This window comes from Marinobacter sp. G11 (assembly GCF_021282325.1).
Classification (GTDB): domain Bacteria; phylum Pseudomonadota; class Gammaproteobacteria; order Pseudomonadales; family Oleiphilaceae; genus Marinobacter; species Marinobacter vinifirmus.
Map to the genome: position 1 here is coordinate 1 of NZ_JAJSPB010000016.1, position 89,233 is coordinate 89,233.

At 59.0% G+C, this 89,233-nt stretch carries 81 protein-coding genes, 3 tRNA genes and 1 rRNA gene; 52 read left to right on the forward strand and 33 right to left on the reverse strand.

What is annotated here, in order from left to right; genetic code table 11:
• Positions 1 to 114: ribosomal RNA gene (rrf, locus tag LWH94_RS11350) — 5S ribosomal RNA — on the forward strand.
• 88 nt (positions 115 to 202) lie between these two features.
• On the opposite strand, the gene LWH94_RS11355 is transcribed toward rrf, so the two are convergent.
• The 7 genes from LWH94_RS11355 to LWH94_RS11385 form a co-directional block, all read right to left on the reverse strand.
• Positions 203 to 955 carry a response regulator gene (locus LWH94_RS11355; protein WP_232902285.1) on the reverse strand — a complete coding sequence of 251 codons (753 nt, stop codon included), beginning with the start codon at positions 953 to 955 and terminating at the stop codon, positions 203 to 205.
• A 132-nt stretch (positions 956 to 1,087) separates the two neighbouring features.
• Positions 1,088 to 4,603 (reverse strand): PAS domain-containing hybrid sensor histidine kinase/response regulator, encoded by a 3,516-nt coding sequence (locus LWH94_RS11360; protein ID WP_232902286.1) that lies wholly within the window; start codon positions 4,601 to 4,603, stop codon positions 1,088 to 1,090.
• Positions 4,604 to 4,630: 27 nt separating this feature from the next.
• Positions 4,631 to 5,137, reverse strand: coding sequence for a hypothetical protein (locus tag LWH94_RS11365; protein WP_232902287.1), 507 nt, complete (start codon positions 5,135 to 5,137; stop codon positions 4,631 to 4,633).
• A 97-nt stretch (positions 5,138 to 5,234) separates the two neighbouring features.
• Complete coding sequence (locus LWH94_RS11370) at positions 5,235 to 7,004, reverse strand: sodium:solute symporter family protein (protein ID WP_232902288.1); 1,770 nt, start codon at positions 7,002 to 7,004, stop codon at positions 5,235 to 5,237.
• Positions 7,005 to 7,010: 6 nt separating this feature from the next.
• Positions 7,011 to 7,274, reverse strand: coding sequence for a DUF4212 domain-containing protein (locus LWH94_RS11375; RefSeq protein WP_232902289.1), 264 nt, complete (start codon positions 7,272 to 7,274; stop codon positions 7,011 to 7,013).
• A gap of 212 nt (positions 7,275 to 7,486) precedes the next feature.
• On the reverse strand, positions 7,487 to 8,194 hold the full coding sequence (locus LWH94_RS11380) for a 3'-5' exonuclease (RefSeq protein WP_232902290.1): 708 nt from the start codon (positions 8,192 to 8,194) through the stop codon (positions 7,487 to 7,489).
• A 10-nt stretch (positions 8,195 to 8,204) separates the two neighbouring features.
• A complete protein-coding gene (locus LWH94_RS11385; protein WP_199455898.1) occupies positions 8,205 to 10,121 on the reverse strand; it encodes a putative nucleotidyltransferase substrate binding domain-containing protein in 1,917 nt (638 codons plus the stop codon).
• Between the two features lie 198 nt (positions 10,122 to 10,319).
• Between LWH94_RS11385 and smrA the strand changes: the two genes are divergently transcribed.
• Genes smrA through LWH94_RS11425 form a run of 8 tightly spaced genes read left to right on the forward strand, consistent with a single transcriptional unit; the run spans position 10,320 to position 16,858 of the window.
• Complete coding sequence (gene smrA / locus LWH94_RS11390; RefSeq protein WP_232902291.1) at positions 10,320 to 10,901, forward strand: DNA endonuclease SmrA; 582 nt, start codon at positions 10,320 to 10,322, stop codon at positions 10,899 to 10,901.
• A gap of 35 nt (positions 10,902 to 10,936) precedes the next feature.
• Positions 10,937 to 11,137, forward strand: coding sequence for a hypothetical protein (locus LWH94_RS11395; protein WP_232902292.1), 201 nt, complete (start codon positions 10,937 to 10,939; stop codon positions 11,135 to 11,137).
• 49 nt (positions 11,138 to 11,186) lie between these two features.
• Entirely contained in the window at positions 11,187 to 11,675 is a 489-nt protein-coding gene (locus tag LWH94_RS11400; RefSeq protein WP_232902293.1) for a (2Fe-2S)-binding protein, read from the forward strand.
• A gap of 1 nt (position 11,676) precedes the next feature.
• Positions 11,677 to 13,875 carry a xanthine dehydrogenase family protein molybdopterin-binding subunit gene (locus tag LWH94_RS11405; protein ID WP_232902294.1) on the forward strand — a complete coding sequence of 733 codons (2,199 nt, stop codon included), beginning with the start codon at positions 11,677 to 11,679 and terminating at the stop codon, positions 13,873 to 13,875.
• Positions 13,876 to 13,909: 34 nt separating this feature from the next.
• A complete protein-coding gene (locus tag LWH94_RS11410) occupies positions 13,910 to 14,536 on the forward strand; it encodes a methylthioribulose 1-phosphate dehydratase (protein WP_232902295.1) in 627 nt (208 codons plus the stop codon).
• Complete coding sequence (locus LWH94_RS11415) at positions 14,533 to 15,090, forward strand: 1,2-dihydroxy-3-keto-5-methylthiopentene dioxygenase (RefSeq protein WP_232902296.1); 558 nt, start codon at positions 14,533 to 14,535, stop codon at positions 15,088 to 15,090. The genes LWH94_RS11410 and LWH94_RS11415 overlap by 4 nt, the downstream gene beginning before the upstream one ends.
• Positions 15,090 to 15,782, forward strand: coding sequence for an acireductone synthase (gene mtnC, locus LWH94_RS11420; protein WP_232902297.1), 693 nt, complete (start codon positions 15,090 to 15,092; stop codon positions 15,780 to 15,782). The genes LWH94_RS11415 and mtnC overlap by 1 nt, the downstream gene beginning before the upstream one ends.
• A gap of 11 nt (positions 15,783 to 15,793) precedes the next feature.
• Positions 15,794 to 16,858, forward strand: coding sequence for a DUF3080 domain-containing protein (locus tag LWH94_RS11425; RefSeq protein WP_232902298.1), 1,065 nt, complete (start codon positions 15,794 to 15,796; stop codon positions 16,856 to 16,858).
• Positions 16,859 to 16,883: 25 nt separating this feature from the next.
• On the opposite strand, the gene LWH94_RS11430 is transcribed toward LWH94_RS11425, so the two are convergent.
• Genes LWH94_RS11430 through arsC form a run of 3 tightly spaced genes read right to left on the reverse strand, consistent with a single transcriptional unit; the run spans position 16,884 to position 18,254 of the window.
• Positions 16,884 to 17,246 (reverse strand): DUF2069 domain-containing protein, encoded by a 363-nt coding sequence (locus LWH94_RS11430; RefSeq protein ID WP_022990057.1) that lies wholly within the window; start codon positions 17,244 to 17,246, stop codon positions 16,884 to 16,886.
• A gap of 27 nt (positions 17,247 to 17,273) precedes the next feature.
• The gene (gene wrbA, locus LWH94_RS11435; RefSeq protein ID WP_232902299.1) at positions 17,274 to 17,879 is read right to left on the reverse strand and encodes an NAD(P)H:quinone oxidoreductase; all 606 of its coding nucleotides are present in this window, start codon (positions 17,877 to 17,879) and stop codon (positions 17,274 to 17,276) included.
• A gap of 21 nt (positions 17,880 to 17,900) precedes the next feature.
• The gene (gene arsC / locus LWH94_RS11440) at positions 17,901 to 18,254 is read right to left on the reverse strand and encodes an arsenate reductase (glutaredoxin) (RefSeq protein WP_036219981.1); all 354 of its coding nucleotides are present in this window, start codon (positions 18,252 to 18,254) and stop codon (positions 17,901 to 17,903) included.
• Between the two features lie 69 nt (positions 18,255 to 18,323).
• Here arsC and LWH94_RS11445 point away from each other — a divergent pair, with 69 nt between their 5' ends.
• The 17 genes from LWH94_RS11445 to LWH94_RS11525 all read left to right on the forward strand — a co-directional run bounded on the left by LWH94_RS11445 (position 18,324) and on the right by LWH94_RS11525 (position 37,092).
• Entirely contained in the window at positions 18,324 to 18,785 is a 462-nt protein-coding gene (locus LWH94_RS11445; RefSeq protein WP_420538085.1) for a TlpA family protein disulfide reductase, read from the forward strand.
• A 2-nt stretch (positions 18,786 to 18,787) separates the two neighbouring features.
• Entirely contained in the window at positions 18,788 to 22,270 is a 3,483-nt protein-coding gene (gene dnaE / locus LWH94_RS11450; RefSeq protein ID WP_232902300.1) for a DNA polymerase III subunit alpha, read from the forward strand.
• Between the two features lie 103 nt (positions 22,271 to 22,373).
• Entirely contained in the window at positions 22,374 to 23,327 is a 954-nt protein-coding gene (gene accA / locus LWH94_RS11455) for an acetyl-CoA carboxylase carboxyl transferase subunit alpha (RefSeq protein ID WP_022990062.1), read from the forward strand.
• Positions 23,311 to 24,651, forward strand: coding sequence for a tRNA lysidine(34) synthetase TilS (tilS, locus tag LWH94_RS11460; RefSeq protein ID WP_232902301.1), 1,341 nt, complete (start codon positions 23,311 to 23,313; stop codon positions 24,649 to 24,651). Before accA ends, tilS begins: the two co-directional genes overlap by 17 nt.
• Before the next feature lie 88 nt (positions 24,652 to 24,739).
• Positions 24,740 to 26,368, forward strand: a complete 1,629-nt coding sequence (locus LWH94_RS11465; protein ID WP_022990064.1) for a CTP synthase — start codon at positions 24,740 to 24,742, stop codon at positions 26,366 to 26,368.
• Positions 26,369 to 26,370: 2 nt separating this feature from the next.
• Positions 26,371 to 27,216, forward strand: a complete 846-nt coding sequence (kdsA, locus tag LWH94_RS11470) for a 3-deoxy-8-phosphooctulonate synthase (protein WP_232902302.1) — start codon at positions 26,371 to 26,373, stop codon at positions 27,214 to 27,216.
• A 227-nt stretch (positions 27,217 to 27,443) separates the two neighbouring features.
• On the forward strand, positions 27,444 to 28,739 hold the full coding sequence (gene eno / locus LWH94_RS11475; RefSeq protein WP_094625620.1) for a phosphopyruvate hydratase: 1,296 nt from the start codon (positions 27,444 to 27,446) through the stop codon (positions 28,737 to 28,739).
• A 200-nt stretch (positions 28,740 to 28,939) separates the two neighbouring features.
• Positions 28,940 to 29,212: a septum formation initiator family protein gene (locus LWH94_RS11480; RefSeq protein WP_058340644.1), complete on the forward strand. Its 273-nt coding sequence runs from the start codon at positions 28,940 to 28,942 to the stop codon at positions 29,210 to 29,212.
• A gap of 154 nt (positions 29,213 to 29,366) precedes the next feature.
• Entirely contained in the window at positions 29,367 to 30,065 is a 699-nt protein-coding gene (gene ispD / locus LWH94_RS11485; RefSeq protein WP_269802573.1) for a 2-C-methyl-D-erythritol 4-phosphate cytidylyltransferase, read from the forward strand.
• A gap of 46 nt (positions 30,066 to 30,111) precedes the next feature.
• Positions 30,112 to 30,591: a 2-C-methyl-D-erythritol 2,4-cyclodiphosphate synthase gene (gene ispF / locus LWH94_RS11490; RefSeq protein ID WP_232902303.1), complete on the forward strand. Its 480-nt coding sequence runs from the start codon at positions 30,112 to 30,114 to the stop codon at positions 30,589 to 30,591.
• A complete protein-coding gene (gene truD, locus LWH94_RS11495; RefSeq protein WP_232902304.1) occupies positions 30,588 to 31,646 on the forward strand; it encodes a tRNA pseudouridine(13) synthase TruD in 1,059 nt (352 codons plus the stop codon). Before ispF ends, truD begins: the two co-directional genes overlap by 4 nt.
• Before the next feature lie 20 nt (positions 31,647 to 31,666).
• A complete protein-coding gene (gene surE, locus LWH94_RS11500) occupies positions 31,667 to 32,437 on the forward strand; it encodes a 5'/3'-nucleotidase SurE (RefSeq protein ID WP_232902305.1) in 771 nt (256 codons plus the stop codon).
• Positions 32,434 to 33,090, forward strand: a complete 657-nt coding sequence (locus LWH94_RS11505; protein ID WP_022990072.1) for a protein-L-isoaspartate(D-aspartate) O-methyltransferase — start codon at positions 32,434 to 32,436, stop codon at positions 33,088 to 33,090. Before surE ends, LWH94_RS11505 begins: the two co-directional genes overlap by 4 nt.
• Positions 33,090 to 34,064 (forward strand): DUF368 domain-containing protein, encoded by a 975-nt coding sequence (locus tag LWH94_RS11510; RefSeq protein ID WP_232902306.1) that lies wholly within the window; start codon positions 33,090 to 33,092, stop codon positions 34,062 to 34,064. Before LWH94_RS11505 ends, LWH94_RS11510 begins: the two co-directional genes overlap by 1 nt.
• A gap of 298 nt (positions 34,065 to 34,362) precedes the next feature.
• Entirely contained in the window at positions 34,363 to 35,130 is a 768-nt protein-coding gene (locus LWH94_RS11515) for a peptidoglycan DD-metalloendopeptidase family protein (protein WP_022990074.1), read from the forward strand.
• 189 nt (positions 35,131 to 35,319) lie between these two features.
• On the forward strand, positions 35,320 to 36,318 hold the full coding sequence (rpoS, locus tag LWH94_RS11520; protein ID WP_232902307.1) for an RNA polymerase sigma factor RpoS: 999 nt from the start codon (positions 35,320 to 35,322) through the stop codon (positions 36,316 to 36,318).
• A 198-nt stretch (positions 36,319 to 36,516) separates the two neighbouring features.
• On the forward strand, positions 36,517 to 37,092 hold the full coding sequence (locus tag LWH94_RS11525) for a chalcone isomerase family protein (protein WP_232902308.1): 576 nt from the start codon (positions 36,517 to 36,519) through the stop codon (positions 37,090 to 37,092).
• A 71-nt stretch (positions 37,093 to 37,163) separates the two neighbouring features.
• Here the strand turns inward: LWH94_RS11525 and nth are convergent, their stop codons facing one another.
• Genes nth through metG form a run of 8 tightly spaced genes read right to left on the reverse strand, consistent with a single transcriptional unit; the run spans position 37,164 to position 45,368 of the window.
• Positions 37,164 to 37,802: an endonuclease III gene (gene nth / locus LWH94_RS11530; RefSeq protein ID WP_232902309.1), complete on the reverse strand. Its 639-nt coding sequence runs from the start codon at positions 37,800 to 37,802 to the stop codon at positions 37,164 to 37,166.
• A gap of 18 nt (positions 37,803 to 37,820) precedes the next feature.
• Positions 37,821 to 38,537, reverse strand: coding sequence for an electron transport complex subunit E (locus LWH94_RS11535; RefSeq protein WP_058340636.1), 717 nt, complete (start codon positions 38,535 to 38,537; stop codon positions 37,821 to 37,823).
• 1 nt (position 38,538) lies between these two features.
• A complete protein-coding gene (rsxG, locus tag LWH94_RS11540) occupies positions 38,539 to 39,192 on the reverse strand; it encodes an electron transport complex subunit RsxG (protein ID WP_232902310.1) in 654 nt (217 codons plus the stop codon).
• Between the two features lie 2 nt (positions 39,193 to 39,194).
• Positions 39,195 to 40,247 (reverse strand): electron transport complex subunit RsxD, encoded by a 1,053-nt coding sequence (gene rsxD / locus LWH94_RS11545; RefSeq protein WP_232902311.1) that lies wholly within the window; start codon positions 40,245 to 40,247, stop codon positions 39,195 to 39,197.
• 21 nt (positions 40,248 to 40,268) lie between these two features.
• Complete coding sequence (rsxC, locus tag LWH94_RS11550; protein WP_232902312.1) at positions 40,269 to 42,134, reverse strand: electron transport complex subunit RsxC; 1,866 nt, start codon at positions 42,132 to 42,134, stop codon at positions 40,269 to 40,271.
• Positions 42,134 to 42,712, reverse strand: coding sequence for an electron transport complex subunit RsxB (gene rsxB / locus LWH94_RS11555; protein WP_058340633.1), 579 nt, complete (start codon positions 42,710 to 42,712; stop codon positions 42,134 to 42,136). The genes rsxC and rsxB overlap by 1 nt, the downstream gene beginning before the upstream one ends.
• A 15-nt stretch (positions 42,713 to 42,727) precedes the next feature.
• A complete protein-coding gene (gene rsxA / locus LWH94_RS11560) occupies positions 42,728 to 43,309 on the reverse strand; it encodes an electron transport complex subunit RsxA (RefSeq protein WP_022990084.1) in 582 nt (193 codons plus the stop codon).
• Between the two features lie 22 nt (positions 43,310 to 43,331).
• Positions 43,332 to 45,368, reverse strand: a complete 2,037-nt coding sequence (gene metG / locus LWH94_RS11565) for a methionine--tRNA ligase (protein WP_232902313.1) — start codon at positions 45,366 to 45,368, stop codon at positions 43,332 to 43,334.
• A gap of 177 nt (positions 45,369 to 45,545) precedes the next feature.
• Here metG and apbC point away from each other — a divergent pair, with 177 nt between their 5' ends.
• The 4 genes from apbC (at position 45,546) to LWH94_RS11585 (ending at position 49,465) form a co-directional block, all read left to right on the forward strand.
• The gene (apbC, locus tag LWH94_RS11570) at positions 45,546 to 46,646 is read left to right on the forward strand and encodes an iron-sulfur cluster carrier protein ApbC (RefSeq protein ID WP_232902314.1); all 1,101 of its coding nucleotides are present in this window, start codon (positions 45,546 to 45,548) and stop codon (positions 46,644 to 46,646) included.
• 307 nt (positions 46,647 to 46,953) lie between these two features.
• A complete protein-coding gene (gene dcd / locus LWH94_RS11575) occupies positions 46,954 to 47,520 on the forward strand; it encodes a dCTP deaminase (RefSeq protein ID WP_022990087.1) in 567 nt (188 codons plus the stop codon).
• Positions 47,517 to 48,116 (forward strand): YjaG family protein, encoded by a 600-nt coding sequence (locus LWH94_RS11580; protein ID WP_022990088.1) that lies wholly within the window; start codon positions 47,517 to 47,519, stop codon positions 48,114 to 48,116. The genes dcd and LWH94_RS11580 overlap by 4 nt, the downstream gene beginning before the upstream one ends.
• Before the next feature lie 65 nt (positions 48,117 to 48,181).
• Positions 48,182 to 49,465, forward strand: coding sequence for a valine--pyruvate transaminase (locus LWH94_RS11585; protein ID WP_232902315.1), 1,284 nt, complete (start codon positions 48,182 to 48,184; stop codon positions 49,463 to 49,465).
• Here the strand turns inward: LWH94_RS11585 and LWH94_RS11590 are convergent.
• The 3 genes from LWH94_RS11590 to purM all read right to left on the reverse strand — a co-directional run bounded on the left by LWH94_RS11590 (position 49,456) and on the right by purM (position 51,990).
• A complete protein-coding gene (locus tag LWH94_RS11590; protein WP_199455869.1) occupies positions 49,456 to 50,193 on the reverse strand; it encodes a DUF3108 domain-containing protein in 738 nt (245 codons plus the stop codon). The two genes, LWH94_RS11585 and LWH94_RS11590, sit on opposite strands and share 10 nt — an antisense overlap.
• Before the next feature lie 73 nt (positions 50,194 to 50,266).
• Complete coding sequence (purN, locus tag LWH94_RS11595; RefSeq protein ID WP_232902316.1) at positions 50,267 to 50,929, reverse strand: phosphoribosylglycinamide formyltransferase; 663 nt, start codon at positions 50,927 to 50,929, stop codon at positions 50,267 to 50,269.
• Entirely contained in the window at positions 50,926 to 51,990 is a 1,065-nt protein-coding gene (purM, locus tag LWH94_RS11600; protein WP_022990092.1) for a phosphoribosylformylglycinamidine cyclo-ligase, read from the reverse strand. Before purM ends, purN begins: the two co-directional genes overlap by 4 nt.
• 192 nt (positions 51,991 to 52,182) lie before the next feature.
• On the opposite strand from purM, the gene LWH94_RS11605 reads away from it, so the two are divergent.
• The 5 genes from LWH94_RS11605 to LWH94_RS11625 are packed head-to-tail and all read left to right on the forward strand — an operon-like array spanning position 52,183 to position 55,791.
• Positions 52,183 to 53,328, forward strand: a complete 1,146-nt coding sequence (locus LWH94_RS11605) for a DUF2066 domain-containing protein (protein ID WP_232902317.1) — start codon at positions 52,183 to 52,185, stop codon at positions 53,326 to 53,328.
• 21 nt (positions 53,329 to 53,349) lie between these two features.
• Positions 53,350 to 53,910 carry a CDP-alcohol phosphatidyltransferase family protein gene (locus tag LWH94_RS11610; RefSeq protein WP_232902318.1) on the forward strand — a complete coding sequence of 187 codons (561 nt, stop codon included), beginning with the start codon at positions 53,350 to 53,352 and terminating at the stop codon, positions 53,908 to 53,910.
• On the forward strand, positions 53,907 to 54,608 hold the full coding sequence (gene hda, locus LWH94_RS11615; RefSeq protein WP_058340625.1) for a DnaA regulatory inactivator Hda: 702 nt from the start codon (positions 53,907 to 53,909) through the stop codon (positions 54,606 to 54,608). The genes LWH94_RS11610 and hda overlap by 4 nt, the downstream gene beginning before the upstream one ends.
• Before the next feature lie 40 nt (positions 54,609 to 54,648).
• Positions 54,649 to 55,446, forward strand: a complete 798-nt coding sequence (locus tag LWH94_RS11620) for a ParA family protein (protein WP_022990096.1) — start codon at positions 54,649 to 54,651, stop codon at positions 55,444 to 55,446.
• 9 nt (positions 55,447 to 55,455) lie between these two features.
• Positions 55,456 to 55,791: a YqcC family protein gene (locus tag LWH94_RS11625; RefSeq protein WP_022990097.1), complete on the forward strand. Its 336-nt coding sequence runs from the start codon at positions 55,456 to 55,458 to the stop codon at positions 55,789 to 55,791.
• Between the two features lie 18 nt (positions 55,792 to 55,809).
• Here LWH94_RS11625 and nadC read toward each other — a convergent pair whose 3' ends face one another.
• Complete coding sequence (gene nadC / locus LWH94_RS11630; protein WP_199455864.1) at positions 55,810 to 56,649, reverse strand: carboxylating nicotinate-nucleotide diphosphorylase; 840 nt, start codon at positions 56,647 to 56,649, stop codon at positions 55,810 to 55,812.
• A 214-nt stretch (positions 56,650 to 56,863) separates the two neighbouring features.
• On the opposite strand from nadC, the gene LWH94_RS11635 reads away from it, so the two are divergent.
• The 3 genes from LWH94_RS11635 to LWH94_RS11645 all read left to right on the forward strand — a co-directional run bounded on the left by LWH94_RS11635 (position 56,864) and on the right by LWH94_RS11645 (position 60,692).
• Positions 56,864 to 59,128, forward strand: a complete 2,265-nt coding sequence (locus LWH94_RS11635; RefSeq protein WP_232902319.1) for a DUF1631 domain-containing protein — start codon at positions 56,864 to 56,866, stop codon at positions 59,126 to 59,128.
• An 85-nt stretch (positions 59,129 to 59,213) separates the two neighbouring features.
• Positions 59,214 to 59,804 (forward strand): 1,6-anhydro-N-acetylmuramyl-L-alanine amidase AmpD, encoded by a 591-nt coding sequence (gene ampD, locus LWH94_RS11640; RefSeq protein WP_232902320.1) that lies wholly within the window; start codon positions 59,214 to 59,216, stop codon positions 59,802 to 59,804.
• A complete protein-coding gene (locus LWH94_RS11645) occupies positions 59,805 to 60,692 on the forward strand; it encodes a hypothetical protein (RefSeq protein WP_058340620.1) in 888 nt (295 codons plus the stop codon).
• A gap of 25 nt (positions 60,693 to 60,717) precedes the next feature.
• On the opposite strand, the gene LWH94_RS11650 is transcribed toward LWH94_RS11645, so the two are convergent.
• The 5 genes from LWH94_RS11650 to LWH94_RS11670 all read right to left on the reverse strand — a co-directional run bounded on the left by LWH94_RS11650 (position 60,718) and on the right by LWH94_RS11670 (position 67,420).
• A complete protein-coding gene (locus LWH94_RS11650; RefSeq protein ID WP_232902321.1) occupies positions 60,718 to 61,275 on the reverse strand; it encodes a cob(I)yrinic acid a,c-diamide adenosyltransferase in 558 nt (185 codons plus the stop codon).
• Between the two features lie 24 nt (positions 61,276 to 61,299).
• Positions 61,300 to 62,184: a ketopantoate reductase family protein gene (locus tag LWH94_RS11655; protein WP_232902322.1), complete on the reverse strand. Its 885-nt coding sequence runs from the start codon at positions 62,182 to 62,184 to the stop codon at positions 61,300 to 61,302.
• 4 nt (positions 62,185 to 62,188) lie between these two features.
• Positions 62,189 to 65,041 (reverse strand): valine--tRNA ligase, encoded by a 2,853-nt coding sequence (locus LWH94_RS11660; protein WP_232902323.1) that lies wholly within the window; start codon positions 65,039 to 65,041, stop codon positions 62,189 to 62,191.
• 386 nt (positions 65,042 to 65,427) lie between these two features.
• Entirely contained in the window at positions 65,428 to 65,940 is a 513-nt protein-coding gene (locus LWH94_RS11665) for a DNA polymerase III subunit chi (RefSeq protein WP_232902324.1), read from the reverse strand.
• On the reverse strand, positions 65,930 to 67,420 hold the full coding sequence (locus tag LWH94_RS11670; protein WP_094625647.1) for a leucyl aminopeptidase: 1,491 nt from the start codon (positions 67,418 to 67,420) through the stop codon (positions 65,930 to 65,932). The genes LWH94_RS11665 and LWH94_RS11670 overlap by 11 nt, the downstream gene beginning before the upstream one ends.
• Before the next feature lie 228 nt (positions 67,421 to 67,648).
• On the opposite strand from LWH94_RS11670, the gene lptF reads away from it, so the two are divergent.
• Together lptF and lptG are read left to right on the forward strand one after the other, a co-directional pair.
• Positions 67,649 to 68,752: an LPS export ABC transporter permease LptF gene (gene lptF, locus LWH94_RS11675; RefSeq protein WP_232902325.1), complete on the forward strand. Its 1,104-nt coding sequence runs from the start codon at positions 67,649 to 67,651 to the stop codon at positions 68,750 to 68,752.
• Positions 68,745 to 69,806, forward strand: a complete 1,062-nt coding sequence (lptG, locus tag LWH94_RS11680; protein WP_232902326.1) for an LPS export ABC transporter permease LptG — start codon at positions 68,745 to 68,747, stop codon at positions 69,804 to 69,806. Before lptF ends, lptG begins: the two co-directional genes overlap by 8 nt.
• A 15-nt stretch (positions 69,807 to 69,821) precedes the next feature.
• Here lptG and LWH94_RS11685 read toward each other — a convergent pair whose 3' ends face one another.
• Complete coding sequence (locus LWH94_RS11685) at positions 69,822 to 70,358, reverse strand: RDD family protein (protein WP_022989562.1); 537 nt, start codon at positions 70,356 to 70,358, stop codon at positions 69,822 to 69,824.
• 105 nt (positions 70,359 to 70,463) lie between these two features.
• Here LWH94_RS11685 and alaS point away from each other — a divergent pair, with 105 nt between their 5' ends.
• The 6 genes from alaS (at position 70,464) to LWH94_RS11715 (ending at position 75,257) form a co-directional block, all read left to right on the forward strand.
• The gene (gene alaS / locus LWH94_RS11690) at positions 70,464 to 73,094 is read left to right on the forward strand and encodes an alanine--tRNA ligase (RefSeq protein WP_232902327.1); all 2,631 of its coding nucleotides are present in this window, start codon (positions 70,464 to 70,466) and stop codon (positions 73,092 to 73,094) included.
• Positions 73,095 to 73,197: 103 nt separating this feature from the next.
• Positions 73,198 to 74,439, forward strand: a complete 1,242-nt coding sequence (locus LWH94_RS11695) for an aspartate kinase (protein ID WP_058340610.1) — start codon at positions 73,198 to 73,200, stop codon at positions 74,437 to 74,439.
• 170 nt (positions 74,440 to 74,609) lie between these two features.
• On the forward strand, positions 74,610 to 74,807 hold the full coding sequence (csrA, locus tag LWH94_RS11700; RefSeq protein WP_022989559.1) for a carbon storage regulator CsrA: 198 nt from the start codon (positions 74,610 to 74,612) through the stop codon (positions 74,805 to 74,807).
• Between the two features lie 126 nt (positions 74,808 to 74,933).
• Positions 74,934 to 75,023 (forward strand) — tRNA-Ser (locus tag LWH94_RS11705).
• A gap of 59 nt (positions 75,024 to 75,082) precedes the next feature.
• Positions 75,083 to 75,159: transfer RNA gene (locus tag LWH94_RS11710), tRNA-Arg, on the forward strand.
• Positions 75,160 to 75,180: 21 nt separating this feature from the next.
• Positions 75,181 to 75,257, forward strand: a tRNA-Arg gene (locus tag LWH94_RS11715).
• Between the two features lie 234 nt (positions 75,258 to 75,491).
• On the opposite strand, the gene LWH94_RS11720 is transcribed toward LWH94_RS11715, so the two are convergent.
• Positions 75,492 to 76,028, reverse strand: a complete 537-nt coding sequence (locus LWH94_RS11720; RefSeq protein ID WP_036219739.1) for a DUF2058 domain-containing protein — start codon at positions 76,026 to 76,028, stop codon at positions 75,492 to 75,494.
• Positions 76,029 to 76,132: 104 nt separating this feature from the next.
• Here LWH94_RS11720 and dbpA point away from each other — a divergent pair, with 104 nt between their 5' ends.
• From dbpA to LWH94_RS11740, 4 genes are all read left to right on the forward strand, one after another.
• Positions 76,133 to 77,506: an ATP-dependent RNA helicase DbpA gene (dbpA, locus tag LWH94_RS11725; RefSeq protein WP_232902328.1), complete on the forward strand. Its 1,374-nt coding sequence runs from the start codon at positions 76,133 to 76,135 to the stop codon at positions 77,504 to 77,506.
• Positions 77,507 to 77,729: 223 nt separating this feature from the next.
• On the forward strand, positions 77,730 to 77,981 hold the full coding sequence (locus LWH94_RS11730; RefSeq protein WP_094625654.1) for an OadG family protein: 252 nt from the start codon (positions 77,730 to 77,732) through the stop codon (positions 77,979 to 77,981).
• Between the two features lie 41 nt (positions 77,982 to 78,022).
• Positions 78,023 to 79,801 carry a sodium-extruding oxaloacetate decarboxylase subunit alpha gene (gene oadA / locus LWH94_RS11735; RefSeq protein WP_232902329.1) on the forward strand — a complete coding sequence of 593 codons (1,779 nt, stop codon included), beginning with the start codon at positions 78,023 to 78,025 and terminating at the stop codon, positions 79,799 to 79,801.
• Between the two features lie 13 nt (positions 79,802 to 79,814).
• Entirely contained in the window at positions 79,815 to 81,149 is a 1,335-nt protein-coding gene (locus tag LWH94_RS11740) for a sodium ion-translocating decarboxylase subunit beta (RefSeq protein ID WP_332875491.1), read from the forward strand.
• A gap of 246 nt (positions 81,150 to 81,395) precedes the next feature.
• On the opposite strand, the gene LWH94_RS11745 is transcribed toward LWH94_RS11740, so the two are convergent.
• Genes LWH94_RS11745 through imuA form a run of 3 tightly spaced genes read right to left on the reverse strand, consistent with a single transcriptional unit; the run spans position 81,396 to position 86,624 of the window.
• Complete coding sequence (locus LWH94_RS11745) at positions 81,396 to 84,512, reverse strand: error-prone DNA polymerase (RefSeq protein ID WP_232902330.1); 3,117 nt, start codon at positions 84,510 to 84,512, stop codon at positions 81,396 to 81,398.
• Positions 84,512 to 85,930: a Y-family DNA polymerase gene (locus LWH94_RS11750; RefSeq protein ID WP_232902331.1), complete on the reverse strand. Its 1,419-nt coding sequence runs from the start codon at positions 85,928 to 85,930 to the stop codon at positions 84,512 to 84,514. Before LWH94_RS11750 ends, LWH94_RS11745 begins: the two co-directional genes overlap by 1 nt.
• Before the next feature lie 4 nt (positions 85,931 to 85,934).
• Positions 85,935 to 86,624: a translesion DNA synthesis-associated protein ImuA gene (gene imuA / locus LWH94_RS11755; protein ID WP_232902332.1), complete on the reverse strand. Its 690-nt coding sequence runs from the start codon at positions 86,622 to 86,624 to the stop codon at positions 85,935 to 85,937.
• A 127-nt stretch (positions 86,625 to 86,751) separates the two neighbouring features.
• Between imuA and LWH94_RS11760 the strand changes: the two genes are divergently transcribed.
• A complete protein-coding gene (locus LWH94_RS11760) occupies positions 86,752 to 87,087 on the forward strand; it encodes a 4a-hydroxytetrahydrobiopterin dehydratase (protein WP_199455848.1) in 336 nt (111 codons plus the stop codon).
• A gap of 27 nt (positions 87,088 to 87,114) precedes the next feature.
• Here LWH94_RS11760 and LWH94_RS11765 read toward each other — a convergent pair whose 3' ends face one another.
• Positions 87,115 to 87,729, reverse strand: a complete 615-nt coding sequence (locus LWH94_RS11765) for a phage integrase N-terminal SAM-like domain-containing protein (protein WP_232902333.1) — start codon at positions 87,727 to 87,729, stop codon at positions 87,115 to 87,117.
• A gap of 985 nt (positions 87,730 to 88,714) precedes the next feature.
• Between LWH94_RS11765 and LWH94_RS11770 the strand changes: the two genes are divergently transcribed.
• Positions 88,715 to 89,110, forward strand: coding sequence for an HIRAN domain-containing protein (locus LWH94_RS11770; protein ID WP_232902334.1), 396 nt, complete (start codon positions 88,715 to 88,717; stop codon positions 89,108 to 89,110).
• Positions 89,111 to 89,233: the final 123 nt, after the last annotated feature.

Below are 89,233 nucleotides of genomic sequence, written 5' to 3' on the forward strand. Positions count from 1 at the left end.
CCTGACGACCATAGCGGTCTGGAACCACCTGATCCCATCCCGAACTCAGACGTGAAACAGACCAGCGCCGATGGTAGTGTGGTTCGCCCATGTGAGAGTAGGTCATCGTCAGGCTCTTAATACCAAACCCCCCGACAGCGTTGCTGTCGGGGTTTTTTCATTTCAGGTCTGGGGAAAATGATAGAAGGCCTTCCGGGCCGAGCTATTTACTAATCAGCTCTATCAGACCACCCATAATGCTTTGCATCAGCGCAAAGCGGTCACTGGTCCGTTCTGCGTGGGCCTGAAGTTGCCCTGCTTGCCGGCTGGTTATCCAGGCCAGGGCGATTACCAGCGTTACCACGGCGGCCGACAGCCATCGTGTGTTCTTTCTCAGGCGCCTGCTTTGCTCTGCCTGATGGATATATTTTTCTTCCTGCTGCTGTTTGAGTTCCCTGAGTTGCTCTTCCAGTTCTTCGTAGGCCACCTCCAGGGTGGACATTCGTCCGCTGATCTTCCTCTGTGCCTGTTCCGGAGCTTCGGTAACAGGTTGTCCGACGTTCTCCACAGCCAGCCTGAGCGCTTCACTGTGCTCCGGCTCCGGGATGTCTGAGAGAATCAGGTCCAGGGTTCGCATCAGCTGCTCACGGTCCACCTGCTTGCGGATAACCCCGGCGGCACCGAGCGCCCGGGCCTCTTCGATGTATTTTCCGGCGTTCTGGGAGGTGTACATGAATACGGGGATATCACGGGTATCCGGCAGGCTCTTCAGCTTTTCAAGGGCCTGGAAGCCGTTCATGCCTGGCAGCATATGATCGAGGAAGATGACATCAAAGTGATCGGATTGAAGAACCGGAAAGGCTTCTTCGGCTGTGGCCACGGCTTTGCTGGAAATGTCCGCACGCTCGAGCAAGCGCGCAAGAATGATGCGCGCTGTTGAAGAGTCCTCGATGATAAGCGCGTGGCCCCGTGGCATTCCCTGTCCCTCTGTGGTTAACCGTTGATGGTTTCAGAGGAAACTATATAAGCAGATCAGAAAATATACAGTGGACTAACGGGCCTGGGTGTCATATTTGAGACACCCTTTTGATTTTTCCCTTGTGCAGTGTCAGCGCTTCTGTTTGAGCTGCTTGTTCACCAGTGCCCGCAATGCCGCCGGCTTAACCGGCTTGTAAAGCACCTGGTAGCCCCGGCTGATCGCATCTTCACGTACCTCCGGCGCCATGTAGCCGGTGATCAGGATGCCCGGGATACCGGCTCCCAGAACTTCTCTGATGCCGTCCATGGCATCGAGCCCGTTACGGTTATCATCCAGCTGGTAATCCGCCAGGATGATATCCGGTTTATGGCCTTCGAGCTTGTTCAGGGCGCTTTCCAGACTTTCCGCGGCGGTTACCTCGCACTGCCAGTTGCTCAGTAGTGCGACCATTCCCTGAAGGATTGCCGCATCGTTATCGATGCACAGCACCTTCAGGCCGCCCAGACTGGACACCCTTCTGGAGTTGCTGCCTGCCTTGCTGGCACTGGCATGGACCTGCTCTGCCGGAGCCCTGGGCACGGTGACGGCAAAAGTACTGCCTTTGCCCTGGGTTGAGTGCACGGTTACCGGGTGGTCCAGCATGCCACTGATACGGTCGACGATGGCCAGTCCGAGGCCGAGCCCCTTCTTGTCCCGGCCGTGCTGGAAGCGCCTGAATTCCTCGAAGATGTGAGCGAGTTGCTCTTCGGACATCCCGGGGCCGGTATCCCAGACTTCAATACGCAGGAAGCCCTTCATGCGCCGACAGCCCATGAGGATCTTGCCACTTGCGGTATAGCGGATGGCATTGGACAGGAAATTCTGGACTACCCGCCGCAATAGCTTCGCATCCGAGCGTACCCAGGCCGAGCTGGGCACCACGTGCAGTTCCAACTCCTGGTCCTTGGCAATGGCGGAAAACTCGGTAGCCAGGTGCTTCAGGAGGTCGTTAACCGGGAATACCGTAATATCCGGCTCCAGGGCACCGGCATCCAGCTTGGAAATATCCAGCAGGGTGCTGATGATTTCTTCTGCGGCCCCGAGTGAGCTGTCGATGTGCTCGACCAGCTGTTTCGGTTCGCCATCGGTGATCTTGCCGGAAAGGGCCGAGGTAAACAGCCGGGCAGCGTTCAGTGGCTGCAGGAGGTCATGGCTGGCTGAGGCAAGGAAGCGGGTCTTGCTCTGGTTAGCCTGTTCCGCCACGGACTTGGCCTTGAGCATCTGCTCGTTGATTACCTGCAATTCCTGGGTGCGTTCCCGAACCCGTTGCTCCAGATAGATGTTGGTTTCTTTAAGCGCCTGTTCGGTGCGCCGCATGGCAGTGATGTCCTGGAAGGTGGTCACGTAACCACCGCCGGGTATAGGGCTGCCGTCTACCCTGACCACCGTACCGTCCGGTCGTTGGCGTTCGTAGGACATGGGCTTGCCGTCGCGCATGGCGCTGCAACGGTCTTCTATGATCTCGTCGATACGCCGGGCCGACAGGTTGGCGTTGGTCAGGTTGTAACGCATCAGGTCTTCGACAGGCCGGCCTACCCGGACAAACCCTTTCGGGTAATGGAACAATTCCAGGTAGCGGTGGTTCCAGACCACCAGCTGTTGCTGGTGATTCACCACAGACACTCCGAGACTGATGTTCTCGATGGCGGATTGCAGCAATTCCCGGCTGAAGGTCATGGCCTGGGAGGCTTCATCAACGATGCTGACCACGTCTTCGATCTGCATGTCGCGACCGGTCAGGGTGGATTCCAATACGACGCGGGCGGTCGAGGCACCGATGACCGAGGCCAACTGCCGCTCGATGTACTTCATCAGGTGCGATGAGGCAGGCCGGTGCGGATGCAGCCGAATGGCATTACGCCGCTCGTAGTTCCGGAAGATGCTTTCCGAGCGTTCCTCACCCATGAAGCGGTCGGTAAGGGCTTGCAGGTCAGAGGTCAGAATTTCACCCTGCCAGCTCTGGTGCTGGGCGCTTTCCGCTTTTGGTTGGGCCTCATGGAAGAACGCGGCAATTTGTATCTTTTCGCGAATACGTTGCCGGGTGACCAGCGACAGCAAGATGTAGGTCCCCGTGTTAACCCCCAGGCTCCACAGAATGCCATGGCTGGTCTGGTCCAGTTCAGAGCCAAACAGGGCAGTTGGGCGGGTCCAGTGCCAGCCGAAGAGGCCGTTCTCGATGAACCCGGCGGATATCCAGCCGGTAGCAGCCAGTGCAGGCAGGAGCAGGGTATAGCACCACATCAGGAAACCGAGGCCAAGGCCCCAGACTGCGCCGGTGTAGTTACCCCGGCGCCACAGAATGCCGCCAACCAGGGCCGGGCCGAACTGGGCAGCAGCGGCAAACGAGAGCAGTCCGAAGGCGGTGAGGCTGTAATCGGCCCCGGCCATTCGGTAAAAGCCATAGGCGGTCAGCAACACGACAAAGATCGCGGCCCGGCGTATGGACAAGAGCAGGAAGCTGAGATCTGTCCGGCGGTTCATGCGCGGGCGGAAGAAACGCAACAGCCCGGGCATGATGATTTCGTTGCTGACCATGGTGGCGATGGCTACCGAGCAGACAATCACCATGGCAGCCGCGGCAGAGCCGCCGCCAAGAAACGCCAGTACTGCCAGCCATTGCTCGCCAGCCATGATCGGGAGCTGAAGGATAACGATGTCCGGGTCACTTCCGGCCATGTCTGCGTGCAGCAAGCCGCCAGCGGCGATGGGGATCACAAAGGCGCTGGCAATCACCAGGTAGATGGGCATGGCCCAGCGTGCAACCTCGAAATCCCGGTGGTCCGTGTTTTCAACCACCATCACGTGGAACTGTCGTGGCAGGCAGATAATCGCCAGCATGGCCACCAGGGTTTGGGTGAGGAATGCCGGTGCCTCTATAGCGTCTGTGGTCAGGGTGCCAATCAGGTCCGCCTCGGCGGCCTTCTGAAACAGGTCACCGAAACCGTTGAACAGCCCGTACCCGACGAACAGGCCGACGGCGACAAAGGCGATCAGCTTGATCAGGGATTCAAAGGCCACCGCCTGGATCATGCCACGGTGGTGTTCCGTAGACTCCAGGTGGCGGGTGCCGAACAGCACTGTGAACACGGCCAGGGCAAGGGTGATGTACCAGGCCGAATCGTTCCAGGCCGCAGTACTGATCTCCTGGTAGGTATCGCCGGTGCTGGACAGTACGTTGAAGCCGAGGGCAATGGCTTTCAGCTGCAGGGCGATGTAAGGCACGCTGCCGATCAGCGCGAAGATTGCCACCATGGCTGCCAGCAGTTGTGATTTGCCATAGCGGGAAGCGATGAAGTCGGCAATCGAGGTGCTGTTGTTGCGCTTGCTGATGTAGATGATTCGTCGTAACAGGGGCGCAAAGAACACGAAAACCAGCAGGGGCCCCAGATAGATGGGGAGGAAGCCAAAGCCTTCCTGGGTGGCGCGGCCGACCGCGCCGTAGAAGGTCCAGGAGGTGAAGTAAACCGCCAGGGAAAGACCGTAAACATGGGTTCGCGCCAACCTGTTCCGGTAAAGCCCGGGGTGGCGGTCACCCGCCCAGGCAATCAGGAACAGCAGGGAGATGTAGGAGATCGAAATCAGTACAAGCAGCCAGGCGCTAATCATGATGGGTTGCTATCCGGTCTTGGTTATTCAGGCCCCGCAAACAGTTGTGTACAGGGGATCCTGAAGGTTCAGCAGTTTCATATTGTCGACCCTGGGGCTTCCATCGGAACCCAGCGGTACCAGCTCTCGGCTCTGGCAGTTGATCAGGTGAACCCGGTGCGAAACGGCATCGGTAACGGTCTGGGAGAAGCGGTAAAGGGTAAACCGGACAATATTGGAATCCGGGGTATCTTTGCTGATGCTGGCCACATCCACCGTGGAAAACGCGGTTACGTACGGGAAAACAAAGGTCCACGGACGGAAGAAGATCTTTTCCTGTTCGGTGTTTACCACAACGGCCTCTTCCGGCAGCAGTGAGCGCTTGTGGTCATACCAGGTGTATTCGCCGTAGATCAGGTAGCCGAGCATACCGGCGCCGGCAAACACCGGGATAATCCATTTTGGCGCGCGCTTGGCGGTGGCGGCACGAATGCCCAGGGCAATACCGGCAGCACCCAGTCCGCAGAATACAGTGGCAACAAAAGTCCAGAACATAAATCGGTATCCTCAAAAAAGAACGGGCTCCCTCACAGAGGAAGCCCGTTCGGTATCAACCTGTCATTGCAGGCAATGATTCAGGCTGTCTTGCAGTTTAATGGTCTTGGGCAGATCCGGCACCGCGCGGGTAACGGACGCTTTCAACCAGTTCCTGGATCTCAACGGGCGGTTCAGCAGTCACTTTGGATACTGCGAAGGCTACCGCAAAGTTGACCACAGCACCAACTGCACCGATGGACAGCGGGGAGATACCCAGTACCCAGTTTTCAGGCGTGTCTGCCAGGTTGTTGGTGCCCGGGATGAAGAACCAGCCTTTGTAGATGAAGATATACACCAGGGTGAAGATCAGACCGGACAGCATACCCAGGGTTGCGCCCACGTTGTTCACACGCTTGGAGAAGATACCCATCATCAGCGCCGGGAACAGGGAGGCTGCCGCGATACCGAATGCCAGCGCTACCACCTGGGCTGCGAAGCCCGGAGGGTTGGCGCCCAGCCAGGTAGCAACCACAATGGCAACCGCCATGGAGATACGGGCCGCCATCAGTTCGCCTTTCTCGCTGATGTTCGGGTTGAGTCGGCCTTTGATCAGGTCGTGACTCACCGCCGAGGAGATTGCCAGCAACAGACCCGCTGCAGTCGACAGGGCTGCTGCCAGACCACCTGCGGCGATCAGGCCGATAACCCAGCTCGGCAGGTTGGCGATTTCAGGGTTGGCCAGTACCAGGATATCGTTGTTAACAACCATCTCGTTGCCTTCCCAGCCACGCTCGGAAGCGGTAGCGGCGAAGTCAGCGTTCTTGTCGTTATACAGCTGGATACGGCCGTCGTTGTTCTTGTCCTCGTAGGTGATCAGACCGGTCTCTTCCCAGGTGGCAATCCAGCCCGGACGCTGATCGTATTCGATCGGCTGGGCAGCGGTGCCTTCCGGATAGATGGTGGTCATCAGGTTCAGACGAGCCATGGACGCTACAGCCGGCGCAGTCAGGTACAGCAGGGCGATGAAGACCAGGGCCCAGCCGCCGGACCAGCGCGCGTCAGCAACCTTGGGAACCGTGAAGAAGCGGATGATTACGTGGGGCAGACCCGCGGTACCGATCATCAGGGACAGGGTAAACAGAACCATGTTCAGTTTGTTGTCCACATCTGCGGTGTACTCGCGGAAGCCAAGGTCGGTCACAACCTGGTTCAGCTTGGCCAGCAGCGGCATGCCGGATTCGGTGTGGGTAGAGAACATGCCCAGGCCCGGAATCGGGTTGCCGGTCAGTTGCAGGGAGATGAACACCGCCGGAATGGTGTAGGCAACGATCAGAACGCAGTACTGGGCTACCTGGGTGTAGGTGATGCCCTTCATGCCGCCGAGTACCGCGTAGATGAATACAACCACGGCTGCGATGATCAGGCCGTTGGTCGCTTCAACTTCGAGGAAGCGGGAGAACGCAACCCCGGCGCCAGCCATCTGGCCGATAACGTAGGTGACAGATGCGATGATCAGGCAGATAACCGCGACGAGACGGGCGTTGGGGCTGTAGTAACGATCACCGATGAACTCGGGTACCGTGAACTTGCCGAACTTCCGCAGGTACGGGGCCAGCAGCATGGCCAGCAGCACGTAACCGCCGGTCCAGCCCATCAGGAAGGTGGAGTTGGCGTAACCGCCGGCGGCAATCAGGCCCGCCATGGAGATGAAGGATGCCGCAGACATCCAGTCGGCACCGATAGCCATACCGTTGGTTACCGGGTGAATACCGCCACCAGCAACGTAGAAGTCGCTGGTGCTACCGGCCTTCGCCCAGATGGCAATGCCGATATAGAGGAGGAACGAGCCCCCTACAAACAATAGGTTAATTGCAAATTGGCTCATTGGTTCTTACTCCTCGTGTACGCCGAATTGTTCGTCGATTTTGTTCATGCGCCAGGCGTAGAAGAAAATCAGAACAATGAAGGTAAGAATCGAGCCTTGCTGGGCGAACCAGAAGCCAATGTCGGTGCCGCCGACTTCAATGCCGGCCAGCATGGGGCGTAGCAGGATGGCGGCGCCATAGGAGCACAGGCCCCATATGATCAGACTGCCAAAGATAAGGCGTAGGTTCGCCTTCCAGTAGTTCTCAGCGTCGTAGCTATGACCTGACATACAAAATCACTCCTGTATTGTTGTTGTAGAGCTTTGCTGGTTTTTTGCTGGGGTGGTGCGGAAAGAGAATTTATTATTCATGTAATACTTCTCCGACTTGTTGTCATCTCCGACTTTACCGGTCAATGCGTTTGAGGATATTGGCAAATAGTCTAAGTCTCAGTAACTTGCCTTGCATTTGATCAAGGACATCAACGATAAGCTGGGCTAAATCAAAGTCGGTGCATCTGCTGTAAACGGCGTTGATAATGCAGTTTATCGACCAGTTCTTTCAGGGTTTTTACGTCTTTCTTCTGAGCCATATTGAGCGCTGCAAGGGTTAATTCGGCCGTTACCATCGCATCTGCCGCAGCGTGATGCCGTTCACTAATTTGAAGATTGAAGTAGTCGGCCCAGTTATCCAGCCCGCGCCCCTTGGTCTCGGCGTGGGGAAAAAACGCCGGTAACAGCTCTGCCACATCCATCCACAGGTGCTGGGATGTGTAACCCAGTTGGGCTTTCAGGGTCTTCTCGAGGAATTTCTGGTCGAACGCCGAGTGGTAGGCCAGGATGGGATCGCCGTTCATCCACTCCAGCAGGTGCAGCAGTGCATCCTCGGTCTCATGGCCCTGGGTCAGGGCTTCAGGGCCAATGCCGTGAATCAGCACGGTTTCGCTGATATCCAGCTCCGGGCGGCGCAGGATCAGGTCAAACTGGTCATTCAGGTGGATGACGCCGCTTTCGATGGCCACCGCGCCAATGGCGATGACTTCGTCTTTCGAGAAGTTGAGCCCGGTGGTTTCCAGGTCCAGCACGATCAGCCGGGAACGGGCCAGCAGCTGGTCGCTGGCCGTTTTCGGGGCCGGCAGGCTGTCGGTGTCGTGGTCACCGGTAACGCCGCCCCGACGCTGGGCCAGCCATTGTTTGATCTGTTCGAGCATGGTTGCCGGCCTATAGTTGGTAGGTGATTTCCAGTTTTTGCTGCAGCCGCTGGGCCTGGCGGAAGGATTCCCGCAGTATCCGTCTGTCCAGCGGGTTCAGGTCATCCGGATCTATGTAGTTGGTCAGCTCTTCACCTTTATCGAGCATTTCCTGGTGGGCGCGCATGCGGATGGCCTGAATCAGGCTGTAGGCTTCTTTCCATGCGTTGGCATCCTTGGCGTCGAACACATCTTTTCGGGCCAGTGCATCAATCCGTTCCAGTGTGTTGGCGGTTTCAACACCGTGGGCCAGGGCGAACACCCTGACGGATTCCACAAACGGCGCCAGCCCCTGGCGTTTCAGGTCCAGGGAGTGCTTTTTCTCGTCGTTCAGGTAACGGAAGTTGCGGAACATGGTCAGCGGCGGTTTGCGCTGCAAGGCGTTGCCGGCCAGCATTTTCTGGAACAGGGCGTTCTTGCGGATGCGGGCCAGTACGTTTTCGAGTAACCGGTGCAGCGGTTCCGACGGGCCGAATACAGCGCGCATATCCAGGAAAATGGATGAATAGACCAGGTTCTGCGGAGTCGACGCATCGATAAAGCGGATAAACCAGTCGTCCCATTCGCCAATGCTCAGGCACAGTTTCGGGTTGCTGGCCATAATGTTGCCCTTGCACAGGGTGAAGCCGCACTCAGCCAGCTCATCATTGACCTTGCGGGCGAAGGGCAGCAGCTTTTCACGAACCTGTTCCGGAGTCATGCCTTCCGGGGTCTCGAACAGGATACCGTTGTCCTGGTCGGTCAGCAGGGTCTGTTCCTGCCGGCCTTCGCTGCCGAAGGTGAGCCAGGTGAAGGGAATGCCCGGATCGTTCTTTTTCAGGTTCAGTTCCAGCACCCTTCGCACGGTGACATCATTCAGGGTGGTGATGATCTTGACCACCTGGCCGGAGTCCGCGCCATGGGCCAGCATGGCATCCACCAGCCTGGAAACATCGGTGCGCAGGGCCACCAAAGTGCGCAGGTGGGTAGCGGTGCCGATGGTGCGGGCAAGGTTGACCAGGTCTACCCGTTGAAGGGAGAACAGGTCCCGCTCCGAAACCACGCCGATGAGCCGTTGTTCTTCGTCCACCACGCACAAATGGGCAAAGTGATGTTCCGCCATCAGCATGGCTGCCTCAAAGGCATCGGCGGTTGACGGCAGGCAGCAGGGGTTCGACGTCATTACCTGGCTGATGGGCGTGTCCAGTGGCCCCTTTTCTTCGGCAACCATGGTGCGCAGGTCGCGCAGGGTAAAAATGCCGGTGGGGTGGCGGCCGTCATCGGTAATGATGATGCTGCCCACGTTGTTTTCGTGCATCCGGGCCACGGCTTTGCGCACCGGCAGGTCCGGGGAGCAGACGATCGGATTGCGCAGGGCATAGCGTTCCAGCGGGGTGTCCAGGCTGTTACTGGAGCCGATCGAGGCCATGGCCTTGGATTGCAGGCGCTGGTTTACCTGCTCCAGCAGGCTGCTGACCCCGCGCAGGCAGAAGTCCCGGAACGGCTCGCTTTCAGAAATCAGGGTTACGAAATCTTTCTTCTCGATGCTCAGGCAGAAGGTGTCCCCGGCCGCCCGGTGCAGTGTGCGGGTCGGCCGCTCGCCCACCAGCGCTGCCAGGGGGAAGCATTCGCCCTGACTGATTTCGAAGGTGGTTTCGGTTCGCTCTTCGGTTTTGTGTTGGCGCTCGCCCCGGATCCGGCCTTGCTTGACCACGTAGAATCGCTTGGCCTGCCCGTCTTCCGGCGACAGCACCACATCACCGTCCGCGTAGAAGCTGAGGGTGGCATGTTCGGCAAAGTGCGCCAGGTGGGTGTCGTCCATGCTTGAAAAGGGTGCATGTTCCCGCAGGAACGACATAATCGCGCGGGTATTCTGGGGGCGGGTGGTGTCCTGGTTTGCTGCGGCCATAGCGGAGTTCGTCCTGATCCTGGTGGCGCGGCGGGTTACCGGCGCTCATTCGTTATTGTTGTCCTTCTGCAGTGTAGTGCAGCAGGTCGTTGTTGTACCTTACGATTTTCGTCGCAAACCTTGTCGGTTGTCTGCTTTATGGTAGCCCCGGGCAGTGGTAGAGTTCTGATACTTGTCAATCCGGAAGCAGTTAGTGTCATGACCAGTAAAGACGAACGCCTGGCCTTCCTCGAAGAGATGAAGGATGTCCGGCGGATCCGTAAACCCAACAAAGCGGAAGTGGCGGTTCCACGGGAACTGACGCCTGGCCACCTGGCACGCCAGCAGGCTGCGGTAGAGACCCCGGTGCGCGACCTGAACCCGCTGACCTCAGACATGGTGGAGCCGTTGACGGCCCACGATGTACTGAGCTGGATGCGTCCGGGCATTCAGCATGGGGTGTTCCGAAAGTTGCGGCTGGGCCAGTATCCCATTGAAGCCCGGCTGGACCTGCACCGGATGACCGTAGAAGAGGCCCGGCGGGAAGTGTTCGCTTTTATTAACGATTGCGTGCGCTATGGCCTGCCCTCGGTGATTATCCTGCATGGCAAAGGGGAGCGTAATCCGGACGGGATTGCCCAGCTGAAGAGTTACCTGGCCAAGTGGTTGCCGGAGCTGGACAGCGTGTTGGCGTTCCATTCGGCCCAGAAGCACCACGGTGGCACCGGTGCCGTCTACGTGATGGTGCGCAAAAGCGAGCGGGACAAACAGCATAACCGGGAAGTACACGGCAGCCGCTAGGGTGCCTGAACAGTGTGACAAACGAGGAAAGTAATATGACCAAGCGTTCTGTAGCAGTGTTGATGTTAGCAAGCCTTTTTGCCCTGACCGGCTGTAAAGACCGGGTGATCTGGAACGACAACGGCAAGGTGGATGAGGCAACCCAGAACCGGGAAGTCTGGAACACCAATGGCCAGGTCGATTCCGGCGAGCGCAAGATCTGGGTGAATAAAGACGGTAAGGAAGTGGTGAAGTAAGCCCGCGGGCTTGCTTCAAACCACGCCAAAACAACAAGAGGAACGGCTCATGGCGTTCAGCCTGACAGTGAATGGAAACCGGCACACGGTGGATGTGGATCCGGATACGCCCCTGTTGTGGGTCATCCGGGATGAACTGGGCCTGAAAGGCACCAAGTTTGGTTGTGGTGCCGGCCTGTGTGGCGCCTGCACCGTGCACGTGAATGGCCAGCCGGCCCGTTCCTGCTCCACCGCCATTGAGCTGGTGGATGGTGCCGAGATTACCACCATTGAAGGGCTGTCAGAGGGCGGCAATCTGCATCCCCTGCAGCAGGCCTGGATCAGCGAGGGCGTTCCCCAGTGCGGCTATTGCCAGTCTGGCCAGATTATGACCGCTGCCCACCTGCTGGCAAATAACCCTTCGCCCTCCCGGGATGACATCGTGGCGGCCATGACCGGCAACCTGTGCCGCTGCGGTACCTACGCCCGCATTGTGGCCGCGGTGGAATCGGTGGCCGGCGGTGTTGGCCATTATCAGCCTGGGCAGGAGGGCGCCTGATATGACCATGAACCGCCGTGATTTTATGAAAGTCAGCACCGGTGCCTCCGGCAGTCTGGTACTGGCCTTGTCGCTCCCGGGTTGTGCCTCGGTACAAACCGGCTTCGAGCCGGAAACCGGTGAATGGACGCCGGATGTCTGGCTGGAGCTCAACAAGCAGGACGAAATTACCTTCACCCTGGCCCGGGTTGAAATGGGGCAGGGCACCTACACCGGCCTGACGACCCTGATTGCGGAAGAGCTGGATGTGGATCCGGCCCGGATTCAGGTGAAGTTCGCGCCGGTAGCGCCGGAATACCGTAACCCGTTTATCGGCCTGCAACTGACCGGCGGCAGTACCAGCGTAGCGAGCAGCTGGCAGCCCCTGCGGGAAGCGGGAGCGTCTGCCAGGTTGATGCTGGTTATGGCCGCCGCCCGGGTTTGGGGCGTGGATGCCAATAACTGCCGTACCGACAACGGCCGGGTGCTTCATCCCAACGGGGTGGATTCCCTGCGTTATGGCCAGCTGGTTGAGCTGGCGGATAAAGAAGTGATTCGGGGCGATGTGCCGCTCAAACCCCGTTCGGAATGGAAATACATCGGCAAGCAGGCCGGCAAACTGGACGCCCGGGCCAAGGCCACGGGCACCGCGGTTTACGGCATTGATGTCGAGCTGCCGGGCATGGTGTACGCGGTGATGACCCGCAGCCCTCGCTACGGAGGCCGTGCCCAATCGTTTAACCGCGATGAGATCCTGGCCATGGCTGGCGTGCAGGCGGCGTTTATCACTGAACGCGGTGTCGCCGTGGTGGCCGGCAGTTACTGGAAAGTCCGGAAAGCACAGCAGGCTGTGCGCGTGGAGTGGGATTTCTCCGAGGCCCTGGATACCACGGTGGATGAGGTGTTCGAGGGCTATCGTAAAGCTGCCAGTGAAGACCCCGGCGAGCAGGAACGCTCTGAAGGCGATGTGGAAGAGGCCATCAGCAAAGCCGGGCGCTTGGTGGAAGCTGAGTATGAGCAGCCATACCTGGCCCATGCGCCGATGGAACCCATGAATGCCACCGCCTGGTACCACGATGGCGGCATGGAGATCTGGGCACCAACGCAGGCACCGGATCTCGGGCGCATTGCGGCCTGCCGGAATTCGGACCTTTCACCGGATGACGTGACTGTGCACACCACCTTCCTGGGTGGCGGATTCGGTCGCCGGCTGACCCAGGATTACATCGAGGAAGCCGCTGCTGTGGCCTATGAGCTGAAGGTGCCGGTCAAACTGATCTGGTCCCGGGAAGAAGACATGCGCCACGGTTTCTGGCGCCCGGCCATGCTGCACCGTATGACTGCCAGCCTGGACGGTTCTGACCTCACCGGCTGGGATCACCAGATTGTCGGCCCGCAGGTTCTGGACTGGTACGTGCGCAATGCTGCGCCGGCACAGTACCCCTGGGCACCGAAATTTCTCTACAACACCCTCGGTAAAGTGGGTTTGATGGTTGAGGGCCTGGCCACACCAAAAGATGTGTCTGCCATAGAAGGAGCTATCGGCTATCCCTATCAGGTTCCGAATGTCAGCGTGCGACACACCCATACCGACCCCGGCGTGCCCATCACCTGGTGGCGCTCAGTAGGCTACTCCCACAATGGGTTTGCTGTTGAAACCTTTATGGACGAACTGGCCCACGAGGCCGGGCAGGATCCCCTGGAATTCCGTCGAAAACTGCTGGTCAGGGAGCCGCGCCACGCCAGGGTTCTGGAACGGGCGGCGGAACTGGCGCAGTGGGGCACGCCGCTCCCGGAAGGCAGGGCGCGCGGCATAGCGCTATTCCAGAGTTTTGGCACTTACGTAGCCCAGGTGGTGGAAGCCGGTATCGAAAACGGTGAAATCCGTGTTTACAAGGTAACCGCCAGTGTGGATTGTGGCCAGGTGGTGAACCCGCGCATCGTGGAAGACCAGATTTCCGGCGGTATCCTGTTTGGCCTGACGGCGGCGTTGTTTGGCGAAATCACCTTTAACAAGGGTGAAGTCCAGCAGAGCAACTTCCACGATTATCGGCTGCTGCAGATGCACCAGGTGCCGGAGGTTGTGGTAGATATTGTCGACAGCGATGAAGCCCCCACCGGCGTGGGCGAGCCGGGTGTGCCGCCGGTTATTCCTGCTCTGGGCAATGCGCTGTTTGCACTGACCGGTAAGCGCCAGCGCCGGTTACCGCTGACCGCATGATCAAGCGGTTTGGTGTAATAGACGGAGAATCCCAGTGTTTGATGTGACCCGATACGCTATTGCCGCCCAGTCCATCGTGGATGCCGGGCGCTTCCTGTATGACCGGGGCTGGTCGCCGGCCACCAGCAGCAACTATTCTGCCCGCATTGACAGCGACCACGTTGCTATTACCGTGTCCGGTCGCCATAAAGGCCAGCTCGCTGCCGGTGATGTCATGGTGGTAGACCTGAACGGCAACCCGGTCCAGAGTAACTGCAAGTCCTCGGCAGAAACCCTGCTGCACATGGTGTTGTATCAGGTGTTTCCGGATGCGGGGGCAGTGCTGCATACCCATTCCGTGAAAGCCACCGTGCTCAGCCGCCTGATCCCGCCGGGCAAATCCCTGGAACTGGAAGGCTATGAACTGCAAAAAGCCTTTGCCGGGGTAACCAGCCATGAGGGGCGGCTATCGATACCGGTATTCGATAACACCCAGGATATTCCGGCCCTGGCGGAACAGACCGGCGAATGGTTCCGGGCTCATCCGGAACAACCGGGTTACCTGATCCGGGGCCATGGCCTGTATACCTGGGGCGCCACCATGGCCGATTGCCTGCGCCATGTGGAAGCCTTTGAATTCCTGTTTGAATGTGAACTTGAAACCATGAGAGTCCGCCCATGACCACCCTGAGCATTTTCCAGCAGAACCAGCCGCAAGCGGCCCACACCGTAACCACCGACCCGCAGGTGATTCGCGATACGCTGGCCAGCCAGGGTGTGCGCTTTGAGCAATGGCCAACCCGGGAGCTGCCGGCTTCGGCCACCCAGGAACAGATTCTGGAAGCCTACGCGGATGAGGTCGCCAGCCTGAAGCAGGAATGCGGTTTCCAGACCGCCGATGTGGTCAGCCTGACCGCGGACCACCCGGATAAAGACGCCTTCCGCCAGAAGTTCCTCGACGAACACACCCACAGCGAAGACGAAGTGCGTTTCTTTGTGCGCGGGCAGGGGCTGTTCTACCTGCATTTTGGTGATCAGGTGTATGCCCTGATGTGCGAAAAGAATGACCTGATCAGCGTTCCGGATGGCACCCGCCACTGGTTTGATATGGGCCCGGAGCCGGAATTTACCTGTATTCGCCTGTTCACGAATCCGGAAGGCTGGGTGGCCAGCTTTACTGGTGAGGAGATTGCCTCCACCCTGCCCAGGTATGAAGCGCTGGCGGGGGTGGCCTGATGATCCGGGTGATTCTGACCGACATCGAAGGCACCACCAGCTCTATCTCCTTTGTACACGAGGTGCTGTTCCCCTACGCCAGCGAACACCTGCCGGCGTTTGTGCGGGCCCATCACCACACCACGCCGGCGGTTGCAGAGCAGCTGGCGATTGTGGCACAGAAAAGCGGTGTCGACGGTAAGGACGCGGAAGCCCTTATCGAAGTGCTCCAAGGCTGGATCAGCGAGGACCGCAAGGAAGGTTCCCTCAAGGCCTTGCAGGGCATGGTCTGGGAGCAGGGCTATCACAGCGGCGAGCTGAAGGGCGATATCTACCCGGATGCGGCGGACTACCTGCAGCGCTGGCATGATCGGGGCCTGAGACTGTTCGTATATTCCTCTGGCTCGGTGAAGGCCCAGAAGCTGATTTTTGGTCACAGCAGTGAAGGCGACTTTACACCGTTTTTCTCTGGGTATTTTGATACCGGCGTAGGTGGTAAGAAAGAAGCGCAGTCGTACCGTAACATCCTGGACGAGCTGGGTGTCGAGCCGGGTTCTGTGCTGTTTCTCTCGGACGTTGAAGCCGAGCTTGAAGCGGCCGAGCAGGCGGGCATGAAAACCGCCTGGCTGGTACGTGAGGGTGAATTGCCGGACACCGGTCGCTTCGTGGCCCGGGACTTTGCGGAGGTAGACGCGCTGCTGCGTAAACGCTAGGAGGTCGATTTATGCCCGGACTGTTAAGGCTGCAATGGCTGGTTCCGGGTATCTGTGCCCTGTTTCTGGCTGGATGTAACCCGTTCTCCGAAGCCAGGCCGATGATGACCGAGTACCTGGAACGCCTGGCCCGGGTACTTGAAGCCCCCGCTGTTTCCCTGCCTGAAGAGTTGCCGCCGGCATCGCAATTACCCCGCCGCCGCGACCGCGTTCTGGACATGCCGGAACTGGATATCGGCATGCTCGAATTCCTGTCGCTGTATGGCTGTGAGCTGCAGTATGTGGTGGGTGAGAAGAACTCGGTCATGGGCAGGGTGATGCAGCCGGTAAACCGCCTGCGATACGAAGTGCACTTTATCCGCGCCGCGGAAGACTGCCTGCCGGAGGTGGAGGATGAAGAGCTTGGGGAAACCCTGGCTGAAGCGATCGCGAGCAAGCGGGATTCGTTGCCCCGGGCTGTCTGGAACGCCACCTGGGGCACCGAAGAAATCGAGAACCTGTTTACCCTGAGTAAAGGTTTTTACCCGGTGGGTGAAGGCCAGCTTCCGGTGTCTGACCTGCTGCGGGATCTGGAGCAATTGAACGAGACGGTGAGGGCCTTGTCGCGGCAGCAGCTTGACGTTTCCCTGGACAATCTGGGTGCCATCCATCAGCGCTGGCAGGCCGAATACCGGGCCGGGCAACTGGTTAACAGTGCCCGCTTGCTCATTGCCACGCTGGATACCGGCACCGAAGTGCTTCAGGCCAGGCTGGCAGAACGGCCGCTATGCCTTAACGGGAAACCGAACAACCAGTCCGACATCGTTCGCAGTTTTTTCTTCAGTGTGTACATCGGTGAGGTTCAGCCCTACATGAGTGATGTCAGCCGGGCGGCCGATACCCTGATTGCGGGTTTCGCAGAGCTGGCGGCGAAGCAGGAAGCGCAAATGCCGGAAGTCTTTGGTGGCTGGGCTCGCCGACACCTGCAGGCTGGTGAGGAAGGCAGTCTCTGGCAGCAGCTTGATGGCGCAATGATGCGCCACACACGCCACTGGCAGCAACTGCTGGAACAATGCGGGCTGAGGCCGGGTGCCTGACAGCCCGCACTGGCTATAGCCGGCGTTAGCCCGCCGCCACTGGCCGGTTCACTTTCAGGTGCACCATGGCCACGGTGAACAGCAGGAAGGTGAGAATGGTCATGATTACTGGCCCTGCAGCACCTTCGCTCAGCCAGGCCGAAACCACCGCCTGGGTAAAGTAGAAGATCAGTACAAAGGCCATCCAGATATAGCCCCGGTTATGACCGCGGAAAACCGGCACGGCAAACGCCAGCAGCGGCAGGAGTTTGACCGTTAGCATCAGGGAAATCGAGACGCCTTCCACGGGTGCCGGGTAGAAGGTAGTCAGTAGCAAGCCGGCCAGCACCGAGATGTACAGGGCGATGGTCAGACGTGCCGTGGTTTTTGCTTTGTCGTTGTGGAGCATAGAAGGTTCCGGGTGGTGGAGTTCGAATCAGTCAGCCAGTTTCACGGCCAGCCTGGCCAGCCGTTCGCCAAAGGCCTGGCACAGGGCTTTCTCGTGTTCGCTCAAGTCTTGCTGGGCGCCGGTGCCGGCCCAGTGTGACGGCCCGTAGGGAGTGCCGCCAGTGCTGGTTTCATTCAGGGCGCTCTCCGAGTAGGGCAGGCCGCACAGCACCATGCCGTGGTGCAGCAGAGGCAGCATCATGGTGAGCAGGGTGGTTTCCTGGCCACCATGCAGGCTGCCGGTGGAGGTGAACGCACCGCCAGGCTTGCCGGCGAGCTTGCCGTTCAGCCACAGGTCTCCGGTGCCGTCCAGGAAGTGCTTGAGCGGTGCTGCCATATTTCCGAAGCGGGTAGGGCTGCCCAGTGCCAGGCCGGCACAGTTGGCCAGCTCTTCCCGGGTTGCATAGGGAGCGCCGGTATCCGGAACCGGGGGCAGGCTGGCGGTGGTGTCCGGCGACACTGGCGGAACAGTGCGGATCTTCGCTTCCATCCCGCTTACCCGGGCCACGCCCCGGCCAATCTGGGTAGCCATGTCGGCGGTCTGGCCGTTCCGGCTGTAATAAAGAACAAGAATGTACGGGCTGGTATCGCTCATGCCTGGCTCCTGTGCAATGCTTCAGAGAATCTCGAGAACGCTTTCCGGTGGCCGGCCGATGGCCGCCTTGCCGTTGGCCAGTACAATCGGCCGCTCGATCAGTTTGGGGGTGGCCACCATGGCTTTTACCAGCTGTTCCCGGCTCAGTTCCGGGTTATCCAGGCCCTGTTCCTTGTATTCGCTTTCTTTAGTGCGCATCAGCTGGCGGGGCTCGCAGCCCAGCAGGTCAAGGATATGTAACAGTTCCTGCTCTGTCGGAGGCGTCTCCAGGTAGCGTATAATCTCCGGTTCGATGCCCTTTTGCTGAATCAGCTCAAGGGTCTGCCGTGATTTGGAACACCGTGGGTTATGGAAAATGCGGGTTGGTTCTGTCATGGTCATGCCCGGTTTACAGTAATGGTTGCTGTCCTTTCGAAGGGCGGTAGTCTAACAGGAGGATATCCCTTGCAGTACCCTCGGCCGTTCAGGCGTTTCCTGGCTTTAATTACGCTGGTTTTAGCGGCAGCGACCATCACCGGTTGTGAAAATACCGAGCTGCAGCGTGCTGATGGTACGGCCGTGAACTGGGATGACTTCCGTGGCCGCTGGGTATTGGTGAACTACTGGGCAGAATGGTGCAAGCCTTGCCTGGAAGAAATTCCCGAACTGAACGAGCTGGACAAGGCGCCGGACATCTCGGTACTGGGTGTGAATTTTGATGGCGTTACCGGCACGGCCCTGGAGCAGCTGGGAGAGGAAATGGGCATCGAGTTCCTGATGCTGGGCCAGGACCCAGGCCCGGAATTCGGCTGGAAAATGCCCGTGGGCTTGCCCGCCACGTTCATTGTCGACCCCTCCGGCAACCTGGTTGAAACCCGGTTCGGGCCACAAACCGAAGAAGACATCCGCACACTGATTGGCAACTGACCATGGCAAACACTTTCGTTCACCTGCGCGTACATTCCGAATATTCCATGGTGGATGGCCTGGTACGGGTCAAGCCGCTGATCGGCCGCGTGGCGGAGCTGGGCATGCCCGCCGTCGGCCTGACCGAACAATCCAATATGTGCTCCCTGGTGCGCTTCTACAAGGCCGCCATGGGCGCCGGCGTCAAACCGATCATCGGTGCGGACCTGTGGCTGGAAAACCCGGATGAGCCGGAAAACCCGTTCCGCCTGACCCTGCTGGCCCGCAACAACGACGGTTACCTCAACCTCACCGAAATCATCTCCCTCGGCTATACCGAAGGCCAGCGCTACGGCAAGCCGATTATCCGCAAGGAATGGCTGGAAGCCCGGCCGGCGGGGCTGATTGCCCTGTCCGGTGCCAAGATGGGGGATGTGGGCAAGGCTTTGCTGGCGGGCAAGCCGGAACTGGCCCGTGAGCGAGCCGAATACTGGATGAACCTGTACCCGGACAGCTATTACCTGGAACTGCAGCGTACCGGCCGGGCCGGTGATGAAGACTGCCTGCATATGAGCGTGGAACTGGCAGCTGAACTGGGCCTGCCGGTGGTAGCTACCAACGACGTGCACTTCCTGCAGGCGGACGATTTCGAAGCCCACGAGGCCCGGGTCTGTATTGGTGAAAGCCGGACCCTGGATGACCCCAGGCGGGATCGTCGCTTCAGCGATCAGCAATACCTGCGTAGCGCCGAGGAAATGATCGAGCTGTTCTCGGACATTCCCGAGGCCGTCGAGAACACCGTGGAAATCGCAAAACGCTGTTCGGTGAAAGTGCGCATGGGCGAGTACTTCCTGCCCAACTATCCGATCCCGGATGGCATGACCATGGACGATTACTTCCGCCATGTGTCCGAAGAAGGGCTGGAAGCGCGCCTTGCCAAGACCCTGAGCAAGGACGACCCGGAATACGACCAGAAGCGCGAAGACTATTACAAACGCCTGAAGTTCGAGCTGGATATCATCATCCAGATGGGGTTCCCGGGTTACTTCCTGATCGTTATGGACTTCATCAAGTGGGCCAAGAATAACGGCGTGCCGGTGGGCCCGGGCCGGGGTTCCGGTGCCGGCTCCCTGGTCGCCTATGCGCTGCTGATCACCGACCTGGACCCGCTGGAATACGACCTGCTGTTCGAGCGGTTCCTGAACCCGGAACGGGTATCCATGCCCGACTTCGACGTCGACTTCTGCATGGAAGGCCGGGACCGGGTCATCGAATACACCGCCCAGAAGTACGGCCGGGAAGCGGTTTCCCAGATCATCACCTTCGGTACCATGGCCGCCAAGGCGGTGGTGCGGGACGTTGCCCGGGTGCAGGGCAAATCCTACGGCCTGGCAGACAAGCTCTCCAAGCTGATTCCCTTTGAAGTAGGCATGACCCTCAACAAGGCCATCGAACAGGAGCCCCAGCTCAAGGAATTCCTGGAACAGGATGAAGAAGCCCAGGAAATCTGGGAAATGGCCCTGAAGCTTGAAGGCGTGTGCCGGAACGCCGGTAAACACGCCGGGGGTGTGGTGATCGCGCCCACCAAGATTACGGATTTCTCGCCGCTGTACTGCGACGATGAGGGCGGAAGCCTGGTCACCCAGTTCGATAAAGGCGACGTGGAAGACGCCGGGCTGGTGAAGTTCGACTTCCTGGGTCTGCGGACCCTGACCATCATCAAGTGGGCCCTGGGCATGATCAACCCGCGCCGGCAAGAGCGCGGGCTTGGTGACCTGGACATCAGCACCATTCCGCTGGATGACAAGCCCTCGTTCGACCTGTTGAAAAAGGCCGAGACCACCGCGGTGTTCCAGCTGGAATCCCGCGGCATGAAAGACCTGATCCGCCGCCTGCAGCCGGACTCCCTGGAAGACATGATCGCCCTGGTGGCCCTGTTCCGCCCGGGGCCGCTGCAGTCCGGCATGGTAGACGACTTTATCGACCGTAAGCATGGCCGCCAGCCGATGTCTTACCCGCACCCGGATTATCAGTATCAAGGCCTGAAGCCGGTATTGGAGCCCACTTACGGGGTCATCCTGTACCAGGAGCAGGTCATGCAGATTGCCCAGGTGATGGCCGGCTATACGCTGGGCGGTGCAGACATGCTGCGCCGGGCCATGGGTAAGAAAAAGCCGGAGGAGATGGAGAAACAGAAGGCCATCTTCCTAGACGGTTGTGAGAACAACGGCATCGACAAGACCCTGGCCGAGAATATCTTCGACCTGGTAGAAAAGTTCGCCGGCTACGGCTTCAACAAATCTCACTCCGCAGCGTACGCGCTGGTGTCCTACCAGACCCTGTGGCTGAAAACCCACTACCCGGCCGAGTTCATGGCTGCGGTACTTACCGCCGATATGCAGAACACCGACAAGGTGGTCACGCTGGTGGAAGAGTGCCGGAACATGAAGCTGGACCTGCTGGTGCCGGACGTCAGCCGTTCTGCCTACACCTTCACGGTGAATGACGATGGCCAGATTGTTTACGGCCTGGGCGCGATCAAGGGTCTGGGTGAAGGTCCCATCGAAAGTATTGTTGAGGCGGCCAAAGACGGCCCGTTCCAGGACATCTTCGATTTCTGCCGTCGCATCGACCTGAAAAAGGTGAACAAGCGAGCCATGGAAGCCCTGATCCGCTCCGGTGCGATGGACAAGTTAGGCGCGGGCCGTGCCCAGCTGATGGCGAGTATCGAGAAGGCCATACAGCAAGCCGACCAGCAATCCCGTAACGATGCCGCTGGCATGGTGGATATGTTCGGCGAAATGCTCGAAGGCGGCGGTGAAGACGGTGATCCCTACGCGGATGTGGCCAACGTGCGCGAGTGGCCGGAGAAAGAACGGCTCAAGGGTGAGAAAGACACCCTGGGCATTTACCTTACCGGTCACCCGTTTGACGAATACGAGCGGGAAGTGCGGCGCTTTGTCCGTAACTCCATTGCCGACCTGAAGCCCAACAAGTCGCCCCAGCGGGTGGCCGGGCTGGTGGTGGCCCAGCGCACCATGAAAACCCGCACCGGCTCAACCATGTGTTTTATTACCCTGGACGATCGCAGTGCCCGCATTGAAGCTACGCTGTTCTCGGAGGCGTTTTTCGAGAACCGTGAGTTGCTGCAATCCGATCAGGTGATTGTGGTGGAAGGGCAGGTCAGCCACGATGATTACTCTGGCCAGATGAAAATGCGGGTCAGCTCGGTGATGGACGTGGCCACCGCCCGGCAGCAGTTCAGCCGGGGTATCCGGCTGGCCCTGCATGCTGAACAGCTGCAGAACGGCCTGCTGGACAAACTCGACGACACGCTGCGGCCGTTCCGTAACGAAGGCAGCCCGGTGTGGATCGAATACAGCAGTGCCGAGGCCAGCACCCGGATTGAGCTGGGGCCGTCCTGGCGGGTGCAGCCCGATGACAACCTGTTGTTCGAGTTGAAACACCTGGTGGGAGAGAAGTCGGTGGAGTTGGTCTATGATTAAGACCAATGTCCGCTTTAGTTGAGCGTTTTGCGCTGCTATCTTTGTCCCAAATTCTGGTTATGGTGGGTTGACCGCCCACCTGGCAAGCAAATGATGGAACATCATGAACCCTAATTACCTGGATTTCGAACAGCCGATCGCCGACCTGGAAGCCAAGATTGAAGAGCTTCGCATGGTGGGTAACGACACCGACATCAATATCACTGATGAAATCAGTCGTCTGAAGAAGAAAAGCGTCAGCCTGACGGAAACCATCTTTTCAGACCTCAAGCCCTGGGACGTAGCCCGCCTGGCCCGCCATCCGCGCCGCCCCTACACCCAGGACTATATCGACCTGATTTTTGAAGATTTTGACGAACTGCACGGCGACCGTCGCTATGCGGATGATTTGTCCATCATTGGCGGCACCGCTCGCCTGGACAACAAACCCGTGATGGTGATTGGTCACCAGAAAGGCCGCGAAGTGCGTGACAAGGTCAAGCGCAACTTCGGCATGCCGCGCCCGGAAGGCTACCGTAAGGCCCTGCGCCTGATGGAAATGGCCGAGCGCTTCAAGATGCCGATCCTGACCTTTATCGATACCCCGGGCGCCTATCCTGGTATCGGCGCCGAGGAGCGTGGCCAGAGTGAAGCTATCGCCTTTAACCTGGCGGTGATGTCGCGCCTGAAAACCCCCGTTATCTCCACCGTAATCGGTGAGGGTGGCTCCGGTGGTGCACTGGCCATTGGCGTGTGCGACCAGCTGAACATGCTTCAGTACTCAACCTACGCGGTTATCTCCCCTGAGGGTTGCGCGTCGATTTTGTGGAAGAGTGCGGAGTATGCCTCCCAGGCTGCGGAAGCTATGGGTGTAACTGCCCAGCGCCTGAAAGAGCTGGGTGTTGCGGACAACGTGATTGCGGAGCCCCTCGGTGGTGCCCACCGCAATCCGGAAAAAATGGCCGAGACCCTGAAAACGACCTTGGGTCAGGGCATTGACGAGCTGAGCCGTTTACCCCTGGACGAGCTGGTAAGCCGCCGTTACGAGCGCTTAACCAAGTATGAAGGCGGGCGGTAACACCGCCCGGGCTTCTGGCTGGCCCGGCGACCTGCTCGGGCCGGTCAGTCAACTTCCCGAATATTCCCGTCTCTGGGTGGCCTTCAGCGGCGGCCTGGATTCCACGCTGTTATTGCAGGCTGCCTCTGCCTGCCACCCCTCTGTTACTGCCCTGCACATCAATCATCAGCTCCAGCCCAATCATCAGCAGACCGAGCAATTCTGCCGGGATGTCTGCGAGCAGCTGGGTGTTGAATTGTGCGTTGCGCGGGTGGATGTCCCGGTTGGTGCCAGGGGTGCTGGCGGCCTGGAAGATGCGGCCCGTACAGCCCGTTATGAGGTGTTTCACAACACCCTGAACCCGGGCGACATGTTATTGATGGCCCACCACGCCGATGACCAGGCAGAAACGGTCCTTTTCCGGCTGTTGCGGGGCTCCGGTGTCAGCGGGCTGGCCGGAATGCCGAAAACGCGGCCGTTAGGCAAGGGCACCCTGTACCGGCCCTGGCTCGGGGTCAGTCGCGACAGGCTGGAGCAGGTGGCGACGAAACTTGGTGTGCGCTGGGTAGAAGACCCCAGCAACCAGAGCCGGCAGTTCGACCGCAATTACCTGCGCCACAGTGTTCTGCCGGGCCTGAAGGATCGTTGGCCCGGTTTGTTGAAGCGGGTTGCCCACAGTGCCCGATCCTGCGCCGAAAGTGACCAGTTGAATCAACGCCTGGCGGAACTTCAGTGGCAGACCTGTTCCGATAGCGGCCGCCTCGCGATTGAGCCGTTCTCCGCCCTGAGTGCCCCCGAGCGCCGCAACCTGGTGCGTTGGTGGATTCAGCGCGAGGGTTTCCCGCCGCCGGCTTTGGCAGGCTGGGACCAGGTTCTGGCTGAACTGCTTGAAGCCGGAGAGGATCGGGAGCCGGAGCTCCGGGGCGATGGATTCAGCCTGCGCCGTTACCGGGGGCATATTTACCTGGTGCCGGATAATCCTCCCGCGCCAGAGCCAGTAGCGCTTACCCCCGGGTCGCCAGTGCGTTGGCCCGGCTGGTTGCTGTCGCTGAAATCGGTTGCCCCGGCAGAACAGCAAACAACGCCGCCGCCAATAAGGGTATCTACGAGGCAGGGTGGTGAGCGGGTCCGGCTGGCCCCGGGTAAGCCCTCCCGTGCGTTGAAAACCTGGCTGCAGGAACAGTCCGTTCCACCCTGGGAGCGCTCAGTATTACCGCTGGTCTGGCGGCAAACCAGCGAGGGCGAAGAGCTGATCGGGATTGGCGATTTGTGGTGTTCTGAACAATACTCGGGAGGCGCCCCTGCCACCGGCTGGCGGCTGATTGTGGAGAGGGATTGTGATTGAGTACAGAGGGGCTTTCTGGTAGTCTGGCGTCCCATCTTGAGATGAACAATCTCCCTCCTTCACCGAACCAGATAATCACGGAATCTGCATGACGCGTTATATTTTCGTCACCGGCGGTGTCGTGTCCTCATTAGGCAAAGGTATTGCGTCTGCCTCACTGGCAGCCATCCTCGAGGCACGCGGCCTGAAGGTCACTATTCTCAAGCTGGACCCGTACATCAACGTGGACCCCGGCACCATGAGCCCGTTCCAGCACGGTGAGGTTTTTGTCACCGAAGACGGCGCGGAAACCGACCTTGACCTGGGCCACTACGAACGCTTTATTCGTACCCCCATGAGCAAGCGTAACAACTTCACCACCGGCCGGGTGTACGAAGAAGTTATCCGCAAAGAGCGTCGTGGCGATTATCTTGGTGGCACTGTGCAGGTGATCCCGCACATCACTGACGAAATCAAGCGCCGTGTAGTTGAAGGCGCAGCCGGTGCCGACGTGGCACTGATTGAAGTCGGCGGCACAGTGGGCGATATCGAATCCCTGCCGTTCCTCGAAGCCTGTCGTCAGCTGAAGGTGGAAGTAGGCTCCCAGCGTGCCCTGTTCATGCACCTGACCCTGGTGCCCTACATTGCCACCGCTGGCGAGATCAAAACCAAGCCGACCCAGCATTCCGTGAAAGAAATGCGCTCCATCGGCCTGCAGCCAGACATTCTGCTGTGCCGTTCCGAGCACGAAGTGGATGCCAGCTCCCGTCGCAAGATTGCTCTGTTCACCAACGTGGAAGAGCGTGCGGTCATCCCGATGCAGGATGCCAAGTCCATCTACGCCATTCCGCGCATGCTGCACGAATACGGCCTGGACCAGCTGGTTATCGAGCGCTTCGGCCTGGATGCCCGTGAAGCAGACCTGGGCGAGTGGGACGCTGTTGTGGAATCCCTGATGAATCCGCAGCAGGAAGTCACCATCGCCATGGTCGGTAAGTACATGGAACTGCTGGACGCCTACAAATCCCTGATCGAGTCCCTGCTGCACGCCGGCATCAAGACCCGCACCAAGGTGAACATCAACTACATCGATTCCGAAGACATCGAGCGTGACGGCACCGCCGTGCTGGAATCTGCTGATGCAATCCTGGTGCCCGGTGGCTTTGGTGAGCGTGGCGTGGAAGGCAAGATCCGCACGGTTCAGTACGCCCGTGAGAACAAGGTTCCGTATCTGGGCATCTGCCTGGGTATGCAGGTGGCGGTTATTGAATACGCCCGTAACGTGGCCGGCCTGAAAGACGCCCACAGCACCGAGTTCCGTGAGCACACCCCGGAGCCGGTCGTCGGCCTGATTACCGAGTGGCTCGACGCCAGCGGTGCTACCGAAGCACGCACCGAAGCCTCTGACCTTGGCGGCACCATGCGCCTTGGCGCCCAGGATTGCGTACTGACGGACGGCTCCAGCATCGCCGCCTGCTACGGCAAGAAAACCATTCGCGAACGTCATCGCCACCGTTACGAAGTCAACAACCACTTCCTGCCAAAGCTGGAAGAGGCTGGCCTGATCATCTCCGGCCGCTCCGCTGACGGCAAGCTGGTTGAAGTGGTGGAAGCGCCGGAACATCCGTGGTTCGTGGCGTGCCAGTTCCACCCGGAATTCACCTCGACACCCCGCGACGGCCACCCGCTGTTCAAGGGCTTTGTTGAGGCAGCACTGGCCAACAAAAAGGGATCCTGAGTATGGCCCGCAGCAACCTGAACGTCTCGGGAATCGAAATCGCCAACGACAAGCCCTTTGTGCTGTTCGGCGGCATGAACGTACTCGAGTCCAGGGAACTGGCGTTTGAAGTGGCCGAAAAGTACGTGGATGTCTGCAGCAGGCTGGGCATCCCGTACGTTTTCAAAGCCTCCTTCGACAAGGCCAACCGCTCGTCCATCAACTCCTTCCGGGGCCCCGGTCTCGAGAAGGGGCTGCAGATTCTGGCAGATATCAAAAGCAAATTCGGCGTGCCCATCATCTCTGACGTGCACGAACCGGAGCAGGCGGCGCCTGCAGCTGAAGTCTGCGACATCATCCAGTTGCCGGCATTCCTGAGCCGTCAGACCGACCTGGTGGTGGCCATGGCCAAGACCGGTGCGGTCATCAACATCAAGAAAGCCCAGTTCCTGGCTCCCCAGGAAATGAAGCACATCATCACCAAGTGCGAAGAAGCCGGCAACGACCAGGTTATCCTGTGCGAGCGCGGCAGCAGCTTCGGCTACAACAACCTGGTGGTCGACATGCTGGGCTTCGGCATCATGAAGCAGATGAACGTGCCGGTGTTCTTTGACGTCACCCACTCCCTGCAGATGCCCGGCGGCCGGGCCGACTCGGCCGGTGGCCGACGCGCCCAGGTGACCGACCTGGCGCTGGCGGGTATGTCCCAGGGCCTGGCCGGTTTGTTCCTGGAAGCCCATCCTGACCCGGACAAGGCTATGTGTGACGGCCCCTGCGCCCTGCGCCTGAGCCAGCTGGAGCCGTTCCTGGAGCGCGTGAAAGCTGTGGATGACCTGGTAAAAAGTTTTAAACCTATCGACACCGCCTGATTGGCGGTGTCGGCTATTTGAAAGACCGCATATTCCTGAGGTTGCCAAACCTGACGGCATACTGCGGACTACGAGAGCGAATGACTGGAAAGCCTTGGCGAAAATTTCGAAGGCCAAGGATGGCCTGAGAGAAGCGCACATGGATGTGCTCGTAGCGGTTTTCGCCAAGGCTTTCCAGTTGTTCGCTCCGGCACCAAATTAAAAGTTAAGACTGGAGAAACAACCGAATGACCAAGATTGCCAACATCAAAGCCCGTGAGGTTCTGGATTCACGCGGTAACCCTACCGTTGAAGCCGACGTTATCCTTGAAGACGGCACCATTGGAACCGCCTGTGCGCCTTCCGGTGCTTCTACCGGCTCCCGCGAGGCATTGGAGCTGCGTGATGGTGATGCTTCTCGTTACCTGGGTAAGGGCGTCCTGAAGGCAGTTGACGCGGTAAACAGCAAGATTCGTGACGCATTGGTTGGTAAAGACGCTGCCGATCAGCGCGCTCTGGACCAGATTATGCTGGACCTGGACGGCACCGAGAACAAGGCTAACCTGGGCGCCAACGCTATCCTGGCAGTTTCCCTCGCAGCGGCCAAGGCGGCTGCTATTTCCCTGAAGAAGCCGCTGTACGCTCACATCGCTGATATCAACGGCACGTCCGGCAAGTTCTCCATGCCGGTACCGATGATGAACATCCTGAACGGTGGTGAGCACGCGGATAACAACGTCGACATCCAGGAATTCATGGTTCAGCCGGTTTCTGTAACCAGCTTCGCTGAAGCCCTGCGTGTTGGCGCTGAAATCTTCCACAGCCTGAAGAAGGTACTGAAGGCCCAGGGCCTGAACACGGCCGTTGGTGACGAAGGTGGTTTTGCACCGAACCTGCCGTCTAACGAAGCAGCCCTTGCTGCCATCAAGCAGGCGGTTGAAGATGCGGGCTATGAGCTGGGAAAAGACGTGACCCTGGCCCTGGACTGTGCCTCTTCCGAATTCTACAAGGACGGTCAGTACCAGCTGTCCGGTGAAGGCAAGAGCTTTGATTCAGAAGGCTTTGCTGATTACCTGGCCGGCCTGTGCGAGCGCTATCCGATTGTGTCCATCGAAGACGGTATGGACGAGAGTGACTGGGACGGTTGGAAGGTTCTGACTGATAAGCTCGGCAGCAAGGTTCAGCTGGTGGGTGATGACCTTTTCGTAACCAACACCAAGATCCTGAAGCAGGGCATCGAGAAGGGTGTGGGCAATTCCATCCTGATCAAGTTCAATCAGATTGGTAGCCTGTCCGAGACTCTGGACGCTATCAAGATGGCTCAGGACGCCGGCTACACGGCGGTGATTTCCCACCGTTCCGGTGAAACCGAAGATACCACCATTGCTGACCTGGCGGTTGCTACCTGTGCAGGCCAGATCAAGACTGGTTCTCTGTGCCGTTCTGACCGGGTTGCCAAGTACAACCAGCTGCTGCGCATTGAAGAAGCGCTGGAAGGCAAGGCACCTTACCGCGGCCTGAGCGAAATCAAGGGTCAGGGCTGAGTTTTACCGGTAAACTTTGACCTGTCGGTAGTTACGGGCAGGTAACAAAGTGTTAAGGCCATCGCGTTCCGGATGAAAATTCGGAAACGATGGCCTTTTTGCACAGTGACTTACGCGAATTTGTTGCTAATCTACTATAAGGTCTATACTTGACGGTCGTAGTTACCGTTTAATCTGGTTAAATTCTGAGCTTATTTGGCATGAAAACGCTTTGGGCCATTCTGGTAGTGCTGATTCTCCTGCTGCAGGTTCGCCTGTGGATCGGGGAGGGTAGCTTTGCGCAGGTTTGGTCGCTGGAGAATTCGATTGCTGAGCAGCGGGCGGAGAATGCCGGGTTGGCGGCGCGTAATGACCGGCTGTATGCGGAGGTGCGGAACCTTCGTAATGAGCAGGGTGCTGTGGAAGAGCGGGCCCGGATGAACCTTGGCCTTATTCGCGAAGACGAGACTTTTTTTCTCGTGGTCGAGAACTGATTTCGGCACTGGGTGCTCCGAGCACCGGGGAGTGTCTCTCCGGGAACCGCTACGAGCACATCCATGTGCGCTTCTCTCAGGCCATCCATGGCCTTCGAAATTCCCGGAGAGACACTCCCCGGCGCTCTCCTGACATAGTGCGGGCCTTCCGATTATGAAATCTCAACTTTGGCTTGTTGTTCCTGCCGCCGGCATCGGCCAGCGCATGAAAGCTGAGTGTCCCAAGCAGTACCTCAAGATCAATAACCGTTTTATCCTCGATATCACGCTCTCCCGTTTACTGGATAACGCGCCGTTCAAGGGCTGCATGGTGCCGTTGAATCCGGCGGATCACTGGTGGCCGGATAGTGAGTCTTCCAGGGACGATCGTATCCAAACCTGTACCGGTGGCAAGGAGCGGGCGGATTCGGTGCTTTCGGCGCTGCATGCGCTGGCGGAGCAGGCGGAGGAGTCTGACTGGGTGCTGGTGCATGATGCGGCGCGGCCGTGTTTGCATGGTCATGACCTTTCCAACCTGATTGATACCCTGTCTGAGCACCCGGTTGGTGGGCTTTTGGCGGCGCCGGTGGCGGATACGTTGAAGCTGGCGGGTGGCGGTGTGCAGCCCGAAGTTGAGGAAACGGTAGATCGGAGCCGGTTGTGGCGGGCGTTGACGCCGCAGATGTTCCGGTTTGGTGCACTGCGGGCGGCGTTGGAGTCTTGTCTTGAAAACAATCAGCCGGTCACCGATGAGTCCTCTGCCATGGAGTTTTCCGGTAAGATGCCTGTTCTGGTGGAAGGGCGGCCGGATAATCTGAAGATTACGGTGCCGTCTGACCTTGCTCTGGCCGAGTTTATTCTGGGCCGGCTGTAGGGTTTTCCCGCCTCTCGTTTATTTCTGTTTTTTTTCGGAGACGATCATGCGCATTGGTCAGGGCTTTGATGTTCATGCCTTTGGTGAGGGTGATGCTGTCATTCTCGGTGGTGTTGAGATTCCCCACAGTCACGGCCTGAAAGCCCATTCGGATGGCGATGTGTTGCTGCATGCGCTGGCGGATGCGTTGCTTGGCGCGGTCGCGCTGGGGGATATCGGGCATCTGTTCCCGGATACCAGTGACGAATGGGCCGGTGCGGATAGCCGGGATTTGCTTCGGCGGGTGATGGCCCGGGTGCTGGAGGAAGGTTTTTCGGTGGTGAACGTGGATACCACCATTATTGCCCAGGCTCCGAAGATGGCACCCCATGTGGAGGCCATGCGAATGAATATCGCCGAGGACCTGGGGGTGCCGGTGAACCGGGTCAGTGTTAAGGCCACCACCACTGAAAAGCTGGGGTTCACCGGCCGGGGTGAGGGGATTGCTTGCCAGGCGGTGTGCCTGCTTGAGGCGGTCAGCCTGTGACGGATGCTTCGGTAGAGCCACGTTGGCGGCTGGAGTGGCCGGTTTCTTCCGGGCAGCGGGTGGGTTCTGCTCGGTTGAAGGTGTCCCCTGAAGATTTCCGGGTAACCGAGTCTTTGTGGCCGGAGGTCGAAGGCCTGGCCGGTGGTGCCGAAGGTGCCGGTGAGCATCTCTGTGTGCGGCTGGAAAAGTCCGGGGACAATACCGAGTTCGTGGCCCGGGAGCTGGCCCAGCTGGCTGGCTGCAAGGCTTTCGAAGTGGGCTTTTGCGGGTTGAAGGATCGTCACGCGGTAACGTCGCAGTGGTTCAGTCTTTACTGCCCGGGGCGGGAAGCCTCTGATGCGGAATTGCTCAGTGCTATTGGCGAGCGCTGGCGGGCTCTGAACTGGCGGCGCCACGCCCGCAAGCTGCGCCGGGGCGAACACCAGGCCAACGGGTTCGAGCTGGTGTTGCGCGAGGTTCAGGGCGATCGGCAGGCAATGGAGGCCGCGTTGGCGTTGCTTGCAGATCGGGGTGCGCCGAATTATTTCGGGCCCCAGCGCTTCGGTTTTCAGGGCGGCAACCTGGAGCGGGCAGTGAATCTCGATGTTACCCGCCTGAACCGGAAGAAGGGCGGTCGTCGTGGCGGTGGCGGAAGCGGTTCGAAAAACGTATTGTACTTTTCGGCGGCACGTTCGTGGTTGTTCAATGAGGTGCTTGCCGCAAGGGTAGAGGCTGGGCACTGGTTTGAAGCGATGGCCGGTGAACCTGCGGTAGACGGCAGCCCTACAGGCCCCCTGTGGGGCGATGGCGGCACGACAGCGACCGGTGAGCAGGAGCAGCTTGAGCGTTCCGTGGTGGCGGGCCATCCGGAATTCGAACGACTGTTTCTGAGTACCCGTATGAAGCCCGAGCGCCGGGCGCTGGTTACGCGCCCGGACAAGCTTCAGTGGCAATGGCAGGACGACAACACCCTGCGGTTACAGTTCACATTGCCACCGGGCCAGTACGCCACCACGGTGCTGGCCGATGTATTCGAGCTGCAGGACATGAGCCTCAGCCGGGATAATAAGTATTAAGAAAGCTAGCGGAGAACACTGTGCGTATTCTGTTGTCGAATGATGATGGCGTGCATTCGCCTGGCCTGATGGCCCTGTTCGAGGGGTTGCAGGGGCTGGGCGAACTTGCCGTAGTTGCCCCGGACCGTGATCACAGCGGGGCCAGCAATTCCCTGACCCTCAGCCGGCCCCTGACGGTAGAAAAGCACCCCAGCGGCTTCTGGTCGGTAGATGGCACACCCACCGACTGCGTTCACCTGGCCGTTAACGGTCTGTTCGACAAGCCTTTTGACCGGGTGGTTTCCGGTATCAATACCCATGCCAACCTGGGCGACGACATTATTTATTCCGGCACGGTGGCCGCGGCTACAGAAGGCCGTCACCTTGGCCTGCCCGCTATTGCAGTGTCCCTGGTTAATAACGGCCACTTCCATTATGAAACCGCCGCGCGGGTGGTTCGGCTGCTGCTGGAACACAAGCGATACCTGGCCCTGGGCCCCCGTTCGATTCTCAATGTGAATGTACCGGACCTGCCCTGGAGTGAGCTGGCTGGTATCAAGGTGACCCGGCTTGGGCATCGTGACCGGGCCGAGGGTGTTGTGCCGGTAACCTGCCCGAGAGGCAAGCGACGGTACTGGATCGGTGCCGCCGGTGGCGGTGGCGATGCCGGCCCGGGCACGGATTTCCACGCGGTTCAGAACGGCTTCGTTTCGGTGACCCCCGTGCACATCGATATGACCCGACACGAGGCAATGACCCGACTGCAAGACTGGGTCGATGACCTTGAGGGCTTCGGGGAGGTGTCGCAATGAATGCCCCGCTTGAAGGCATCGGCATGACCTCGCGGCGCACCCGTTTGCGCCTGGTGCAGCGATTGCGGGAAGCGGGTATCGAGTCGGACCGGGTGCTGGAGATTATCGGCCAGGTGCCGCGGCATATCTTTCTGGACGAGGCCCTGTCGCATCGAGCCTACGAAGACACGTCATTGCCCATCGGTTACGGGCAGACCCTGTCGCAACCCTATATCGTCGCCCGGATGACGGAATTGTTACTGGCCCACGAACCGGAGCGTGTGCTGGAATTGGGAACCGGGTCCGGTTACCAGACTGCGGTGTTGTCCCAGGCGTTCCGTGAAATCTTCAGCGTGGAGCGTATCAAGCCGCTGCAGGATCGGGCCAGGGAGCGTTTGCGGCAACTGAACATTCGTAATGCGATGCTTAAACATGCCGACGGTGGCATGGGCTGGCCCGAGAAAGGTCCGTTTGAGGGCATTATTGTGACGGCGGCGCCGGTAGAGGTGCCCCGGGAATTACTGGATCAGCTGGCCGATGGTGGTGTGCTGATCGCACCGGTAGGGGAGGAGAATCAGGTGCTGGTCGAGATTATCCGAAGGGGCGACAGTTTCGAGCGCCGTGAGCTGGAACCGGTGCGGTTTGTGCCCCTGCTTGGTGGAGTGGTTCGTTAATGGAGCATAGCCCGGACTCATCGGTGAATCGCAGCCACCATCCGGTGGCTGTGTTTTTAAGGGGCATGGCCATGGGCGCGGCGGATATTGTTCCGGGGGTTTCCGGGGGCACCATCGCGTTTATTACCGGCATTTACTTCCGGTTGCTGGAGGCCATCAGTGCGGCCCCGGTAGCGTTCGTGCGCCAGTTTCTGAAAGGTGACATCCGCGGCTTCTGGCAAGCCATTGACGGCGGTTTCCTGGTGACCCTGCTGGCTGGTGTGGTTGCCAGTGTGGCCAGCCTGGCTTCGCTGATTACCTGGCTGCTGGACAGCCATCCAATCCTGATCTGGAGCTTTTTCTTCGGCCTGATTGTTGCCTCGGTATGGCACGTGGGGCGCCAGGTCCGTCGTTTTTCGCCGTTTCTGCTGCTGCCTCTGTGTGCCGGAATTGTATTTGCCTGGTGGGTAACCACGCTGCCGGCCAGTGAAGTGGCAGCCTCACAGCTGGCATTTTTCGGGGCCGGGGCACTGGCCATCTGTGCCATGATCCTGCCCGGCATATCCGGCAGTTTTTTGCTGGTGATTATCGGTATGTACTCGCCGGTACTGGCCGCCATAAAGTCATTCGAGGTGGCCCATCTGGGGCTGTTCCTGCTGGGTTGTCTGACCGGGCTGTTGTCTGTGGCCCGGCTGATCACCCTGGCATTCCGGCATTTCCACGACACGGTGCTGGCGCTGCTGACCGGTTTTATGATCGGTGCCCTGAGCAAGGTATGGCCCTGGCAGCAAACCCTGAGCTGGCGCACCAATAGCAAAGGCCAGGAGGTACCCTTGAGCCAGACCCCGGTTACACCGGACAGCTGGGCCGCTTTAACCGGGCAGGATCCGCAGGTTGTCGTTGCAGTGATGATGGCCCTGGCTGGGTTGGTGCTGGTGCTGGCCCTGGAGTATGCAGGACGTTTCTCTGCTCAAAGGCAGGGTAAGGCCGGTTAGTAAACCGGGAAAAGTGTTACCTGGCGCACAATTTGATTGTTTCAGAAGGTAACAATCCTGTGTGCCGGGTAACTTGGATTCGATTGTGAATTGTGCAATATATTAACAAGTTAGTCCTGAAACATGAGAAGTTGCATCCTGGACGGATGGTTTCTTATACGGTTTTATCATAATCAGGCATTTTTTATACGTGACTCTCTTTAGCGGGCGCCATCAAGCAGCATTCCGTGTCAGGGCTTCGGCCCTGACAGGAACCCCGTGTTGCAGGCGCCCCGGTCGCCTGACGCGAGCAGCCGCCTTGCTCCTGCTCGCCCTCCTGTTGCCCCTATCCGGCTGTAACACGAACGCCATCTATCAGGACAATCTGTACAACCCCCCGGTTTACTGGGGTACCCATGTGGTCAAGAAGGGCGAGAACCTGTACCGGATTGCATGGCGTTATGGCCGGGACTACCGCGAGCTGGGCAATGCCAATGGCCTGGCGCCGCCCTGGAACCTGCAGGTGGGCCAGGTGCTGCGACTGGACAAGAAAGGCCGGATTCCCGAAAGCACCAGAACGGCATCTGCCCCGCGCAGCACTGCTCCCGCCCCGCGCCCCAAGGCGGTAACCCAGCGCCCGAAGGCGACAACGCCTCCTTCCACCCGAACTACCCGCCCGGCCGGTTCGGCTTCCGGCAGCAGTCAGACGGTGGCCAATGTGCGATGGCACTGGCCGCACGGTGGCACTGTTATTGCAACATATTCCACATCCGGAAAAGTCAATAAAGGCATTGATATTGCCGGAAAACCCGGGGATGCTGTGAAGGCTGCAGCTAATGGAAATGTGGTTTACGCGGGAAGCGGGTTGCTTGGTTACGGTAACCTGATTATTGTGAATCACAACGAACATTATCTGAGCGCCTACGCACACAACCGCAAGATTCTGGTGCAGGAAGGGGAGGATGTTAAAGCCGGACAGGTAATCGCCGAGCTGGGAAGTACAGGGACAGACAAGCCGATGTTGCACTTCGAGATTCGCAAGAATGGCAATCCGGTAGACCCGTCCCGATACCTGCCCAGACGATAAATCAGGGGAGCCGGAAGTTCCCTCGTTGATTACCCGACGTCCTGACTGATACCGCACAAGACAAGAACAAGAATGGCAACGGTGATTGCCAGCCAACAAGCAACTGTCCTGAAGAAAACCAACATTGAAAGCCCGCAATAACAAGAAGTATCGGGCGAAAACAGGATTATTGAGAGGCGGGGTAACGTAATGTCAGCAGAGCAAGAAGACATCATCATTGATCGCGTTGCAGAGATGGAAGACGCAGACGATCATATCTTGGCCGAGGACAAGCCTGATAAGGCCGCGGCTGAAGACCCGGTGGCGGAAACCGAAGAGGATATTCCGGCCCAGGGCAAATACTTCACCAGCGCAAAGCAGCTGGATGCCACCCAGTTATACCTCAACGAAATCGGTTTCTCTCCCTTACTGACACCTGAAGAAGAAGTGTACTTTGCGCGCCTGGCCCGCAAGGGCGAAGAGGCTGGTCGCAAGCGCATGATCGAAAGCAACCTTCGGTTGGTGGTCAAGATTGCCCGGCGTTACGTGAACCGCGGGCTCACCCTGTTGGATCTGATCGAAGAAGGTAACCTGGGCCTGATTCGGGCGGTCGAGAAGTTCGACCCGGAGCGGGGCTTCCGGTTCTCTACCTACGCCACCTGGTGGATCCGCCAGACCATCGAGCGGGCGATCATGAACCAGACCCGCACCATCCGTTTGCCGATTCACGTGGTCAAGGAACTGAACCTTTACCTGCGTGCGGCCCGGGAGCTCACCCAGAAGCTGGACCATGAGCCGACGGCGGAAGAGATTGCCCGGATGGTGGATAAGCCGGTCGCAGACGTAAAGCGTATGCTGGGGCTGAACGAACGGGTGGCCTCCATGGATACGCCTATCGGTGTGGGGAGTGACAAGTCCCTGATGGACACCGTGGCCGATGAAGGTGCGTCTGATCCCGCCGATGTTCTGCAGGATGACGATATCTGTTCCAGCCTGGAAAAGTGGATAGACCAGCTGAGTGACAAGCAACAGGAAGTGCTGTCTCGCCGTTTCGGTTTGCGGGGTTATCCCATCAGTACCCTGGAAGAGGTGGGGCAGGAGATTGGCCTGACCCGCGAACGTGTACGGCAGATTCAGGTAGAAGCCCTGCGTCGCTTGCGGGAAATCCTGGAGAAGGACGGTCTGTCGGGTAACTTGCTGTTTAACTAACACATCTGACGCACCACACAGGCAAGTCGGTCATGGTCACATGGCCGGCTTTTTTTGTTTAATGTGGCATCAAATGAGAACCAGGTGGTAAATGCCACCGGAACTTCGTTGTTAGAATGGGCCACCGGGCGGAATTCGGGTGTCGACCCGGTGCGAATGAAGCATTCAATAATAACGATCTTAAGGAAGGAAAGGACTATGAAGAAGACTCTTACAGCAGGTTTTGCATCTCTGATTCTCGCCGGCGCCCTGGCCACCCCTGCCCAAGCCCTGACCGTAAGCGGTGTGGATGTTCCGGACACCTATTCCGCCATGGGCCAGGAACTGCAGCTGAACGGTGCAGGTGCCCGCTCCAAGTGGTTCATGGATCTGTACGTTGGTGGCTTGTACGTTGCCGAGAAAGTCAGTGACGGGCAGGCAGTTATTAACGCCGACGAGCCCCAGGCAATCACCCTGCATATCACCTCCGGCATGATCACCAGCGAGCGCATGACCGAAGCCACCATGGACGGCTTCAAGTCATCCACCGACGGTGACCTGTCAGCCATCCAGTCTGATGTCGACCAGTTCATGTCCGTGTTCCAGGAAGAAATCAAGGAAGGCGACGTCTTTGACCTGGTCTATGCGCCGGGTGAAGGTGTGCATGTACTGAAGAACGGCGAGCAGAAAGACACCGTAGGTGACCTGGAGTTCAAGAAGGCCCTGTTTGGTATCTGGCTGTCAGACAATCCGGCCCAGAAAGACCTGAAAAACAAAATGCTCGGCCAGAACTGAGTTTCTGGAAGGAGTGATGAAAAAGCCGGCGAATGCCGGCTTTTTTGTGTCTGAGGGGACGCGAGTGTTGGTTACTGATAGTCCCGCTTTTGCTTGAATTCGCAAAGGTCTTCGATAATACAGGCACCACATTTGGGCTTGCGGGCGGTACAGGTGTAGCGGCCGTGCAGGATCAGCCAGTGATGGGCGTCCATCAGGAATTCCTTGGGCACCAGTCGCATCAGCCGCTTTTCCACCTCCAGTACGTTCTTGCCAGGCGCAATGCCGGTACGGTTGGACACCCGGAAAATGTGGGTATCTACCGCCATGGCGGGCTGACGGAAAGCGGTGTTCAGTACCACGTTGGCGGTTTTCCGGCCGACTCCGGGCAGGGCTTCCAGGGCCTCGCGGTTATCCGGCACCACACTGCCGTGCTGTTCCATCAGGATCTTGCAGGTTTTGATGACGTTCTCGGCCTTGCTGTTAAACAGGCCGATGGTCTTGATGAACTCTTTCAGGCCGTCCACGCCCAACGCATAGATAGCTTCCGGGGTGTTGGCTACCGGAAACAGCTTGTCGGTGGCTTTGTTGACACCCACATCGGTGGCCTGCGCCGACAGAATTACGGCAATCAGCAACTCGAACGGATTGCTGTAGTTAAGCTCTGTGGTCGGGTTGGGGTTGGCATCCCGCAGGCGGGTAAATATCTCGATGCGTTTCTGTTTGTTCATAGGACGACGAAATCAGCTTCAGGAAATGTTGCCGGTTACCCGGACTCGTTTGCTGCCTGTGGTGGCGGCCACCGGCTCTGCCGCTTTCCGGCGTTCGCTCAGGTAATTGTCGATGCCGTTCTTCAACGCGATCAGCAGGCCAAGGCCTACGAAAGCGCCGGGCGGCAGCACCATAAACAGCATATCCGGATACTGGTCGAAGGGCCGTACTACCCAATCGGCTGCCATGGGCCCCAGCAGCAGGTGCATGTCGGCAAACAGGGTGCCCTGGCCGAGCAGTTCCCGCATACCGCCGAGCACAACCAGGACCGCCAGGAAGCCGAGGCCCATCATGGCACCATCCAGGATGGCCGGCAGCGGTGGGTTCTTGGAGGCAAAGGCATCGGCGCGGCCGAGAATGGCGCAGTTGGTAACGATCAGCGGGATGAAGATGCCGAGAATTTCGTACAGTTCGTAAGTGAAAGCCTGCATCAGTAGTTCTGCACAGGTCACAAACGAGGCGATGATCATCACGAAGGCCGGCAACCGGACGGACTCACTGACAAAGTTCCGGATCACCGAGACGGACAGGTTGGAACCAATCAGCACCAGCAGGGTGGCAATGCCCAGACCGATGGCGTTGACCACGGTACTGGTCACCGCCAGCAGGGGGCACAGGCCTAACACCTGAACCAGCGCCGGGTTGTTGTGCCACAGCCCGTCTTTGATGATCTCTCCGTTGGTTTTGGTAGCCATGTCAGGAGTGCTCCTCAGACAGCGGATGGGCGGCAATGGCCTCGCGGATGTCGACCCGGTGTTTGCGGAAATACACCAGCGTTTTCTGGACGGCTTTCACCACCGCGCGCGGCGTGATGGTGGCTCCTGTGAACTGGTCAAATACGCCACCGTTCTTCTTTACGTTCCACTCCCGGGGCTTGGGATTGTTCAGGGAGCGGCCATTGAAATCATAAACCCAGTCTGATTTTCGGGTTTCGATACGATCGCCCAGCCCCGGTGTTTCCCGGTGGCTGGTTACCCGAACGCCCAGTACCGTGCCGTCCAGGTTCACGCCCACCAGCAGGTGGATGTTACCGGAATAGCCATCGGGAGCCACCGCCGGAAAGATCAGGCCCACGGGGCGGTCATCCTGCCGGGCTACCCATGCCAGTACCGGCCCGGCTTCCGGGGCTCTCTCGTCATCCGGCAGGGCAACTGCGCTGTTCAGCAGGTCGTTGTTGTGGCGGCTCTCCGGAATAATCTCGAACAGGGCTTTAGCCTCGGCCCGGGCGGCTTGCTCGGCAATCCGGTCTTTGGTGAGGCCCTGGGTCAGCGCAATGGTGCCGCCGGTCAGTACGGCAAACAGGCCAAGGCCGATAGCGCTGCGACGGATGGAGGTGGTCAGTGTGCTCATGGTCAGCCTCCGTTCCTGCCCGGCAGGCCGCGCCGGGGCTTGTGGTGGCCGTAGGTTCTGGGCGGCGTGTAATGATCGATAAACGGAACGGCAAAATTCATCAGCAGTACGCTGAAGGCGACGGCGTCCGGGTAGTTACCCCAACTGCGAATCAGGTAGATGAGCACCCCGATGCTGGCGCCATAAATCAGCTTGCCCTGGTGGCTGGTTGCCGCCGAAACCGGGTCGGTCGTGATAAAGAAGGCACCCAGCATGGTGCCGCCGGCCAGCAGGTGCAGTTGCAGGGGCGCGTATTGGTCCGGGTTGCTGCCAAAGGCCAGGCTCATCAGGGCGATACCCGCCAGAAACGCCACGGGAATATGCCAGGTGATGATTTTCAGGCCGATCAGCAGCAGGCCACCGGCCAGGAAGGCCAGGTTGACCCATTCCCAGCCTGCGGCTATCTGCTCGCCGAATGTCGGGTGCTGCAGCACTTCAGCGGCGGTGTGGCTGGCAATCTTGTGCTTGTACTCATCCAGTGGGGTAGCCATGGTCCAGCCGTCGACCGTTGTCTGACTGGCGGAGAAAATGGTGCTGAGTGTTTCGCCGAATCCGGGAGCATTGCCCCAAAGGGTCGCCGCCTGTGCCCAGTTGGTGGTCATGGCCACCGGGAAGGAAATAAGCACCAGGGCATAGCCGACCATGGCCGGATTGAACGGGTTGGAGCCGAGCCCGCCGTATAGCTGCTTGGCCACCACGATGGCGGTAATCACCGCAATGCCGGAGACCCACCAGGGAGCAAACTGCGGCAGGGACAGGCCCAGCAGCAATCCGGTTACCGCCGCGGTATTGTCTTTCAGGAAAAACGCCACCGGCTTACCGCGGAGTTTCAGAATGGCGGCTTCGGCCGCCAGTGCCAGTGCGATACACCACACCACATTGATCAGGTTACCCCAGCCGAAAAACAGGGTCTGGGCCAGCAGGCCGGGCAGGGCGGCAAGAATGACCCAGAGCATGACCCGTGACGTAGGGCGGGCGTTGTGGGCATGGGGTGACGACTGTTGAACTAATGCCATGAACAATAAGCCTGCAATGGGTTATTCGGATGCCGCGGAGCCGGTTTGCTCAGCGAGAACGTTTCGGGCATCAGCCAGGGCCTGTTCGGCTCGCTGTACCCGGTCGTGGTTCTTGGCCACGGCCCGCTCCAGTTTGTCCACGTTGTCGGCCTGCTGGGCTCGGGCTTCTTCCAGCATGCCTTGCATGGTATCGAGCTTGCCCTGAGCCTGCATAAGCTGCTTCTCCAGTGCCTCGATATCCGGCAGCGCCTGCTCTTCCCCTGTAGTGTCGGGTGATGCAGTCTCTTGAGGCGGTGCAGGCGCAGCTGCAGCCGCTTCTGCGGTTTTGGCGGCCTTGGCCTTTTTCCGCTCCAGCGCCTGCTGCACCAGGGCGGCCTTGGCGGCACGGTCGTCCACGGCTTCGCCCTGCTGTGCCGCCTGTTCTGCTTCAGCCTGTTTCTTTGCCTGGGCTTCTGCAGCGGCCCTGGCCCGTTCCTTTCGGCGCTGTTCCTTCTCTTGCTGCTCCCGCTCAAGGCGGGCCTGGCGGGCTTCGAAACGTTCCCGGGCATGGTCGGATTTCAGCTGCTCTGCACGCTGCTGGCGGATTTCGCCCTTGGCGTACCGGTAATACTGCACCAGCGGGATTGAGCTAGGGCACACGTAGGAGCAGGCGCCGCACTCGATACAATCGAACAGGTTCAGGTGTTCGGCTTTCTCGAACTCGGCGGCCTTGGCGTGCCAGAACAGTTGTTGTGGCAACAACTCCATGGGGCAGGCAAGCGCACACTGGCCGCAGCGGATACAAGGTTGTTCCGGAGGTGGAGCTGGAAGTTCCCCGGCAGTTGCTGCGATCACGCAGTTGGATGTTTTTACCACCGGCACGTCATCTGAGTGCAGGGTATAGCCCATCATGGGCCCGCCCAGCACCAGGCGGTTGAGCTGTTCCGGCCGCAGCCCGGCCTGTGCCAGCAGATAACTTATGGGTGTGCCGATCAGCGCTTCTACGTTGCCGGGCTGTTGCAGTGCTTCACCGGTCAGGGTGACCACGCGGGAAATCAGGGGTTTGCCTTCAAAAACCGCCCTGGAGACAGCCAGCGAGGTACCGATGTTCTGGCACATCACGCCGACATCTGCAGGAATGCCGCCACTGGGCACTTCCAGGCCAGTCAGGATTTCGATCAGTTGCTTTTCACCACCGGAAGGATACTTGGTGGGGATCACCGCAATCTCGATCTGGGTGCCCTGAACCGCTGCCTGCATGGCGGCAATGGCTTCAGGTTTGTTGTCTTCAATGCCGATCACGCAGCGGGCAGGGCGAAGAATCCAGGCCATTACCTGCATGCCGGACACCACTTCGGCGGCATGCTCGCGCATGGTCATGTCGTCGGCGGTGATATAGGGCTCGCATTCGGCACCGTTCAGGATCAGGGTTTCAACCTTGCGGTCCCTTGGCGGGCGCAGCTTGATATCGGTGGGGAAGCCTGCGCCACCCATACCGGCAATGCCGGCATTCCGGATGATCTGCAGAACCTGTTCCCGGTCCATCAGTTTGTAGTCGGAAATCGGGGACAGCTCTGTCCACCGGTCTTCGCCATCAGGCTTCAGAACCACGCACCAGTCGGCCATACCGGACGGGTGTGGCACCGGCAGCTGCTCGACGGTTTCAATGGTGCCGGAGGTAGGGGCGTGTACCGGCACGCCCATTCCTGAAGTAACATCGGCCACAACCTGGCCTTTGAGTACCCGGTCGCCAACGTTGACGGCCACTTCTGCAGGCTCCCCGATGTGTTGCTGCAGGGGCAGAACCAGTCGCTCAGGAATGCCTGCTTGCTGAATGGGGCGGATGGTGGACTGGTGCTTGTTTTCCGGCGGATGAATGCCACCGGCGAAATTCCACAGCTGAGTCATCAGGTACTGGCTCCCTGGCGGTCCGTGGCAATCAGGTTGGGCTTCGGTGGTGTCCAGGTCCAGGTGCGGATATCCGGCTCCAGGGTGACCATGTCGATGCAGTCAACGGGGCAGGGCTCTACGCACAGGTCGCAGCCGGTGCATTCGCTTTCGATGACGGTGTGCATATGCTTGGCGGCCCCGAGGATGGCGTCTACCGGGCAGGCCTGAATACACTTGGTGCAGCCGATGCATTCATCTTCACGAATGACTGCGACACGCTTGGCCTGTTCAACGCCGTGTTCTGCATCCAGGGGCTGGGGTTCTACGTCCAGCAGGTCTGCCAGGGCCTTGATGGTGCTTTCGCCGCCTGGCGGGCACTTGTTGATCGCTTCGCCGTGGGCGATGGCTTCGGCGTAGGGGCGGCAACCGGGGAAGCCGCACTGGCCGCACTGGGTCTGCGGCAGAAGTGAATCGATCTGGTCTACCAGCGGATTGCCTTCAACCCTGAACCGCTCTGCGGCAAACCCCAGCAACCCGCCAAAGACCAGCGCCAGTGCCAGCAGAACCACAACGGCAATCAGAAAGCTTGTCCACATAAAACAACTGCTCCGTCAGACCGTAACCAGGCCGGTAAAGCCCAGAAACGCCAGCGACATGAGACCTGCGGTAATCATACCAATGGCGGCGCCACGAAAGGCAACCGGTACATCAGACACGGCAATCCGCTCGCGCATGGCCGCAAACAGCACCAGCACCAGGGAGAAACCGGCCGCTGCGCCAAAGCCGTACAGCACGGATTCAACGAAGTTGTTGTTTTTATTCAGGTTAAGCAGGGCCACGCCCAGAACCGCGCAGTTGGTGGTAATCAGCGGCAGAAAAATACCGAGTACCCGGTACAGCAAGGGGCTGGTTTTGCGCACCACCATTTCGGTGAACTGAACCACCACCGCAATCACCAGGATGAAGGTGATGGTTTTCAGGAAAGCCAGGTCCAGCGGTGCCAGCAGATAGGTATAGGCCAGGTAACTGCACACCGAAGACAAGGTCAGCACAAACGTGGTGGCCAGCGACATACCCATGGCGGTTTCCAGTTTCCCGGAAACCCCCATGAAGGGGCACAGTCCCAGGAACTGCACCAGCACGAAGTTGTTCACCAGAATGGTGCTGACCAGTATCAGCAAATACTCTGTCATCGGAGCGTCTCAGCCTTGCTGCTTACATTACCCGCATGCCGGGTGTGGCGCCGGAATCCGGAGACAGGATGAAAATCTCCTTGCCACCCGGGCCTGCGGCCAGAACCATACCTTCAGACATGCCGAACTTCATTTTCCGGGGTTTCAGGTTGGCCACCATCACGGTCATACGGCCTTCCAGGTCTTCCGGTTTGTAGGCGGACTTGATACCAGCAAACACGTTGCGTTCGCCATGGCCTATATCAAGTGTCAGGCGAAGAAGCTTGTCTGCGCCTTCCACATGCTCGGCTTTGACGATCTTGGCGACCCGCAGGTCCACCTTGGCAAAGTCGGGGAATTCGATTTCGTCAGCCACAGGTTCCAGGTCTGCGGCCGGCGCCGCTGCGGGCTGACCGACGGCTGCCGGCATTTCTTCTTTCGAAGCGTCCAGCATTTTCTCGATCTGGGCCATATCCACCCGGTTCATCAGCGGCTTGAACTTGTCGATGCCGTGGTTTTCCAGCAGGGCGGCGCGGTTGTTCCAGTCCAGGCGGGAGTTCAGGAACGACTGCGCGGCATCTGCGGTCTTCGGCAGTACCGGTGCCAGGTAAGTCATCAGCAGGCGGAACATATTCAGGGCGTTGGTGCAGATGGCCTGCAGCTTGTCGTCCTGGCCTTCCTGCTTGGCAATTACCCAGGGCTGCTCATCGTTCACATACTGGTTCGCAATGTCTGCCAGTTCCATGATCCGGCGCATGGCACGGCCGAATTCGCGGGCTTCGTAGAACTCGGCGATCTGCTCACCGGCATCGATAAACTCTTTCAGTTTGTCCTGCTCGGTGACCTTGCCTAGCTTGCCGTCAAAGCGCTTGGTAATGAAACCGGCGCTGCGGCTGGCGATGTTCACCACCTTGCCGACCAGGTCCGAGTTCACCCGTGCGGCAAAGTCTTCCAGGTTCAGGTCCATGTCATCCACGCCACCGGTCAGCTTGGCGGCGAAGTAGTAACGCAGGTATTCCGGGTCCAGGTGATCCAGGTAGGTGCGGGCCATGATGAAGGTACCGCGGGACTTGGACATCTTCTTGCCGTTTACCGTCACGAAGCCGTGGGCCCAGACAGCGGTCGGGGTACGGAAACCTGCATCGTGCAGCATGGATGGCCAGAACAGGGCGTGGAAGTTGATGATGTCCTTGCCGATGAAGTGGTACACCTCGGCGGTGGAATCTTTCTTCCAGAAATGCTCGAAATCGATGCCTTCGCGGTTACACAGGTTCTTGAAGCTGGCGAGGTAACCGATAGGCGCGTCCAGCCAGACATAGAAATACTTGCCCGGGGCATCGGGAATCTCGAAGCCGAAATAAGGCGCATCACGGCTGATGTCCCACTCCTGCAGGCCGGCATCCAGCCACTCGGCCAGCTTGTTGGCCACCTGCGGCTGCAGGGCACCACTGCGGGTCCACTTGCTCAGGAAGTCGTGGAACTCCGGCAGCTTGAAGAAATAGTGCTCGGATTCCTTCTCCACCGGCGTAGCGCCGGAGACCGCAGAGCGCGGGTTGATCAGCTCCGCCGGGGTATAGGTGGCACCACAGGCTTCACAGTTATCGCCGTACTGGTCATCAGTCTTGCACTTGGGGCAGGTGCCCTTGATGAACCGGTCCGCCAGGAACATTTCCTTTTCAGGATCGAAGAACTGGGTAATCTTGCGGGTCGCAATATTCCCGTTTTCCTGGATCTGGCGGTAAATGTACTCGGAGAAATACTGGTTCTCCTCCGAGTGCGTGGAGTAGTAATTGTCGAAGCGGATGTGGAAGCCGGCAAAGTCTTCCTGGTGCTCCTGGCGAATCCGGTCAATCAGCTCTTCGGGGGTAATGCCCTCACGCTCGGCCCGCAGCATGATGGCGGTACCGTGGGCATCGTCGGCGCAAACGTAGTAGCAGTTGTGGCCCCGCATGTTCTGGTAGCGCACCCAGATGTCGGTCTGAATGTATTCCAGCAGGTGCCCCAGATGAATGGGCCCGTTGGCGTAGGGCAGGGCGCTGGTAACCAGAATATCGCGCTGTTGCTTGCTCGCTTGCGTCATGGTGATGTCCGAACCTTATGTTGATACGGGTTGGAAAGACAAACAGGGCTCAGGAGCATCGGCAACCGCTTGCTCCAGGTGAAGACCCCGTATGGTCAGAAACGGCCACAGATGATACCTTCCAAGCCATCATTTTTCACCTGCAATCAAGCTTATGTGCTTATTCCGGAGACCCCGATGACCCAGATATCCCAACAGGCCCTTGAGGCCGCCGTAAAAGAATACCGGGACCCGTACCTGAACAAAGACCTCTACGAACTGGGCGCGGTAAAAAGCCTGAGCGCAGACGAACAGGGCAAAGTCACCCTGATGGTCGAGTTGCCATACCCTTCAAAAGGCATCGCCGGCGGCCTGAAACAGATCGTCGCCAATGCCCTGGAATTTGTCGCCGGCGTTGAAAGCGCCGAAGTCAACGTGGGCCAGAAAATCCACGCCTGCAAAATCAACAAAGACCTCCCGGCCGTACCGGGCGTGAAAAACATCATCGCGGTAGCCTCCGGCAAGGGAGGCGTGGGCAAATCTACCACAGCGGTCAACCTCGCCCTGGCCCTGCAAGCCGAAGGCGCAAGAGTGGGCATCCTCGACGCCGACATCTACGGCCCCAGCATCGGCATGATGCTCGGCGTCCCCGAAGGCCAGCGCCCGGACGTACGAGAGAACAAATACTTCGTACCCATCAAAGCCCACGGCCTGCAAGCCAACTCCATGGCCTTCGTCACCACCGACAAAACCCCCATGGCCTGGCGCGGCCCCATGGTCAGCGGCGCCGTTATGCAACTGCTCCAGCAAACCCTGTGGGATGAACTCGACTACCTCATCGTCGACATGCCCCCCGGCACTGGCGACATCCAGCTCACCCTCGGCCAGAAAGTCCCGGTAACCGGCGCCGTCATCGTCACCACCCCGCAAGACATTGCCCTGCTGGACGGCAAAAAAGGCATCGAAATGTTCCGCAAAGTCGACATCCCGGTGATCGGCGTCGTCGAAAACATGAGCGTCCACATCTGCTCCAACTGCGGCCACGAAGAACCCCTCTTCGGCCACGGCGGCGGCGAACGCATCGCAGAAGAATACCAAACCGTCCTGCTGGGCCAGCTGCCCCTGCACATGACCATCCGGGAACAGACCGACAGCGGCTCACCCACGGTTGTTGCTGAGCCAGATTCCGAAGTGGCGAGGCGGTATCTTGATATCGCGAGAAGGGTGGGTGCTGAGCTGTCTACCCGGGAGCGGAATCTTGGTGGAACGATTTCCAGTGTTTCTGTTACCGAACACTGAATCAGGACACCAGGCACAATCTGCTGCAATGGAATATAGGTTTTAACGAAATGCTCCCCGCAGCGATTTCCGAGTAGTCGGTGCAGAGGAAGTGAGGGGCGCTTTCCAAAAATGTCGGAGGCCATGGATGGCCGGAGAGAAGCGCACATGGGTGTGCTCGTAGCGGTTTTTGGAAAGCGCCCCTCACTTCCTCAGACTCCAAACTAGCAGGCTACAAGGATCGCGAACGCCAAGCCTTCGACAGCCATCAAGGGACAAGGTAAACTACGCCCCAATTTTCCCACCAGCTGGAAACGAGAATTCACCCATGAGCATCAAATCCGACAAGTGGATCCGCCGGATGTCCGAACAACACGGCATGATCGAACCCTTCGAAGCCGGACAAGTTCGGGAAAACGAAAAAGGCCGAGTCATCTCCTACGGCACCTCAAGCTACGGCTACGACGTACGTTGCAGCAACGAATTCAAAATCTTCACCAACGTCCACAGCGCCACCGTAGACCCCAAAAACTTCGATGAAAACAGCTTCGTCAACTACACCGGCGACGTCTGCATCATCCCCCCGAACAGCTTCGCCCTGGCGCGTACCGTGGAATACTTTCGCATCCCCAGAAGCGTGCTTACCATTTGCCTGGGCAAAAGCACCTATGCACGCTGCGGCATCATCGTGAACGTCACCCCGCTGGAGCCGGAGTGGGAAGGCCAGGTCACCCTGGAATTCTCCAACACCACCAACCTGCCGGCGAAAATCTACGCCAACGAAGGTGTGGCCCAGATGCTGTTCTTCGAATCCGACGAAATCTGTGAAACCAGCTACAAAGACCGCGGCGGCAAGTACCTTGGCCAGACCGGCGTGACCCTGCCCAGGACATGAACGCCAACCAGTTTCTTAAAGCTGTCTCACAACTGCAGGGCTGGCGCGAATGCGCCTTCCTGCTGACCCTGGCCGAACGGGCCTTCCCTAACTACGCACTGTTTGCAGACGCAGTCGGCATGAAAAGCGGCGGTAAAATGCGCCAGCTGCTCGACCTTGCCTGGGGCATGCTGCAAAAAGACGCCTCCGAAGCGGCCATCCCCCAGCTGCTGAGCAAGCTTGAAACCCTGAGCCCGAATGTCGACGAGTACGATGCCTACGGCGTATACCCGGCCTTCGACTTCTGCCAGTTGCTGGAGCAGGCCCTGCTCAACCGCCTGAACCCCAACAAGCATCGGGCAACCGAAGCATCGCAGCTGGCCACCAAGACCGTGATGGACTTCGTCGAAATGTCCGAAGGTGAGGGCATGGATGACGATGAACTGATCCGCATGTTCGAGCACCATCCCCTGCTAAAAGAAGACAAGCTGTTCCAGCGTGACACCGTGCTCGCCCTCAAGCGCCAGCGTACGCCCCGGGAAGACTTCATTGCCGAACTCAAGGCCGAGGCCGCCAACGACGGCGTCAGCAATCTCGGTATTTCCCTCGATAGCTGAGCCGTTCCGGCTCAGATTAAACTTGTTAGCTACCTGTTGAATTGCCTGTTGAACGGATAACTGCCATGAAACTCTCTGCTTTTGGTCGTAAATTTACCGCCGACGCCGGTATCACTTCCCTGATGGATGACCTTGGCAATGCCATGGCCTCCGGCGAGGGAATGATCATGATGGGGGGTGGTAATCCCGGGCACATCCCGGAAATTCAGGAGCGGGTGCAGGAAATCCTGGCGGGTATGGCGGCAGACGAAGGGCAGGTGCGCCGGCTGGTGGGTATCTACGATCCCCCTCAGGGTGAGAAGCAGTTCATTGCCTCGCTGGCGGAGCTGCTGAACAAGGAATACAACTGGGGCCTGAAGCCGGAAAATATCGCTCTGACCAATGGCAGCCAGGCCGCCTTCTTCATGTTGTTCAACATGTTTGGCGGCGATTATGGCGAGGGCCAGCGCAAGCACATCCTGCTGCCGCTGGCGCCAGAATACATCGGCTATGCCGATGCGGGCATAGACTCAGACTTGTTCAGGGCGGTACAGCCTGACATTTCGTTTACCGATGCCCACGAATTCAAATACCGGGTGGATTTTGATGCGGTGGAAGTTACGGGTGAAACCGGTGCAATCTGTGTCTCCCGGCCGACCAATCCCACCGGTAATGTCATCACCGATGAAGAGCTGGCGCGGCTGGAAGAGATGGCCCGCCAGCAGAATATTCCCCTGATTGTCGATGGCGCCTACGGCACGCCATTCCCGAGCCTGTTGTTTGTAGATGCGAAGCCCACCTGGAACGAGCAGATCATACTGTGCCTGAGCCTGTCCAAACTCGGTTTGCCGGCTGCCCGTACCGGTATCGTGATTGCCGCAGAGCCCATCATCAAGGCGTTGTCCGGCATCAATGCCATCATGAACCTGGCCACTGGCAGCTTTGGCGCCATGCTGGCGGAGCCGCTGGTGCGCTCTGGCGAAATCCTGTCCCTCAGCCGGGATGTGGTGTGCCCCTTCTATAAGGCGAAAATGGAAAAGGCCGTGGCAGCGTTCCGTGACGCTATGGGCGAAGACAGCTGCCGTTGGTACATCCACAAACCGGAAGGTGCCATGTTCCTGTGGCTATGGTTTCCGGATTTGCCGATTTCCAGCCTGGCGCTGTATCAGCGCCTGAAAGAGCGGGGAGTGCTGGTGGTGTCCGGGCACTATTTCTTCCCGGGCCTGCCGGATGACGACTGGAAGCATCGTCACGAATGCTTGCGGGTTACCTACTCCCAGGATGATGCGCAGGTGGCGGAAGGCCTGCGTATCATCGCGGATGAGGTCAAAGCGGTATGGCGGGAGTTCGGCCGGGCCGGTCAGTCCTGAACCCGGGCATCTCTAAGCTTCAGTTCGTATTCGCTGCCGTCCGGCTCTACCTGTAGCAGCCGGACCAGCAGGTAGTCCTGGGCTGGATCAAACCACATCAGGGTCTGGCGCCGGGCATTCTCGCCGCGAACCTTTTCCGCTTTCAGGGTGTTCATGGTGCGGCCCCGGTCGCTCAGGCTGTCTTCATCAATCACCGAGAACCGGTCTTCATCGTAGTCACCCTTGTCGAGCACATGGTAGGTGACGTCCCGTTTGCCTGCTTTCAGGTCCTGGTGCAGTTGCAGCTGGTAGCCCAGCGGGTCTAGGGTGCCTTCCCTCAGCTCAACGTTGAACGACTCGCCCCGGTAAGAGCCCCTGGCCATACCTTTCTGCCAGTCGAAATCGATGGCCTGTTCGCGATCTTTAATCAGAAATCCTGACAACCGGTAGCGATAGCGCAGGGGAATGACCTGGCCGTCCTGCCACTTGAAGATCAGTGATTCGTCGATATCGGCAATGAAGGAGTCAACGTCTGTGCGGTACAGCCAGACGTTGTTTCCCTGGTCGGTCAGCGTGCGCACGCCTTCGCCATTCAGACTGACACCCTTTGACATGGAAGCGGTGTAGCTGGCTTCGTACGGGGTAAGCTCAGGGCTGGCGTCGGCAGCGCTGGCGGATAGCGCAAACAGGCCGGACAAAAGCCCGGCCAGCAGGGCGGAAGTTCTGGTGACGTCTGGGTTTCTTTGCATCCGGTTGCCTCTTTCTCTGTCTATGCTTGCGACAGTCTAGCTGTTCCCGGTGCTCAGGAGGATGACAAACTGTTCAGCTGGCTGTCAGCCGCATGGGGTGTTGCAGAAGTTTGCCGTCAAACTGGACGCCGTCGGCGGTCAGCTGAATACGGCCTTCGCAGAACCAGCGCACCACGATGGGGTAAAGCACATGTTCCTGCTGCTGTACCCGCTCGGCCAGTGATTCTGCATTGTCGTCCGATTGAACCGCGACTTCGGCCTGTGCGATTACCGGGCCACCATCGAGTTCTTCGGTAACGAAGTGAATGGATACACCGTGTACCTTGTCGCCGGCATCGAGCACCCGCTGGTGGGTATTCAGGCCGGTATAGGCTGGCAGCAGGGAAGGGTGGATGTTCAGCATCCGGCCCCGGAATGCCCGCACAAAGTCGGCGGTCAGAATGCGCATGAAACCGGCCAGTACGATCACGTCCGGGTTCAGGCGGCGCAGCTCGGCCATCAGGGCGCCATCAAACTCCTCGCGGGAACCATACTTCTTGTGGTCCACCACGAAGGTTTTGATGTTTGCCTGGGCTGCCCGCTCCAGCGCGAAGGCACCGGGGCGGTTGCAGCCAACGGCGAGGATTTCGCCGGGGAAATCCCGTTCACGGCTGGCGTCTATCAGGGCCTGAAGGTTGGTGCCGCTGCCCGAAGCCAGAACAACAATGGTCGGTAGCGGTGCTGGGTCTGCCATCATGCCTTCAGCAGCTCCGGTGCGTAGCGCACCTTCGGCTCGGCATCACTGGCATCGGCGGCTTCCATAACGCCAACCTGCCAGACTTTCTCGCCCATGGCATTGAGGGTATCGATGGCCAGGTCTTTCTGGTCAGCCGGTACACACACGATCATGCCAATACCACAGTTGAAGGTGCGGTACATTTCTTCAGCGGCCACGCCGCCTGCGTCCTGCAGCCACTGGAAGACTGGGGGCAGTTCCCAGCTACGGGTATCGATGGCGGCAACGGTGCCGGCCGGCAGTACCCGGGGAATGTTTTCCGGCAGGCCGCCACCGGTGATGTGGCACAGTGCGCGCACATCGACTTCGCGGATCAGTTGCAGCAGGTTTTTCACGTAAATGCGGGTCGGGGCCATCAGCGCATCGGCCAGGGTGCTGTCACCCATGGGCTGGCTGAGATCCGCGTTGCTGACTTCGATGATCTTGCGGATCAGCGAGTAGCCGTTGGAATGCGGGCCGGAGGAGCCCAGGGCCAGCAGTACATCGCCTGGCTGTACACGGCTGCCATCGATGATGTCGCTGCGCTCTGCTACGCCTACGCAGAAGCCGGCCAGGTCGTAGTCGTCGCCTTCGTACATGCCCGGCATTTCGGCAGTTTCACCGCCTACCAGGGCACAGCCGGAAAGCTCGCAGCCTTTACCGATGCCTTCTACTACCTGGGCTGCAATGTCGACATTCAGCTTGCCGGTGGCGTAGTAATCCAGGAAGAACAGGGGCTCGGCACCGCCAACGACCAGGTCGTTCACGCACATCGCCACCAGGTCGATACCGATGCTGTCGTGCTTTTGCAGCTGCATGGCAAGGCGAAGCTTGGTGCCCACGCCATCGGTGCCGGATACCAGTACCGGCTCCTTGTAACCTGCCGGGATGGATACCATCGCACCAAAACCGCCAAGACCGCCGAGCACTTCAGGACGACGGGTCCTGGCTGCGGTATTCTTGATGCGGTTGACCAGTTCGTTGCCGGCATCGATATCAACGCCGGCGTCACGATAGGTAAGGGAGGGCTTCTGTTCGCTCATGGAATGTTAACCGTTGGCCTGTGGGTCAAGCGGCGGATTTTAACAGGTGCGCACGGGGGCTCCAAATGGAATTCCCGCTTAGTCTCGGGAATTGCCTGCCTTTATTGCGAACCTGCAACAGGGGCTCTTGCTACTCTAGTCAATGGTGATGGTGTATCCTGTGCGCCATTCATGGGAACGGCAGGGTGTTACATGACTGAATCACGACGGAAAAATTCCAGGCCTTGGCTGCTTTGGCCAGTATTGTCTGCATTGCTGGCCCTGGCCACTCCGGCCGCGGCAGTCTCTGTATCCGGGCTGTACAACGCCGACGTTCCGGTGCAGGGCGGTTCTTCCGCCGCGTTGCAGCAGGGCTATGCCGATGGTCTGCGCCAGGTAATGGTGCGGGTGTCCGGCAGTCGGGATGTATTGCAGCGAGAAGGCATTGATCAGGTGTTGTCCGAGGCGGAAAGCCTGTTGCAGGCCTACCAGGTTGGCAGCGAGGCTGGCCAGTCACGGCTGCGGATGAGTTTTGGTGCCGTTGGCGTTAACCGGGCCCTGGCCTCGATTGGTGCGCCGGTCTGGGGTGCTAACCGCCCACTGACCCTCGCCTGGGTGGCGGTAGAGGATCGCGGTAGTCGCAGTTTGCTGACCCGCTCCGGCGCCGGTGCCGAGTGGCGTGATGCGTTCCGGCAGGCGGCTGGTGTCCGGGGCTTGCCGATCGAATTTCCGTCCGAGAACCAGGGCAGTGACCGGGCGTTGCTGTCTGATCTTTGGGGGCAATTTATCGGGCGCATCCAGAAGGCATCTGAAGATGTCTCCTATGACGTCCTTGCCCTCGTCCGGGTGAGCCGCTCCGGTGGCCAGTGGCGCGCCGGCTGGGTTGTGGACGGCATGGGTATGGACGCTGCCGAGCGTTCGGTATCTGCCGGTAATCCGGATGACCTGGCCCAGGCCGTGGTCGATTACTGGGCCGAACAGTACGCCAGCCGCTACGCGGTTTCAGCCGGTGAAATCGGGGACTCGCCCAAGGTGGATGTGGTGTTCGACGGAGTATCCACACTGGCGGACTACGGGCGGATCAACAAGGTGCTTGAAGGCCTGACACCGGTAGTCTCGGTGAGCGCTGCCCGCATTCGCGGCGAACGGCTGACCGCGCGGATTGCGTTTACCGGCGAGCTGGAGCAGCTGAAAGAGTACATTGCGCTTGATCCGCGCTTTGTACCGGTTGAAGGTGAGTTCGAACAGACGCAGCCCGCCGATGAGCAGGATGCCGAACAGGCCTTTGAATCCCTCTATCAGGTGCTTAACTATCGCTGGCAGCCGTCCCCGGTTGTCAGCAGTGGTGAAGACGGCTGATAAATTGACGGAGGCAGCCGGGTGAAATCAACACAGTGGCGCTGGATTCCCAATGCCCTGACCTTCATGCGGATGGTGTTGATCATTCCGTTTGCAGGTGCGCTGCTGGATGGCAACTACCGGTTGTCATTGCTGATTTTCCTCGTGGCTGCCATCAGCGATGGCGTTGATGGCTTTCTCGCCCGCTATTTCAACTGGCGCACGCGGGTAGGGGCCATTGCTGACCCCCTGGCCGACAAGGCGTTACTGATTACCACCTACCTGATGCTTACCATCACCGGTATCCTGCCGGTGTGGCTGTTTATGCTGGTTCTGGCGCGGGATATTGCGATTGTTGGCGGGGCATTGGCGTTTCATTACGGCATTGGCCGGTTCGAAATGGCGCCGAGTGTGCCCGGCAAGATCAACACGCTGGTGCAGATCCTGGTGGCCCTGGCCATTATCATCCTGCTGGCGGGCTGGCCGATGCAGCCCTGGGTGATTGATGCGGGTGTCTGGCTGGTGGCGGGTTCTGCCATCTTCAGCGGCTGCCACTATGTGATTGTATGGAGTTTGCGGGCCTTAAGGATGAAGCGATCATGACTACTGCCTCCCAGATGGCCCTAGGTGTCCGGCTGCGTGACGATGCCCGCTTTGACAATTTCCACGGCGACCGTAACCGCGATGCCGCCCGCAGGCTGGAAACCCTGTGTGAGCAAAACCACGACCTGCCGGTGATGGTGATCTGTGGCGATTCCGATACCGGCAAAAGCCATCTGTTACAGGCGGTCTGCCACAGGGTAGAGCAGCTTGGCCAGAGTGCTGTGTGTATCAGCATCGAAGAGTTGTTGCCATTTGGCCCGGATGCATTATCGGGGTTAGAGACCCGTCATGTAGTCTGTCTGGATGACCTGGACAAGCTGGCGGGCGATCCTCGCTGGGAAGAGGCGGTGTTCCATCTGTATAACCGGATCCTGGATCGGCGCGGTTTGTTGGTGGTGTCGATGTCGGAAGTGCCCGCCTCGTTACCCTTTGGCCTGGCGGATCTCGGTTCCCGGCTGGCCCACGGCCTGCTGGTGCAGCTGGGCGTGTACCGGGATGAAGACCGCATGCGCATCCTGGTGGCCCGGGCGGAACAGCGAGGCATGGTGATGACCGACGAAGTCGCCAGCTTCATCATGCGCCGGGCTCCCCGAAGGCTGGGCGAGCTGCTGGCCATCCTGGATTCTCTCGATGAGAACTCGCTGCAGGCCCAGCGCCGGCTCACCATCCCCTTTGTTAAAACCGTGATGGGCTGGTAGTCACAGATCAATAACTACAAGTGTTTACTGGAGAGACAACATGAGACGGGTTGTATTCAATCAGAAAGGTGGTGTGGGCAAGTCCAGCATCACCTGTAACCTGGCGGCCATCAGTGCGGCCCGGGGCAAGCGCACGCTGGTGGTAGACCTGGACCCACAGGGCAACTCCAGTCACTACCTGCTCGGCAAGCCTGCATCTGAACTGCGGGATACCGTGGCGGACCTGATGGAGCAAACCGTGGCGTTCAGCATGTTCAACCGGCGCCCGGACGAGTTTGTGCATGCCACGCCGTTTGATAACCTGTTTGTGCTGCCGTCCAGTCCGGAACTGGATTTTCTCGAGCGCAAGCTTGAAGCCAAGCACAAGATCTACAAGTTGCGGGAGTATCTGAAAAAACTCAGCGAGTCGTTCGATGAAATCTACATCGACACAGCCCCGGCCCTGAATTTCTATACCCGTTCGGCGCTGATTGCGGCCCAGCGTTGCCTGATTCCGTTTGATTGCGACGATTTCTCCCGCCAGGCGCTTTATAACATTCTCAACGAAATCCGGGAGTTGCAGGAAGATCATAACGAAGAACTGGTGGTTGAAGGTATCATTGCCAACCAGTTCCAGCCCCGGGCCAGCTTGCCGAGACAGCTGGTTAAGGAGCTGCTGGAGGAAGGTTTGCCGGTATTGCCGGTGAGGCTTTCCAGCTCGGTGAAGATGAAAGAATCCCACCAGAGCCGGCAACCACTCATTCATATGGCTCCGAAACACGGCCTGACCCGTCAGTTCGAAGACCTCTACAGGGTGCTGCACGGGGAGTCGGTGGAGCTGGAACCGCTTCAGGATTGATCAGAACCCATGAGTGACGAAAACCAACACCTCGACCTGCTGACTGACGGACTGCTGCAGATAGAGATCGAACTCCGGCAGCTGGGAGTCTGGCAGGCCGAGCCGCCACCGCAAGAGGCGTTTCAGAGCACCCAGCCATTCTGCCTGGATACCATGGAGTTTCCGCAGTGGCTGCAGTTTGTGTTTCTGGAACGCATGAAAGTGCTGGTTGAGCACAATCATCCGCTGCCGTCTGCGTCCGGGATTGCGCCCATGGCGGAAGAGCATTTCCGGGGGCGTCCGGAATCCGGGCAGGGCCTGGTGAAGGCGCTGGAAGAAATGGACCGGTTGCTGACCCGGTCCTGAGCCCGGTAACTGGCCGGGTTATTCCAGCCGCATCGACAGGTCGATGGCCTTGACGTCTTTGGTCAGGGCGCCGATCGAAATGTAGTCCACTCCGGTCTCGGCAATTGGCACCAGGGTTTGCTCATTAATGCCGCCGGAGGCTTCAAGCCTGGCGCGGCCTGCAGTCAGCTTGACCGCTTCAACCATATCCTCCAGTGAAAACTCGTCCAGCATGATAATGTCGGCACCGGCGTCCAGGGCCTGGGTGAACTCGTCCATATTCTCGGTTTCCACCTCAACCGGTTTGCCCGGCGCAATGCGGTGCGCTTCAGCAACGGCCCGGGCGATAGAGCCACAGGCCGCGATGTGGTTTTCCTTGATCAGGAAAGCGTCCCATAGGCCGATCCGGTGGTTGTCACAGTCGCCACAGGTCACCGCGTATTTTTGCGCCAGCCGCAGGCCGGGCAGGGTCTTTCGGGTATCCAGCAAGCGTACCTTGGTATGGGCAACCCTGGCCGCGTAGCCGGCGCACTGGGTGGCGACGGCAGAGAGTGTCTGTAGCCAGTTCAGGGCAGACCGCTCAGCCGTCAGTAGCGAGCGGGCAGGGCCCTGCATGCGGAACAGTACAGCATCGGCCGGCACATCGTCGCCGTCCCTGAACAGCCACTCCAGCTCTACGTTGGGGTCTACCTGCCGGAAGACTTCGTTGACCCACTCCACACCGGCCAGCCTGGCGTTCTCGCGGGTGATGACCCGGCCGCGGGCGGTTTTGTCTGCAGGAATCAGCATGGCGGTGATGTCGCCGTCCCCGATGTCTTCCCGGAGGCTGTGGGCTACGGATTCAATACGGGCCTGTCGGAGCAGTTCGGGGGCAATCATGGTGTTTTTCCGCTGGTCAGTGGGGTGGAATTAACGGCTGCGGGGCAATTCTACTGCTACCCCGGCAATTCACAAAATGCCACCATGAATTTCAACGTCTTGTGTCGGAAACAAATGGTGACAAAAACTGACACAAGGTGACGGCAACTGGTCGTATCATAGAGCCGCGGAGTAATATAAGTTTGTCACGCAGATTCGATCCCGGAGCAAGTCCATGGCGCACGATAGCAAGGTTGTCCGATTAGCTGGCCACAGGCCGGCGGGCCGGTTTACGTTGCCTGCTGCATTGGTCAGGTTGCGTGACACTGCGGGTCAGGAACTGAAATCCGTACTCGCCAGCTTTTTCGAACAGGCGGACGACAGCCTGTTCTCCCTGGCCGATCGTGCCGGTTCGAACAAAGATCAATCCGCCTATTTTGATGCCATGCGGGAGCTCCGGCTGCGCCGCCGGGCGATGTCGCTTTCCGTGTTGCAGTATGTCAGCCAGGCCTTTAACGAGCTGGGCCGGTTCAAGCCGGTGCGTTCCGGCGGCTCCCTGGAAGAGGTTAACCAGGACACCCTGAGCCTGGTCGAGCATTCCGAGCTTGAAGAGCAGGTAGCCGTTGAAAGCCTGACCAATCGCCTGCGTAACCGCCACCAGGAGCAGGTTCGCATGCTTGCGGCCCGGGTACGGCACCTGGTTCCCGAGCTGGAACTGGCTGATGACCAGATTCCCCTGAGCGCCGAGGTTATTTGCGGCGGTATCGCTGAAGCCTGTTCAGACCTGGATATCGACATCCGGGCCAAGCTGGTTGTCCTGAAACTGTTCGAGCGCTTGCTGGCAGACAAGCTGGAGCAGTTCTACCAGACATGTAACCAGACACTGATTTCCGAAGGCGTGTTGCCGGGCATGAAGAATGCCCCGGTCGGCCGTGCGCCGGCGCCTTCAAGGCCAGCCAGCCAGCCAGTCCCGCCCGCCGCGCCGCAGCAGGCCGAGGCAATGCCCCAGGCTCCTGCTGACGATGCCGGCAGCCAACTGGCCAGTGCTACCTTCAACGAATTGAGCGCTTTGCTGCGGCAGGGTGGCGATACCGGTGTTGTTTCCCGGCCCGCCGCTGGCGGCAATGTACTGGACACCAGTCGCTTGCTGGCTCGCCTGACCGAGCTGCAGGCACTCAGCCGGGATGAGGCACAGGTTGAGCAGGTTATGCCCCTTCGGGAGCAGCTGCAGCCGGTATTGCAGCCCGCTGAAGGTTCCAGTGTTTCTGTCACCCAGGTCGACGGCGATGTGATCAACCTGGTGGGCATGTTGTTTGACTTCATCCTGGACGACCGTCAGCTGCACCCGGTGATGAAGTCGCTGATTGCCCGGTTGCAGATTCCGGTGCTGAAAGTGGCCCTGAGCGACCGCAACTTCTTCAACCGCGGTGGCCATCCGGCGCGCAAGTTGCTGAACGAACTGGCGCTGGCGGCAATCGGCTGGAATGAAAAGCGGCCGGGCATGCGTGACCCCCTGCGGGAAAAAATCGAAGAAGTGGTCGGCCGGGTGCTGGCCGAGTTCACCGACAGCGTCGACCTGTTTGAAGAACTGCTGAAAGACTTCGGCCACTTCATGGACCTGGACCGTCGCCGCCGTGAGCTGGTCGAGCAGCGCCTGCGTGATGCCGAAGAGGGCCGGGCACGGCAGGAAAGGGCAAGCCAGGCGGCAAAAGATGTCATGCTGGAGCAGGCCGAAGGCCGGGACATCCCCGAGGCTATCCGAGCGTTGCTGGACGGCCCGTGCACCCGCTATCTGCAGTGGATCATGCTGCGCCAGGGCGAAGAAAGTCCTCAGTGGCAAGATGCCTGCGAACTGGTCACCCGCCTGGTCTGGACGGTGGACCCGAGCCCGATTACCGATTCTACCCGTGCCGAGTTGCTGAGGGCGATTCCGGGCGTTGTGGAAGACCTGCGGGCAGCCCTCAAGGAAATTTCCTGGGATCCGTTTGCTACCGACAATGCCGTTCGCGACCTGGAGCTGGCCCACGTAGATGCGTTCCAGAAGCTGGTAACCGCACCGGTAGAGGTTGAAGACGAGCCGGTTGTGGACGAGCTGCCTGAGGTTTCAGAACCTGGGCCGGCTGTCCAGGCCGAGCCAGAAGTTGCCTTGGCTCCGGAGCCTGTGCCCCAGCCGGACGTTGCGCCAGAACCAGAACCGGAGCCCGAAGCTACCATTGATCCGGAATGGCTTGCCCGGGCGGATCAGATGCGGGTTGGTTCGTGGGTGGAGCTCAAGCGCGACGACGACGCCCGCCTGCGTTGCAAGCTGGCAGCGTTTATCAAGGCTACCGGCAAGTACATCTTCGTGAACCGCAGTGGTGCCAAGGTGGCTGAGTATCAGCGGGAAGAACTGGCGACAGCCATGCAGACCGGTTTGATCGGCATGCTGGACGATGGCCTGATTTTTGACCGGGCCCTGGAATCCATCATCGACAACCTGCGCTACAGTCGCAAGGACTGACCGCTGCAGGCGACTCCGTGGCATCGGAATGGACTTTGTGATTCAATCTCCGGATCGAGTCACCCATTGCGTATCTGGATGCACCTTGCCTGATCAACACTTCAACGCCCGGGTCGAACAGCTTCGAACGACGGGCCGGTTCCCGGATGCCCGTTGGTGTCCTTCCCCGAATTTCGGCCCCCGCCCCGAGGGTGCTGCCATTTCGTTACTGGTGGTACACAACATCAGCTTACCGCCGGGCGAGTTCGGCGGTGGCCATATCGAGGAATTCTTCTGTAACCGGCTGGATCCTCACGCTCATCCCTATTTCCAGACCATTGCAGATTTGCAGGTTTCCGCCCATGGGCTTATCTGCAGAGACGGCTCGGTGGTTCAGTTTGTCAGCTGCCTCGACCGCGCCTGGCATGCCGGGCGCTCCTGTTTTGATGGCGAGGAAGAGTGCAATGACTTTTCCATCGGTATCGAACTGGAAGGGGCAGACGACGTGCCCTACACCGATGCCCAGTATCAGTCCCTGGCCCGTCTGGCTGCCCTGGTTCGGGCTGCCTGGCCGGCGATTACGGCAGAGCGGATTACCGGCCACTGCGATATTGCCCCGGGCAGAAAGACGGACCCCGGTGAGGCCTTCCAGTGGGCGCACTTCCATCGCGTTTTAAGCACAACGGAGAATGCCTGAATGGTACTGGTGGTTTTTCTGCTCGCCTATGTGATCCGGCAGCGCCTTGACCGGCTCGGTGTGTTATCCAGTGACGACCTGTGGCGATCCTGGCTGCATATCGGGGCCCGCAGCAAGGCCGGCAAAGAAGGTTCCCTGTTTTTAGGCCTGTTACTGGCTCTCGGCCCTGCTGTGTTATTGGGGGCCTTGGTTCTGGCGGCCGGTTACGGTGGTATTCGTGTTGTGGTTTACCCCGTGGAACTGATCGTTCTGGTGCTGATGATGGGCGTGCCCGGCTGGCGCCCCGTACTGGAGGCCTACACTGAGGCCTGGGGCCGCGGTGACATGCAGGGAGCCTGGCATCATATCGAAGACCGTTTGCTGGAGGATGAGCGGGGCAGTGCGCAAAGCGCAGAAGTGATGCATTTGTCGGTTTCCCGTGCCTTGATGGTATCGGTGTTCGAGCGGTTTTTCCTGGTGGTGTTCTGGTATGTGGTTGGCGGAATCTGGCTGGCAGTCATTGCCCGTGGACTGGTGGCACTGGCAGAGCAGTGGCCCCAGCCGGCTGCCCGGCAGCGCTTTGCCATCGCGGCAGACATTATGGCCTGGGTGCCGTCTCGTCTACTGGCTTGTACCTTTGGCGTGGCTGGGGACCTGGCGGGCTGGTCCCGATCCATCCGTCTGGTGGTGCCGGGGTTCGGCAAGCCGACAGACAATGTGCTGATGACCGCTGCCAGCGGCTCCCTGACGGGCTATGCCCTGGATCCGGAACGGTTCGGCCAGGTATACGCCGATGACTGGCCGAAATTCGGTGGCCGTAGCATTCGGGCCATGCGGGATTTGCTCAGCCGCAGCATGCTGGTGTGGATCTGCGCCATCGCGCTGTTGGTGATTGCCGGGATCGTATGATGCCCGGCAGGCAGGAATCCGGCCCTCAGAGACCGGATTTTTTTTGCTCCCAGAGAATTTCCTGGGCGCCGTCCCTGCGGGCCAGTACCCGCGCAACTACGAACAGCAGGTCGGACAGCCGGTTCAGATAGTGGCGGGAGGCGGTGTTGATGGAGTCTTCGTGGCCCAGGGCCACAACTACCCGCTCGGCGCGCCGGCAAACAGCGCGGGCCATGTGGCAATGAGCCGCAGCAGTGGAGCCGCCGGGCAGGATGAAGTTCTTCAGGGGAGGCAGGCCTTCGTTGTAATGGTCCAGCGTGGTTTCCAGCCAGGTGATGTGCTCATCCCCGATGACTTTGCTGCCCGGAATGGCAAATTCCCCGCCCAGATCGAACAGGTGGTGCTGGATGCGGCGAAGCACCTCAATCAGCGCATCATCCGCCGGTAAGGTTTCCACCAGGATACCGATATGGCAGTTCAGCTCATCGGCGGTTCCCATCGCTTCCACTCGCTGGGCGTTCTTGGCAATCCGGTTGCCATCGGCCAGGCCGGTAGAGCCATCGTCTCCGGTGCGGGTGTAGATCTTTGACAGGCGATTACCCATGGTTTGAACTCCCTTCTGTAGTGATCAGTTGAGTTGTTTTACCTGTTCGGTGAGCATTTGGTTCACTGGTACGGCAATGTTGTACCGGTGGCCCAGGCGAGTTAGATAACCGTTGATGAAGTCTATCTCGGTTTCTCGGCCCGCCAGCATATCTGCGCGCATCGATGACGTGTTTGCGGCGGTTTTCCGGGCTACGGCTTCGATGGTTTCCCGCAGGCTATCCGGAGTAACGGAGGTTTGCCCCGCGGCATCCAGAAGCTGGCTGATTTCCTGGCACATCGGATCGATCCATTTCAGATAGAACGGCTGGCCCAGAATCTCACCGTTGGGGCCGTCGAGCAGGGCGGTAAAGGCGTTGATGCCGGCATTAATAACCAGTTTCTGCCAGAGCCGGCCGAGAATATCCTGTTCCGGCTGGACTGCCAGGCCGCTGGTGGCAAGCTGTTGCGCCACCGGTTCTACATGGGCTTGCCCGGCAGGGTTAAGTGCACCTAGCCAGGTAGTACCGCGACCGGCGTGAACCGTCAGGCCTGCCTGCGGCCGGTTGGCGCCTTCGGTGGTGGAGGCCGCGAGCACAGGCCTTTCCGGCCAGGTTTCGGCAACTTGTTGCTGGCTCCCGAGTCCATTCTGGAACAACACGATGGGTGTTGATGATGGCACTGAGGGCAGGGCAGACGTGAGGGCTTCGAGGGTATCGCCGGCTTTGGTGGTTACCAGTAACAGGCCTGGTGACTGGCCGGGTTGAAGCCAGGGAACGGTGACGTTGAATGGCTCGCCTTCGATGGGCTGAAAGCGGTAGTGGACAGGTTCCGGGCGTTGGCCCGGGCGGGGCACAAACGCTACCTGCCATGCAGGTAGCGTTGCGGCCCAGAGCCGGCCCATGGAGCCGGCGCCGAGTATGGCAATCATGGCCTTACATGGCCTCGATTTCAGCCCGCTGTGCGCTCAGTCGCTGCAGGCTGCCCTGGGCATCCTTCAGCTTCTCTTTTTCCTTCTCGACCACTTCAGCCGGAGCCTTGGCGGTGAACTTCTCGTTGTTCAGCTTGCCTTCCAGGCGGCCGATTTCCTTGTTCAGGCGCTCCAGCTCCTTGTCCAGGCGCTTGAGTTCGGCGTCCTTGTCGATCAGGCCGGCCATGGGCACCAGCACTTCCATTTCGCCCACCAGCTGGGTGGCGCTCATGGGAGCCTTGTCGCCCTCGAACCATTCCAGCTTCTCCAGCTTGGCCAGGGACATCAGGAACTGGCGGTTGTCGTTCAGGCGGCGCTGATCGTCGGCGTTGCCGCCTTTGAGTAGCACCGGCACCGGCTTGCCCGGAGAGATGTTCATCTCACCGCGAATATTCCGCACGGCAACGATCACCCCTTTCAACCATTCAATATCCGCGGCCACGGCGGCGTCCTGTTTGCTGGCGTCCGGCTGCGGGTAGGGCTGCAGCATGATGCTGTCGCCCTGTTTGCCGGCCAGCGGCGCGATGCGCTGCCAGATTTCTTCGGTGATGAACGGCATCATTGGATGCGCCAGGCGCAGTACTGCTTCGAGAACCCGAACCAGCGTGCGGCGAGTGCCGCGCTTGGCCTCGGCGCTGGCGCTGTCGTCACTCAGGGCGGGCTTGGACAGTTCCAGATACCAGTCGCAATACTCATTCCAGATGAATTCGTACAGGGCGTAGGCGGCCAGATCGAAGCGGTACTGGTCCAGGTGACGGATCACTTCCTGCTCGCAGTGCTGAAGCTCGCTGATGATCCAGCGGTCCGCCAGGGACAGTTCTACTGGTTCGTTGTTGATACCGCAGTCTTCGCCTTCGGTATTCATCAGTACGTAGCGGGCCGCGTTCCACAGCTTGTTGCAGAAGTTGCGGTAGCCTTCCAGGCGCTTCATGTCCCAGTTGATGTCACGGCCGGTGGTGGCCATGGCTGCCAGGGTGAAGCGCAGGGCGTCGGTGCCGTGGGCGGCGATGCCTTCCGGGAATTCCTTCTCGGTGCGCTTGCCGATCTTTTCGGCCAGCTTCGGTTGCATCAGGTTGCCGGTGCGTTTTTCCAGCAGATCCGGCAGGCTGATACCGTCGATCATATCCAGCGGGTCGATCACGTTACCCTTGGACTTGGACATCTTGTCGCCGTGCTCGTCCCGGATCAGGCCGGTCACGTAAACGGTCTTGAACGGCACCTGCGGGGTGCCGTCTTCGTTTTTCATGAAGTGCATGGTCATCATGATCATCCGGGCAACCCAGAAGAAGATGATGTCGAAACCGGTCACCAGCACGTCCGTGGGGTGGAAGGTTTTCAGGCGCTCGGTGATCTCCGGCCAGCCGAGGGTACCGAAAGTCCACAGGGCGGAGCTGAACCAGGTGTCCAGCACGTCGTCGTCCTGTTTCAGTTCCAGATCCGCAGCCAGGTTGTGCTTCTGGCGTACTTCGTCTTCGTTGCGGCCGACATAGATGTTGCCTTCGGCGTCGTACCAGGCCGGAATCCGGTGGCCCCACCAGAGCTGGCGGGAGATACACCAGTCCTGGATGTCGCGCATCCAGGCAAAGTACATGTTCTCGTACTGCTTGGGCACAAACTGGATACGGCCGTCTTCTACAGCTTCGATGGCCGGCTTGGCCAGGGTCTTGGCATCGGCGAACCACTGGTCTGTGAGCATCGGCTCGATGATCAGGCCGGAGCGGTCGCCACGGGGCACGCTCAGTACGTGGTCTTCAATTTTCTCGACCAGGCCTTCGGCTTCCATGTCCGCCACGATCTGCTTGCGGGCGGCCTCGCGGGTCAGACCGGCATAGGCTCTGGGCATGGTGCCGTCGATGTCGGTGTTCTCGGTGCCGTCAGAGTTGAAGACCTCGGCGATGTCCCGGATATTCGCATCCTGGGTCATCACGTTGATCATCGGCAGGTTGTTGCGCTTGCCTACGGCGTAGTCGTTGAAATCGTGCGCCGGGGTGATCTTGACGCAGCCGGAGCCTTTTTCCGGGTCGGCGTGGTGGTCGGCCACGATGGGAATCCGGCGGTTTACCAGCGGCAGCAGTACATGCTGACCGATCAGGTGCTGGTAGCGCTCGTCGTCCGGGTGCACGGCCACGGCCGTGTCGCCCAGCAGGGTTTCCGGGCGGGTGGTGGCGACGATCACGTAGTCTTTGCCGTCCTGGGTTTTCTGGCCGTCGGCCAGCGGGTAGCGCAGGTGCCAGAAGAAACCTTTTTCTTCCTTGTTCTCGACTTCAAGGTCAGAGATGGCGGTGTGCAGTTTCGGATCCCAGTTCACCAGTCGCTTGCCGCGGTACACCAGGCCGTCTTCGTACAGGCGGATAAACACTTCCTGCACGGCCTTGTAGAAGCCATCGTCCATGGTGAAGCGTTCGTTGCTCCAGTCCACGGAATTACCCAGACGGCGCATCTGGCGGGTGATGGTGCCGCCGGAGTGCTCTTTCCAGTCCCAGATACGCTTGATGAATTCTTCCCGGCCCAGGTCGTGGCGGGTTTTGTCTTCTTCTGCAGCCAGTTTGCGCTCAACCACCATCTGGGTGGCGATGCCGGCGTGGTCGGTGCCCACGGTCCACAATGCGTTACGGCCCTGCATGCGCTTGAAGCGGGTGAGGGTGTCCATGATGGTGTGCTGGAACGCATGGCCCATGTGCAGGCTTCCGGTCACGTTGGGTGGCGGGATGGCGATGCTGTAGGAATCGCCTTCTCCGCTGGGGCGGAAATAGCCTTTGGATTCCCAGTTTTCGTACCACTGGCGCTCGATGTTTTCTGGCTGGTAGGTTTTTTCCATGGGATTATGCAGTGACCGTTTTGGTTGATTCACATAGAGAAATTCTGAATTGGCCGATTATACATGGTCGCCTTGATTGCGGCGAACCTTCGACGCTCGTCGGCGCTTCGGTATGGGTTCAGTAGCCTGCTAGATTGGTGCTTTGTGAGGTTGGGGACAGGCTTTCCAAAAACCGCTACGAGCACATCCATGTGCGCTTCTCTCCGGCCATCCATGGCCTACGAAATTTTTGGAAAGCCTGTCCCCAACCCCACAGATCGAATTTTTGCTGGTCGCTGGTGAGTATTGCTTTTTCTTTTTCGTTTTTGTCCGTGTGGGTCCGTGAGCGTCCGTGGCTAATAAATTTTATCTTTCCGTGTTTTTCCGTGTCTTCCGTGGCAAAAAAATCACCGCCGCCGCATATCATGCACCCGAGCCTCAATCCCCAACGCCCGCAGTTGCTTGTAATGCCCCCGAGCGAGGTTCAATACGCCCGGTTCGTTATGGGCCACCAGCGCCAGGCGACCGTACTGGTCAGCGTCGTCGGGCAACGTCGAGGACAGCACAATAACGGTATCCCAGTCCGTAGCCGCCGGCGGGTAGAGCAGGATGCCGACAGGGTCGGTGCAGGGGGTGGTCGGGTCTTTGGCGATGCTGTGGGGGATGTAGGCTTCAGGGGTGAAGTTCCACAGCAGGTCGTCGAGTTCTTTGGCGTGCTCTTCGGTGTCGCAGAGGATGCACACGCGGTCGCCCTGCTGCCAGGCTTTGTCCACCAGTTTGGCGGCGTGGAGGTTGCGGGCGGCGGGGGTGTTCTGGGCTAGGATGTGGAACCAGTAGCGTTGGTTTTTTTCGTCCCGGCCGGAGGGGCCGGCAGCTGGGCTGCCGGGCTCCGGAGTAGGGGTTGGCTGGTTATCCTGCATGGGACATCAGGTAGTCGACCAGCAGGGGTACCGGGCGGCCGGTGGCGCCTTTGGCTTTGCCGGAGTTCCAGGCGGTACCGGCGATGTCCAGGTGGGCCCAGCGGTAGTCTTTGGCAAACCGGCTCAGGAAGCAGGCAGCGGTGATGGTGCCGGCCGGCCGGCCGCCGATGTTGGCCATGTCGGCGAAGTTGCTGTCGAGCTGGCTCTGGTATTCGTCCCAGAGCGGCAGGCGCCAGGCGCGGTCGCCGGTGCGCTCGCCGGCGGCCAGCAGTTCGTTGGCCAGTTCGTCGTTGTTGGACAGAAGGCCGGTGGCGTGGTTGCCCAGGGCGATGATGCAGGCGCCGGTGAGGGTGGCCATGTCGACTACGGCAGCCGGGTCAAATTTCTTCACGTAGGTGAGGGCGTCGCACAGTACCAGGCGGCCTTCGGCGTCGGTGTTGAGGATTTCAACGGTCATGCCGCTCAGGGTGGTTACGATGTCGCCCGGGCGGGAGGCGCCGCCATCCGGCATGTTCTCGGCGGCAGCAATCACCGCGACTACGTTGATTTTGGGCTTGGTCTCAGCCAGTACTTTCATGGCGCCGAATACGCTGGCGGAACCGCCCATGTCGTACTTCATCTCGTCCATGCCTTCGCCGGGCTTGAGGCTGATGCCGCCGGTGTCGAAGGTGATGCCTTTACCCACCAGTACGTAGGGCTTGTCTTTGGCCTTGCCGCCACGGTATTCCATCACGATCAGGCGCGGGGGCTGCTTGGAGCCTTTGCCCACGGCCAGGATGGTGTTCATACCCATCTTTTCCATCTGCTTTTCATCAAGCACTTCGGTCTTGATGCAGTCGTGTTCCTTGGCCATGGCCTGTGCCTGTTCGGCCAGCCATACCGGGTGGCAGATGTTGGGCGGGGTGTTACCCAGATCCTTGGTGTAGTTCATGCCGCGGCCGGTGGACAGGCCCAGGTTGAAGGCATCTTTCAGGGCTTTGCCGGCACCGGAGGCCTGTACGGTCACTTTCTTGAGCTTGCGGGCCGCAGGCTTTTCACTTTTGAAACCGGTGAAGCTGTACAGCTGGTCTTCCAGGATGCGGCCAATCAGGTTCAGGCGCGCTTCTTCGTTGCTGACAGCATCTTCGCCCTGCAGGGCCGTGTCGGCCAGGCAGATCAGGGCGTTTTTGGACGGGCCGTCTTTCAGGGCGCCCATCATGGCGATCAGGGCTTTGCGGAAGTTGGCCGGTGTGCGGTCTGCATCTTTGCCGGTGCCGACCACAACCAGGCGCTGCCAGGGCTGGTCGACCAGCGGGATGGTGTTAACTGAAGCATTCTTGCCGGTCAGGTCGCCAGCTTTTTCGAGTTGCTTGATCAGCCCGCCCAGGGTTTCGTCTGCCTGTGTTGTGGTGTCAGGCCAGGTACCTTTTTCGGGGAGGCCGATGACCAGGCAATCGGTTTTGGTGGCGGCAATGGCTTTACTGCTCAGGCTGAAATTCATGGCAACTCCCGTTGTCAGGTTATTCTGTTTAGGTCCGCGCCGGGCGGGTTTGATCGAATGTTAATAAGGATTGGGGCAAAGCCGCGAATAATCAAGCGATAAGGCCTTATCGTTACGATGGCTTTAACGAGTTGTTCCTGTACTGTCATTCATTCCCAAGGTTACATAGAATACGCGCAGTTCCTCTTATCCTCCATCTCCTGAAAGGGCGCGGCCAGAGAGATCAGTTTGAGCATCATTTTCCGTTACCTCATCCGCCAGATCATGGTCAGCATGCTTGCTGTTTCCGGCATTTTGTTGCTGGTGTTCATGAGCGGCCGGTTTATCAAGTACCTGGCGAGTGCGGCTGAAGGCGAGCTGGCAGCGGGCGTGTTGTTCGCCATTATGGGCTACCGTTTCCCCGGTTTTCTGGAGCTGATCCTGCCCTTGGGATTGTTTATCGGCATTCTGCTGGCCTACGGCCGGATGTACCTGGAAAGCGAGATGACGGTGCTGTTCGCCTGCGGCGTCAGCGAGCGGGAGCTGTTGCAGAAAACCCTGGTGGGTGCGCTGCCGGTGATGCTGGTGGTGGGCGCAATGAGCCTGTTTATCTCACCCTGGGGTATGAAGCAGGTGGAACATATTTTCAACGAACAGCGCAAAGCCACCGAGTTTGAAATGCTCGCGCCCGGGCGATTCCAGGATCTCAGCTCCGGTACCCGGGTGACCTATACCGAAGCGCTCAGTGACGACAAGCGTGAGCTGCAGGGTGTGTTCATTGCCGAGCACGGTCGCAACGGTGAAGGCGTTACCCTGATTACAGCAGAGACCGGTTCGGAGTTGATCGACGAGAAAACCGGCAGCCGGTTCCTGATTCTGGAAGAAGGCGGCCGCTTTCAGGGCATGCCGGGGCAGCTGAATTACAACGTAACCCGGTTCGAGGCCTATGGCCTCAAGATCCAGGCCGGCGAAGCGGGTGATCGCGAGCTGGAAGAGGGCATCAGTACCCTGGATCTATGGCGATCAGACAACCTTGAAGATCGCGCCCTGTTGCACTGGCGCTTCTCCCTGCCGTTAATCGTTCCGATCGTTACCCTGCTGGCGGTTCGTCTGAGCCGGGTGAATCCCCGGCAGGGCCGGTTCTTCCATCTTTTGCCTGCAATGCTCGTGTACATCACCTATCTGGGCCTTCTGATCGTGGCCCGGGACGCACTGGCAGACGGCAAGGTGCCGGAGTGGATCGGCATGCTCTGGGTGCACGCGCTGTTCCTGGCGCTAGGGTTATGGCTGCATTTCGGGCCGGCCTGGCTGCATCGCCGCCGGCTGGAGAAGGAGGGCCGTGCCAGTGCGTAAGATCGACAACTATGTAATGCGCACCGTTGGCGGTGCCATGTTCCTGGTGATGGTGGTGGTGCTGTCGCTGGATGTGATCTTCGCCTTCATTGCCGAGCTGGAAGATACCCACAACGATTACCAGACGGTGCAGGCGCTTTGGTACGTGGCGCTCACCTTGCCCCGCAGGATCTACGATTACCTGCCGCTTGGCGCTTTTATGGGGTGCCTGGTTGGGCTGGGGGCCATGGCGAGTTCGTCGGAGCTAACGGTGATTCGCGCCGCCGGGGTGTCGCTGAAGCGGATTGTCTGGTCTGCCATGAAGCCGGCGCTGGTTATTGTGTTGTTGGGTGTGGCGATTGGTGAATACGTGGCACCCAACACCGAACGGCTCGCCCAGAGCGACAAGGCTATTGCCCTAGGGGCTGGCAAGAATGTGGCATCGGCCCACGGTGTCTGGCACCGGGAAGGCAATACCTTTATGCACCTGAATGCGGTGCAGCCGGATGGCGGCCTGGTAGGGGTTTCGTTGTTCCGGTTTGATGATCAGCGCCAGCTGGAGCAGTCCAGCTTTTCCGAGCGGGCGGTGTTCCAGGGTGATCACTGGTTGCTGGAGAACGTGGTGGTCACTCGCATGGAGGGTGAACAAACGGTGCGGGAAGCCCACGAAACCCTGCGCTGGGATACCGGCTTGTCGCCGGACGTATTGAGTGTGCTGATTGTGAAGCCGGAAAACCTGTCGATGAGTGGCCTGTATACCTACTCCACCTATCTGGGGGAGCAAGGGCTGACGGCGGCACAGTACTGGCTGGCGTTCTGGAAGAAAGCACTGATGCCGCTGGGTACGGCGGTGATGGTGCTGGTGGCGATTTCCTTTGTGTTCGGCCCCCTGCGTTCTGTAACCATGGGCTTCCGGGTGTTTACCGGCTTGCTGGTGGGTTTGTTGTTCAAATACATGCAGGATCTGCTCGGGCCCATGAGCATGGTGTACGGCTTTAACCCCATGATTGCTGTACTGGCGCCGATTGCCATCAATGCCGTGGTGGGTGCGGTGCTGATGAGAAGGGCCGGCTGAACCGGCCCGGAAGGCTTACTTTTTCGCGGCTTTTTCTACCTGAACCACAACGCTGTTGGAGGCCCGGTCGGTCAGTGACAGTCCGTTGATCGGGTAGAACAGGGCGATAATGGCGGGAACGCTGATCAGCAGGGTAACGGTACCGATGTAATGGCTTGCCAGCATGGTGAGGAAAACCACCGCCGAAGCTGTGCCGTAACGAAACAGGGCCTGGGTCCAGCTGACTGAAGTACCGTCCAGGTTTTCGATCCGAACCCGCCATACCTGCATACCCAGGGTCTGGCCAATGCGGGTCCAGAAGTAGGCAAAGAACAGATACAGCACCAGGAAGAGCACGAAGGTGAGCCCCGGATCGCCCGAGAGCTGGCCGGCCTCAGCCATTTGTTCGTACTTGTCCCAGCCCGTAATCCACCCGGCAATCATGGTATAAATCCAGGTGGCGACCAGCAGGACCGCAATACTGATCAGGCCATCGTAAATAATCGCCAGAGCCCGCTTGAGGGCGGTTGCCGGTGGCAGCAGTTGCTCGGCGTCATGAAAGCGTCGGGGCATGGGGTCTCCTGTGAGGTTTCACGTTTTTCCTGTTCTCGGCGTGTGCTAGAGTAGCGGATTTGCACACGCATGTAAGTATTGCTATTTCAAAGGTATCAAAGGTCTATGAAAACCGCAGAGTTGCGACAGGCGTTTCTGGAATATTTCAAACAGCAAGGTCACACCATTGTGCCGAGCAGTTCGCTGGTACCGGCAGACGACCCGACACTGTTGTTCACCAACGCTGGCATGAACCAGTTCAAGGATACCTTCCTTGGCCGTGAAGAGCGCGACTATAACCGGGCAACATCGTCCCAGAAGTGTGTGCGCGCCGGCGGCAAGCATAACGACCTGGAGAACGTGGGTTATACCGCCCGCCACCATACCTTCTTCGAAATGCTGGGCAACTTCAGCTTCGGCGATTACTTCAAGCGCGAGGCCATTAACTTTGCCTGGACCTTCCTGACCGGTGAGAAGCACCTGAACCTGCCCCAGGAAAAGCTGTGGGTAACGGTTTACGCCGAAGACGACGAAGCCTTTGATATCTGGAACAAAGAAGTTGGCGTTCCAACAGAGCGCATTGTCCGCATTGGCGACAACAAGGGTGCGCGCTACGCCTCCGACAACTTCTGGCAGATGGGTGACACCGGTCCCTGCGGCCCCTGCACCGAAATCTTCTATGACCACGGCCCGGACGTAGCGGGCGGCCCTCCTGGTAGCCCGGAGGAAGACGGCGACCGCTACATCGAGATCTGGAACGTGGTGTTCATGCAGTACAACCGCACCGCCGATGGCGAGATGCTGAACCTGCCCAAGCCTTCTGTGGATACCGGTATGGGCCTGGAGCGAATTGCTGCGGTGTTGCAGGGCGTTCACAGCAACTATGAAATCGACCTGTTCCAGGATTTGCTGAAAGCCGCTTCCGGGATTCTGGGTGGTGCAGCCACTACCGAGGCCTCACTGCGCGTCGTGGCCGACCACATCCGTTCCTGTGCCTTCCTGATTGCCGATGGCGTGATGCCGTCCAACGAAGGTCGTGGCTTTGTGCTGCGCCGAATCATCCGCCGTGCAGCCCGCCACGGTAACAAGCTGGGTGCGAACGAACCGTTCTTCTACAAGCTTACCTGTGCCCTGGTTGAACTGATGGGCGATGCCTATCCGCAACTGGTCAGCAGCCGCAAGCAGATCGAAAAAGTACTGCTGCAAGAAGAAGAGCAGTTCGCCAAGACCCTGGACAAAGGCCTGCGCCTGCTGGAACAGGATATTGCCGAGCTGAAGGGCACTGAAATTCCCGGCGAAACCGTATTTACCCTGTACGACACCTACGGCTTTCCGGTAGACCTGACCAACGATATCGCCCGCGAGCGCGGCCTGACCCTAGACTATGAAGGCTACGAAAAGGCCATGGAAGCCCAGCGTGACCGTGCCCGGGCTGCGAGCAAGTTCGGCATTGATTACAACGCCGCAGGCATCACCATCGAAGGGAAAACCGAGTTTACCGGTTACGACCACATCGACGGCCACGAGCGAATCCGCACCGTTCTGGTGAATGGCGAAGAGAAAACCGCCGAAGCCGGTGACGAATGTGTTGTGGTGCTGGAGCGTACTCCGTTCTACGCAGAATCCGGCGGCCAGGTGGGTGACACCGGCCTGCTGACCTGGAGCGGTGGCCGGTTCAAGGTAACCGACACCCGCAAAGAAGGCGATAACCACCTGCACGTGGGCACGCTGGTAGAAGGTGAGCTGTTCCCGGGGCTGGAAGTTGACGCGCGTATTGACCACGCCCGCCGTGAACGCACCAAGCGTAACCACTCCGCCACGCACCTGCTGCACGCAGCACTGCGCAATGTTCTGGGTGAGCATGTAACCCAGAAAGGTTCCCTGGTAGACCCCGACAAACTGCGTTTCGACTTCTCCCATTTCGAGGCGGTCACTGCCGAGCAGCTGAAAGAAATCGAACGCCAGGTGAACGAGCAGGTACTGGAAAACACCCCGGTTGAGATCGACGTTACCGATATGGAAACGGCCAAGGCCAAGGGCGCTATGGCGCTGTTCGGCGAGAAGTACGGCGATGTGGTTCGGGTTCTGAGCATGGGTACCGATCACTATTCTGTTGAGCTGTGTGGCGGTACCCACGTATCCCGCACCGGCGATATCGGTTTGTTCCGTATTACCTCCGAGAGCGGTATTTCCTCCGGCGTTCGCCGTATTGAAGCGGTGACCGGCTTCGGCGCCCTGGAATGGCTGGACGCCACCGAGCGCACCCTGCGTGAAACCGCCCGCCTGGTTAAGGGCACCCGCGAGACTGTCGTGGAGAAAGTTCAGCAGGTTCTCGACCGCAACCGTCAGCTGGAAAAAGACATGGATGGCCTGAAGGCCAAGCTGGCAAGCTCCGCCGGTAGCGACCTTGCTGGTAATGCGGTTGAGGTTGCCGGATTGAAGGTTGTGGCAGCAGAGCTGGAAGGTGCAGACCGCAAGGCCCTGATGGAAACCGCTGACCAGTTGAAGAACAAGCTGGGCGAGGGTGTGGTGGTGCTGGCCACTGTGGAGGATGGCAAGGTGACGCTGGTTGCCGGCGTAACCAAGTCAGCCACTGGCCGCATCAAGGCTGGCGACCTGATGAAGCATCTGTGTGCCCAGGTAGATGGTAAAGGCGGTGGTCGCCCGGATATGGCTCAGGGCGGTGGTAACGATCCGTCCAAGCTGGCAGAAGCCCTGGCCGGAGTTCCGGGCTGGGTCGAGCAAAATATCGGATAAGCAACTGTTTTCGGAAGCGGGCGGAGGTTTATAATTCCGCCCGCTTTATTTGACTGGCGGAGCCTGGCTCCGCTGTAAGGCCCGTTTCGGAGTTTGGGAAAGCATGGCTCTGTTGGTTCAGAAATTTGGTGGTACATCCGTCGGCACAACCGAACGGATTGAAGCGGTCGCTGACAAGGTGTGTCAGTTCCGCAAAGATGGTCACGACATTGTGGTGGTGGTCTCCGCTATGAGCGGCGAGACCAATCGCCTGATTGCCCTGGCTAACGACATTATGGAAGAGCCCACGCCCCGCGAAATGGACGTGCTGGTTTCCACCGGTGAGCAGGTCACTATCGCCCTGTTGTCTATGGCGCTGCAGAAACGCGGCTGTGATGCCCGGTCTTATACCGGCTCCCAGGTGCGGATACTGACGGACAGCAGCCACACCAAGGCACGCATTAAAGATATCGATGAGCAGAACATGCGCGCGGATCTGGATGCAGGTCGGGTTGTTGTGGTTGCCGGTTTCCAGGGTGTTGATGAGCGAGGCAATATCACCACGCTGGGCCGCGGTGGTTCCGATACCACAGCCGTTGCCTTGGCCGCGGCGCTGAAGGCGGACGAGTGCCAGATTTACACCGATGTTGACGGCGTTTATACGACCGACCCACGGGTAGTAGACAGCGCGCGCCGGCTTGAGCGAATTACGTTCGAAGAAATGCTTGAGATGGCCAGTCTGGGCTCGAAAGTGCTCCAGATCCGGGCCGTCGAATTTGCAGGTAAATACAATGTTCCATTAAGGGTGCTGTCCAGCTTCGCAGAAGGCGAGGGTACCCTGATTACTTTTGAGGATGAGAACGCCATGGAACAACCGGTTGTTTCCGGCATTGCCTTTAACCGTGATGAAGCCAAACTGACCATCTCCGGAGTGCCTGACACTCCGGGCAGCGCTCTGCGGATTCTCAAGCCGGTGAGCGATGCCAACATCGAGGTGGACATGATTGTCCAGAACGTGGGTGAGGATAACAAAACCGCATTCACCTTCACGGTTCACCGTAATGATTTCAAGCGTGCCCAGGACGTTCTGCGCGGCATCAGCACTGAAATCGGTGCCGGTGAAGTGGGCGGCGACACCAAGATTGCGAAGGTGAGCATTGTGGGTGTTGGCATGCGTTCCCATGCCGGCGTTGCAACTAAAATGTTCGAAGCGCTGTCTAACGAAGGCATCAATATTCAGATGATCTCCACATCGGAAATCAAGATTTCCGTGGTGATCGACGAGAAATATCTCGAACTGGCCGTTCGCGCACTGCACAGTGCCTTCGAGCTGGACAAGTCCGGGGTAGTAGAAGAAGGAATGTGAGGGCAGGGTGCCCTTTGCTTCCTCCTGAAGGTCATTGATGAAATCTATAGAGGTTGGAGATTGTATAAGTATTATTCCGCCTTTAGACTTCGCGGTGATCTCATTATAAAAGCAACAAGTACATAGAAATGTAGTCGGAACAGGTAGCTTTGGAATAGGGAGAAAGGGATATGTTGATTTTGACTCGCCGCGTTGGCGAAACTCTGATGATCGGTGACGAAATTACTGTTACCGTTCTCGGAGTGAAGGGGAACCAGGTTCGCATCGGTGTTAACGCACCTAAAGATGTTGCCGTTCACCGCGAAGAAATCTATCAGCGAATTCAGTCCGAAAAAGGCTCTGACGAGCCGGAACCGGGCAATCGTTGATCAGAAAGAAAGCCGCTCAAGGGAAACCTGAGCGGCTTTTTTAATAATGGGGAAAATCGGTTAGAAAAATATCGTGTCAACCCTATGAAAACAGAAAAATTATGGTAGTATACGCCCCGTTCTCAAGGAGAGGTGGGTGAGTGGCTGAAACCAGTTCCCTGCTAAGGAACCGTACGAGCAATCGTACCGAGGGTTCGAATCCCTCCCTCTCCGCCATTTCCCAGCGGAAAGGCGAGAACCGGTTGAAGTAGCATTCAACCACTGCGAAAGATTGTGCGGCTGTAGCTCAGCTGGATAGAGTACCTGGCTACGAACCAGGCGGTCGGAGGTTCGAATCCTCCCAGCCGCGCCAATTTTCGCCAATCAGTTTCAAGCGGCTGTAGCTCAGCTGGATAGAGTACCTGGCTACGAACCAGGCGGTCGGAGGTTCGAATCCTCCCAGCCGCGCCATATTAAAGTCAAAGCGCCTCAGTTTGTGTACCCCACAGGTTGAGGCGTTTTGCGTTGTATAGCTGGGAGGATTTGAACCGATAGAGGTTCGACCGAAACCCGCGAAGTGGGTTGAGGAACGCCGGAGCAGCGCGACGGCGGCCCCGAAGGGGAAGGGCCGAAGGCCCGCCTAATCCTCCCAGCCGCGCCATATTAAACAAAAAGCCCCGCCAAGTGCGGGGCTTTTTGTTTCTGTTACCACATCAAATCGTCGGGAATCTCATAACCCGCGTACGGATCGTCTTCGCCGGCGTCGTCCTGTTTCCGCTCATGCATTGAGATAACGGCGGCTTCATCCCGTTCCATAATCTTGCGTGCCACCTTGTCCGGGACAACTTCGTAGTTTTCGCCAAGGGCGACGATGGCCAGCCGCCCCCTCGAAAGCTGGTCAACCATCTTGTCGTCCACCAGGATTTTCTTGATCTTCTTGCCGTCAACAAACTGGTAAGACGTCTCGCCCCGGCTGCGATCCAGTCGGTTGGTTTCGATCAGCTGGCGAATCTGGGCCTGGATGGCTTTTTTCTCGGCTTCTTTCTGCCGTTCCAGGTTCAGCTGACGATCCCTTTCGGCCTGTTCCTGCCTCGCCTTGCGTGCGCGCTCTTCGGCTTCATTCACCTGGGCAGCGCCTTTCGGCTGTTGTTTCCGCTGTTTACGCTTTTCGCTGCGAATGGCCCGGGCCTTTTTCTCATCAGCCAGCCCGGCTTTCATAAGTTGTTCCTGCAAAGACGCCATCAGTGACTCCGTGGATTCGTGATAAACTTCAGCAATTATCTGTTCAGTATACGCCGTCAGTGCGCACTCAATAACCCACGTTTACTTCACCTCACGGATTTTTTATGTCTTCTTTCAAAGAGCTGGGACTGTCGCCTGCCATGCAGGCCAACCTTGACCGGCTGAATTACACGCAGCCAACCGGTATTCAGGTAAAAGCCATGCCGCCGGCCATGGCTGGCCGGGATGTGATTGCCATGGCCCAGACCGGCAGCGGCAAGACCGCGGCCTTCGGAATACCGCTGATCGAAAAGCTGCAGCCGAAGCAGTTCGCGGTACAGGCGCTGGTGCTGTGTCCTACCCGGGAGCTGGCAGACCAGGTGGCCAAGGCCCTTCGGGAGCTGGCTCGGGCAAAGGAAAATGTAAAGGTGCTTACCCTGTGTGGCGGTGTGCCCATTGGCCCGCAGATTGGTTCGCTTAGCCACGGTGCCCATATTGTGGTGGGCACACCGGGCAGGGTGGAGGACCACCTTCGCAAGGGCACCTTGAACCTGGACCGCCTGAAAACCCTGGTGCTGGATGAAGCAGACCGGATGCTGGACATGGGTTTTGAAGAAGTGATGACTTCAATTCTTTCGCAGACGCCACGTAATCGCCAGACACTGTTGTTTTCGGCTACCTGGCCAGACGCGATCCGTACCATCAGTGAACGCTTCCAGTCCGAGCCGGAAGATGTGCGGGTTGAGGCGCAGGAATCCGGGCCGGATATTGAAGAGCTGTTCTATGAAATCGCGCCGGATCAGCAGGTTGCTGCCGTGGCGGCCTTGCTTTCGCGTTTCCAGCCATCGGCCAGCCTGGTGTTCTGTACCACCAAGCGCGACTGTGATGAGCTGGCCGACGAGCTTTCCCGGTTGGGGTTTGCTGCCTTGTCTTTGCACGGTGACCTCGACCAGAAAGACCGGGATGGCACGCTGGTGAAGTTTGCCAACCAGAGCTGCACCGTGCTTGTGGCTACGGATGTGGCGGCCCGGGGGCTGGACATCAAGGGCCTGCCGCTGGTGATCAATGCCGAGCCTGCGCGGGATCCGGAAGTTTACACCCACCGCATCGGGCGTACCGGCCGGGCGGGTGAGCAAGGCCATGCGATTACGCTGTGCACACCGAAGCAGGGGCACAAGATAACCCGTCTGGAAGCTGATCGGGCAAAGTCCGCGGAGTGGGGTGATACGGCCGGGCTGTTGGCAGAACGGGTGCGCCCGGTACGCCCGCCAATGAAAACGCTGTGCCTGGCCGGAGGCCGCAAAGAAAAGGTTCGCCCCGGTGATGTTCTGGGAGCGCTCACCGGTGACGCAGGCATTCCCGGCTCTGCGGTAGGCAAAATTGATCTGTTCGATTTCCAGTGCTTTGTTGCGGTGCAGGTAGAGTGGGCAGATAAGGCGCTCGCCAGGCTTGAAGCAGGTAAGGTGAAAGGCAGGAAAATACGCGTTCGCTTCGCGTAATCGCACTTTGAATAAAGTGGCTCTTCAGTTGTCTTTTCAGGCCGGAGCGCTCGGAAACTCCCTATAGAAATGTGTCCTTTAGGTTGCTCCTGATCAATGAAACCGGTAAATTACGCAGGATTTTGCATCCCGTTTTGCTTTTTTGGGCCATAAGACTTTGGTCTTATTTGGCCTGGTGGTAATCCGGGGAAATCACACAAACCAATACAGGTAGCTGTTCGCTATGAATGACCTGATGTCACAAGCCGTTGAGCTGATGATCGCCGGCATGGGTTTCGTGTTCGTGTTCCTGGTTATCCTGGTATTCGCGACCGGCCTGATGTCCAAAATCATTCTGCGGTTTGCGCCGCCAGAGCCGGCAACCCCGGCCAGAACGCCACGTGCCAAGCCGAAGGCGCCCACGTCGGTTGACCCTGACACCGCCGAGGCCATCAAGAAGGCGATTGCACAATACCGGGCACGCCACAAGAAGTGACCCTGGTACAGATTAGAACCTTTTAACAGAAGGCTGACACGATGACTGACACGAAAAAACCGCTTGGGATTACGGACGTAATTCTGCGTGACGCCCACCAATCCCTGCTGGCCACCCGCATGCGGCTGGATGACATGCTGCCGATTGCCGAGAAACTCGACAAAGTCGGTTTCTGGTCCCTCGAATCCTGGGGTGGTGCTACCTTTGATTCCTGTATCCGTTACCTGGGTGAAGACCCCTGGGATCGCATCCGCGAGCTGAAAAAAGCCATGCCCAACACGCCCCAGCAAATGCTGCTGCGCGGCCAGAACCTTCTGGGCTACCGTCACTATGCGGATGACGTGGTAGAGCGGTTTGTAGACCGTGCCGCCGAAAACGGCGTAGACGTGTTCCGTATTTTTGATGCGATGAACGACCCCCGCAACCTGGCCACCGCCATCAAGGCCGTTCGCCAGACCGGCAAGCACGCCCAGGGTACGATTTCTTACACCACCAGCCCGGTACACACCATCGAGAACTGGGTTGAGCTGGCCAAGGAAATCGCCGACATGGGGGCCGATTCCATCGCCATCAAGGACATGGCCGGTCTGCTGAAGCCTTACGTGGCTTACGACCTGGTCAGCCGTCTGAAGAAAGAGCTGGATATCCCCATTCACATGCAGTGCCATGCCACCACCGGCATGTCCACCGCCACCGCAATCAAAGCCGCCGAAGCCGGCATTGATAACGTGGATGCGGCCATCTCCTCCATGAGTATGACCTACGGCCATTCGCCCACCGAGGCGATTGTGGCGATCCTGGAAGGGACCGACCGCGATACCGGCCTGGACCTGAACCTGCTGGAAGAAATCGCGTCTTACTTCCGCGAAGTGCGTAAGAAGTACGCCAAGTTCGAAGGCAGCCTGAAAGGCGTCGATTCCCGCATCCTGATTGCCCAGGTTCCTGGCGGCATGCTGACCAACATGGAAAGCCAGCTGAAAGAGCAGAACGCCAGCGACAAGTTCGACCAGGTGCTGGCCGAGATTCCCAAGGTACGTGAAGACCTGGGCTATATCCCGCTGGTAACCCCGACTTCCCAGATTGTGGGCACCCAGGCGGTACTGAACGTACTGACCGGCGAGCGCTACAAGTCGATCTCCAAGGAAACCGCCGCCATCCTGAAGGGTGAGTACGGTTCTGCACCGGCGCCGTTCAACAAGGAGCTGCAGGAGCGGGTTCTGGATGGCAAAGAAGCGATCACTTGCCGCCCGGCTGACAAAATCGAGCCGGAAATGGACAAGCTGACCGCCGAGCTGAAAGACATCGCCAAGGAAAAGGGTATCAAGCTGGCCGAGCAGGAAGTGGACGACGTTCTGACCTACGCCCTGTTCCCGCAGATTGGCCTGAAGTTCCTGGAAAACCGTGGCAACCCGGATGCGTTCGAGCCGGTACCGAGTGCTGACGACGTAGCACCGGCCAAGAAAGCCGCAGGTCCTGAGACCTACACCGTGGAAGTGAATGGCCAGAAGTATGTGGTGGCCGTGAACGAAGGTGGCGAAATCAGCCAGATCGAAGGCCAGGGTGGTGCGTCTTCCGCACCGGCGGCAGCTGCTCCGGCCGCGGGTGACGGCGAGCCTGTACTGGCGCCTCTGGGCGGCAACATCTGGAAGGTGCACGTCTCTCCGGGTGACACCGTGGAAGAGGGCGATGTGATGATTATCCTCGAAGCCATGAAAATGGAAACCGAGGTGCGCGCACCCAAGGCCGGTACCATCGGTGAAGTCTTCATCAAGGAGGGGGATGCCGTCTCCGTTGATGATGAAATGCTGACAATCGCATAAGGGCCAGCATTCCATGGATAAAATGATGACACTGTGGACAGGTAGTGGCCTGTTCAATATCGAGCTCGGCCAGGTGGTGATGATCGCCATCGGCCTGCTGCTCCTCTATCTTGCGATCAACAAGAAGTTCGAGCCACTGCTGCTGGTCCCCATCGGGTTCGGCGGTATCCTGGCGAATATTCCGGAGGCAGGGCTGGCCCTGACTGCGGCGGAAAATGCCATCCACTTTTCTTTGAAGAATGGCAGTACCGAGATTCTGGCGGCCCTGGCGGCGCCCCTGGACGTGGCCTACCAGGCCGGCCAGGCGGTGACCCCGGAGCTGAAAGATATCTTCAAGGAAGCGGTCAAGGAAGCCAGCTACTCTGAAATGGCCATGGCCAATTCCATCGCCCAGGATTACGGCTACGGCAACGGTATGCTGTACAACTTCTACTCCGTGGTAATCGGCAGTACCGTTGGCCCGCTGTTGATCTTCATGGGTGTCGGCGCGATGACCGACTTCGGCCCGCTGCTGGCAAACCCCAAGACCCTGCTGCTGGGTGCAGCGGCTCAGTTCGGTATCTTCGGTACAGTACTGGGTGCGGCCCTGCTGGACTGGACCGGCGTTCTGGACTTCAACATTCTGGAAGCGGCGGCCATCGGTATCATCGGTGGTGCTGACGGCCCGACGTCCATCTATGTATCCAGTGTTCTGGCTCCACACCTTCTGGGTGCGATTGCGGTATCGGCCTACGCCTACATGGCGCTGGTGCCGATGATTCAGCCGCCGATCATGAAGGCGCTGACCTCCGAGCAGGAGCGCAAGATCAAGATGAGCCAGCTGCGCCCGGTGAGCAAGAAAGAGAAGATCATCTTCCCGCTGGTGGTGCTGATTGCCGTGGTTCTGTTCCTGCCGGATGCGGCTCCGCTGCTGGGTATGTTCTGCTTCGGTAACCTGATGCGTGAGTGTGGCGTGGTAGAGCGTTTGAGCGATACTGCCCAGAACGCACTGATCAACATCGTGACCATTTTCCTGGGTCTGTCCGTTGGCTCCAAGCTGATGGCGGACAAGTTCCTGGATGGCCAGACCCTGGGTATTCTGGGCCTGGGTATTGTGGCCTTCGGTGTGGGTACTGCTTCGGGTGTTCTGATGGCGAAGCTGATGAACAAGCTGAGCAAAGAGCAGATCAACCCGCTGATCGGTTCTGCCGGGGTGTCTGCGGTGCCGATGGCAGCGCGGGTGTCCAACAAGGTGGGCCTGGAAGCCAACCCGCAGAACTTCCTGCTGATGCACGCAATGGGTCCGAACGTGGCTGGTGTTATCGGCTCTGCTGTTGCAGCGGGTGTGATGATCAAGCTTCTGAGCTGATTGTTTTTCACTGCTGTAGTTATAGAGAACCCTGCTTCGGCGGGGTTTTCTTTTATCTGGCCTTTGAGTTTTGGTGGCGGCATCAAGTGTGAGGCTGCTTTCCAAAAACCGCTCCTTGCGGCACATCCTTGTGGCGCTTCTGCTCCGCCATCCATGGCTCCGCACATTTTTGGAAAGCAGCCTCACACTGATGCTTCGAACTTTCGAGGTGCCTGCACAAAATGGGCGCCATTCTGGTTTTGGTGTTCAGTGAAAATCTCTGGAGCTAACCGGTAACGAGTTAATCAGGTGGCTCAGATCAGACAGCTTGCCGGCCATGACATGAACGATGTCTCCCTCTTTTTCGATAACACCCTTCACGTGTAACAAGCGGGCGGTGAGTAACGGCTTGCGTTGTCTTCGGGCGGTTTCGAGCCAGACGACGACGTTGATGTTGCCGGTTTCGTCTTCGAGGGTGACGAAGGTGACGCCGGAGGCGGTGCCGGGGCGTTGGCGGCCGGTGACCAGGCCGGCGACCTGTACGGGGATGCCGGGGCGGGTGGTTTTTAGTTGGTCGGCGGTGAGGCAGTAGCTCAGGTGGCCTTGTTCGCGGAGCAGGGCGAGGGGGTGTCTTTGTAGTGTTAGGCCCTGGCTGCCGTAGTCGGCGAGGACGTTCTGGCCTTCGGTGGGTTCCGGGAGCAGGTGGCAGGGTTCGGGTTGGTAGTCTGCGATAGTTTCGTTGGCGAAGAGTTCGGCCGGTTCTTCGTGTTCGAGTAACTGCCAGTAAGCCTGGTGGCGGTTGCTGGTGAAGCCGGGCATGGCGTTGGCGCCGGCGAGGAGTTCCATGTCGCGTTGGTTGAGGCCGGCGCGTGTGCGCAGTTCGGCGGCGCTTTGGTAGCCGTTTTTCGGGCGGTTCTGGTGGATACGATCTGCGCCGCTGGAAGACAGTCCCTGAATAATTCTGAGGCCCAGGCGCAGGTGTTTTTCCGGGCCTTGCAGGGTGTGTTCACGGTGGCTGTGGTTGACGTCTGGCGCCAGTACGGTGACCTTGTGACGTTGGGCGTCCTGAACCAGTTGGCTGGGGGAGTAGAAGCCCATGGGCTGGCTGTTGAGCAGGGCGCAGTAGAAGGCGGCCGGATGGTGGCGTTTTATCCAGGCGGAGACGTACACCAGTAAAGCGAAGCTGGCGGCGTGGGATTCCGGGAAGCCGTAGCCGCCGAAACCGCAGATCTGTTGGTACAGGCGCTCGGCAAAGTCCGGATCATGGCCCCGTTCGAGCATGCCGTTGATGAGTTTGTCCCGGAACGGGGTTAAGTCCCCGTGGGATTTCCATGCGGCCATGGCCCGGCGCAGTTTGTCGGCCTCGCCTCCGGTAAAGCCGGCGGCGACCATGGCCAGTTTGATCACCTGTTCCTGGAAGATGGGCACGCCCAATGTGCGCTCCAGTACCTGCCGGACGGCATCGTTGGGGAATTCGACGGGTTCCAGGCCGTGTTTGCGGCGCAAATAGGGGTGCACCATATCGCCTTGAATGGGGCCGGGGCGCACGATGGCGACTTCGATCACCAGGTCGTAGAAGGTTTCCGGTTTCAGGCGCGGGAGCATGTTGATCTGGGCCCGGGATTCCACCTGGAATACGCCGATGCTGTCGCCTTTTTGCAGCATGGCGTAGGTGTCCGGGTCTTCCTGGGGCACATCCTGCATGGTGAAGGCCTGGCCTTTTTCTTCGCTGATCAGCTCCAGTGCCTTGCGGATGGCGGTGAGCATGCCCAGAGCCAGTACATCCACTTTCATCAGGCCCAGGCTTTCCAGGTCGTCCTTATCCCACTGGATGACCGTGCGGCCTTCCATGGCGGCGTTTTCCACCGGCACCAGTTCCGCCAGTGGCCCTGCGCTGATAACAAAACCACCTACGTGTTGAGACAGGTGGCGGGGAAAGCCCAGTAAGGTGTTCACCAGGGTAAAGAACTGCTCCGCCACTTTCGGGTTGCGGGTGAGCCCCTTGTCCAGTATCTGCTGACGCCAGTTGGTGCTTTTATCGCGCCAGTCGATGCCGTCGAGCAGCTTTTCTACCAGGGCGGCATCAAAGCCAAGTGCCTTGCCCACATCCCGGATGGCGCTGCGGTAGCGGTAGCGGATAACCGTGGCGGCCAGCGCCGCCCGTTCCCGGCCGTAGCGCTGGTAGATGTACTGGATGACCTCTTCCCGCCGCTGGTGCTCGAAATCCACATCGATATCCGGTGGCTCGTCCCGGTCTTTCGAGATGAAACGTTCAAACAGCAGCTCGACCTTGGCCGGGTTCACCTCGGTAATGCCCAGGCAGTAACAGACGGCCGAGTTGGCGGCTGATCCTCGCCCCTGACACAGAATGCCCCGTTTGCGGGCAAAGGCCACGATGTCGTGGATGGTGAGGAAGTAGTGCTCGTAGTTGAGCTCCGAGATCATCCCCAGCTCTTTGCGGATCAACGCCTGCACTTTCATCGGGGTGCCTTCGGGATAACGGCGGCGTTCGCCTTCCCGGGTCAGGCGTTTGAGATAGGCCGCCGGGGATTCGCCTTCCGGTACAAGATCAGGTGGGTACTCATAGCGCAGGCTGCCGGGCTCGAAGCTGCAGCTGTTGGCAATGTTTACGGTTTCCTGAAGCCAGGCTTGCGGAAACAGGCGTTGCAGCACCGGGAGCGGGCGCAGGTAGCGTTCGCCGTTCTGGAACAGGCAGTGGCCGGCGTTTTCGACCGTGGCGTGGTGGCGCAGGGCGGTGAGTACATCTTGCAGTGGCTGGCGTTCCCTGGCGTGCATGTGTACTTCGCCGGTTGCCGCCACGGCTAGCTGCAAGTGTTCAGCCAGCGCGCGTACCCGGGCCAGATGTTGCTCCTCGCCGGCCTCCAGGGTGCGGGTAGCGCCAATGCGCAGGCGCTGCTCAAACAACCGCTGCAACCATTCACCACAAGCCCCGGCCTGTTCGTAGCTGGCCGCCGCCGTGGAAGGTGGTTGCCACAGGCACAGGCAGTGATCCAGCTCGTGGGCTTCAATATCGCGGGCAAACAGCTGGTACTGGCCTTTTTCTGCCCGGCGCCGGCCGGTGGTGATCAGCTGGCACAGCTGGCCGTAGCCCTTGCGGGACTGGGCCAGCAGGATGAAGCGGGGCGTGGCAGCGCCAGCCGGAGCATCTTCCAGTTCAAACCAGCTGCCGGTAATCAGCTTTACCGGGCTGTCTTTCAAGGCGGCCCAGGCCCTGGGAATACCCGCCACCGAGCAGGCGTCGGTGATGGCGATGGCGTGATAGCCAAGCTCCAGGGCCCGTTCCGCCAACTCATGGGGGTGTGAGGCCCCGGTGAGGAAGGTGAAATTGCTGAAACAGAAGAGTTCTGCGTAGCTGTCTGCCATTAGCCAAACCATCCATGTATGAACCAGCCATCGTTAACATCCCGGAACACCCAGGCCAGCTCGCCGCCCGGTAACCGGGCGATGTAGTAATCCCGGTGTACCCGCTGGCCATCCCACCAGCCACCGCTGATGCGTTCCGGGCCGGAATGCCAGGCTACCGGCGTTTGTTCCAGTGGCCGGGGGCCTTTCAGCAACCACAAGGGGCGGTGGGGAAGTAGCGCCGAAGCGCTGTCCTGGCGCTTTCCGGGTTTGCGTACTTCGCTGGCAGACCAGGCATGTTCCGGCCGGTGATCGTCCATTGGCGCCAGTTGCTTGAGGGCCTGTTCACCCAGTCGGGCCTGCAGGCGGCTGATCAGTGTGTGCCAGGCCTCGTTCAGATCCTGGGTTTCGCCCAGCAGATCCTGGCCCCCCGGCGCCTCTCGGCCGGTAAAGCGTTTAACCGCCAGAACAAGGCCGGTGACCGGAGCCCGCAGCGGTTGCTGGTCCAGCTTCAGCTGTATCAGCTTCAGAAAAACCTCGGCCCGGTGCTCCGGCCCGGTGGTGCGGATACGTAAACGGGTGGGCTCTTCATGCCGGTGCTGCAACACCAACAGCAGGGTGTCGGTATCCTGCTGGCGCCAGCACAGGTCTTCTTCCAGCTCTGCCAGTATCCGCTGCAGCGAGAATAGCAGCCCCTGAGCGTGCTCCACCTCCTGGATAAAATCCGCCCGCTGCCGGAACGTGTGGGGTGGCCGCCAGGGTGCCTTGGGATCAGCCCGGGTGCCCTGGATTTTCTGGATAATGGCCAGCAGCTCCGGTGATAACCGCCGGGCCAGTTCCGGGGCAGGCAGGGCAAATACCTCACCCAGGGTGTTCAGCCCAAGGCGCTGCAGGCGAGTGCAGGATTTCTTGTCAAAGCCCGCAGCCTGTAATGGCAGATTGCCAAGCGCCGTCAGGATATGGCCTTTGTCTGCCGTGCATTCGCCCTTGCCGGTATGGGCCAGCAACCGGGCGGCCAGAGGCGTGTGGCCAATAGCCACCCAGGCCGTGAGCTGGCGTTCGGTTAACGCCTGTTCCACCGTTTGCCAGATGGCCGGCAAACCGCCGTACAGCTTCTGCAGGCTGCTGACTTCTGCCCAGAGGCCATCCGGCGGTGCCAGGTTGATGTGTGCGGCATAGTGGTACAGCCAGCGGGCCTGGTCCTCCAGCAACCAGGCCTCCTGTTTTGCATCTGCCCGCAGTATGTTGAGATCCGGAGCCAGGCCGAGAGCTGTTTTCAGGCGCATACCCGGGGTAATACCCAGGTCCCGGGCGGTGGGGCAGGCCTGAACAACGCCTTGCCCGGCACCGTCTACAATCGCCAGGGCGCCCGTGGCATTCTGGCTGCGGCGGACGTGGTCCAGCAACAGGTGAGGGAAGTGCAGGTAAAGCCAGAGCACAGGGCTACCCCCGGGCCTCGGGCCAGGGCCCCTGAACGACGCGGGAGGAATCCTGAACAGCAATGTTGGCCCGGTGCCCGAGAGCAATGGAACAACGCTGCCCCGGCCAGCTACCGCGGCGTTTGATAATGTTTACCTTGAGTTCCTGATGTTCACCGGGCACCAGTTCGAGCCGTAAGGCTGCCGGAGAGTTCTGGTCTGAAAGCCGGCGGCTACGGAATAACACACACACATTGCCGCCGGCTTCTGACGCCAGTTGCAGGCGCCGGACATCCCGGCTGGCGAGCTTGCCCGGCCAGGCCAGCACCAGCCCGGTAACCGGGGAGCGCAGGCAGTTTTCCATGGTCCATAAAAAGTCCCCCTGATCCCGTGTGTTGATCATCACCAGGTGGTCCAGATCCACCCCTTCACGGGCGAGTGCGGGAGCGTAAGGCGTGTGCGGCGGGTTCAGCCAGAAAATGGTTTTGCCGGCGGCGGATATCCGTTGCATCAGCGGCAGTACCAGGTGCAACTCGCCAATGCCGCAGGTGTCGAGCAGGCACTCACTCAACGCACCCCGCGGCCAGCCCAGACCGCCCAGCTGGTTATCCAGCACCTGATAGCCCGTCGACTCCGCCGGCTGGGTGGTCTTTCTGTGCTTATGGCCCTGCCAGATACGGGCATCTTGCAGAAGGCTGCTGAGTAATTCGCTCATGGGAAATCATCCGAATACTGTTTATATATACAGTATTCTTGTGAGGGCGGAATTTCAACTACCAACTTGATAAAACCGGGCACGACACCCACGCTGAACACAGCAACCCGACAAGGAGGAACCAGCCATGACAAAACTAAGCCAACAAGCCTGTGAAGCCTGCCGCGCAGACGCCCCCAAAGTGACCGGCCAGGAGAAACAGGAGCTGCTGAGCGCCATCCCCGACTGGGAAGACGTGATGGTAGATGGCGAGGAACAGTTACGCCGGGTATTCACCTTCAAAAACTTTGTGGAAGCACAGGCCTTCACCAACAAAGTGGCGGACCTGGCCGAAGCGGAAAACCATCACCCGGCGATTTTGCTGGAGTGGGGCAAAGCCACCGTGCGCTGGTGGACCCACAAAATCGGTGGGTTGCATAAAAATGACTTTATCATGGCGGCCAGAACAGACGAGCTTTATTAAAAAACCTCGTCTACCGGGCTGCGCACACTAAAGTCGTGGCCCCATATCCACCTGATGCTGCAGAAGAGTTGAGTGGATTTGCTTCTGAAGAGGCTCAATCAGCCGTTCTGGCAGCAGTGTGATCCTGTCTTTACCGCCTTTCCCTTCCCGGACAATTAACTGCTGCATTCCGAAATCGATGTCCTTTATCCGGAGCCGAAGCGCTTCACTGATTCGTAAACCCGCCCCGTAAATCAGCATGGCGATCAGTTTGTACTCGCCTTCCAGGTTCGCAATCGCCCGCGTGGCTTCGTCCGGGCTGAATACGACGGGCAGCTTCTTGGGTTTTCTGGCTGGCTCATATTGGAGTTCTTCCAGGGGCGCCCCCAAAAACTCGCGATATAAAAAGATCAGAGCATTCAGAGCTACTCGCTGGGTAGCCACGCTGACATTTGCCTGCAGTACCAGGTGAGACAAAAATGCTTCTACCTCACCAGAGCCCATGGTTTCTGGGTGCTTTCGGCCATGAAACCGGATAAAGCGCTTGATCCAGAAGACATAGGTTTGCTCGGTTTTGTAGGCCAAGCCTCGCAGCCGGATAAAGCTCCGAAGCCGATCCAGAAACCGGGTTGGCTGGGCCGGGATGGGGGCGGGGATATCCATATCCTTAGTACTCCTTAAGCTGTATATGCGTACAGTAAAATAATTTCAGGTGAAGTCAACCGAGAAATTTCGACGGAGTTATACGAACGCGTTCGCAAAACTCCGGAAAATCCCAAAGAATTATTCGTAACCTTCTGATATGGTTAAAAAGTAAAAGTTAAAAGGGCGGAGTTATACGCCCCAGGATAAGAGCAGGAGTGGCTCTGTTGAGGGCGTATAACTCCGGCGGTAGCCGTGGTGGATTGCTCTCATGCTTTTGTTTTTTATTGGAAAAATTAAGAATTTCGGGCGCGTTTGGGTTGGAGTTATACGAACGCGGGATATACGAACTCGTTCGTAGAATTCACTGTTACGTGTGAGTATGTTGGAAATCGAGCTAGACCCGTTAGAAAAAAACGAAGAGGGGTCTTTAAAGGTCAGAAAGGCTCCGGCTTGGAGATATGGTTTTTTGATAACGACTGCCTTACTTTGGTCAGCCTCTTTGCCAATAATCTTGAATAGCGCAACTTCGCTTTTGTTTGGAGGTCTGACTGCAACCGGAATTTTGGCGGCAATAGGCTTGGTTATTTGGTACGTTTTTACCAATAGAGTAAGTGGCTTTCATAGCGCAGGCCTCAGCGAAATCGTGCTGAGTCGGGGCACGAAGTATCAGTACAGCATTGAGGACGGCCTCATACAAAAAAACTCTGATGAGGGTTGTAAAAGTTGGAGGCCTTCACAATTCGTGGGCTCGGAGATCGGTCACGGATACGCGCTAATCATCTTTAAGACGGCAGTCTGTTATCTGCCATTTCGTGGGGCAAGCAGACAGCAGGTTGTTGATTTTGTACAAGAGGTGGAGCAGTTAGCACGTAACAAATAGTTCCAGTTCGTTCCGGGCCTGGCGGCCCTCCACCGGACAGCTTTTTCTTCGCTTCGCTGCGCAAAAGCTGCCGCTGAACAAAAGCGTTAGGCGGCACAACCGAGCATTCCGAGAACCCGAACCATGAGCCGAACATTTCTTGTTGGCGTGCGTGGCGAGAGCCACGACAACGATGATGGCACATCGCGCCAAGACATCATTCGCCGCATGCGAACCAACGAACCGGTTCAACTCAAGGCCGACCCGACAAATCAGCACGATAGATGGGCAGTCAAAGTCCTTACGCAATCTGGGGAGCAAATAGGCTGGCTTCCTTCGGACGCGCGGGATGCGGATGCATTGCTCAAGGGCGAGCCCATCGAAGCCGCCGTTCATGCGGTGCGCGGCGGTACAACCTGGCTCAAGCGGCTTCTTGGTAAGAAATCTGTTGGCGTCGTGCTTCGCATTACCAAGGGTGATCCTGACTGGGGCAGACGCGCCCAACTTGAAGATCGCGCCAGAAAAGTAGATGAGCAGTAACCGTCCGGTAAACCCATCTTGAGCCAGGCGCTGCGGCCGTCAGGATAGTGTCCACTTATTTTTAAGTGGACACTTAACATGACCAACATAAGCGTAAACAAGCCCTACCAAAAACGTCGTCGT

Coding starts and splice junctions, on each gene's coding strand:
- LWH94_RS11405 (WP_232902294.1), top strand. CDS start 11,677: ATGACCATGAACCGCCGTGATTTTATGAAAGTCAGCACCGGTGCCTCC.
- LWH94_RS11765 (WP_232902333.1), bottom strand. CDS start 87,729: ATGGATATCCCCGCCCCCATCCCGGCCCAGCCAACCCGGTTTCTGGAT.
- ispF (WP_232902303.1), top strand. CDS start 30,112: ATGCGCATTGGTCAGGGCTTTGATGTTCATGCCTTTGGTGAGGGTGAT.
- LWH94_RS11525 (WP_232902308.1), top strand. CDS start 36,517: ATGAAGAAGACTCTTACAGCAGGTTTTGCATCTCTGATTCTCGCCGGC.
- LWH94_RS11685 (WP_022989562.1), bottom strand. CDS start 70,358: ATGCCCCGACGCTTTCATGACGCCGAGCAACTGCTGCCACCGGCAACC.
- LWH94_RS11730 (WP_094625654.1), top strand. CDS start 77,730: ATGAATGACCTGATGTCACAAGCCGTTGAGCTGATGATCGCCGGCATG.
- mtnC (WP_232902297.1), top strand. CDS start 15,090: ATGATCCGGGTGATTCTGACCGACATCGAAGGCACCACCAGCTCTATC.
- LWH94_RS11605 (WP_232902317.1), top strand. CDS start 52,183: ATGACTGAATCACGACGGAAAAATTCCAGGCCTTGGCTGCTTTGGCCA.
- imuA (WP_232902332.1), bottom strand. CDS start 86,624: ATGAGCGAATTACTCAGCAGCCTTCTGCAAGATGCCCGTATCTGGCAG.
- LWH94_RS11620 (WP_022990096.1), top strand. CDS start 54,649: ATGAGACGGGTTGTATTCAATCAGAAAGGTGGTGTGGGCAAGTCCAGC.
- LWH94_RS11395 (WP_232902292.1), top strand. CDS start 10,937: ATGACCAAGCGTTCTGTAGCAGTGTTGATGTTAGCAAGCCTTTTTGCC.
- arsC (WP_036219981.1), bottom strand. CDS start 18,254: ATGACAGAACCAACCCGCATTTTCCATAACCCACGGTGTTCCAAATCA.
- ispD (WP_269802573.1), top strand. CDS start 29,367: ATGAAATCTCAACTTTGGCTTGTTGTTCCTGCCGCCGGCATCGGCCAG.
- nth (WP_232902309.1), bottom strand. CDS start 37,802: ATGAACAAACAGAAACGCATCGAGATATTTACCCGCCTGCGGGATGCC.
- LWH94_RS11400 (WP_232902293.1), top strand. CDS start 11,187: ATGGCGTTCAGCCTGACAGTGAATGGAAACCGGCACACGGTGGATGTG.
- LWH94_RS11745 (WP_232902330.1), bottom strand. CDS start 84,512: ATGGCAGACAGCTACGCAGAACTCTTCTGTTTCAGCAATTTCACCTTC.
- LWH94_RS11625 (WP_022990097.1), top strand. CDS start 55,456: ATGAGTGACGAAAACCAACACCTCGACCTGCTGACTGACGGACTGCTG.
- rpoS (WP_232902307.1), top strand. CDS start 35,320: ATGTCAGCAGAGCAAGAAGACATCATCATTGATCGCGTTGCAGAGATG.
- purM (WP_022990092.1), bottom strand. CDS start 51,990: ATGAGCGAACAGAAGCCCTCCCTTACCTATCGTGACGCCGGCGTTGAT.
- rsxC (WP_232902312.1), bottom strand. CDS start 42,134: ATGACTCAGCTGTGGAATTTCGCCGGTGGCATTCATCCGCCGGAAAAC.
- LWH94_RS11360 (WP_232902286.1), bottom strand. CDS start 4,603: ATGATTAGCGCCTGGCTGCTTGTACTGATTTCGATCTCCTACATCTCC.
- purN (WP_232902316.1), bottom strand. CDS start 50,929: ATGATGGCAGACCCAGCACCGCTACCGACCATTGTTGTTCTGGCTTCG.
- apbC (WP_232902314.1), top strand. CDS start 45,546: ATGACCCAGATATCCCAACAGGCCCTTGAGGCCGCCGTAAAAGAATAC.
- LWH94_RS11645 (WP_058340620.1), top strand. CDS start 59,805: ATGGTACTGGTGGTTTTTCTGCTCGCCTATGTGATCCGGCAGCGCCTT.
- eno (WP_094625620.1), top strand. CDS start 27,444: ATGACCAAGATTGCCAACATCAAAGCCCGTGAGGTTCTGGATTCACGC.
- tilS (WP_232902301.1), top strand. CDS start 23,311: ATGAAGGCGGGCGGTAACACCGCCCGGGCTTCTGGCTGGCCCGGCGAC.
- smrA (WP_232902291.1), top strand. CDS start 10,320: ATGACCAGTAAAGACGAACGCCTGGCCTTCCTCGAAGAGATGAAGGAT.
- LWH94_RS11740 (WP_332875491.1), top strand. CDS start 79,815: ATGGATAAAATGATGACACTGTGGACAGGTAGTGGCCTGTTCAATATC.
- LWH94_RS11580 (WP_022990088.1), top strand. CDS start 47,517: ATGAACGCCAACCAGTTTCTTAAAGCTGTCTCACAACTGCAGGGCTGG.
- LWH94_RS11415 (WP_232902296.1), top strand. CDS start 14,533: ATGACCACCCTGAGCATTTTCCAGCAGAACCAGCCGCAAGCGGCCCAC.
- LWH94_RS11590 (WP_199455869.1), bottom strand. CDS start 50,193: ATGCAAAGAAACCCAGACGTCACCAGAACTTCCGCCCTGCTGGCCGGG.
- LWH94_RS11365 (WP_232902287.1), bottom strand. CDS start 5,137: ATGTTCTGGACTTTTGTTGCCACTGTATTCTGCGGACTGGGTGCTGCC.
- LWH94_RS11720 (WP_036219739.1), bottom strand. CDS start 76,028: ATGGCGTCTTTGCAGGAACAACTTATGAAAGCCGGGCTGGCTGATGAG.
- LWH94_RS11430 (WP_022990057.1), bottom strand. CDS start 17,246: ATGCTCCACAACGACAAAGCAAAAACCACGGCACGTCTGACCATCGCC.
- rsxD (WP_232902311.1), bottom strand. CDS start 40,247: ATGGCATTAGTTCAACAGTCGTCACCCCATGCCCACAACGCCCGCCCT.
- LWH94_RS11480 (WP_058340644.1), top strand. CDS start 28,940: ATGAAAACGCTTTGGGCCATTCTGGTAGTGCTGATTCTCCTGCTGCAG.
- kdsA (WP_232902302.1), top strand. CDS start 26,371: ATGGCCCGCAGCAACCTGAACGTCTCGGGAATCGAAATCGCCAACGAC.
- dnaE (WP_232902300.1), top strand. CDS start 18,788: ATGGCAAACACTTTCGTTCACCTGCGCGTACATTCCGAATATTCCATG.
- LWH94_RS11375 (WP_232902289.1), bottom strand. CDS start 7,274: ATGTCAGGTCATAGCTACGACGCTGAGAACTACTGGAAGGCGAACCTA.
- wrbA (WP_232902299.1), bottom strand. CDS start 17,879: ATGAGCGATACCAGCCCGTACATTCTTGTTCTTTATTACAGCCGGAAC.
- LWH94_RS11385 (WP_199455898.1), bottom strand. CDS start 10,121: ATGGCCGCAGCAAACCAGGACACCACCCGCCCCCAGAATACCCGCGCG.
- LWH94_RS11760 (WP_199455848.1), top strand. CDS start 86,752: ATGACAAAACTAAGCCAACAAGCCTGTGAAGCCTGCCGCGCAGACGCC.
- LWH94_RS11505 (WP_022990072.1), top strand. CDS start 32,434: ATGAATGCCCCGCTTGAAGGCATCGGCATGACCTCGCGGCGCACCCGT.
- LWH94_RS11665 (WP_232902324.1), bottom strand. CDS start 65,940: ATGCAGGATAACCAGCCAACCCCTACTCCGGAGCCCGGCAGCCCAGCT.
- LWH94_RS11535 (WP_058340636.1), bottom strand. CDS start 38,537: ATGGCTACCAAAACCAACGGAGAGATCATCAAAGACGGGCTGTGGCAC.
- hda (WP_058340625.1), top strand. CDS start 53,907: ATGACTACTGCCTCCCAGATGGCCCTAGGTGTCCGGCTGCGTGACGAT.
- LWH94_RS11660 (WP_232902323.1), bottom strand. CDS start 65,041: ATGGAAAAAACCTACCAGCCAGAAAACATCGAGCGCCAGTGGTACGAA.
- alaS (WP_232902327.1), top strand. CDS start 70,464: ATGAAAACCGCAGAGTTGCGACAGGCGTTTCTGGAATATTTCAAACAG.
- LWH94_RS11425 (WP_232902298.1), top strand. CDS start 15,794: ATGCCCGGACTGTTAAGGCTGCAATGGCTGGTTCCGGGTATCTGTGCC.
- dcd (WP_022990087.1), top strand. CDS start 46,954: ATGAGCATCAAATCCGACAAGTGGATCCGCCGGATGTCCGAACAACAC.
- LWH94_RS11770 (WP_232902334.1), top strand. CDS start 88,715: ATGAGCCGAACATTTCTTGTTGGCGTGCGTGGCGAGAGCCACGACAAC.
- accA (WP_022990062.1), top strand. CDS start 22,374: ATGAACCCTAATTACCTGGATTTCGAACAGCCGATCGCCGACCTGGAA.
- rsxA (WP_022990084.1), bottom strand. CDS start 43,309: ATGACAGAGTATTTGCTGATACTGGTCAGCACCATTCTGGTGAACAAC.
- LWH94_RS11650 (WP_232902321.1), bottom strand. CDS start 61,275: ATGGGTAATCGCCTGTCAAAGATCTACACCCGCACCGGAGACGATGGC.
- metG (WP_232902313.1), bottom strand. CDS start 45,368: ATGACGCAAGCGAGCAAGCAACAGCGCGATATTCTGGTTACCAGCGCC.
- rsxG (WP_232902310.1), bottom strand. CDS start 39,192: ATGAGCACACTGACCACCTCCATCCGTCGCAGCGCTATCGGCCTTGGC.
- LWH94_RS11380 (WP_232902290.1), bottom strand. CDS start 8,194: ATGCTCGAACAGATCAAACAATGGCTGGCCCAGCGTCGGGGCGGCGTT.
- LWH94_RS11695 (WP_058340610.1), top strand. CDS start 73,198: ATGGCTCTGTTGGTTCAGAAATTTGGTGGTACATCCGTCGGCACAACC.
- csrA (WP_022989559.1), top strand. CDS start 74,610: ATGTTGATTTTGACTCGCCGCGTTGGCGAAACTCTGATGATCGGTGAC.
- LWH94_RS11585 (WP_232902315.1), top strand. CDS start 48,182: ATGAAACTCTCTGCTTTTGGTCGTAAATTTACCGCCGACGCCGGTATC.
- LWH94_RS11510 (WP_232902306.1), top strand. CDS start 33,090: ATGGAGCATAGCCCGGACTCATCGGTGAATCGCAGCCACCATCCGGTG.
- rsxB (WP_058340633.1), bottom strand. CDS start 42,712: ATGTGGACAAGCTTTCTGATTGCCGTTGTGGTTCTGCTGGCACTGGCG.
- dbpA (WP_232902328.1), top strand. CDS start 76,133: ATGTCTTCTTTCAAAGAGCTGGGACTGTCGCCTGCCATGCAGGCCAAC.
- LWH94_RS11465 (WP_022990064.1), top strand. CDS start 24,740: ATGACGCGTTATATTTTCGTCACCGGCGGTGTCGTGTCCTCATTAGGC.
- oadA (WP_232902329.1), top strand. CDS start 78,023: ATGACTGACACGAAAAAACCGCTTGGGATTACGGACGTAATTCTGCGT.
- LWH94_RS11635 (WP_232902319.1), top strand. CDS start 56,864: ATGGCGCACGATAGCAAGGTTGTCCGATTAGCTGGCCACAGGCCGGCG.
- nadC (WP_199455864.1), bottom strand. CDS start 56,649: ATGATTGCCCCCGAACTGCTCCGACAGGCCCGTATTGAATCCGTAGCC.
- LWH94_RS11370 (WP_232902288.1), bottom strand. CDS start 7,004: ATGAGCCAATTTGCAATTAACCTATTGTTTGTAGGGGGCTCGTTCCTC.
- LWH94_RS11655 (WP_232902322.1), bottom strand. CDS start 62,184: ATGATTGCCATACTCGGCGCCGGCTCCATGGGCCGGCTCTGGGCCGCA.
- LWH94_RS11355 (WP_232902285.1), bottom strand. CDS start 955: ATGCCACGGGGCCACGCGCTTATCATCGAGGACTCTTCAACAGCGCGC.
- LWH94_RS11670 (WP_094625647.1), bottom strand. CDS start 67,420: ATGAATTTCAGCCTGAGCAGTAAAGCCATTGCCGCCACCAAAACCGAT.